Annotated in this window: 91 protein-coding genes and 10 tRNA genes (2 of these 101 running past the window's edge); 65 read left to right on the plus strand and 36 right to left on the minus strand. The window is 66.1% G+C overall.

The genetic code is table 11. The features are described 5' to 3' along the window. The 7 genes from NWF24_RS08015 to NWF24_RS08045 all read right to left on the minus strand — a co-directional run. Window positions 1-371, minus strand: the 5' end (the start) of a protein-coding gene (locus tag NWF24_RS08015) for an AMP-binding protein (RefSeq protein ID WP_258353729.1). 1,147 nt of this gene lie to the left of the window's left edge; only the first 371 of its 1,518 coding nucleotides appear in the window; the start codon lies at window positions 369-371; its stop codon lies beyond the left edge, outside the window. 2 nt (window positions 372-373) lie between these two features. Next, the gene (sauS, locus tag NWF24_RS08020) at window positions 374-1,810 is read right to left on the minus strand and encodes an acylating sulfoacetaldehyde dehydrogenase (RefSeq protein ID WP_258353730.1); all 1,437 of its coding nucleotides are present in this window, start codon (window positions 1,808-1,810) and stop codon (window positions 374-376) included. A 17-nt stretch (window positions 1,811-1,827) separates the two neighbouring features. Further along, window positions 1,828-2,817 carry a tripartite tricarboxylate transporter substrate binding protein gene (locus NWF24_RS08025; protein WP_258353731.1) on the minus strand — a complete coding sequence of 330 codons (990 nt, stop codon included), beginning with the start codon at window positions 2,815-2,817 and terminating at the stop codon, window positions 1,828-1,830. Beyond that, window positions 2,814-3,626, minus strand: coding sequence for an IclR family transcriptional regulator (locus tag NWF24_RS08030; protein WP_258353732.1), 813 nt, complete (start codon window positions 3,624-3,626; stop codon window positions 2,814-2,816). Before NWF24_RS08030 ends, NWF24_RS08025 begins: the two co-directional genes overlap by 4 nt. Window positions 3,627-3,748: 122 nt before the next feature. After that, window positions 3,749-5,485, minus strand: coding sequence for a cobaltochelatase CobT-related protein (locus NWF24_RS08035; RefSeq protein WP_258353733.1), 1,737 nt, complete (start codon window positions 5,483-5,485; stop codon window positions 3,749-3,751). Then, window positions 5,482-6,465 (minus strand): AAA family ATPase, encoded by a 984-nt coding sequence (locus NWF24_RS08040; RefSeq protein ID WP_258353734.1) that lies wholly within the window; start codon window positions 6,463-6,465, stop codon window positions 5,482-5,484. Before NWF24_RS08040 ends, NWF24_RS08035 begins: the two co-directional genes overlap by 4 nt. 27 nt (window positions 6,466-6,492) lie before the next feature. Then, window positions 6,493-7,311 (minus strand): IclR family transcriptional regulator, encoded by an 819-nt coding sequence (locus NWF24_RS08045; protein ID WP_093059496.1) that lies wholly within the window; start codon window positions 7,309-7,311, stop codon window positions 6,493-6,495. A 172-nt stretch (window positions 7,312-7,483) separates the two neighbouring features. Between NWF24_RS08045 and xsc the strand changes: the two genes are divergently transcribed. Then, entirely contained in the window at window positions 7,484-9,307 is a 1,824-nt protein-coding gene (xsc, locus tag NWF24_RS08050) for a sulfoacetaldehyde acetyltransferase (RefSeq protein WP_258353735.1), read from the plus strand. An 8-nt stretch (window positions 9,308-9,315) separates the two neighbouring features. After that, complete coding sequence (locus NWF24_RS08055) at window positions 9,316-10,518, plus strand: acetate/propionate family kinase (RefSeq protein ID WP_258353736.1); 1,203 nt, start codon at window positions 9,316-9,318, stop codon at window positions 10,516-10,518. A gap of 7 nt (window positions 10,519-10,525) precedes the next feature. On the opposite strand, the gene NWF24_RS08060 is transcribed toward NWF24_RS08055, so the two are convergent. Beyond that, window positions 10,526-11,470, minus strand: coding sequence for a LysR family transcriptional regulator (locus tag NWF24_RS08060; protein WP_258353737.1), 945 nt, complete (start codon window positions 11,468-11,470; stop codon window positions 10,526-10,528). An 82-nt stretch (window positions 11,471-11,552) separates the two neighbouring features. On the opposite strand from NWF24_RS08060, the gene NWF24_RS08065 reads away from it, so the two are divergent. The 7 genes from NWF24_RS08065 to NWF24_RS08095 all read left to right on the plus strand — a co-directional run bounded on the left by NWF24_RS08065 (window position 11,553) and on the right by NWF24_RS08095 (window position 19,390). Continuing rightward, complete coding sequence (locus NWF24_RS08065) at window positions 11,553-14,492, plus strand: molybdopterin oxidoreductase family protein (protein ID WP_309148865.1); 2,940 nt, start codon at window positions 11,553-11,555, stop codon at window positions 14,490-14,492. Next, window positions 14,489-15,328, plus strand: a complete 840-nt coding sequence (locus tag NWF24_RS08070) for a 4Fe-4S dicluster domain-containing protein (RefSeq protein ID WP_258353738.1) — start codon at window positions 14,489-14,491, stop codon at window positions 15,326-15,328. The genes NWF24_RS08065 and NWF24_RS08070 overlap by 4 nt, the downstream gene beginning before the upstream one ends. A gap of 4 nt (window positions 15,329-15,332) precedes the next feature. After that, window positions 15,333-16,265 (plus strand): dimethyl sulfoxide reductase anchor subunit family protein, encoded by a 933-nt coding sequence (locus NWF24_RS08075; RefSeq protein ID WP_258353739.1) that lies wholly within the window; start codon window positions 15,333-15,335, stop codon window positions 16,263-16,265. A gap of 70 nt (window positions 16,266-16,335) precedes the next feature. After that, window positions 16,336-17,241, plus strand: coding sequence for a LysR family transcriptional regulator (locus NWF24_RS08080; RefSeq protein ID WP_258353740.1), 906 nt, complete (start codon window positions 16,336-16,338; stop codon window positions 17,239-17,241). 67 nt (window positions 17,242-17,308) lie between these two features. Beyond that, on the plus strand, window positions 17,309-17,956 hold the full coding sequence (locus NWF24_RS08085) for a 4-carboxy-4-hydroxy-2-oxoadipate aldolase/oxaloacetate decarboxylase (RefSeq protein WP_258353741.1): 648 nt from the start codon (window positions 17,309-17,311) through the stop codon (window positions 17,954-17,956). Between the two features lie 52 nt (window positions 17,957-18,008). Continuing rightward, window positions 18,009-18,992, plus strand: coding sequence for a Bug family tripartite tricarboxylate transporter substrate binding protein (locus tag NWF24_RS08090; protein ID WP_258353742.1), 984 nt, complete (start codon window positions 18,009-18,011; stop codon window positions 18,990-18,992). After that, complete coding sequence (locus tag NWF24_RS08095) at window positions 18,992-19,390, plus strand: hypothetical protein (RefSeq protein ID WP_258353743.1); 399 nt, start codon at window positions 18,992-18,994, stop codon at window positions 19,388-19,390. Before NWF24_RS08090 ends, NWF24_RS08095 begins: the two co-directional genes overlap by 1 nt. A gap of 66 nt (window positions 19,391-19,456) precedes the next feature. Here NWF24_RS08095 and NWF24_RS08100 read toward each other — a convergent pair whose 3' ends face one another. Next, window positions 19,457-20,905: a DUF2314 domain-containing protein gene (locus NWF24_RS08100; RefSeq protein ID WP_258353744.1), complete on the minus strand. Its 1,449-nt coding sequence runs from the start codon at window positions 20,903-20,905 to the stop codon at window positions 19,457-19,459. Between the two features lie 53 nt (window positions 20,906-20,958). Beyond that, on the minus strand, window positions 20,959-21,489 hold the full coding sequence (locus NWF24_RS08105) for an Lrp/AsnC family transcriptional regulator (protein ID WP_093059524.1): 531 nt from the start codon (window positions 21,487-21,489) through the stop codon (window positions 20,959-20,961). Between the two features lie 92 nt (window positions 21,490-21,581). Here NWF24_RS08105 and NWF24_RS08110 point away from each other — a divergent pair, with 92 nt between their 5' ends. Beyond that, complete coding sequence (locus tag NWF24_RS08110; RefSeq protein ID WP_258353745.1) at window positions 21,582-25,190, plus strand: indolepyruvate ferredoxin oxidoreductase family protein; 3,609 nt, start codon at window positions 21,582-21,584, stop codon at window positions 25,188-25,190. Between the two features lie 10 nt (window positions 25,191-25,200). Here the strand turns inward: NWF24_RS08110 and NWF24_RS08115 are convergent, their stop codons facing one another. After that, entirely contained in the window at window positions 25,201-26,154 is a 954-nt protein-coding gene (locus NWF24_RS08115; protein WP_258353746.1) for a phosphate acetyltransferase, read from the minus strand. 135 nt (window positions 26,155-26,289) lie between these two features. Here NWF24_RS08115 and NWF24_RS08120 point away from each other — a divergent pair, with 135 nt between their 5' ends. The 16 genes from NWF24_RS08120 to NWF24_RS08195 all read left to right on the plus strand — a co-directional run bounded on the left by NWF24_RS08120 (window position 26,290) and on the right by NWF24_RS08195 (window position 39,043). Next, window positions 26,290-26,499 carry a hypothetical protein gene (locus tag NWF24_RS08120; RefSeq protein WP_258353747.1) on the plus strand — a complete coding sequence of 70 codons (210 nt, stop codon included), beginning with the start codon at window positions 26,290-26,292 and terminating at the stop codon, window positions 26,497-26,499. A 208-nt stretch (window positions 26,500-26,707) separates the two neighbouring features. Beyond that, window positions 26,708-26,784, plus strand: a tRNA-Leu gene (locus NWF24_RS08125). A 20-nt stretch (window positions 26,785-26,804) separates the two neighbouring features. Further along, window positions 26,805-26,882 (plus strand) — tRNA-Pro (locus NWF24_RS08130). 26 nt (window positions 26,883-26,908) lie between these two features. Continuing rightward, a tRNA-Trp gene (locus tag NWF24_RS08135) sits at window positions 26,909-26,984 on the plus strand. 96 nt (window positions 26,985-27,080) lie between these two features. Next, window positions 27,081-27,156: transfer RNA gene (locus NWF24_RS08140), tRNA-Asp, on the plus strand. A gap of 8 nt (window positions 27,157-27,164) precedes the next feature. Further along, a tRNA-Cys gene (locus NWF24_RS08145) sits at window positions 27,165-27,238 on the plus strand. 25 nt (window positions 27,239-27,263) lie between these two features. Next, window positions 27,264-27,340: transfer RNA gene (locus NWF24_RS08150), tRNA-Asn, on the plus strand. Between the two features lie 73 nt (window positions 27,341-27,413). Continuing rightward, window positions 27,414-28,130, plus strand: a complete 717-nt coding sequence (locus tag NWF24_RS08155) for an SIR2 family NAD-dependent protein deacylase (RefSeq protein ID WP_258353748.1) — start codon at window positions 27,414-27,416, stop codon at window positions 28,128-28,130. 580 nt (window positions 28,131-28,710) lie between these two features. After that, the gene (locus NWF24_RS08160) at window positions 28,711-29,193 is read left to right on the plus strand and encodes an Hcp family type VI secretion system effector (protein WP_258353749.1); all 483 of its coding nucleotides are present in this window, start codon (window positions 28,711-28,713) and stop codon (window positions 29,191-29,193) included. 74 nt (window positions 29,194-29,267) lie between these two features. Beyond that, window positions 29,268-32,441 (plus strand): type VI secretion system Vgr family protein, encoded by a 3,174-nt coding sequence (locus NWF24_RS08165; RefSeq protein WP_258353750.1) that lies wholly within the window; start codon window positions 29,268-29,270, stop codon window positions 32,439-32,441. Window positions 32,442-32,445: 4 nt separating this feature from the next. Beyond that, window positions 32,446-32,889, plus strand: a complete 444-nt coding sequence (locus NWF24_RS08170; RefSeq protein ID WP_258353751.1) for a hypothetical protein — start codon at window positions 32,446-32,448, stop codon at window positions 32,887-32,889. Window positions 32,890-32,914: 25 nt separating this feature from the next. Beyond that, entirely contained in the window at window positions 32,915-33,358 is a 444-nt protein-coding gene (locus tag NWF24_RS08175; RefSeq protein ID WP_258353752.1) for a DUF1795 domain-containing protein, read from the plus strand. Between the two features lie 23 nt (window positions 33,359-33,381). Beyond that, window positions 33,382-37,818, plus strand: coding sequence for an RHS repeat-associated core domain-containing protein (locus tag NWF24_RS08180; RefSeq protein ID WP_258353753.1), 4,437 nt, complete (start codon window positions 33,382-33,384; stop codon window positions 37,816-37,818). Window positions 37,819-37,820: 2 nt separating this feature from the next. Continuing rightward, entirely contained in the window at window positions 37,821-38,147 is a 327-nt protein-coding gene (locus tag NWF24_RS08185; RefSeq protein ID WP_258353754.1) for a hypothetical protein, read from the plus strand. An 88-nt stretch (window positions 38,148-38,235) separates the two neighbouring features. After that, window positions 38,236-38,547, plus strand: a complete 312-nt coding sequence (locus NWF24_RS08190; protein ID WP_258353755.1) for a hypothetical protein — start codon at window positions 38,236-38,238, stop codon at window positions 38,545-38,547. 25 nt (window positions 38,548-38,572) lie between these two features. Next, the gene (locus NWF24_RS08195) at window positions 38,573-39,043 is read left to right on the plus strand and encodes a hypothetical protein (protein ID WP_258353756.1); all 471 of its coding nucleotides are present in this window, start codon (window positions 38,573-38,575) and stop codon (window positions 39,041-39,043) included. Between the two features lie 188 nt (window positions 39,044-39,231). Here NWF24_RS08195 and NWF24_RS08200 read toward each other — a convergent pair whose 3' ends face one another. After that, window positions 39,232-39,630 carry a DUF4431 domain-containing protein gene (locus NWF24_RS08200; RefSeq protein WP_258353757.1) on the minus strand — a complete coding sequence of 133 codons (399 nt, stop codon included), beginning with the start codon at window positions 39,628-39,630 and terminating at the stop codon, window positions 39,232-39,234. A 132-nt stretch (window positions 39,631-39,762) separates the two neighbouring features. Between NWF24_RS08200 and NWF24_RS08205 the strand changes: the two genes are divergently transcribed. The 3 genes from NWF24_RS08205 to NWF24_RS08215 all read left to right on the plus strand — a co-directional run bounded on the left by NWF24_RS08205 (window position 39,763) and on the right by NWF24_RS08215 (window position 40,809). Continuing rightward, the gene (locus NWF24_RS08205) at window positions 39,763-39,939 is read left to right on the plus strand and encodes a hypothetical protein (protein ID WP_258353758.1); all 177 of its coding nucleotides are present in this window, start codon (window positions 39,763-39,765) and stop codon (window positions 39,937-39,939) included. Beyond that, window positions 39,914-40,279: a helix-turn-helix domain-containing protein gene (locus NWF24_RS08210; protein WP_309148866.1), complete on the plus strand. Its 366-nt coding sequence runs from the start codon at window positions 39,914-39,916 to the stop codon at window positions 40,277-40,279. The genes NWF24_RS08205 and NWF24_RS08210 overlap by 26 nt, the downstream gene beginning before the upstream one ends. Window positions 40,280-40,536: 257 nt before the next feature. Next, window positions 40,537-40,809: a hypothetical protein gene (locus NWF24_RS08215; RefSeq protein ID WP_258353759.1), complete on the plus strand. Its 273-nt coding sequence runs from the start codon at window positions 40,537-40,539 to the stop codon at window positions 40,807-40,809. Between the two features lie 128 nt (window positions 40,810-40,937). Here the strand turns inward: NWF24_RS08215 and NWF24_RS08220 are convergent, their stop codons facing one another. The 9 genes from NWF24_RS08220 to NWF24_RS08260 all read right to left on the minus strand — a co-directional run bounded on the left by NWF24_RS08220 (window position 40,938) and on the right by NWF24_RS08260 (window position 50,412). Continuing rightward, window positions 40,938-41,714, minus strand: coding sequence for an Eco29kI family restriction endonuclease (locus NWF24_RS08220; RefSeq protein WP_258353760.1), 777 nt, complete (start codon window positions 41,712-41,714; stop codon window positions 40,938-40,940). Continuing rightward, window positions 41,711-42,976 carry a DNA cytosine methyltransferase gene (locus tag NWF24_RS08225; protein WP_258353761.1) on the minus strand — a complete coding sequence of 422 codons (1,266 nt, stop codon included), beginning with the start codon at window positions 42,974-42,976 and terminating at the stop codon, window positions 41,711-41,713. Before NWF24_RS08225 ends, NWF24_RS08220 begins: the two co-directional genes overlap by 4 nt. Window positions 42,977-43,148: 172 nt before the next feature. Beyond that, window positions 43,149-43,562: a very short patch repair endonuclease gene (locus NWF24_RS08230; protein ID WP_258353762.1), complete on the minus strand. Its 414-nt coding sequence runs from the start codon at window positions 43,560-43,562 to the stop codon at window positions 43,149-43,151. A 203-nt stretch (window positions 43,563-43,765) separates the two neighbouring features. Beyond that, window positions 43,766-43,841: transfer RNA gene (locus NWF24_RS08235), tRNA-Thr, on the minus strand. Window positions 43,842-43,866: 25 nt separating this feature from the next. After that, on the minus strand, window positions 43,867-44,880 hold the full coding sequence (locus tag NWF24_RS08240; RefSeq protein ID WP_093051765.1) for a class 1 fructose-bisphosphatase: 1,014 nt from the start codon (window positions 44,878-44,880) through the stop codon (window positions 43,867-43,869). A 23-nt stretch (window positions 44,881-44,903) separates the two neighbouring features. After that, on the minus strand, window positions 44,904-47,597 hold the full coding sequence (gene pepN / locus NWF24_RS08245) for an aminopeptidase N (protein WP_258353763.1): 2,694 nt from the start codon (window positions 47,595-47,597) through the stop codon (window positions 44,904-44,906). Then, window positions 47,584-48,282, minus strand: a complete 699-nt coding sequence (locus NWF24_RS08250) for an HAD family hydrolase (protein ID WP_258353764.1) — start codon at window positions 48,280-48,282, stop codon at window positions 47,584-47,586. The genes pepN and NWF24_RS08250 overlap by 14 nt, the downstream gene beginning before the upstream one ends. A gap of 5 nt (window positions 48,283-48,287) precedes the next feature. Further along, window positions 48,288-49,392 (minus strand): peptide chain release factor 2 gene (gene prfB / locus NWF24_RS08255; protein WP_108137465.1). Its coding sequence is split into 2 segments (ribosomal slippage): window positions 48,288-49,310 and window positions 49,312-49,392, totalling 1,104 coding nucleotides; the frame shifts between segments, so codons are not numbered across the junction. Window positions 49,393-49,599: 207 nt separating this feature from the next. Next, a complete protein-coding gene (locus tag NWF24_RS08260) occupies window positions 49,600-50,412 on the minus strand; it encodes a MetQ/NlpA family ABC transporter substrate-binding protein (RefSeq protein ID WP_258353765.1) in 813 nt (270 codons plus the stop codon). A 237-nt stretch (window positions 50,413-50,649) separates the two neighbouring features. On the opposite strand from NWF24_RS08260, the gene NWF24_RS08265 reads away from it, so the two are divergent. From NWF24_RS08265 to NWF24_RS08280, 4 genes are read left to right on the plus strand one after another with little or no spacing between them, the layout of a single operon-like run. Next, window positions 50,650-51,519 (plus strand): methionine ABC transporter ATP-binding protein, encoded by an 870-nt coding sequence (locus tag NWF24_RS08265; RefSeq protein WP_258353766.1) that lies wholly within the window; start codon window positions 50,650-50,652, stop codon window positions 51,517-51,519. Then, window positions 51,512-52,174: a methionine ABC transporter permease gene (locus NWF24_RS08270; RefSeq protein ID WP_007835547.1), complete on the plus strand. Its 663-nt coding sequence runs from the start codon at window positions 51,512-51,514 to the stop codon at window positions 52,172-52,174. The genes NWF24_RS08265 and NWF24_RS08270 overlap by 8 nt, the downstream gene beginning before the upstream one ends. Window positions 52,175-52,208: 34 nt before the next feature. Further along, window positions 52,209-53,036 carry a MetQ/NlpA family ABC transporter substrate-binding protein gene (locus NWF24_RS08275; protein WP_258353767.1) on the plus strand — a complete coding sequence of 276 codons (828 nt, stop codon included), beginning with the start codon at window positions 52,209-52,211 and terminating at the stop codon, window positions 53,034-53,036. 24 nt (window positions 53,037-53,060) lie between these two features. Next, window positions 53,061-53,411 (plus strand): hypothetical protein, encoded by a 351-nt coding sequence (locus NWF24_RS08280; protein WP_093176862.1) that lies wholly within the window; start codon window positions 53,061-53,063, stop codon window positions 53,409-53,411. Window positions 53,412-53,699: 288 nt separating this feature from the next. Here the strand turns inward: NWF24_RS08280 and NWF24_RS08285 are convergent, their stop codons facing one another. From NWF24_RS08285 to NWF24_RS08295, 3 genes are all read right to left on the minus strand, one after another. Then, a complete protein-coding gene (locus tag NWF24_RS08285) occupies window positions 53,700-55,052 on the minus strand; it encodes an LLM class flavin-dependent oxidoreductase (protein ID WP_258353768.1) in 1,353 nt (450 codons plus the stop codon). Continuing rightward, window positions 55,049-55,882 carry a MetQ/NlpA family ABC transporter substrate-binding protein gene (locus tag NWF24_RS08290; protein ID WP_258353769.1) on the minus strand — a complete coding sequence of 278 codons (834 nt, stop codon included), beginning with the start codon at window positions 55,880-55,882 and terminating at the stop codon, window positions 55,049-55,051. The genes NWF24_RS08285 and NWF24_RS08290 overlap by 4 nt, the downstream gene beginning before the upstream one ends. Window positions 55,883-55,992: 110 nt before the next feature. Then, a complete protein-coding gene (locus NWF24_RS08295) occupies window positions 55,993-56,895 on the minus strand; it encodes a LysR family transcriptional regulator (RefSeq protein WP_258353770.1) in 903 nt (300 codons plus the stop codon). Between the two features lie 136 nt (window positions 56,896-57,031). On the opposite strand from NWF24_RS08295, the gene NWF24_RS08300 reads away from it, so the two are divergent. After that, window positions 57,032-58,051 (plus strand): aldo/keto reductase, encoded by a 1,020-nt coding sequence (locus NWF24_RS08300; protein ID WP_258353771.1) that lies wholly within the window; start codon window positions 57,032-57,034, stop codon window positions 58,049-58,051. A 6-nt stretch (window positions 58,052-58,057) separates the two neighbouring features. Here NWF24_RS08300 and NWF24_RS08305 read toward each other — a convergent pair whose 3' ends face one another. Then, the gene (locus NWF24_RS08305) at window positions 58,058-58,987 is read right to left on the minus strand and encodes an alpha/beta fold hydrolase (RefSeq protein ID WP_258353772.1); all 930 of its coding nucleotides are present in this window, start codon (window positions 58,985-58,987) and stop codon (window positions 58,058-58,060) included. Window positions 58,988-59,113: 126 nt separating this feature from the next. On the opposite strand from NWF24_RS08305, the gene NWF24_RS08310 reads away from it, so the two are divergent. After that, on the plus strand, window positions 59,114-60,175 hold the full coding sequence (locus NWF24_RS08310; RefSeq protein ID WP_258353773.1) for an aldo/keto reductase: 1,062 nt from the start codon (window positions 59,114-59,116) through the stop codon (window positions 60,173-60,175). Window positions 60,176-60,178: 3 nt separating this feature from the next. Here NWF24_RS08310 and NWF24_RS08315 read toward each other — a convergent pair whose 3' ends face one another. Further along, window positions 60,179-60,898, minus strand: a complete 720-nt coding sequence (locus NWF24_RS08315; RefSeq protein WP_258353774.1) for a hypothetical protein — start codon at window positions 60,896-60,898, stop codon at window positions 60,179-60,181. On the opposite strand from NWF24_RS08315, the gene NWF24_RS08320 reads away from it, so the two are divergent. Genes NWF24_RS08320 through NWF24_RS08335 form a run of 4 tightly spaced genes read left to right on the plus strand, consistent with a single transcriptional unit; the run spans window position 60,891 to window position 63,238 of the window. After that, window positions 60,891-61,385 carry an aminoacyl-tRNA deacylase gene (locus NWF24_RS08320; RefSeq protein WP_093077904.1) on the plus strand — a complete coding sequence of 165 codons (495 nt, stop codon included), beginning with the start codon at window positions 60,891-60,893 and terminating at the stop codon, window positions 61,383-61,385. The two genes, NWF24_RS08315 and NWF24_RS08320, sit on opposite strands and share 8 nt — an antisense overlap. 8 nt (window positions 61,386-61,393) lie before the next feature. Continuing rightward, on the plus strand, window positions 61,394-62,203 hold the full coding sequence (locus NWF24_RS08325) for a DUF6348 family protein (protein ID WP_258353775.1): 810 nt from the start codon (window positions 61,394-61,396) through the stop codon (window positions 62,201-62,203). Between the two features lie 30 nt (window positions 62,204-62,233). Beyond that, the gene (gene plsY / locus NWF24_RS08330; protein WP_258353776.1) at window positions 62,234-62,872 is read left to right on the plus strand and encodes a glycerol-3-phosphate 1-O-acyltransferase PlsY; all 639 of its coding nucleotides are present in this window, start codon (window positions 62,234-62,236) and stop codon (window positions 62,870-62,872) included. A 12-nt stretch (window positions 62,873-62,884) separates the two neighbouring features. Further along, window positions 62,885-63,238 carry a RidA family protein gene (locus tag NWF24_RS08335; RefSeq protein WP_093051722.1) on the plus strand — a complete coding sequence of 118 codons (354 nt, stop codon included), beginning with the start codon at window positions 62,885-62,887 and terminating at the stop codon, window positions 63,236-63,238. Between the two features lie 13 nt (window positions 63,239-63,251). On the opposite strand, the gene NWF24_RS08340 is transcribed toward NWF24_RS08335, so the two are convergent. Together NWF24_RS08340 and NWF24_RS08345 are read right to left on the minus strand one after the other, a co-directional pair. Next, window positions 63,252-63,896: a retropepsin-like aspartic protease family protein gene (locus tag NWF24_RS08340; RefSeq protein WP_258353777.1), complete on the minus strand. Its 645-nt coding sequence runs from the start codon at window positions 63,894-63,896 to the stop codon at window positions 63,252-63,254. Window positions 63,897-63,908: 12 nt separating this feature from the next. Beyond that, a complete protein-coding gene (locus tag NWF24_RS08345; RefSeq protein ID WP_093051716.1) occupies window positions 63,909-64,394 on the minus strand; it encodes a YajQ family cyclic di-GMP-binding protein in 486 nt (161 codons plus the stop codon). A gap of 45 nt (window positions 64,395-64,439) precedes the next feature. Here NWF24_RS08345 and murB point away from each other — a divergent pair, with 45 nt between their 5' ends. Together murB and NWF24_RS08355 are read left to right on the plus strand one after the other, a co-directional pair. Next, window positions 64,440-65,492, plus strand: a complete 1,053-nt coding sequence (gene murB, locus NWF24_RS08350) for a UDP-N-acetylmuramate dehydrogenase (RefSeq protein ID WP_258353778.1) — start codon at window positions 64,440-64,442, stop codon at window positions 65,490-65,492. 4 nt (window positions 65,493-65,496) lie between these two features. Next, window positions 65,497-66,342, plus strand: coding sequence for a glycine-rich domain-containing protein (locus NWF24_RS08355; RefSeq protein WP_258353779.1), 846 nt, complete (start codon window positions 65,497-65,499; stop codon window positions 66,340-66,342). An 82-nt stretch (window positions 66,343-66,424) separates the two neighbouring features. On the opposite strand, the gene argG is transcribed toward NWF24_RS08355, so the two are convergent. The 4 genes from argG to NWF24_RS08375 all read right to left on the minus strand — a co-directional run bounded on the left by argG (window position 66,425) and on the right by NWF24_RS08375 (window position 69,256). Then, window positions 66,425-67,765: an argininosuccinate synthase gene (gene argG, locus NWF24_RS08360; RefSeq protein WP_093051703.1), complete on the minus strand. Its 1,341-nt coding sequence runs from the start codon at window positions 67,763-67,765 to the stop codon at window positions 66,425-66,427. A gap of 30 nt (window positions 67,766-67,795) precedes the next feature. Then, complete coding sequence (gene ppnP / locus NWF24_RS08365) at window positions 67,796-68,122, minus strand: pyrimidine/purine nucleoside phosphorylase (protein ID WP_258353780.1); 327 nt, start codon at window positions 68,120-68,122, stop codon at window positions 67,796-67,798. Between the two features lie 125 nt (window positions 68,123-68,247). Continuing rightward, entirely contained in the window at window positions 68,248-68,844 is a 597-nt protein-coding gene (locus tag NWF24_RS08370; RefSeq protein ID WP_258353781.1) for a hypothetical protein, read from the minus strand. 58 nt (window positions 68,845-68,902) lie between these two features. Then, window positions 68,903-69,256: an ArsC family reductase gene (locus NWF24_RS08375; protein ID WP_258353782.1), complete on the minus strand. Its 354-nt coding sequence runs from the start codon at window positions 69,254-69,256 to the stop codon at window positions 68,903-68,905. A 36-nt stretch (window positions 69,257-69,292) separates the two neighbouring features. Between NWF24_RS08375 and folC the strand changes: the two genes are divergently transcribed. From folC to NWF24_RS08420, 9 genes are all read left to right on the plus strand, one after another. Continuing rightward, entirely contained in the window at window positions 69,293-70,600 is a 1,308-nt protein-coding gene (gene folC, locus NWF24_RS08380; RefSeq protein ID WP_258353783.1) for a bifunctional tetrahydrofolate synthase/dihydrofolate synthase, read from the plus strand. Window positions 70,601-70,661: 61 nt separating this feature from the next. Continuing rightward, window positions 70,662-71,537: an SPOR domain-containing protein gene (locus NWF24_RS08385; protein ID WP_258353784.1), complete on the plus strand. Its 876-nt coding sequence runs from the start codon at window positions 70,662-70,664 to the stop codon at window positions 71,535-71,537. Window positions 71,538-71,558: 21 nt separating this feature from the next. Continuing rightward, on the plus strand, window positions 71,559-72,044 hold the full coding sequence (locus tag NWF24_RS08390) for a CvpA family protein (protein WP_130428900.1): 486 nt from the start codon (window positions 71,559-71,561) through the stop codon (window positions 72,042-72,044). Between the two features lie 12 nt (window positions 72,045-72,056). After that, complete coding sequence (gene purF, locus NWF24_RS08395; protein ID WP_258353785.1) at window positions 72,057-73,559, plus strand: amidophosphoribosyltransferase; 1,503 nt, start codon at window positions 72,057-72,059, stop codon at window positions 73,557-73,559. An 11-nt stretch (window positions 73,560-73,570) separates the two neighbouring features. After that, window positions 73,571-74,791 carry an O-succinylhomoserine sulfhydrylase gene (locus tag NWF24_RS08400; RefSeq protein WP_258353786.1) on the plus strand — a complete coding sequence of 407 codons (1,221 nt, stop codon included), beginning with the start codon at window positions 73,571-73,573 and terminating at the stop codon, window positions 74,789-74,791. Between the two features lie 7 nt (window positions 74,792-74,798). Then, entirely contained in the window at window positions 74,799-76,187 is a 1,389-nt protein-coding gene (gene gltX, locus NWF24_RS08405; RefSeq protein WP_258353787.1) for a glutamate--tRNA ligase, read from the plus strand. Between the two features lie 36 nt (window positions 76,188-76,223). Continuing rightward, window positions 76,224-76,299: transfer RNA gene (locus tag NWF24_RS08410), tRNA-Ala, on the plus strand. Between the two features lie 51 nt (window positions 76,300-76,350). Further along, a tRNA-Glu gene (locus NWF24_RS08415) sits at window positions 76,351-76,426 on the plus strand. A 70-nt stretch (window positions 76,427-76,496) separates the two neighbouring features. Next, window positions 76,497-76,573, plus strand: a tRNA-Asp gene (locus NWF24_RS08420). Between the two features lie 68 nt (window positions 76,574-76,641). Here the strand turns inward: NWF24_RS08420 and NWF24_RS08425 are convergent. Beyond that, window positions 76,642-77,583: a LysR family transcriptional regulator gene (locus NWF24_RS08425; RefSeq protein WP_258353788.1), complete on the minus strand. Its 942-nt coding sequence runs from the start codon at window positions 77,581-77,583 to the stop codon at window positions 76,642-76,644. Between the two features lie 113 nt (window positions 77,584-77,696). Here NWF24_RS08425 and gstA point away from each other — a divergent pair, with 113 nt between their 5' ends. Continuing rightward, entirely contained in the window at window positions 77,697-78,308 is a 612-nt protein-coding gene (gene gstA / locus NWF24_RS08430; protein ID WP_258353789.1) for a glutathione transferase GstA, read from the plus strand. Between the two features lie 132 nt (window positions 78,309-78,440). Next, entirely contained in the window at window positions 78,441-78,821 is a 381-nt protein-coding gene (locus NWF24_RS08435) for an HU family DNA-binding protein (RefSeq protein ID WP_093051666.1), read from the plus strand. 73 nt (window positions 78,822-78,894) lie between these two features. Here the strand turns inward: NWF24_RS08435 and NWF24_RS08440 are convergent, their stop codons facing one another. Next, entirely contained in the window at window positions 78,895-79,104 is a 210-nt protein-coding gene (locus NWF24_RS08440) for a hypothetical protein (protein ID WP_093051663.1), read from the minus strand. A 166-nt stretch (window positions 79,105-79,270) separates the two neighbouring features. On the opposite strand from NWF24_RS08440, the gene NWF24_RS08445 reads away from it, so the two are divergent. After that, window positions 79,271-79,741: a hypothetical protein gene (locus NWF24_RS08445; RefSeq protein WP_258353790.1), complete on the plus strand. Its 471-nt coding sequence runs from the start codon at window positions 79,271-79,273 to the stop codon at window positions 79,739-79,741. Between the two features lie 96 nt (window positions 79,742-79,837). Then, window positions 79,838-81,664, plus strand: a complete 1,827-nt coding sequence (locus tag NWF24_RS08450; protein ID WP_258353791.1) for a bifunctional metallophosphatase/5'-nucleotidase — start codon at window positions 79,838-79,840, stop codon at window positions 81,662-81,664. Here NWF24_RS08450 and NWF24_RS08455 read toward each other — a convergent pair. Continuing rightward, window positions 81,648-82,343: a DUF418 domain-containing protein gene (locus NWF24_RS08455; protein WP_258353792.1), complete on the minus strand. Its 696-nt coding sequence runs from the start codon at window positions 82,341-82,343 to the stop codon at window positions 81,648-81,650. The genes NWF24_RS08450 and NWF24_RS08455 overlap by 17 nt on opposite strands. 246 nt (window positions 82,344-82,589) lie before the next feature. Between NWF24_RS08455 and NWF24_RS08460 the strand changes: the two genes are divergently transcribed. Next, a complete protein-coding gene (locus NWF24_RS08460) occupies window positions 82,590-83,174 on the plus strand; it encodes a BPSL1445 family SYLF domain-containing lipoprotein (protein ID WP_258353793.1) in 585 nt (194 codons plus the stop codon). A gap of 13 nt (window positions 83,175-83,187) precedes the next feature. Here the strand turns inward: NWF24_RS08460 and NWF24_RS08465 are convergent, their stop codons facing one another. Further along, the gene (locus NWF24_RS08465; RefSeq protein WP_258353794.1) at window positions 83,188-84,036 is read right to left on the minus strand and encodes a plasmid replication/partition related protein; all 849 of its coding nucleotides are present in this window, start codon (window positions 84,034-84,036) and stop codon (window positions 83,188-83,190) included. 268 nt (window positions 84,037-84,304) lie between these two features. Between NWF24_RS08465 and NWF24_RS08470 the strand changes: the two genes are divergently transcribed. From NWF24_RS08470 to NWF24_RS08515, 10 genes are all read left to right on the plus strand, one after another. Beyond that, window positions 84,305-84,826, plus strand: coding sequence for a sigma-70 family RNA polymerase sigma factor (locus NWF24_RS08470; RefSeq protein ID WP_258353795.1), 522 nt, complete (start codon window positions 84,305-84,307; stop codon window positions 84,824-84,826). Between the two features lie 48 nt (window positions 84,827-84,874). Further along, on the plus strand, window positions 84,875-85,147 hold the full coding sequence (locus NWF24_RS08475; RefSeq protein ID WP_258353796.1) for a DUF4880 domain-containing protein: 273 nt from the start codon (window positions 84,875-84,877) through the stop codon (window positions 85,145-85,147). A 148-nt stretch (window positions 85,148-85,295) separates the two neighbouring features. Then, window positions 85,296-85,526, plus strand: a complete 231-nt coding sequence (locus NWF24_RS08480; protein ID WP_093051643.1) for an MbtH family protein — start codon at window positions 85,296-85,298, stop codon at window positions 85,524-85,526. Beyond that, window positions 85,526-86,284, plus strand: a complete 759-nt coding sequence (locus tag NWF24_RS08485) for a thioesterase II family protein (protein WP_258353797.1) — start codon at window positions 85,526-85,528, stop codon at window positions 86,282-86,284. The genes NWF24_RS08480 and NWF24_RS08485 overlap by 1 nt, the downstream gene beginning before the upstream one ends. 58 nt (window positions 86,285-86,342) lie before the next feature. Then, a complete protein-coding gene (locus NWF24_RS08490; protein ID WP_258353798.1) occupies window positions 86,343-91,640 on the plus strand; it encodes a non-ribosomal peptide synthetase in 5,298 nt (1,765 codons plus the stop codon). Continuing rightward, complete coding sequence (locus NWF24_RS08495) at window positions 91,640-96,268, plus strand: type I polyketide synthase (protein WP_258353799.1); 4,629 nt, start codon at window positions 91,640-91,642, stop codon at window positions 96,266-96,268. The genes NWF24_RS08490 and NWF24_RS08495 overlap by 1 nt, the downstream gene beginning before the upstream one ends. 13 nt (window positions 96,269-96,281) lie before the next feature. Further along, window positions 96,282-102,764, plus strand: a complete 6,483-nt coding sequence (locus NWF24_RS08500) for a non-ribosomal peptide synthetase (protein WP_258353800.1) — start codon at window positions 96,282-96,284, stop codon at window positions 102,762-102,764. Next, on the plus strand, window positions 102,764-111,739 hold the full coding sequence (locus NWF24_RS08505; protein ID WP_258353801.1) for a non-ribosomal peptide synthetase: 8,976 nt from the start codon (window positions 102,764-102,766) through the stop codon (window positions 111,737-111,739). Before NWF24_RS08500 ends, NWF24_RS08505 begins: the two co-directional genes overlap by 1 nt. Window positions 111,740-111,743: 4 nt before the next feature. Then, window positions 111,744-114,929 carry a non-ribosomal peptide synthetase gene (locus NWF24_RS08510; RefSeq protein ID WP_258353802.1) on the plus strand — a complete coding sequence of 1,062 codons (3,186 nt, stop codon included), beginning with the start codon at window positions 111,744-111,746 and terminating at the stop codon, window positions 114,927-114,929. Continuing rightward, window positions 114,892-115,343, plus strand: partial view of an amino acid adenylation domain-containing protein gene (locus NWF24_RS08515; RefSeq protein ID WP_258353803.1) — the beginning only. The gene runs 3,640 nt beyond the window's last position; the window shows 452 of its 4,092 coding nt (coding positions 1-452); the start codon lies at window positions 114,892-114,894; its stop codon lies off the right edge, out of view. The genes NWF24_RS08510 and NWF24_RS08515 overlap by 38 nt, the downstream gene beginning before the upstream one ends.

Below are 115,343 nucleotides of genomic sequence, written 5' to 3' on the forward strand. Positions count from 1 at the left end.
TCAACGATGCCGCGCACGCGCTCTTCCCACTCGGGCGCAACGCAGACCACGCGGCAGTCGGAGTGCGAGAGCACATAGCGCATCTGCTCCGGCTGCGACAGCAGGTTGACGGGGTTCACGCAGAAGCCACCATGCATCGCGCCCAGCAGCAGGCGCAAGGTCTGCAGGCCGTTGGGCATGACGACGGACACGGTGTCGCCCGGCTGCATGCCATGGCCACGCAGCACGGCCGCCACGCGGCGGCAACCGGTCGCGAGGTCGCCGTAGTCCAGGTGGCGTTCGGTTTCGGTGGCGCGCGCATACACCGCGTGCGGCTGCTGCCGCGCCTGTTGCTCGATCAGCGCATGAACCGTTGTTGCAGCCGCTGTCATGCTTACTGCGCGCCGTGCGCGGCGAAGAAGGCGCCGAAGATTTCTTCCTCGCTCGGCACCTTCTCCGGAATCGGCCGCGACACGCGCGTGATGTTCAGGTAGTGGCGGTAGTTCATGTTGTCCGAGAAGTTGTTCTTGCCCCAGGTGCCGCAACCCATCGACAGCGAGAACGGCAGGCCGTTGTCGAAGCTGCCGCCGGTGGCGATGCAGTGCGCCTGGTCGACGATCACGCGCGACACCGGCAGCGTGAGGCCCAGCGTCAGCGCGCGTTCGGGCACCGCGCTGTGCAGGCCCACCGAATGGCCGGCGCCTTCGTATGCGTAGATGCGCTCGACGGTGGCCATGGCATGCGCGAAGTCGCGCGCCGCATACACCGCGAGTACCGGGCTCAGCTTCTCGCCGGAGAACGGATGGTCGTGGCCCACGCCATCTTCGGCCACCATGAGGATGCGCGGATTGGCATCGGCAATTGCCAGCCAGGCGGCGCGGTTGGCACCGTCGATAGCCGCCGCGCGCTCGGCGATGGTGCGTGCCGACTGGCCGATGACGGCGGGCGACAGCTTGCCTTCGGGCCACATCAGCGCCTGCAGCGTGGCCTTCTGCGCGTCGGCGAGCATGACGGCTCCGCGATCCTTCAGCGCAGCGAGCGTCTGCGCGCGCACCGCATCGACGATGACGAGGCTGTTTTCCGACGAGCAGCTGGTCGCGTTGTCGAAGGTCTTCGAACGAACGATGCGGTCGGCAGCGGCCGCGATGTCCGCCGTTTCGTCGACGATGCCCGCCACGTTGCCAGCGCCCACGCCGAAGGCCGGCGTGCCGCTCGCGTAGGCCGCGCGCACATTGGCCTGCGAGCCGGTGGCAACCACCAGGTCGCACAGGCGCATCAGCTCGGCGGTCGATTGCTTGTTGACCGGCGAGGGCAGCAGCTGCACCAGGTCGCGCGGCGCGCCGATGCGATCGAACTGCTGGTGGATGAATTCGATGAGCCGCGCAGCCGTGGACCAGCCCTTGGGCGAGGGCGCGACGATGACCGCGTTGCGCCCCTTGAGCGCATTGATGATCTTGTTGGCCGGCGTGGCGCCCGGGTTGGTCGAAGGCGTGACAGCGCACACCACGCCCACGGGCCGCGCAATTTCGACGATGCCGCGCGCCGGGTCTTCGGCAATCACGCCGACCGAGCGCGCGCCGTGCAGGTCGCGCAGCAGGCCGAAGGTCTTGCGGTGGTTCTTGCGCACCTTGTCCTCGACGTTGCCCACGCCGGTGTCGGCCACGGCCAGTTCGGCCAGCTCGCGGTTGCGCGCCGGCTCGATGATGGCCCAGCCGGCCGCGACCACGGCGGTGTCGACCTGCGCTTGCGACCAGGTTTCGTAGATGCGCTGCGCGGCGCGGGCGCGCGCCACGAGTTCGGCGATGGGGGAGGAGGGGGCTGCGTTTTCCATGGGGTTGTCCGTGTCGATCAGTCGACTTTGATGCTGGCTTCCTTGGCGAGCTTTTGCCAGCGCACGAGTTCGGTGGTGACGACCTTGCCGAGTTGCTCGGGTGTACCGCCGACGCCTTCGCTGCCTTGCGCGAGCAGCTTGTCGCGGATGTCCGGTTCCTTCACCACGGTGTTGATCACGCGGTTGAGCTTGTCGATGGCAGGCTGCGGCGTCTTCGCGGGCACGAACACGGCGTACCACGAGTCCACGTCGAAGTCGGGCACACCGGCTTCCTGCATCGTCGGCACGTCGGGGAAGGCCGCGCTGCGCTTGGTGGTGGACACCGCGAGCGCCTTGAGCTTGCCCGCCTTCACGAACTGCGCGGCCGCCGGAATCGACACCCACAGCAGCGGCACCTGCCCGCCCATCACGTCGGTTACGGCAGGGCCGCCGCCACGATAGGGGATATGCGTCATGTGCGTGCCGGTGCGCAGCTTCAGCAGCTCGCCCGCCAGGTGCCCGGGCGAGCCGTTGCCCACAGAGGCAAAGGCGATGCTGTCGGGCTTGGCCTTGGCCAGCGCGATCAGTTCGGCCACCGTGTTGGGCGCGAACTGCGTGTTGGCCACCAGAATCTGCGGCAGCGAGGCGACCATGCCGACTGGCGCGAAGTCTTTCGCGGTGTCGAAGCCCAGCTTGGCGTAGATGGCCGGGTTGATGGTGTGCGACGACAGCGTGAACAGTACCGTGTAGCCGTCGGGCGCCGACTTGGCCACCACCTCGGTGCCGATGGAGCCGGCCGCGCCGCCGCGGTTGTCGATCAGCACTGGCTGGCCCAGCAGCGTTTGAAAGCGCTCCTGCACGATGCGCGCGATCACGTCGGTGCCGCCGCCGGGCGGGTAGGGCACGATCAGGCGGATCGGCTTCGTCGGGTAGTCGCTGCCGTTCTGCGCCTGCGCGGCGAAGGGCGACGACAGGGCGGCCAGAGCCAGCAGGCCGGCGCGTAGCCAGGGGGCGAAGAACAAACTCATTCGGATCTCCTTCTCTTTGTGATGGGCGTCGGCGGCAACGGGGCGGCCGGTGCGGCGTTCAGGCGATAGCCCAGCGTGACGCTGGCGTCGCGCGCGCAGGCCATCAGGTGGTCGGCCAGCCCGCGCGCCTGTGTGCGCGCAAAGCGGATCGAGGGCACGCTCATGCCGACGGCCGCCACGGCCTCGCCGCGCGCATTGAGCACGGGCACGCCGAGGCCGCAAACGCCGATGCGCCATTCCTCGCGGTTCTCGGCATAGCCGCGGGCGCGCGAGCGTTCCAGTTCGGAGAAGAGAGCGTCGAAGTCGGTGATGCTGTTCTTTGTGTGTGCCACCAGCGTGCCCAGGCGCTCTTGCAGCGCCGGCACGTCGAGCGCGGCCGCCGCGAGCAGCGCCTTGCCCGAAGCCACGCAGTACGCCGCCGCCCGGCCGCCGATGCGCGAGTAGGCAGCCACGGGCAGTGGGCTGTCGAACTTGTCGAGGTAGACGATCTCGGCGTCGTCCAGCACCGCGAGGTGGATGGTTTCGCCCGTGGCCTGCGCCAGCAGCGCGAGGTGGGGTCGCAGCAGCGCGCCGATGTCCGATGCGTCGGACACCATGGCCCCCAGCTCGAACAGCCGCAGGCTTGGCCGGTAGGCGCTTGTGTCCGGGTCTTGCACGGCCCAGCCGCATTCGACCAGCGTCTGCAGCGTGCGGTGCGCGTTGCTGCGCGCCATGCCGAAGGCCTGGGCCAGTTCGGTGACGCGGCAGTCGCGCTGCTGGCGCACCATCCATTCGATGGCGGCGAGGCCCTTGGCAAGCGTGGAGTCCATGAGGCTTTCTGTGGCACATCCGATGTTCCAAATATTGGAACTGCGTTCTCGGATGTGAAACGCAATGTAAGAACCCCGGGTGCCCTTTGTCAATCGGGGACTTGGATGTAGTTCTAAACGCCTCAGCAGCGGTGGCGTCCGGCCATGAGCTCGATCACCTCGCGAAAGATGGTGTTGCCGCTGGAGGTGGCCAGGTCGAGCACGTGGCTGCGGCTGTAGTAAGGGCTCAGGTCGAGGCCCACGCCGATGCCGGCGATGGCGATATCGCCACGCTGCTCCTGGCGTGCGACCACGTCGCGCAGGTGGTGGTCGAGGTAGTGTGCGTCGTTGGCCAGATGCGTGGCGCTGTCCATCGGCGAGCCGTCGGAAATCACTAGCAGCAGCTTGCGCCCCTCGCTGCGCTGGCGCAGCCGCATGCAGGCCCAGTCGATGGCTTCGCCGTCGATGCCCTCGCGGAACAGATCGGCCTTGAGCAGCGCCGCCATCGCGGGGCGTGCGCGGCGCCATGGCGTGGCTGCGGCCTTGAAGACGAGGTGGCAGCGCTCGTTGAGCCGGCCCGGGTGCGGCGGCCTGCCCGCGCGCACCCATTCGCGCTGCGGGCGTCCGCCGTTCCACGCGCCGGTGGTGAAGCCCAGCACTTCGCTGGTCACGCCGGCCTGTTCGAGCGCACGCGCGAACACGTCGGCCATCATCGCGACCGATTCGGCATGCTCCTTCATCGAGCCCGAACAGTCGATGAGAAAGGTGACGATGCAATCGGCCACGGGCTCCATGCGCTCGGTGCGGAACAGGCGGCGCTCGGTGGGCGAGGCCACGAGCTGCGCGAGGCGGCGGCCATCGATCAGGCCTTCTTCCTGGGCGCCGTCCCAGCCATCGCGCTCGGGCTCGGCCAGCAGGGCGCGCAACTCACGCGTGAGGCGAGCGATGTTCACGCCCTGCGCGGCGATGCGGCGGTCGAGCTTTTCGCGGTGGTCGGCGAGCACTTCCTTGCGTGCGAGCGTGGCGGCGTCGTGCTCGCGGTCGTAGGCGTTGGAGAAGACGCGATACGCGCCGCCCGCATCGTCGAGCACCGCGCTGCGGCCCGACTCGGCGGTGGTGAAGCGCTCGACGATCTCCTGGTCCATGTCGGCCACGAGGCTGAACACGCTGCGCTTGTCGTCCACATGCGGGTCGCGCGCGGCGCTGCTGCCTTCTTCATCGGCTTCGTGCAGCATCGCGGCGACGGTGCGCGCAATGGCGCGGGCGTGCACGGCGTAGGCGGCCTGGTCGGCGCGATCCTTTCGAAGGCCCGCCAGTGCGTGGCCGATCAGCGGCGCGAGCGCGAAGCGCGTGGCCTCGAGCATGTCCTCGGTTTCTTCCACCACTTGCTGGCCGGTGACGCGAGCGCGGCAGATTTGCGCCACGGCGTACAGCAACAGGCCGCGCGCGGTATCGGTCAGGCCCGAGTGATGGAAGGCGAGCGACCACTGTTCGTGGCGGTGCCGTAGGTTGTGGCGCATGCCGGCCATGACTTCGGGCGCCATTGCTTCGACGCGGAACTGCTCGAGCATTTCGAACAGCATGCGTTCGACTGGCTCTTCAGGGCGCAGGCTTTCGTGCAGCGCGGCGTCCGATTCGGTGAGCCGCAGCGCGAGCCCGTCGGCTACGCCACGGAACGAGGCGAAGTCGTCGGTGTCGGGCGAGGGATGCAGGTGCGGCGCAAACCACGGCAGCGCCACGCGGCCACGGTGCAGCCGCCGACCACGAAAGTGCAGGTCGCGCTCTCCGCTGAAGGCGCGCACCACGCCCGCGCAAAGCTCCGCGACCTGTTCTTCTTGCCGCACGCGGCGCTGCATCGCGCTCGCGGGTTCGGCAGTCATTCGCGCGGGCCTGCGGAGAGCTGGTGCGACTCCTTCAGTTCGCGGTCGAAGCAGCGCTGGAAGTATTCGGCGACCAGGGGTCGCTCGGCGTCGTCGCATTTGTTGACGAAGGACAGGCGAAACGCCAGCGCCGGGTCCTTGAAGATCTCGATGTTCTCGGCCCAGGTGATCACGGTGCGGGGTGACATCAGCGTCGACAGGTCACCCGCCGCGAAGCCCTTGCGCGTGAGGTCGGCCACGGCCACCATCGACGCGACCAGCTTGGTGCCAGCCTCGTCGGCCAACGATGGCACGCGCGCCTGCACGATGGCGATCTCTTCGGCCGCAGGCAGGTAGTTGAGCGAGGCCACGATGTTCCAGCGGTCGATCTGCGCATGGTTGAGCCGCTGCGCGCCGTGGTACAGGCCGTTGAGGTTGCCCAGCCCCACCGTGTTGGCGGTGGCGAACAGGCGAAAGAAGGGGTGCGGCCGAAGCACCTTGTTCTGGTCCATCAGCGTGAACTTGCCGTCGCGCTCCAGGATGCGCTGGATGACGAACATCACGTCGGGCCGTCCCGCGTCGTACTCGTCGAAGACCAGCGCCACGGGCCGCTGCAGCGACCACGGCACGATGCCTTCCTGAAACTCGGTGACCTGCTTGCCTTCGCGCAGCACCACCGCATCTTTGCCGACGAGGTCGAGCCGGCTGATCTGGCCGTCGAGGTTGAGTCGCACGCAGGGCCAGTTCAGCCGCGCCGCCACCTGCTCGATGTGCGTCGACTTGCCGGTGCCGTGCAGGCCCTGCACCATCACGCGCCGGTCACGTGTGAAGCCCGCGAGGATGGCGAGCGTCACGTCGGGGTTGAAGCGGTAGACCGCGTCGACCTCGGGTACGTGGTCGTCGCGTTCGCTGAAGGCGGGCACCTGCAGGTCGGTGTCGATGCCGAACACATCGCGCACGCTCAGCATCCTGTCGGGTCGAAGGTCGGCGGTGTCGGTCATGGCGGCTTTCGGGGAATGTGGGGTTCTTCAGGCCTGCGCGCGATCGGAGGCTGCGTCGGCATCGATGCGGCTCAGCGCCTGTGCGGCGCGTTGCAACGCGGGCAGCAGCGTCTTCGCCTTGGCCGCATCGAGCCGCATCACTGGCGCCTGCACCGCGATGCACAGGTTGGAAGGCGCGTCGTCGCCCGAAGGCACCAGCGTGGCGATGCATAGCAGGCCCGGCAGGAACTCTTCATGGTCGATGGCGTAGCCGTCCTTGCGCACGCGCTGCACTTCCTTTTCCAGCGCCTCGGGGTCGGTCAGCGTTCTGGGTGTGTACGGTTCGAGCGGCGCGTTCGACAGCAGCCGGCGGCGCTGCGCCGCGCTCATCTGCGAAAGAAAGATCTTGCCGCTGGCCGAGCAGTGCACAGGCACGCGCGAGCCCGAGTGCAGGTAGAAGCGCAGCGGCGCGGCGGTCTCCACGCGGTCGAGGTACACGACCTCGCTGCCCGAAAGGGCCGTGAGGTTGCAGCTCTCACCGATCTCTTCCACCAGCTGGCGCAGCACCGTGTGGCGCGCACCGTGCAGGCTGTCGTTGAGCAGCAGGTTTTCGGCAAGTCGCCGCAGCCGCGTGCCGATGCCGTAGTGGCGGCCATCGCCTTCGCGCTGCAGCAGTCCTGCGCCTTCGAGCTGCTGGAGCATGCGGTGCAGCGTGGGCTTGGGCAGGCCGGTTTCTTCCACCAGGCCCTGCAGCGAGTAGCGCTGGTCTTTCGCGGCCATGACTTCGAGCAGCGCGAACAGGCGCATGGTGGGCGTGTCGCCCGCCGGTTCCTGCGCTTCCGGTGAGAGGCCTTTGACGATCTTCATGGGGCCGGATCATATTCTTTTTACGAAAAACAAGACAATACGTTCCGTTTTTTGTAAATTGTTTGACGCCGCAGCGATGCCGACCTATATTCCGCCGGAATGAAATCCGGAACGAGAAGTTCCGACTTTTGACGCGCAACCACTGCCCACTTTCCTTCAGGAGACGCCTTCCATGAGCCAGAAGCAACCCGCAGCACCCACACGCGAAGCCGTCACCGGCGTGCAGAAGATGACGCCCTCCGAGGCCTTCGTCGAGACCATGGTCGCCAACGGCGTGACCGACATCTTCGGCATCATGGGCTCGGCCTTCATGGACGCGATGGACATCTTTGCGCCCGCCGGCATCCGCCTGATTCCGGTGGTGCATGAGCAGGGCGGCGCCCATATGGCCGACGGCTATGCGCGCGTGTCGGGCCGCCATGGCCTCGTGATCGGCCAGAACGGCCCCGGCATCAGCAACTGCGTGACAGCCATCGCGGCCGCCTACTGGGCGCACAGCCCGGTCGTGATGATCACACCCGAGACCGGCACCATGGGCATGGGCCTCGGCGGTTTCCAGGAAGCCAACCAGCTGCCGATGTTCCAGGAGTTCACCAAGTACCAGGGCCACGTGAACAACCCCAAGCGCATGGCCGAGTACACGGCGCGCTGCTTCGACCGTGCCATCTCAGAGATGGGCCCGACGCAGCTGAACATTCCGCGCGACTACTTCTATGGCGAGATCACCACCGAGATCCCGAAGCCGATGCGCGTGGAGCGCGGCGCGGGCGGCGAGAACAGCCTGAACGCGGCCGTCGAGCTGCTGGCTTCGGCGAAGTTTCCGGTGATTCTCTCGGGCGGCGGCGTGGTCATGGGCGATGCGGTGGAAGAGTGCAAGGCACTCGCCGAGCGCCTCGGCGCGCCGGTGGCCAACGGCTACCTGCGCAACGACTCCTTCCCCGCGAGCCACCCGCTGGCAGCGGGGCCGTTGGGTTATCAAGGCTCCAAGGCCGCGATGAAGCTCATCGCGCAGGCCGACGTGGTGCTCGCACTCGGCTCGCGCATGGGCCCCTTCGGCACACTGCCGCAGCACGGCATGGACTACTGGCCGAAGGACGCGAAGATCATCCAGGTAGAGGCCGATCACACCAACCTCGGCCTCGTTAAGAAGATCACCGTGGGCATCCACGGCGACGCCAAGGCCACGGCGAAGGAACTGCTCAAGCGCCTGCAAGGCAAGACGCTGGCCTGCGACGCCACCAAGGCCGATCGCGCCGCGAAGATCAAGGCCGAGAAAGCCGCGTGGGAAAAAGAACTCGACGAGTGGACCCACGAGCGCGACCAGTTCAGCCTCGACGCCATCGAGGAAGCGAAAGGCGAGAAGACGCCGACGGGCGGCAGCTACCTGCACCCGCGCCAGGTGCTGCGCGAACTCGAAAAAGCCATGCCGCCGCGCGTGATGGTCTCCACCGACATCGGCAACATCAACGCCATTGCCAACAGCTACCTGCGCTTCGAGGAGCCGCGCAGCTTCTTCGCGCCGATGAGCTTCGGCAACTGCGGCTACTCGCTGCCGACCATGATCGGCGCCAAATGCGCGGCGCCCGACCGCCCGGCAGTGGCCTATGCCGGTGACGGTGCCTGGGGCATGAGCATGGTGGAAATCATGACGGCCGTGCGCCACGACATTCCGGTGACGGCCGTGGTCTTCCACAACCGGCAGTGGGGTGCGGAGAAGAAGAACCAGGTTGACTTCTACAATCGCCGCTTCGTGGCCGGCGAACTCGAAAGCGAAAGCTTCGCGGGCATCGCCAAGGCCATGGGCGCCGAGGGCATCGTGGTCGACAAACTCGAAGACGTGGGCCCGGCGCTGAAGAAGGCCATCGACATGCAGATGAACGAAGGCAAGACCTGCGTGATAGAGATCATGTGCACGCGCGAGCTGGGAGACCCATTCCGCCGCGACGCGCTGTCGAAGCCGGTGCGCTTCCTCGACAAGTACAAGGACTACGTCTGAGCCATTCCATGACCGACTCGCTGCTGACGCTGAACGCGGGGTCGTCGTCGATCAAGGTTGCATTGTTCGATGCGGCTGGTGACGGCGATGCATCGTTGCCCGCAGCGCGTTGGTCGGGGCAGGCGGATGGGCTTGGCGCGGGCCTGAAAGCTCGGCTGCGTGTGCGCGATGCCCAGGGGCAGACGCTGCACGACGCGGCGCTCGATGGCGCGCAGGCTTCGCATCAGGGTGCGCTTGCGGCCTTGCTCGAATGGCATGCGCAGCAGGCCGATGGCCGGCGCATCGCGGCGGTCGGGCATCGCATCGTGCATGGCGGCGCGGACTTCGTGGCGCCGGTGCGTGTCGATGCTTCGGTGCTCGATGCGCTCGCCAAGCTCGAGCCACTGGCGCCGTTGCACCAGCCGCACAACCTTGCGGGCGTGCGCGCGGCAATGGCGGCGTTCGAGGGCGTGCCGCAGGTGGCGTGCTTTGACACGGCCTTTCATGCGGTGCAGCCAGAGGTCAACCGCCGCTTCGCGTTGCCGCGTGCGCTGCATGACGCCGGCGTGCGGCGCTACGGCTTTCACGGCCTTTCCTATGAATCGATCGTCGCACAGTTCGCGGGCATCGCGCCCGAGCTGGCACAGCGGCGCGTGATCGTCGCGCACCTGGGCAATGGTGCGTCGATGTGCGGCATTGCACAGGGCCGATCGGTCGCGACGACCATGACTTTCTCGCCGCTCGACGGGTTGACGATGGGCACGCGCTGCGGCCACATCGATGCGGCCGTCGTGCTGTATCTGATGCGTTCGCACGGCATGTCGGCCGACCGGGTCGAGGCGCTGCTGTTCCGCGAATCGGGCCTGCTCGGCATCTCGGGCGTGTCGAGCGATATGCGTGCACTGGAGGCTTCTGCCGAGCCTGCCGCGGCCGAGGCCATCGGGCACTTCGCTGAGCAGGTGGTGCAGCACATGGGCAGCCTCGCGGCTGCGCTGCGCGGTGTCGATGCCATCGTGTTCACCGGCGGCATCGGCGAGAACGCGGCCCCGCTGCGTGAACGCATCCTCGAAGACTGCGAATGGCTGGGTGTGAATGTCGACGCGGCCGCCAACCGCAAGGGCGACGCGCGGCTCACTACGGCCGAGAGTCCTGTCAGCGCGTGGGTGCTGCGCACTGACGAAGAGGCGGTCATTGCGCGCCACACGGCGAACGTGCTGCGCGCTGCTGGCTGAGGGCTTCCTAGCGCGCCGATGAAGCGCGTGGCACGCTGGCGCCGCAGTGGCGCATGAAGTCCGCGGTTGCGCGGCCCAGCAGCTTGTCGCGGTGCATCACAGTTGCCAGCCGCCGCATGCCCGCCGGCAACCGCGTACGCAGCTCGATCAGGTGTCCGTCTTCCAGCGCTTGCGCCACTGTGTAGCGCGACAGGCAGGCCAGCCCGGTGCCGGAGGCCACCACGCGCTTGATTGCTTCGGTGCTGCCCAGCTCGAAGCCCACGCGCACCTGCTCGAGGTTCTGGATCAGCCATGCGTCCGTTACCTGCCGCGTGCCCGAGCCGTGCTCGCGCAGCACCCACGTGGCTTGCGAGAGCTGCTTGTGCGTGGCGATGCGGCCCGCCAGCGCGTGGCCAGGCGCGGCGACGATCACCAGCTCGTCTTCGCGCCAGGCGCGCACCACGAGGTCGGGGTGCGTCTGCGGGCCTTCGATGAAGCCAACGTCCACGTCGAAGCCCGCGACCGCCTCGATCACGTCGTGCGTATTCGCGATGTGCAGGTGCACTTGGCTCTGCGGATGCAGGTGCGTCCATTGCGACACCTTCTCGGGCAGCAGGTACTCGCCGATGGTGAAGCTGGCCGCCACCCGCAGCGGCGCCGCATGCTCGCCGCTGAACAGCGCCTCGACCTCGCCCGCCTGATCGAGCAGCGCCTGCGCCTTGGGCAGCAGCGCGCGGCCGTTCTCGTTGAGCACCAGCCGGCGTCCGAGCCGGTCGAAGAGCAAAACGCCCACTGAAGACTCCAGGTCGGCCAGCGCGCTGCTCGCGGCCGATTGCGAACGCGCGATGCGGTCGGCGGCGGCGCGGGTGCTGCCTTCGCGCGCGGTGGCGACGAACACTTCAAGCTGCCGCAGGTTGAGGCGAAGGCGCTGGCTCGAAGTCTGACTCTGAAGCTGATCTGTTTTTCCGGTCATGGTGAGCGATATTCTCTGCTTTTTCGTTTGATCGAGGCTGCATAACATCGCACGGACCCCGCCTGAAAACAAAGGACCGCCAGTGTTCAGCTTCCTGTCTCGCGAGCCGGTGCACGACCCGCTGGTCGCGCCCACGCCCACGGCCGACACCACGGTCAAGACCACCACCTGCTACATGTGCGCCTGCCGCTGCGGCATTCGCGTGCACCTGCGTGAAGGTGAAAAGGGCCCCGAGGTGCGCTACATCGACGGCAACCCGAACCACCCGCTGAACCAGGGCGTGATCTGCGCCAAGGGCTCGTCGGGAATCATGAAGCAGGTGTCGCCCGCGCGCATCACGCAGCCGCTGCTGCGCAAGGCCGGCAGCGAACGCGGGGCCGGCGAGTTCGAGCCCATCAGCTGGGAGCGCGCCTTCGACATGCTCACCGAGCGGCTCGGCAAGATCCGCGCGACCGACCCGAAGAAGTTCGCGCTGTTCACCGGGCGCGACCAGATGCAGGCGCTCACCGGCCTGTTCGCGCGGCAGTTCGGCACGCCCAACTATGCGGCGCACGGCGGCTTCTGCTCGGTCAACATGGCCGCGGGAATGATCTACACCATCGGCGGCAGTTTCTGGGAATTCGGCGGCCCCGACCTGGAGCGCGCCAGGCTGTTCGTGATGATTGGCACGGCCGAAGACCATCACAGCAACCCGATGAAGATCGCGATCAGCAAGTTCAAGCGGGCTGGCGGTCGCTTTATCTCGATCAATCCGGTGCGCACGGGCTACTCGGCGATTGCCGACGAGTGGATTCCGATCAAGCCGGGGACCGATGGCGCACTGTTCATGGCGCTGCTGCATGAGCTGATAGCGAATGAGCTGGTGGACCACGCCTTCCTCAAGCGCTTCACCAACGCACCGCAGCTCGTGGTGCTCGACAACTGCGAGCGCGAAGGGCTGTTTGCCTTCGACCCTGAACGCGGCCCGCCGGGTGATGGCCGCAACCCGCACAACAAGCTGGTGTGGGACAAGGCCAGCGGCACTGTGAAGCCCGCATACCCCGAAGGCATTGCCGACGGCTGCGATCCGGCGCTCGAAGGCCACTACACGCTGGCCGACGGCACGCGCGTCGCGCCTTCTTTCCAGCTGCTGCGCGAGCGCGTGGCGAGCTGCACTCCCGAGTGGGCGCAGGCTATCACCGGCATCGACGCGGCGCGCATCCGCAAGCTGGCGCGCGAGATGGGCGAGACGGCGCTGCAGCAGGCCTTCGAGCTGCCCATTCCGTGGACCGATGCATGGGGCAAGCAGCACCCCACCACACAGGCGCGCCCCGTGGCCTTCCATGCGATGCGCGGGCTGGCGGCGCACTCCAACGGCTTCCAGACGGTGCGTGCGCTGGCGGTGCTGATGAGCGTGCTCGGCACCATCGACGCACCGGGTGGCTTCAGGCACAAGGCACCGTATCCGCGCCACATCGTGCCGAACTACCGGGCCTTCAACGATCCCGGAATGATCCAGCCGAACACGCCGCTCAATGCTGCGCCGCTGGGTTTTCCGGCCAGCCCCGATGAACTGGCGATCAACCCCGACGGCTCGCCGATCCGCATCGACCACGCTTTCTCGTGGGAACACCCGCTGTCGGCGCACGGGCTCATGCACAACGTAATCACCAACGCGGCAAAGGGCGATCCGTACCGCATCGACACGCTGCTGATTTTCATGGCCAACATGGCGTGGAACTCCAGCATGAACACGATGGCAGTGCGGGAGATGCTCAACCGCAAGGACGAGAAGGGCGAGCACATGATCCCCTTCCTCGTGGTGTGCGACGCCTTCCAGAGCGAGACCGTGGCCTTTGCCGACCTGGTGCTGCCCGACACCACGTACCTCGAACGACACGACGTGATGGGCATGCTCGACCGGCCCATTTCCGAATTCGACGGGCCGGTGGATTCGGTGCGCGTGCCGGTGGTGCCACCGACGGGCGAGTGCAAGCCGTTCCAGGAGGTGCTGATCGAGCTGGCCTCGCGGCTGAAGTTTCCGGCCTTCACCACGCCGGAAGGGGGGCGCAAGTTCACGGGCTACCCTGACTTTGTCGTCAACTTCGAGCCGCAGCCGGGCATCGGTTTTCTCATGGGCTGGCGCGGCAAGGACGGCACCGAGCATTTGCGCGGCGCGCCCAATCCGAAGCAGTGGGAGGCCTACGCGCAGAACAACTGCGTGTTCCAGTACCACATGCCCGAGACCATGCACTACATGCGCAACTGGAACCGGGAGTACCTCGACTTTGCAAAAGACAAGGGCTGGCGCCAGCGCAACGACCCGGTGCAGCTGGCGCTGTACTCCGACACGCTGCAGAGCTTTCGCCTCGCGGCACAGGGCAAGAGCCCGGGGCGGCAGCCGCCCGATGCGCTGCGCGAGCGCATCGATAAATACTTCGATCCGCTGCCGTTCTGGTATGCGCCGCTCGAGGAGGCTGCGACCGATCTCGATGCGTACCCGCTCAATGCGCTCACGCAGCGGCCTATGGCGATGTACCACTCGTGGGACTCGCAGAACGCATGGCTGCGACAGATCCACAGCCACAACTACCTGCACGTGAACCCGCTGACTGCGCAGGCCGCGAACATTGCTGATGGCGGCTGGTGCTGGGTCGAGAGCCGCTGGGGCAAGGTGCGCTGCATGCTGCGCTACAGCGAGGCGGTGGAGCCAGGCACGGTGTGGACATGGAACGCAATCGGCAAGGCGGACGGGGCGTGGCAATTGGCGCCGGGCGCGGACGAGGCGCGCAAGGGCTTTCTGCTGAACCACCTGATCAGCGAGGAGCTTCCCTGCGCCGGCACCGCGAGCGGGACCATCAGCAACTCCGACCCGATCACCGGGCAGGCCGGCTGGTACGACGTGCGCGTGCGCATACGGCCGGCCGAACCTGGCGAACCTGAAGAGAGCTACCCGCAGATCGCGAGCATGCCGGCTGTGCCCGGGGTGCTGGGCAAGGCGGCGAGCGTGCTGACTTACTTTGCGGGGAGGGGGAAGAAATGATGCAGTGGTTGAAGGACCTGATGGCGTCGGCTCCGGTCTTGCCCCCTCTCCCGCAAGCGGGAGAGGGCTGGGGTGAGGGCGGCGGCGCTGGAACTGGAAGCCTTGCCGTCATGAAGGCCGCTGCACCCTCACCCCAACCCTCTCCCGCAAGCGGGAGAGGGAGCAACACAGTGCGCGCGGAGCAGGGCGAAACCCTCGCCAAGCAACTCGCCCTTGTCATCGACCTCAACGTCTGCGTCGGCTGCCATGCCTGCGTCACCTCGTGCAAGCAATGGAACACCTCCGGCAGCGCAGGCCCGCTCGCCGACGAGCGCCCCTATGCGGCCAACCCCACCGGCACCTTCTTCAACCGCGTGCAGACCTACGAAGCCGGTGCCTTCCCGGTCACCGAAACCATCCACTTTCCCAAGAGCTGCCTGCACTGCGAAGACCCGCCCTGCGTGCCCGTGTGCCCCACGGGCGCGAGCTACAAGCGCAAGGAAGACGGGATCGTGCTGGTCGACTACGACAAATGCATCGGCTGCAAGTACTGCGCATGGGCCTGCCCCTACGGCGCGCGCGAGCTCGACGAAGAGCGCCAGGTCATGACCAAGTGCACGCTGTGCGTGGACCGCATCTACGACGAGCAACTGCCGAAAGAAGACCGCAAGCCGGCCTGCGTGAAGGCTTGCCCCACGGGGGCGCGGATCTTCGGCGATGTGAAGGACCCGGACTCCGAAGTGTCGAAGGCCATTCGCGAGCGCGGTGGCTACCAGTTGATGCCTGAGTGGGAAACCAGCCCGGCTAATCAATACCTGCCGCGGCACATCACGCAGGCAACGGACGCGCGGGAGTAGCCGGATGCACCCCGCGTTCTCCATTCTTTTCTTCACCACGCTGGCCGGCGCGGCTCAGGGGCTGGTCTTCACGCTCGCACTTGCAGCGCTGTTCGGCCTTGCATTGGCACCCGGCTTCCTGACACTGGCGCTTGGCGTTGCCGAAGTGCTGCTCGCGGCCGGGCTTACCGCATCGTTCATGCACCTGGGCCGCAAGACCCGAGCGTGGCGCGCGGTGCTGATGTGGCGCACCTCGTGGATGTCGCGCGAGGTGATCGTCCTGCCTGCGTTCATCGCGCTGGTGGGGCTGTGGTGGCTGTCGCTGTGGCTGGGTATCGGCGCGCCGTGGTCATGGCTGCTGCCCGTGTTGGTGCTGTGCGGTGCGGTCGCGCTCTGGTGCTGCACCGCGATGATCTATGCCTGCCTGCGCTTCATCGAGGAATGGGCGCATCCACTGACTATCGTCAACTTCACGCTGATCGGGTTGTCGTCGGGGCTGGTGCTGGCCTGTGCGATGGCGGCGCTGGCTGGCGAGGCGCGCTTCGTGCAGGTCTTCGGGCCGTGTGCATTGGTTGCCACGCTGGCAGCGTGGGCCGCGCGCGTGCAGGCGCTACGGCGCAACGCGGGCATCCGCCACAAGTCGACGCTGCAGTCGGCCACCGGTATCCGCACGCAGAAGCTGGTTCAGAAGTCGATGGGCATGTCGGCCGGGTCGTTCAACACGCGCGAGTTCTTTCATGGTGCATCGCTGGCCGCGCTGAAGAACATGAAGCTCGGCTTTCTGCTGCTGGCCTTCGTGTTGCCGGCGTTGCTTTTGGCGTGGGGCCTTGCGAGTGCCGCGGTGTTGCCGTGGTTGCTCGCCGTACTGGTGCAGGCACCGGGCCTGCTGGCCGAGCGCTGGTTCTTCTTCGCGCAGGCGAAGCACCCGCAGAACCTGTACTACCAGGTGGTGTCTTAGCCTTTGAGGTCCGTCGGCAAGGGTTTGCGTCCATCCCCGGGGCCGCGCGCCCGTGGCACGATCCGCGGCCATGAACTTCCGTCAATTGCGCTACTTCTGCGAGGTGGCCGACAGCGGCACCCTCGCGCGTGCCGCCGAGCGCCTGTTCGTTGCGCCCACTGCCATCAGCATGCAGATCGCGCAGCTCGAGGAAGGGCTGGGAGGGATGCTGTTCGATCGAACCGCCAGGCCCATGAAGCTCACCCCGCTGGGGCTGTTCTTCCTGCCGCGGGCGCGCGAGTTGCTGGCAAACGGCCAGCGGCTGGAGGAAGAGACCCGCGACGTGGCCAGCGGAAAGAGCGGCTGGCTCGGCATCGGCTTCGTCCGCTCGCTGCTCAACTCCGTTCTGACGGATGCGGTGCGCGCCTTCCGGCAGAGGCACCCCGATGTAAAGCTCGACTTGGTCGAACTGCTGTCCGAACATCAGCCGGCGCAGTTGCGCAGCGGGCGCATCCACATCGGGCTGTCGCGCTTCGCAGGGCCGCAGGAGCCGCCTGCGGACCTGCGGCATGAACTGCTCTTCGAAGACCCGTTCGTCATCGCGCTTCCTGCAGAGCATCGTGCGGCGAAGCGAGGCAAGGTCTCACTGGCCGAACTCTCGGGACTGCCGCTCATCAGCTATCCGAAGGATCCGCAGAGTTCCTTTGCACAGCACGTCATCGGGCAGCTTCGTGCGTTGGGCATGCAACCGCGCGTGGGGCACGAGGCCATCGAGATCCACACCGCGCTAGGGCTCGTTGCGGCGGGGCTGGGCTATGCGGTCGTCGGCGCCTCGGTGGCGCAGCGCGCGCAGAGCGACGTGGCCTTCGTCAGGCTGCCCGCGCTCAAGGCGCTCACCACGGTTGTGGCCGTGACACGCGTCGACGAAGAAGGCCCGCTGGTCGCCTCCATGCTCACGACGCTGGCGACCGTACGGCAGGCCGCGAAGAAGCTCTGAAAATCTGAAGTTATCTCCAGAAATCGGCACTGTCGTTCAGGAGTTCATCGGGTGATCATCCGCACCCATGAGACAACAACTGCAGAACGAAGCGCTTGAAAGCCTGCGCCAACTGGGCGCCGCCACCGTGTACGAAGCGCAGGGCGCTTGCGGCGCGCTCGACAGCGGCCTGAAGCCGCTCGACCCGGCCAGCCGCCTCGTGGGGCCGGCGCTCACCGTGGACATGCGGCCCGCGGACAACCTCATGCTGCACTACGCGCTGCTCAAGGCGAAGCCGGGCGACGTGCTGGTGGTCGATGCCAAGGGCTTCATGGAGGCCGGCCCCTGGGGCGACGTGCTGACCGAAGCAGCTATGGCACGGGGCGTGGCGGGGCTCGTGCTCCACGGCGCGGTGCGCGATGCCGAGGCCATCGTGCGAATGGGCTTTCCGGTGTTCTGTCGCGGACTGTCGATCAAGGGTACCGGCAAGCACCAGCCCGGGCGCCTCAACGTGCCCGTGTGCATCGGTGACGCGGTGGTCCGGCCGGGAGACATCGTGGTCGGCGACCGCGACGGCCTGGTGATGGTCGAGAGCGATGCCGTTGACCGCGTGCTGGCGAGCGCGCTGGCTCGCGAGGAAAAGGAAGCGGGCTTTCGCCGCGCGATTGCGAACGGAAGCTCCACCGTGGAACTGCTCGGCCTCGGCGAGACGCTGCATCGGCTCGGCCTGCATTGAGTGCGGCCGCGTCGCGGCCTGAACAACAAACATCCAAGAAGAGACAAGACCCATGAACAAGCACAAGCGAATCTTCCTCGGGCTCTGCGCATCCGCCGTCGCGCTGGCCACCACCTTGTCGGCGCCCGCAGCCTTTGCGCAGGCCTACCCGCAGAAGCCAATCCGCCTCATCGTGCCGTGGCCCGCGGGCGGTGCGAGCGACTCCGTGGGGCGCGCGGTGGCCGAGGCACTGCGCGTGCAACTGGGACAATCCGTCATCGTCGACAACATCGCGGGCGCGGGCGGCAACATCGGCACGCAGCAGTTCATTCGCCAGCCGCACGATGGCTACACGCTGCTGCTGGCCACGAGCTCGACCAACTCCGCCAATCCCTACCTCTACAAGCGCACCGGCTTCGACCCGATCAAGGACTTCACGCCGGTCGCGTCGCTGGCCGTCATTCCGAGCGTGATGGTGGTGGCGGCCGCTTCGCCCTACAAGACGCCCGCCGACATCGTGAGCGCTGCCAGGGCCAAGCCGGGCTCGCTTTCGTACGGTTCGGGCGGCGTGGGCAATTCGGCGCATCTGGCGGGCGAGCTCTTCAAGTCGGTGGCTCGCATCGATGCGATTCACGTGCCCTACAAGGGCAGCTCGCCGGCACTGACCGATGTGATGGCGGGGCAAATCGACTACATGCTCGACACCGGCGCGTACGGGCAGATCAAGGGCGGAAAGATCCGCGCCATCGCCGTGGCTTCTGACAAGCGCCATTCCATGCTGCCGGGCGTGCCGACCTTCGACGAACTCGGGATCAAGGGCATGCACATGAATGCCTGGTACGGCCTGGCCGCACCCGCAGGCACGCCGAGCGCGGTGGTCGACCGGCTGAACGCCGCAGTGCAGACGGCTTTCAGGACGGGTGACCTGGGCAAGCGGCTTGCCGACATCGGCGCCGAGGTGCGACCCGGCGATGCCGCAAGCTTTGCCGCGTTCTGGAAATCCGAACTCGACCGCTACGCTGGCCTCGTGAAGCTCACGGGTGCATCATTGGACTGATGACTACAACCATTGCATCGCTCGACGCCGAAGACATCGGGAGAATTGCCGCCGCCTACGAGGCTACGCCCATGTGCGCGCACTGCGCCGTACTGGTCTGCCCGGGTTGGGAGGCGTTTCCGGCTACCGCGGACGAATCGATGCTCCAGCGGCTGGGCAAGGTCAAGCCGCTCGGCGACGGGAGCGACGCGACGCTGGACGAGCATCATCCGTCGGGTACAAGCTACTGGTCGCCGGATGCGCCCATTGCATTGGGTTTTCATCCGTACAACCGCTGCGAGATCTGGGCGTGCAAGGCGTGCGCCAGGCCCTTCCTGCGGTACACCGAATATGGCGGTTACTACGAGGAGCGGCGCATCCGGGAGCTCCGGCATGCGTTGTTGTCGGCCGCGGCCTGAGGAAGACTCCAGCTTGCGTCAGTTCGTACTGGCACGTCGTCGGTCAGGCGGCGTGTTTCATACCGCTCACTTCTTCGGATTCTGCATGCGCGCGATGATCTTGGAGGTCTCGTTGCCTTCCTCGCGGCCGTCCGCGTAGCGGCGCATGTAGTCGAACACCTTGGCTTGCGAAACCTTCACCATCTGGCCGGCGTGCAGGTTCGGCACCTCGACCGGTTCGTTCTTCAGCAGGCCTTCGATGGCGTCACCGTTCCAGCGCGCGACTTCGACCCACATCCATTCGTTGCTGCCGCTGCGCGTGGTGAAGGGCGCCTTCACGAGGATGTATTCACCGGGCTGCAGGCCCTTGGTGAAGGCGTCGCGCAGCTTGGGCAACTGCGCGTTGGCTGCCTTGCTGGCGGCGAGCAGTTCGTCGTTGTGCTTGAGCCGCGTGACGCTGTCTTCGTCGGCACCGAAGACCGAGACCAGCATCGCAGTCTGCTGCGCATAGCGGTCGGGGCCCTTGTAGCGATCGAAGCGGATCTCGTACAGCCGGTTCTGCGGATCGCCGCTTTCCCAGGTGCCGTTGACCAGCGAGAGCCTGGCCACCGCTGCGGCATTGGGCTTCAGGTGCGTGAGCTGTGGGTCGCGCGCGGCGGCGTGCTTGAGTGCGCGCAGGTCCAGGTCGTATTGGCCGGGCTGCGCCAGCGTGGCGCCTTCGACCATCGCCTGCGAGAACATGTTGACGAGGTTGCCCATCGGCCGGTTGCTCGACCACGAGAAATCGCTCACCACCACGTCGGGCAATCCGAACTTCGACATGCCGAGCGTGATGGCTCGCACGAGGTCGCCGCTGCGGTAGGCATGAATGGTCGTGTGCTGCGACATGTCGGGCACGCCGCCGGCCCAGGTGTCGATGCGGCGCTTCTGCCATTCGTCGGGCGCGAAGACCTCGCGCGTTTCTTCGTCCCATAGAAGGCCGTTGGTGTCGCGCGCGACCTGCAGTGTGAGCTGCAAGGCTTTCTGCATGGCGGCCGAAGACTGCTGCGCCGGGTGCGCGAAATCGATGATGAGTGCCTTGTCCGCGGTCTGCAGGGCTTCGGCCTGCTCGCGCGAGATGCCGCGGCCGAAGCGCTGCAGCATCTCCATGCTCGGCGCGCGGTACTCCTTGAGCACCGTGGTGGTGTTCCAGTTCGCGAAGACCACGGGCTCGGTGGCCGTCGCTGGCGTGGGTGCCGCCTTCAACAGCTTGGGGCCGCCACTGAGCTTGGCGAGCCGGCTGCGCAACGCGGCCATCGGGTCGGTGGCCGGGGTCTTGGCGTAGTAGATGGCGAACTGGAAGTGGACCGGGCTGGTCTGCAGCGGCGAGCCTGCGGGCACCGGGGCGCCCGGTACGGCCTTGGCTGCGCTCTGCGCAGTCGCTGGCGCCGCGGTCGCGGTCGGCGTGGCCGCGAAAGCGACGGCACCGGCAGAAGAAAGAATCAGCGCGGCGAGCGCGAGGCGGGGGAAGAAGGCGGTCGTCTTTGGTGAGGGCATGGTCAGGACGTCTTCGTTGCTGCGGATGCCGGCATTCTCCACACGGCCCGGCCTTAGCTTCGCCGGCCCCCCGTCGCGCGAGGCTTGCCCGGCGTGCCGGGCAGCAGGTGGTCGAGCGGCAGCGCCGTTTCCGACTTGATCTCGCGCAGCACGATGCTCGAGCGCACGTGCGTCACGCCGGGCAGGCTGAACAGCACCTCATGAAGGAAGCGCTCGTAGTGCTTCATGTCCGGCACGGTCACGTTGAGGATGTAGTCGGCGGGCCCGGTGGCCGACACGCAGCGAATGATCTGCGGGCTCGCGGCCACGGCCTCTTCGAAGCGCTGCACCATCGCCTCGCTGTGCCGGTCGAGGTTCACCTCGGCCACGGCAGACACGTGCAGGCCCACCAGTTCGGGGTCGACCAACGCCGTGTAGCCGCGGATGACGCCGGCTGTTTCCATGTCTTTGATGCGCTTCCAGCAGGGCGTGGGCGACAGGCCGATGGTGTCTGAAATCTGCTGCACCGTCTGGCGGCCATCATGCTGCAGTGCAGAAAGAATCTTGAGGCAATGCTCGTCAAGGGAAAGAGAATCGACGTTCATGGCAAATTCCGAGAAGATTATTCTTCAAACAAGGGTCTGCGCCAGTGTATTGAAGAAGCACTTCCCTGGTGTGTCGCAGAACAATTCCCGGCATGAACGCCCCACACGACACAGCCGCACTCAGACGGCCCGGCTACCAACTCTCCGACAACCTCTGGGCCCCTTCGGGCTCGGTCTTCATCACCGGCACGCAGGCGCTGATACGCGTGCTGGTGATGCAGGGCCGGCGCGACGCGCAACGCGGCCTGCACACGCAGGGCTTCGTCAGCGGCTATCGCGGCTCGCCGCTGGGCATGGTCGACCAGGCGATCTGGAAGGCCGGTGAGCGGTTCAAGGAAACGGGCATCCGCTTTGTGCCAGCCGTCAATGAAGAACTGGCGGCCACGCAGGTGCTGGGCACGCAGCGCGTCGAGTCGGACCCGGAGCGCACCGTCGAAGGCGTGTTTGCCATGTGGTACGGCAAGGGGCCGGGCGTGGACCGCGCGGGCGATGCGCTCAAGCACGGCAATGCGTATGGCTCGTCGCCGCATGGCGGCGTGCTGGTGGTGGCGGGCGACGACCACGGCTGCGTGTCGTCGTCGATGCCGCACCAGAGCGACCACGCCTTCATGGCCTGGCGCATGCCGGTGATGCAGCCCTCGTGCGTGGCCGAGTACCTGGAGTTCGGCCTGTACGGCTACGAGCTGTCGCGCTACTCGGGTGCCTGGGTCGGCATGGCGGCGCTGTCTGAAGTGGTCGAGAGCGCCGGCACGGTGGACCTGGACGTGATCAACGAGCGCGTCCAGGCCTGGGAAGACGCCGACACCGTGAGCGCCGCTACCGGCCACCACGCGCCGCCTGACGGCTTGCACTACCGCTGGCCCGATCTGCCGTCGCTGCGCATCGAATCGCGGCTCGAAGACAAGCTCGCGGCCGTGGCCGCCTTCACCAAACGCAACAGCATCGACCGCGACGTGATCGTGAGCCCGCACGCGAAGGTGGGCATCGTCACCTGCGGCAAGGCGCATCACGACTTGATGGAAGTGCTGCGCCGGCTCGAACTCTCTCCGGAACAACTGGCCCGCGCCGGTGTGCGGCTCTACAAGATCGGGCTGAGCTTTCCGGTCGAGCAGACGCGCATCAAGGCCTTTGCACAGGGGCTCGAAGAGATTCTCATCGTCGAGGAGAAGGGCGCAGTAGTCGAGACGCAGCTGCGCGACATCTTCTACAACGCGCCAGCAGATGCACGGCCCGTGCTCGTGGGCAAGCACGACCGCGACGGCCAGCCGCTGGTGTCGGCGCTTGGCGAGCTGCGCCCGTCGCGGCTCATAGAGCTGGTCGCGCACTGGCTGGCCGTGCACTTTCCCGACAACCACGACCTGGGCGACCACCTGCAGCACGTGCGCGACTTCACGCCGCCCGAACTGCTCGGCAACGCAAGCGATGCGGTCAAGCGCGTGCCGTATTTCTGCGCAGGCTGCCCGCACAACACCAGCACCAAGGTGCCCGAAGGCTCGACGGCGCGTGCCGGCATCGGCTGCCACTTCATGGCTAACTGGATGGACCGCAGCACGGCAGGGCTGATCCAGATGGGCGGGGAGGGCGTTGACTGGATCTCGCACGCGATGTTCACGAAGACGCCGCATGTGTTCCAGAACCTGGGCGACGGCACGTACTACCACTCGGGCTATCTCGCGATCCGGCAGGCCGTGGCGGCCAAGGCAACGCTCACCTACAAGATCCTGTTCAACGACGCGGTGGCGATGACGGGCGGGCAGCCGGTCGATGGCGTCATCAGCGTGGATGCCATCGCGCGGCAGGTCGAGTCCGAAGGAGTGCGGCAGGTCGTCGTCGTCAGTGACGAAATCGGCAAGTACGACGACATCAGGGACCGCTTTCCGAAAGGCACCGAGTTCCACGACCGCGCCGCGCTCGACGATGTGCAGCGCCGCCTGCGCGAGATGCCTGGCGTGACGGTGCTGATCTACGAACAGACCTGCGCGGCCGAGAAGCGTCGCCGCCGCAAGAAGGGCGAGTTGGCCGACCCGCCCAAGCGCCTGTTCATCAACGAGGCCGTGTGCGAAGGCTGCGGCGACTGCACCGTGCAGAGCAACTGCGTGGCCGTGCTGCCGCACGAAACGCCGATGGGCCGCAAGCGCAAGATCGACCAGACCAGCTGCAACAAGGACTACTCCTGCGCCAAGGGCTTCTGCCCCAGCTTCGTGGGCGTGACGGGCGGCAAGCTGCGCCGCAAGAGTGGCGCACTGGCGGCCGGGCGCGATGCCTTCCTGCATCGGGTGGCTGCATTGCCGCACCCGGCAGAACATGTGTGGACCGGCCCCTACGACCTGCTCGTGACCGGCGTGGGCGGCACCGGCGTGGTGACGGTCGGCGCGGTGATCGCGATGGCCGCGCATCTGGAAGCCAAGGCTGCGAGCGTGCTCGACTTCATGGGCTTCGCGCAGAAGGGCGGCTCGGTGCTGAGCTTCGTGCGGCTGGCCGATTCGCGCGAGCGGCTGCACCAGGTGCGCATCGACACGCAACAGGCCGATGCGATCCTGGCTTGCGATGTGGTCGTGGGTGCGTCAGCCGATGCGCTGCAGACCGTGCGGCACGGGCGCACGCGCGTGCTGGCGAACATCCACGAGATTCCGGTGGCCGAGTCGTTGCGCAATCCGGATGCGGATCTGCATGTGGACTTGCTGCTGGAGAAGATGCGCTTCGTTGCCGGCGAAGAGCAGGTCGAGATTTTCGATGCGCAAAGCCTGGCGGAAGAATTCCTGGGCGACACGCTGGCGGCGAACATCGTCGCGACCGGCTACGCATGGCAGCGCGGGCTGGTGCCGCTGAGCCTGGAGGCGCTGATGCATGCGATCGAGCTGAACGGCGTGGCGGTGGCGGCCAATCAGTCGGCGTTCTCGCTGGGGCGGCTTGCTGCGGGTGACCCTGCGGCGTTGGATCAGTTGCGCGCTGCGCCTGTCGATGCGCATGCATCAACGACCGACGAGCGCCCGCTCGAGACGCTGCTCGCCGATGCGCGCAGCCACCTGACCGGCTACCAGAACGCCGCATGGGCGGCTCGCTTCGAGACGCGCATCCGCAGCCTGCAGGCGCGCGAGGAGGCACTGCCGGGCGGCGATGCGAGCTTGCCTTTCACGCGCAATGCGGCGCGCAGCCTGCTCAAGCTCATGAGCTACAAGGACGAGTACGAGGTGGCGCGCCTGTACACCGATGGCGCGTTCATGCAGAAGCTGAAGGAGCAGTTCGAAGGCGAGTTGAAGCTCGAATTCCACATGGCGCCGCCGCTGGTTTCTCGTGGGGCGCACGGGCAGGCACCCGCCAAGATCCGCATCGGCGGCTGGATGCTGTCTGCGATGCGATGGTTGGCGCTTGGCAAGCGGCTGCGCGGCACGGCTTTCGATCCGTTCGGGCGCACCGGCGAGCGGCGCGCAGAGCGTGAGTTGATCGCGCATTTCGATGGCCTGCTCGAAGCCATGGCTGGTGAGCTGTCGGTCGACAACCAGGCAACGGCTGCGCGCATTGCTGCGTTGCCGCTGTCGATTCGCGGCTTTGGCCACGTCAAGCTTGCGAACCTCGAAGCCGCGAAGCTGCGGGAGGCTGAGTTGCTGCACCGGTTTGCACCGGCGCATTATCCGAAGCCGGAGCGTGCAGTGGAGGCGGGGCAGATCCGGGGGATTGCGATCGTGGCCGGCGCGCGTTGACCCTGGTCGCTCAGCCGACCGCCTTGATGAGCTTGTCGCGTCCTGCCTTCGCCAGCATGGACGCGACGGCGCAAGAGGCGAGTCGTGCGGGCTCGGAATCGGCGCGGCTCGTGAGGATCACCGGCACCTTGGTGCCAAGCACGATGCCCGCTGCATAGGCGCCACCGAGAAAGGTGAGGCTCTTGGCGAGCATGTTGCCCGCGTCCAGGTCGGGCACGATGAGCACGTTGGCGCGGCCCGCAACCGGCGAGGTGATGCCCTTGATGCGCGCGGCCTCGGCGTCGATGGCGTTGTCCATCGCCAGAGGGCCGTCGAGCACCGCGCCGGTGATCTGGCCGCGATCGGCCATCTTGCATAGCACGGCGGCATCGAGCGTTGACGGCACTTTCGGGTTGACGGTTTCCGTTGCCGAGAGCACGGCCACGCGCACCGCCGGCATCTGCAGCGCATGCGCAAGGTCGATGGCGTTCTGCACGATGTCGACCTTCTCTTCGAGCGTGGGCGCGATGTTGATGGCCGCATCCGAAATGATCAGCGGCTGTGCGTGGCCGGGTATGTCCATCACGAAGCAATGACTGATGCGGCGCGAGGTGCGCAGGCCGCCTTCGCGGCGCACGACTGCGCCCATCAGTTCGTCGGTGTGGAGGCTGCCCTTCATCAATGCATCGACCTCGCCGCGCAGTGCCATTGCGACGGCGGCATCGGCTGCGGCATGGCTGTGTGGTGCGTCGACGATGGTGACGTTCGAGATGTCGGCTCCTATCTCGCGCGCCGCGGCTTCGATCTTTGCGCGAGGGCCGACCAGCGTAGGCGCAATGAGGCCCAGTGCCGTTGAGGAGAGTGCTGCTTCGAGCGACACAGCGTTGGCGGGGTGGACCACTGCAACGCGCAACGGAGGCAGGTTGCGCGCGGCTGCGATCAGGCGGTCGTAGTGCGGATGGGCTGCGAGGGTCGAAGACGCCATGCGGGCTCCTGAAGGTGAAGGGGAGGGAGTGTGTTGCCGCAACGGTACTTGAAAAAAAAGTTGATCGAGGCAGTTGACGATTGTGTAAAGACTATTTACAGTCCAAACCCAGTCAACGCCAACAGGACACACATCGTGAAAGCCGCACAGATCCGCATCTACAGCACCTGCCCCGCATCGGGCAATGTGTTCGTGCGTATCGCATCGCATGCCGGCCTCAGCTTTGGTCTGCTGCCGTCGTCGCAACAGCTCGATCAGTCCCCGTATTCCATGCAGAAGCCGCAGACCAATCTGTGGTCGTGCGATTACGAGGATCAGGTGCAACCGGGTGGAGGAAGCGCATAGGCGCAGACCTCCCAAGCTCTCTCGAAAAGAGGCCCGGACACCGCAAGGTTCCGGGCCTCTTTGTTTTTCGCGTCACTCATCTTCTCAAGCAGCGATCGTGCTGCATGACACCGGGCTCCGGCCTCGTGAACGCTCTTTAAAAATTCGCAAGCACCGAGGCGAGACCGGCCACTGGAACGGATCGTCGCCTCACACCATCTTTCATTCAGCCCTGGTGACGCAATTGGTAGACGTGTCCGCCTTAGAAGCGGAATCCTGGGAGTTCGAGTCTCCCCTGGGGCACCAATTTTTCTTCTCTTTTTTCTCTGGGTGTAGTGTCAATCTGGTAGACGGCCTGCCTTGGAAGCAGGAGGCTGCAGGTTCAAATCCTGCCACTCAGACCATCTTTTTTCTTCGTCTTTTTTTCCACGCGTGTGTAGCTCAACTGGCAGAGCACTGGACTCCAAACCCAACGGTTGAAGGTTCGACTCCTTCCGCGCGCGCCAATCTTTTCTGGCCCTTCGCCTAGTGGCCCAAGGCACCGGGTTTTGATCCCGGCATCCAAGGTTCGAATCCTTGAGGGTCTGCCAGTTTTCTCTTTCGTTCCGCTAACTCAGTGGCCAGAGTGCCTCCCTGTCCAGGAGGAAGCCAGGGGTTCGACTCCCCTGCGGAACGCCATATATTCCGGCGCGATAGCAAAGTGGCTATGCAACGGATTGCAAATCCGTCCACCCCGGTTCGAATCCGGGTCGCGCCTCCATTCATCCATCGATCCATCCACTTTTTCCCCGATAGCTCAGTTGGTAGTAGCAGCGCACTGTTAATGCGCGTGTCACACGTTCGATCCGTGTTCGGGGAGCCAAAAAATCTGTCCATCTTTCGCATGGGCGCCAGCACCATACTCGAACGCAAAAATCCCAAAGGAGCAGCGAAGCATGAAACCCGAAGTCCAACAGAACAAGATCGTCGTGCTCTCTGGCTCCGGTGTGAGTGCCGAAAGCGGCCTGCCCACGTTCCGCGATGCCAAGGGCCTGTGGAACACCTACTCGTGGCAGGAACTCGCAAGCCCTGAAGGCTGGCGAAAGCATCCCGAGGCGGTGCTGGCCTTCTACAACGAGCGACGTGCGAAGGCGTGGCAGGCGCAGCCGAACGCCGCACACCTCGCCATTGCATCGCTCGAGTCGGCGTACGAAGTCGTGATCGTCACGCAGAACGTCGATGCGCTGCACGAGCGTGCGGGTTCGCGCAACGTGCTGCACGTGCACGGGCAACTCGCGTATGCGCGCGGCACATCCGAGCCTGAACCCAGGCGCTACCGCATCGACGGCGAACCCATTGCCATGGGCCAGTTGTGCGAGGACGGCACGCAACTGCGGCCCGACATCGTGTGGTTCGGCGAAGCGGTGCAGCACTTCGACGAAGCTGAGCTGCATGTGGCCACCGCGGCGCGCGTGCTGGTGGTGGGTACGTCGCTCACTGTCAACCCGGCGGCATCGCTGGTGCGGTACGCGGATCGCTCTGCGCAGAAGGTGCTGGTTGCGCTCGACATGGAAGACGTGCCGCACGGATTCACCTTCCTGCAAGGCAAGGCCACCGACGTGGTGCCGGCCTTGGTGGCAAGGTGGCTTCACGAGGCGAGAGCCGGCACGTGATTGCCCTGCAGCGCTGCTTCAACCCAAGCCCGTCATCGTGTCGATGACGGGCTTTTTTATTGATCTTTCTTGTTCGAATCGATCAGCGCATCGTGCAGGCAGTGTCTGTAGTTCTTTCTCCGCATGCCGTTTGGCACTGGTCGTGCGCAGGTGCCTCGCTTAAGGTACGGGCCTTGCGAACCCGATGTAGCGCGGACCGCCAACACCTCGCAGACCCTTTGGCTCATTGTGTCTTCGCGAGATGAGGCGGCTTAAAACTTATTGTTTTGTTTCGGACGTCTTCTGAAGAAATAGACAAAAAAGATCCGTGCAACAGATCGATAAAGCAGGAAAAGTTTGTTAAAAATCGGGCCTTCCGTTGCGTACTTGTTTCGATTTGATCGAATGGAAAGTGGGCACGAATGGATTCGAAGGCGCGATGTAATGCGAAAGCGTTGCGCCTGAAAGATGGGGCGACCCCCGCTGTGTCACCAGCGCTGGCGCCATCCGGTTGCGATTCGCTGCCGTCCTCCTGCAAGTGGAGGGCGGCTGGTTCCACGGTGTCCTCAATGGGCACGCAATTTCTGAGGGAGTTGATCTCATGGCAGTAGACATGTTCATGCGCGTTGAAGGCGCAAACGGCGAATCGAAGGACTCGAACCACAAGGAGTGGACGGACATCAAGTCGTTTGCGTGGGGAGCAACGCAGCCTGGAAACATGGTCAGCGGCGGTGGCGGCGGGGTTGGCAAGGCCAGCTTCAACGACCTGCAGGTGCTGGCACGCATCGACAAGGCGGCGCCGTCGGTGCTCAAGAACTGCGCCAGCGGCAAGCACCTGGCGAAGATCGAAGTGTCAGTCTGCAAGGCCGGCGGTTCGCAGATCGAATACACCCGCGTCACGCTCGAAGAAGTACTGGTCACCTCGGTGCAGTACACGGCCGAGCAGGGTTCGGACGCCGTGTTCGTGCAGTACGCCTTCCAGGCCGCAAAGGTGAAGCAGCAGTACTGGGAACAGACCGACAAGGGCGGCAAGGGCGCCGAGACGGTGCTGGGCTGGAACATCAAGGAAAACAAGGAAGCATGAGTTCCCTTTGCCGGGCGCGTTGCTCGCTTCTGCGGCACGCGCCGGGCTCGCATTGACCAGGGAGCCTTCCAGGAATGACCCGCAGCTTCATCGCCCACAGCGTGTTGGGCGAGCGCCTGAAGTTCCGCTCGATGACGGGACAGGAGCGCATCTCCGCACTGTTCGAGCATCGCGTTCGACTCATCAGCGACATGCCCAACATCCAGCCCAAGCGCATGCTGGGGGAGGACATGAGCATCGAGGTGAACCTCGCCACGGAACTCGGCGGCGCCGGCAAGCGCTTCCTGAGCGGACAGGTCACGCGCTTTGCTTACGTGGGCAAGGACGACGGCGACATGTGCGTGTACGAGGCCACGCTGCGCCCCTGGCTGTGGTACGCCACGCGGCGCTCCGACTTCAAGATCTTCCAGTTCAAGACGGCACCGCAGATCCTGCAGGAGGTGCTCGCGCCCTACGGCTATGCCATCGATGCGCGCCTGAGCGGCAACTACCGCACCTGGGACTACTGCGTGCAGTACTCGGAGAGCGACTTCAACTTCGTCAGCCGGCTCATGGAGCAGGAGGGCATCTACTACTTCTTCTCGCACGCGCAGGGCAGCCATCAGCTGGTGCTGTGCGACGGGGCGGATTCGCACACCCCCCTGCCCAGTGGTCCGGTGAAGGTGCCGTACCACGCGGGCGTGCTGGCGGCGCAGATCCTCGAGCAGGACTTCATCGACAGCTGGAGCCATTCGGAGGACATCGCTTCGGGCAACTTCGCGGCTGACGACTACGACTTCAAGAAGCCCAACGCCGAGATCGACACAGTGCGCCAGCAGCCGGCCGGCCACAGCCGCGATGACTTCGAGATCTACGACTGGCCCGGCGGCTACACCGAGCTGGGTGACGGCGAGAACTATGCACGCCTGCGGCTGGAGCAGCTCGCCGGGCGCCGCGAACTGGTGAGCGCCGAAGGCAACCTGCGCCACATGGCACCGGGCTACCTGTTCGAGCTGGCGCGCCATCCGAACGCCGAGGACAACCGCCGTTACCTGATCGAGGCCGTGACCTACGACTTCCAGGAGAACGCGCTGCGCGTGGTCGGTGCGGCGGACGCGGCCTACAGCGAATCGACCAGCAGCACCAGCTACCGCCAGACCTTCGAGGTGCTGCCCGACAGCGCCCCCTATCGCCCCGCGCGCGTCACGGCCAGGCCACGCACCACCGGACCGCAGACCGCGGTGGTGGTGGGCCCCGCGGGCGAAGAGATTCACACCGACGAGTACGGCCGCATCAAGGTGCAGTTTCATTGGGACCGCTATGGCCGGCGCGACGAGAACTCGTCGTGCTGGATTCGCGTGTCGCAGACCTGGGCTGGCAGCAACTACGGCGCCATGCATATCCCGCGTATCGGACAGGAGGTGATCGTCGACTTTCTCAACGGCGACCCTGACTATCCGATCGTCACCGGCTGTGTCTACAACGCCGCGCAGATGCCGCCGTGGGAGTTGCCGCGCCACAAGACGCAGACCGGCTTCCAGACGAACTGGAGCAAGGGCGGCGGTGGCAAGCACATGCTGCGCTTCGAGGACAGCCGCGGCACCGAGCACATCGAGCTGTCGACCGACCACGGCAACACCCACCTGCACATGGGCTACCTGATGAACCAGGGCTCGGGCGTGCAGCGCAGCTATGGCTTCGAGCTGCGCACCAACGAGTGGGGCTCCATCCGCGCGGACAAGGGCCTGCTGCTGACCACCTACACGCAAGACTACGCGCAACGCGTCTCGCGCGACAACCCCGACGGCCACGAACACATGGGCGCCACGCTGGCGCAGAGCAACGCGCTGATGCAGGCGTCGGGTCAGGCCATCGCGGCCACCAAGGCGCTGGTCGGGTCGATGGCGCAAGGCAAGAACCAGACGCTGATGGGGCTGGTGCAGGGCGTGCAGGCCGCGGGCGGTGTTTCGCAGGCCGTGGCAGCACTGGCCGCGGGCGGCACGCCGGAAGCGGGCGTTTCCGACAACCCCGACCCGGCCATGGCCGACGCGCAGCAGATGCTCGACCTCTCGCGCAAGATCGACAAGCCCGTGGTCTCCATCGTCAGCCCCGAGGGGCAGACCATGATCAGTCCCAAGCCTATCGTGATGAGCTCGGGGCAGAGCATGTCGATGCGCGCCACCTCGGCCATGACGCTGACCACCGGCGCGCAGCTCACGCAGCTCGTTACCGGCGGCATGCTCACGCAGGTGAGCGAGGGCGGGCAGGTCAACGTGGTGTCGGGCGGCGACATCGTCTCGCACGCCAGCGCGGGCGCCGTCAACCTGGTGTCGAAGACCGATGCCTCCATGACCTCCACCGAGAGCAACGCCAACATCACCGGCCGCAAGTCGGTCGTGATCCAGGCGGCCGACCAGGACGTGTTCGTCACCGGCAAGACCAGCATCTCGCTGATCTGCGGCAAGTCGTCCATCGTGCTGCTGGCCGACGGCACGGTGAACATCAACGGCGTGAAGGGCCTCGTCAACTTCACGGGCGAGCTCGACCAGCGCGGCAGCAAGATCTTCTTGAACTGCGATGCGCCCATCGGCAGCCAGAGCGAGGAAGCCGTGGTGGAAGACGGCGTGCCCCTGACGCCTGCGGCCGCTGCCACGTCGGCAGAGGCATCGGAGCGTGCTGTGCCCGCAGCCGCGCCGCCGGGCTACGTCACCACCGGCCTCGGCAAAGGCGTCGACGCCATCGCGGCGAGGTCGCCCACGTTGCAGAGGCAGATCAAGTTCCTGCAGGGCGAGAAATGGAATGTCAGCTATGGCCCTGCGGGCGGGGGCTCGTATGCCAACACCAATCCGGGTGTCAGGAAGATCGTGATCGACGGCGACTACGCGAGCGACCCGTACAAGACCGCCGCCTCGCTGTCGCACGAGGTCGGGCACGCGGTCTATTCATACCGCTTCAAGCCCGACATTTCCTCGAAGACCGCGTTCGTCAACAGCATGCTCAGCACCGAGGGCGAGGCTGCGCTGAACCAGATCCAGGTGCAGCGTGAAGTCTGGCGCGCGGCCAAGGTCGACATCCTCCAGGGCGCGAACCCCGCGAACGTGGAGGCCTTCAACGAGGCCTACAACGGCATGGTGAAGGGTGGTACCCGGGAGGCCGCAAGGGCCGCGGCCGGCAAGTACTACGGCACGCTCACCACATCGACCACCGGCGAGCAGTACACGCAGTACTACGGCAACTCCTACGACAAGAAATATGCCGGCAAACACTGAACCCATGAACCTGCAAGCCACGACCATGACGCTCTGGCAGGCCATCGATGCGCTGGCGGCGCAGTTGCCGTTCTCCACGCAGAAGGTCGGCCGCACGCTGTCGACCACCTTGAGCGACACGCATGCAGCGGGCGGCAACGTGTTCCGGTTCTTCGAAGGTACGCCGGTGCGCCTTGCGGATGGCACCGAGCTTGCGCACATCGACCTGCGCATCAAGCGCGAAGACGCGAGCCAGGGCTTTCTGGTGCTGGAGCTGAAGGGGCGCTGCGTGCCGATGGCCGAAGTGCGCCAGCACTACGCCGCACTGGAACTCATCGACGTGCCGCGCGGCCGTTCGCTCGACGAAGCGAGCACCTTCACGGCCACGCTCGGCTGGGGCCGGCTGTCGTTCGGCTTCACCGAGCGCAACCCCGACTGCCTGGCCTTCGCGGCTTTCGACCCCGCATAGAACAAACCCGGAAGAAAGCAGCCTGATGAAGTACCACATCCAGGAAGGCCAGTTCGACGTGCCGGACGATGGGCGCATCGATCGCTCGATGAACGTGCTGGCCATGCCCGATGGCTCCGGCACCACGCTCATCGTGAGCCGCGACGCGCTGCGCGCGCAGGAGAGCCTGGCGCAGTTCGTCACGCGGCAGATGAACGACCTGACGCGCCAGGTGAGCCAGCTGAAGGAGGTGTCGCGCACCGACATCGCCGTGGGGCCCGCCATTGCGAGCCTGCGCGCCATCGAGCTCGCCACGCAGTTCAAGCAGAACGGACAGGCGCTGCACCAGCGCCAGGCCGTGTTTCTCTTGCCGCAGGACGCCACCGGCAAGGCCGTGCTCATTCTCACGGCCAGTAGCCCCGTGCCGTTCGATACAGAGGCGCTCGCGCTGTGGCAGCGCACGCTCGAGAGCTTTCAGCCCAGGGCCTGACACCTTGAAGGCCACGACGACCCATGGCCGGTAAACCCGCTGCCCGGCTGCACGACCCCATTGCCCACACCAACGCGCACGCGCGCTTCTGGGCCAAGTTCGCGGGCGGGCTGATCGGCGGCATCGCCGTCGGCTTCGCGGTGGGCGTGGCCGCTGCCGCCGTGGTCGGCACCGGGGGGCTTGCGGGGCCGCTGGTGGCGGGCGCTGTGGTGGTGGGCGCGCGCATGGTCGGCGGGTATGTCGGCGCGAGCCTGGGCGAGTCGATTGCCGATGCGCTGGTGCCCGAGACCCTCACCGTGACCGGCATGATCACCAGCGGCTCGTCGGACGTGTTCATCGACAGCAAGGCCATAGGCGCGGCGCGCGCCTCGCCCGAGATGCCGATGGACACCGTGAGCTGCAAGAAAGACTCGCCGCAGATCCTTCTTGCCGAAGGCGCGGAGACCGTGTTCGTCAACATGGGCGTGGCCTCGCGCAAGGACGACCACACCGAGTGCGGCGCCAAGGTGAGCGAAGGCTCGCCCACCGTCTTCATCGGCGGGCCGACCGCACGCGTGCGCGAGGTGGCCGACGAGGTGCCGCTCATTTCGAAGGTGCTGGTGACCATCTTCAACGTGGTCATGATCTACCGCGGCCTGCGCTGCCTGCCCAAGCTCGCGCGCCAGGGCAAGAACGCGCTGCCTTGCCTGATCGAAGGCGCGGTGGGGCTGGGCATGGGCATCCACGGCCTGGCCAGCTCCTTCGGCAACCCGGTGCATGCGGCCACGGGCGGAAAGTTTCTGGGTGGCGAGAGCGAGCTCGACTTCAGCTTGCCCGGCCCGCTGCCCATTGCGTGGCAGCGCTTCTACAGCAGCCATGACCTGCGCCGCGACGGCGCGCTGGGGCAGGGCTGGAGCCTGCCCTATGCGATGGAGCTGCGGCTGGGCAACGACGCCGCCGGACAGCCCACCGTGACGCTCATCGATGAGCAGGGCCGGCCGATGGTGCTGCCAGACATCGAGCCCGGTACTCGGCAATACAGCCTGCGCGACGGCCTGGACCTGTGCCGCTCCGAAGGCAGCCACTACTTCATTCACGTGCCGGGCGGGCTGTTCTTCATGTTCGAGCCACCGGCCGAAGGCGAGCCGCGCGCGCAGACGCTGAAGCTCGCGCGGCTTGAGGACCGCAACGGCAACTTCATCGACCTGCGCCACGACGCGTTGGGCCGGCTGATCGAGCTGACCGACAGCACCGGGCGCCTGCTGGCACTCGACTACGCGGGCGAGAGCCGCCGGCTGGGGGCAGTGCGCCTGGCCGCCGGTGCACCCGGCGAGCTGCCGGGCCTGCTGGTGGCGTACAGGCACGACGCCGAAGGCCGCCTGCTCGACGTGACCGACCGCAACGGCGTAGTGGTGCGCCGCTTCGGCTACGACGCCCAGGGCCTCATGAGCTTCCACGCCGACGCGGCGGGGCTGGAGTGCCACTACGAGTGGCGCGGCCCGGCCGGCGACGCGCACGTGGCCCGCCACTGGACAAACGACGGTGAGAGCTACACCGTGCGCCGCATGACGCCCCCCGCGGACGATGCGCTGGCGCTGGGCGAGACCCTGGTCATCGACCAACTCGGCCGCGAATTCGCCTGGCACTGGAACGCCGACCACCAGGTCACCGACTACATCGACGCGGCCGGCCGCCACTGGCATGCGCAGTACAACGAGCTGCGCCAGCTCGTCGCCATCACCGAGCCCGGCGGCGCCACCACGCGCTGCACCTACGACCCCATGGGGCTCATGAGCAGCCGCACCGATGCGCTCGGCCGCACGCAGAGCACCGGCTGGACCGAGTTCGGCCAGCCCTGGCGCGAGACCCTGGCAGACGGCAGCACCTGGACCTACGCCTACAGCGACCAGGGCAACCTGGTGCGCGAGACCGACCCGCTGGGCCACACCACCGAGTACGCCTACGACAGGCGGGGCCTGCCCATCGTCGTTACCGACGGCAAGGGCGGCACCAACCGCATGGCCTGGAACGAGTGCGCGCAACTGGTCTCCCTGACCGACTGCTCCGGCAAGACCACGCGCTACGCCTACGACGGCTGGGGCCACCTGCAGGCCGTGACCGACGCCGCGAACCAGCGCACGAGATTGACGCACGACGCCATGGGGCGGCTGCTGTCGGTGTCGCAGCCTGACCAGAGCCACCAGTCGTTCCGCCGTGACGCGGCCGGCCGCATCGTGGCCGCCACCGATGCGCTGAGCCGCAGCACGCAATTCGCACTCGGCCTGCGCGGCCAACCGCTGACGCGGCAGGACGCCGAGGGGCGCCGCATCGCGTGGCACTACGACAGCGCCCAGCGCCTGCAGTCGCTAGTCAACGAGAACGGGCTGCACTTCGAGTTCGTGCGCGACGCTGCCGATCGCGTGGTGGAAGAGCGCCGCGTGGGCGGCACGCGCGTGCAGGTGGAATACGACGCCAACGGCTGGCCGGTGTGCATCACCCATGTGCCGGGCATCGGCGACGAAGACCTCGCGCTGCACGACGGCACCGCGCCACGGCCCGCCGCGAGCCGCCCCTTGCGCACCGAGTTGCTGCGTGACGCCGTGGGTCGCCTGGTCGGAAAGCGCACCCAGAGCCACCACTACCGCTACAGCTACGACCAGCTAGACCGGCTGACCGAGGCGGTCAAGCTGGAGGCGCCGCAACCCGGCACGGGTGACGAACCACGCGCGCTGCACCGCACCGTGTTCGCTTACGACAAGCTCGGCCGGCTGATCGAAGAGACCGCCATCGACGAGCTCACCGGCGAGACGCACACCCTGCACCACGCGCACGACGAACTCGGCAACCGCACGCAGACCGTGCTGCCCGCCATCGCGTCGCAGCCGGGTGTGCAGCGTGTGCTGAACTACCTGTACTACGGCTCCGGCCACCTGCACCAGATCAACCTGTCGCAGCAACGCGGCGATGCACCCGCGGTGCACCAACTGATCAGCGACATCGAGCGCGACGACCTGCACCGCGAGGTGGCGCGCAGCCAGGGCGCGCTGCACACCCGCTTCGCGCTCGACCCGCTGGGCCGACGTGCCGCATCGTGGTGCCGGGCTGGCGGGCTGGACACAGCCTTCACTACGCAAGCCCCGAGCTGGCGCCAGGCCATCGACAGCGCCGGCACGCCCGGGGCCCGCCTGCTCGACGGGTTGATGAAGGAGTACAGCTACGACCCCGTGGGCGAACTGCGGCAGAGCCGGCATTCGCTGCAGGGCACGACAGGGCACCGGTACGACGCTACCGGGCGCATCGAGGAGACCTTGCGCAGCGCGGCTGCCAACAGCGAACGCTTCGCCTACGACCCTGCGGGCAACCTGCTCGATGCATCATCGACCGCGCCCGGCTATGTGCGCGACAACCTCGTGCGCGTGTTCGAGGACAAGCGCTACAGCTACGACGGCCACGGACGGCTGGTGCGCAAGAGGTCGGGCAGGCATACCGAGCAGCGTTTCGAGTGGGATGACGAAAGCCGGCTCATGGCCGTGCACACCACGCGCCGCCCGGGCACGCCCGAAGCCACCACGCAACTCACCCGCTTCGACTACGACGCCATGGGGCGGCGCGTGGCGAAGCACGATGCATTCGGCAGCACGCGGTTCGTCTGGGAGGGGATGCGGCTGATCGAGGAGCGCAGGGGCTCGCAGGTGGTGAGCTACGTGTACGAGCCCGAAAGCCACGTACCAGTCGCGCGGCTTGACGCCAAGGCCGAGCCCGCCTCGGCATCGACCACGGCGCAGGTCTTTCACTTTCACAACGACACCGCCGGCCTGCCGGAAGAACTGAGCAACAACGAAGGCCAACTGTGCTGGCGCGCGAGCTACAGGACATGGGGCGCGACCGTTACCGAGCAGTGGGAGGTCACGGCCCTGAATGGCCGCGCTGTTGCATCGACCGGCACGGTGCCCCAGGCCATCGAGCAGAACCTGCGCTTCCAGGGCCAGTACCTGGACCGGGACACGGGGCTGCACTACAACACCTTCCGGTTCTATGACCCGGACATTGGGCGGTTCATCAGCCCTGACCCGATCGGGCTTGCGGGCGGCGACAACCTGCATAGCTACTCGCCCAACCCCATCCGGTGGATCGACCCGCTGGGTTGGATCTGCGGCGAGACGCTTGCACGGCCGGTCGGCTTCAACAGGGGCAGCCGCAACTTCACGCTGGAGCAGGGCAATGCCACCTCGGGCTGGAAGCACATCTACGACCGACACGTCGATCCGGTGCGGTTCCCCAACAAGTCGAAGTTCAACTCCAGCATGAGCCAGGGAGAGATTTCCTCGCTGCTGGGCAAGACGCTCAAGCACGGCAAGGAGTCGAGCTACGAGGGGAAGGCCGTGTTCGAGTCCCGGCTGAAGTACGACGGACAATACAAACGCTATCGCGCCACCGTCAACGAAGACGGAACCGTTCGAACCTTCCACCCGCTGGACTGACTATGCTGGACATCTACTACACAGACCCCTCCACCACGGACATGCCCGAAGACCCGGGCAGCCTGGAACTGGCGGGCTCCATCGAACTCGATGCGCACCGTTCGCTGGCCGTGTTGTTCGACAAGGGCAGCAAGGCCGGCGCAAGTTTCAAGTACTTCGAAGATTCCCTGCTGAAACCCGCACAGGTTGCAACGCTGCTGAAAATCTTCACTTCGAATGTGGGAGAGCTTGACGGCAACCGCCAGGCGCTTGCGGCGTTCGACGAAATGCGCGGCATCTTCGAAGGAGCGGTCGGCAAAGGCGCGGGGCTTGTGGCGTTCAGCGACTGAGCCTGTCGGGGCGAAGCACGATGCCTTGGCAGGAATGGAACTCACATTCCGACCACAAGGTCACCTGACCCATGAAGGCCTGCAGTCCATGAAATCGATCGACCTGTTGTACGAAGACCTGCAGAACGCGCCCTCACTGCTTTCCGTGGGGGACGAGGTGCGCTTCATGCTTGGCGTGATGGCGCTCGAGCCCGATGACATCGCGTGCAGCGAGGCTTTCTTCAAGATACTGGACCAGCTCGAAGACTCCCACACCACGGGGTGGGGCCATACCTCCGAGGATCCCGAGGCCGTGAAGGTCTTCGAGCGCTTTGCTTCATTCCTGGAAGGACTTGCGGCGCACATTCCTGCTCAGCAAGAGTGGCTCGGCAGTGCGGCGGAGAACTTCCGTCTCCGGTGAAACGGAGGCTGGTGAAGCACGTCGGATGTTGAAGCAAACCATCGCCGGGCAGCTCGACCTTCTGCGCTACCTCGAGCGAGGCGCCGTGCATCTGGCCGCGGGCATGAGCATTCCGGAGCAGACAGCCTGCGAGCAAGAGGCCGACGAGCAATGGCGCACGGGGTCGGGGGTCGTGTACACCTTCGACTTTGACGGCTGGAGTCTCAACCTCCACTTCGACCTCGAAAAGAATTTCTTGCACGACACCATCGACTTCTTCGGGCATTGCGACCTGCCCGACTTCGCGGACATTGCCGGACTCGCGCGGGCCGCTTGCGCTATCGAGGGCGCGACAGGCTTCGACCTGGGCGACGAGCAAGTGGTTCTGCTTCCATCCAGCGTCACGCTCCATTTCCGCAAGGAGGAGGGCGACGTGCAAGTGCTGACGAAGATTGCAGGTGCTCTGCTTTCGTACGGTGCACTCGCGGACTACTACCGCTCGATGCTGCGGCGTTGAGCGTGGCCTCCGATGCACCCATGCTCGACATCTACTTCGTCCCATTTTCATGCCGGGCCATGCCCAAGGATCCGCGCGGGTTGGTGCATGCGGGCTCCATCGACTTCGATGCGCATCGCTCCTTGGCCGTTGTGTTCGACCAATGCGGGCACGCGGGCGCAAACCTCAGCTACTTCGGTGACTCCCTGCTACTTGATGGGCGAGATCGACACCGGAAAGATCAGCACGTTCGTCTGATGGTTGCCATTGTCCGAATGAAAGAGCCTGCCGGTGACCTCGACCGTCTTGCCCTTGAGGCGCTTGAACGCAGCCATGTTCTTTTCGTCGAGTGCCATGTGCAGTAGCACCACGTTTTTCTCGGCAGGCCAATCGCGCGGCTCGTCTTCCGGCACGGAGATGGGCTCGGTGAGCCGTATCGCCGGGAACTTGAGCTTCTCTCCCTCGGGCTTCATGCCGTCAGCGGAGAGCAGCGTGCCTTGGAGCGTGACGACGGCTGGCTCATAGGGGAGGGGCTTGGCGGTCGCGAGCGAAGCACAGAGTGCGAAGGCTAACGAACACAGGATTGAAGCGAAGGGCGTGTTTTGCATGGCGAATTTCTGATGCTGGATTCGTGAAGGGCTTCACGGTATTGCAGAGGACGAGCGCAGTGGATTTGCAGGCTACATCTCGAATCACCCTGATGCTGGCGATCTTGCCCAGAAGTCCGGCGGGTTCGCAAGGTGCGTTGGAGCCGCGCCGGATCGGGCAAGAGCGGCGGCGTACGGGTCGTCTACTTCAACCGCGGCAGGTTCGACGAAGTCGTCTTGATGTTGATCTATGCCAAAGCGAACCTCGATTCGATCTCTGGCGAAACCTTGAAGGAGTTGCGCGATGCCGCAGAAAAAGCCAATGGGTGATGCCGAACTGGCCGCCTTCGAAGCGAGCCAGGACTTCGAGGCCTTGCTTATTCAGTCTGCACGCGAGATGGGCGCGGGCAAGACGCGCAAGGTCTACACGCCGGTCGTTGCCGCGCGTGAGAACGCGGGCTTGTCGCAAGCCGGGTTTGCGCAACTGCTGGGCGTCTCGGTGCGTACCTTGCAGCAATGGGAGCAGGGGCGTCGCGAGCCGACGGGCGCCGCGAAGACGCTGATTGCCATTGCAGAGAAGATGCCTGAGGCACTAAGGGCGGTTGATCCCGAGTACAAGGCGCCGCGACGTGCGCTCGGTCGTGCGAAGAGCAGGCAGATCAAGACTTAAGCTTCCGCATCGTCGAGCGCAGCAGCGATCACGGTGATGCACTCAAAGTCGACGCGATTCCCAATTTGTTCACTGCATGGAGGCGTCCGCCAGCGCGCTTCTCCCATACATTTGAAGGTCCGCCGCGCCTCACGGCGGGACATCGATGCACACCGCAGCGATGTCGATGTGAGGCACAAAAGGCGACGGCCAAGGTGCGCTAACACCATGGCCGTCTGACCAATCAACGTGCAGATCTTTGGTAAGGAGCACATCAAGTGGCTGATCGAATTATCGCCGGGCAGAACTCGCCCACCTCCGACGACGTAACCCGCCAGCAGGACGCGTCAGGCATTCTTGAGAACAAGTTGACCCAACTGCAATCTCTGCTGAGTTGCTGTCATGGGGACTGGAGTGAATGGCTCGAAGGAATTGGGGAGCGGCACCGGGACAACATCATGTGGCTTGCGGCGGATCTGGCGAACGACATTGCCCGGCTCACGCAAGAACTCCTGAAGAGACTCAACGCGATGGATCAGCAGAAAGCCTGAAGGATCAACGGTGGGCATCTGACCCACCTCCGATCCTCACGGCTGGATCGCCACGATCGCCTTGGGTGACAGCCGAGGTGCGGCAGTCATCGGCTGCTATTTTTAGTCGAGCTGAGCGTCTACTCTGGTCATGCCTCTTCGGCAGGAGCGTCAGGCGCATCAGTGTTCACCGTGTCGTCGATGTCCATCGGCGTCGCCAAGATGCTTTGGCCGAGGGCGTTGATCAGCGTCTCCGGGATGTCGTAGTTCGTGCTCGCAAGTTCTTGCTTGATCTCGGCCATCAGTTGCTCGCGCGTCTCGCCGCGATCGGCGTGGATCACAGCCTGGGTACGCCCACCGTGCAGGGTGTCCCAACGAGATCGCTTGGACGCATCTCGGCCTGAGCCTTGTGCGTTGTTGCCAAATCCGTCGACAAAGTTGTTCCACAGCGGTTTGTACAGCGACAGCAACGATGTTTCGGCCAGACGGATGAAGGCGTCGTCCATCACCAGAGCGCGGTAGCAAAAATCTTCGATGCTGAAATCGGTGGATGCGGCCCCGATACTCAAACGGTGTTTCATCAGCCGCTTGCGCAAGGTGGGCTCTTCGTCCGCAGTCGCGATCCCGCGTCTACCGCCGCTCGGGAGGGCCTGGCCAACATAGATTGGCCAAACGATCTTCCCGTTGGAGTTCTGCTGCGCCAGGGGCGCGTAGGGGGGAAACCCGGCGCCGGTGTAATAGATCGCGTAGACGCCTGGGCCTCTCAACGGGAAGGGCGTCGACAACGGGTACACCGGCGTCGTGAGCAAGACTTCTGCGATCGAGGCTCCGAGAACGCGCTTCTCGAGAGGGTTGAAAGGGATCACCCTGGAGATGACAACGCGCGCGCTCTTCTGGGCCGCAGTCCTTGGACGACGGGTGCTCATGCGCGCTTTGAGGCTAAGGCCTGCTGATTCGATTGCGCGAGTGCCTTTGCGACATCCGCAGTGCTTTTCAGGCCCATCTTGCGGAGTTGGGATTCGACGAGCTGAATACCGACGCTCGACATCACCTGACGTGCAAGCTCTACTGGCACGGCGTTGCCTAGCTGACGCATCACCTCGCCCCAGGCACCATGGAATCGGTACCCGTCGGGAAAGGTCTGAAGGCGTGCGGATTCTCGAATGGTGAAGTAGCGGCAACTGCCGTCGTCGTTCACCATCATGTTCTCGCCTCCAGGCACGCCATGGCCGCCGGCCTTCAGCGTCTTAGCTGGAAGATCCAGGGGGCTGCCCGTGTGGCCAGGGTATGACTTAGCACCCGGTTGATAGGTGTGGTTGATGAGGTGGTGCTTCACGCGCCTTTCCGGGTTCGGCATGTCTGCTAGCGCCTCGCGCACGGTTTTCCAAGGCTTAAGCGGCTCTTCAATCAGGCTACGCTGACGGATCAGCATTTGGCTCGTCGCCGTGATCAGCGGTGACGCCGGCCGATTCTTTTTCGCGATTTGATTCCGCTCCCAGTATGCCCCGGTGACCCATTGGTCGTGCATCAGCGCGGACTGGCTGTGCGTCTGCTCGGGCATGCTCCACGTGGTCTCGAGATCGTGACGAAAGCCAACGATGAAAACGCGTTCACGGCGTTGCGGCACACCGTAGTCGGCGGCGTTGACGAGGTTGGTCTGGAGGCGGTATGTCAGGGCCCTGCCGTGCTGCTTGCCCGAGCTGTGCTCTGCCTGCAGGCGGACGTAATGGCCTTGCCAGTCCTCGTTCTTCCTCTTGGGAGACTCGGGAAATTCCAGCTGCAGGCGGATGTATTCGAAGTAGTTGTGGAAGGCCGAACGCGTGAGGCCTTTCACGTTCTCGAAAATGAACGCTTTCGGTTGGAGCCGGCGCACGATGTCCACGCTTGCGGGGAACATGTCCCGCTGATCGTTGTACGCACCGTGCTTGCCGCCCATCGAGAAGGGCTGACACGGCGGGCCGCCGGCGACGAGTTCGATGTCTGTAGGCAGCGATTTCCAGTCGAAATCGCGTACATCGCCTTCGTGAATGGGCCAACCGGACACCAGGGGGTACCCATTCTTCTGGTTTTCGCGAAGGGTATCGCATGCCCACCGGTCCCACTCCAAAACCGCCAAAGGCTTGAACCCAGAGAGGCTTGCTCCCAAAGCTAGGCCGCCGGCCCCAGCGAAAAGCTCAACTGCACGCATCGAGTCACCCTTTTTCTATTGGTCAAGTGTATCCCGCAAGGTCGCTTTCTAGGCCTGTAGACGTGGGGAATGGAGCCTGCTCGCGGAGTGTGCAGTAGTCGCGAATGGAGGGCTCTGAGCATGCTTGATGAGGCTATCCCAACAGTTGCTCCCGCGAAGAATTCGATTGCATCTATGGGTCAAGAAACTCGCGAATTCTTCTTTCGAGTTCCTTTGTGTCACGAATCTGGCACTCCCAGATCGTCATCACGTTCCAGCCCATGCTTTCCAGGATTTCCAGGGTTTTGACGTCACGTGCCTTGTTGCTATCCAGTTTGGGTATCCAGAATTCGAGCCGCGACTTTGGCAATCTTGCCAGCCGACAATCCGGATCATCGTGTCTATGCCAGAAGCAGCCATGGATAAAGATCACCTTGTGTCGAGCCGGGAATACCAGGTCTGGTTTTCCTGGGAGGTCCTTCCTGTGCAGGCGGTAGCGGTATCCCATTCCATGCACCAACCGACGCACAACCATCTCCAGCGCCGTATCAGTGGCGCGCACCTTACGCATCCGCTCGCTCCGCTGTAATGGGGTCAGGCTGTCCATGCTTTGAGTCAGGCCTTGATTGAGGCAAGCATTACTCTAGGACGTTTGGGGTTGTAGCCGGGCAGAAATCAGACAGACGGATGCCCACTGCTCGTCTATTCAAAAATGAGCGTCTTATCTCGCACCGTTGGCGCATCCCGCAGCCACAAAACAAAAAAGCCATCCCGAAAGATGGCTTAAATGCTTGATTTCATTATCAAATTTGGTGCCGGAGAGATGAATCGAACACCCGACCTTCTCATTACGAATGAGCTGCTCTACCGACTGAGCTACACCGGCGAAGCCTCAGATTATAGCCAAGAAATCACGCCTTCTCGGCGTGGTACTGGGTCAGCCGCTCAACTTCGTTACGCGAACCCAACATCACGCTCACCCGCTCATGCAGTTTGGTGGGCTGCAGGTCGAGGATGCGTTGCTTGCCATTGGTGGCCGCGCCGCCGGCCTGTTCGACCAGCCAGCTCATGGGGTTGGCCTCGTACATCAGGCGCAGCTTGCCGGCCTTTTCGGGCTCGCGCTTGTCCCACGGGTACATGAAGACGCCGCCGCGCATCAGGATGCGGTGCACGTCGGCCACCATGCTGGCAATCCAGCGCATGTTGAAGTCTTTGCCGCGCGGGCCTTCCTTGCCGGCCAGGCATTCGTCGATGTAGCGCTTCATGGGCTCGTCCCAGTGGCGCATGTTGCTCATGTTGATGGCAAATTCCTTGGTGTCGGCCGGAATCTGGATGTCTTCCTGCGTCAGCACGAAGCTGCCTTGTTCGCGGTCCAGCGTGAACATGGCCACGCCGTTGCCCACGGTCAGCACCAGGGTGGTCTGCGGGCCGTAGATGCAGTAGCCGGCGGCCACTTGCTGGGTGCCTGCCTGCAGAAAGTCGCCTTCCTGCACGCCGGGGTGGTCGTCGGGCTTCTTCAGCACGCTGAAGATGGTGCCGATGCTGACGTTCACGTCGATGTTGCTGCTGCCGTCGAGCGGATCGAACATGAGCAGGTATTCGCCCTGGGGATAGCGGTTGGGCACCACGTAGATGCTGTCCATTTCCTCGCTGGCCATGGCCGCGAGGTGGCCGCCCCATTCGTTGGCCTCAATCAGCACTTCGTTGGCGATGATGTCCAGCTTCTTCTGGATCTCGCCCTGCACGTTCTCGCTCTCGGCGGTGCCGAGCACGCCGCCCAGCGCGCCCTTGTTGACGGCCTGGCTGATGCTCTTGCAGGCGCGCGCGACCACTTCGAGCAGCAGGCGCAGCTGGCCGGGAATGAGGCCGTCGGCGCGTTGTTGTTCGACGAGGTAGCGGGTGAGGGAAATCTTTTGTTGAGCCATGTGTCTTGTGGGGTTCGGTTGCTTCAGTTTCCGGCCAGGGCGCGAGTGACGACCTCGTGGGTGTCCTTGCTCAGGTCGGGCTTGGCGGCCACGCGGGCGATGGCTTCGCGCGCGGCGCTGCGGTACGGCTCGGCCAGCTTGCTCCAGCGGTCGAGTGAGCGCGCGAGGCGGGCAGCCACTTGCGGGTTGATGGCGTCGAGCTCAATCACGCGCTCGCTCCAGAACACGTAGCCGGCCGCGTCGGGGCGGTGAAAGGCGCCGGGGTTGCCGCTGCAATAGGCAAAGATCACGCTGCGCGCGCGGTTGGGGTTCTTCAGCGAGAAGTCGGGGTGCTTCATCAGCTGCTTGACCAGCGGCAGGATGTCGCCGCCGCGGTCGCTGGCGCCAGCCTGCAGCGAGAACCACTTGTCGATGACCAGTGCCTCGTCCTTGAAGATGGCGTGGAAGCGGGCCAGCGCCTGCGCCGCCAGGGTGTTGCCCGACGACACCAGCGCGTTGAGCGCGTTGAAGCGGTCGGTCATGTTGCCCGCGTCCTTGAAGCGCTGCAGCGTCTTGCCCGGCCACACGACGTCGCCCGAGGCGCGCGCCGCCAGGCACAGAAAGTTGAGCGCCATGCCGGCCAGCGCGCGGCGGCCCGACGAGGTCGGGTCGGGGCTGTAGGCACCGGTATCGTGGTTCTCTTCGTAAACCCACTGCCAGTCGGCAAAGAGGGCGGTGGCCAACTGGGCGCGCATGGCTTCGCGCACCAGGTGCACGCGCTGCGGGTCGACCACGTCGAGCTGTTCGGCAATGTAGGTTTCCGACGGCAGCGTGAGCACCAGTTCCTTGAAGGCGGCGTCGAGCTGCGGGTTGCGCAGCACGCTGCGCATGGCGTCGATATACGCGTCGTTCAGCACCGGCGTGGTGTCGGTGGCCAGTGCGGCAATGCCTTGCAGCGCGGCGCGCAGGCCCAGTCGCTGGCCGGCTTCCCAGCGGTTGAACGGGTCGGGGTCGTTGGCCAGCAACGTCAGCAGTTGGGCGTCGGTGTACTCGAAGTCGAGGATCACCGGCGCGCTGAAGCCGCGCAAGATGGAAGGCACGGGCTCGGCGTCGAGGCCCACGAAGGTGATCTGCTCGCCGGCGCGCGACAGCACCAGGGTGCGGGTGCCGCGGGTCACGTCGTTTTCGCCTTCGAGCTGCAGCGGCAGTTCGCGGCCGTTGGCGTCGAGCAGGCCGATGTTCAGCGGAATGACGAAGGGCTCCTTCGTCGGCTGGCCCGGCGTGGGCGGGCAGCTTTGCACCACGCTCAGGGTGTAGCTGCGGTTCTGCGCGTCGTACACGCCGTGGGCTGCAAGGCGGGGCGTGCCGGCCTGGCTGTACCAGCGCTTGAACTGGGGCAGCAGGCGGGCGAGTTCCGATTCAGGGTTGGCGTCGGCAATGGCCTGGGCAAAGTCGTCGCAGGTCACGGCCTGGCCGTCGTGGCGTTCGAAGTAGAGCGTGATGCCCTTTTCAAAGCCCTTGCGGCCGACCAGCGTCTGCATCATGCGCACCACCTCGGCACCCTTTTCGTAGATGGTGACGGTGTAGAAGTTGCTGATCTCGATGTAGCTGTCGGGGCGCACCGGGTGGGCCATGGGGCCCGCGTCTTCGGGGAACTGGGCGGTGCGCAGCACGCGCACGTCTTCGATGCGCTTCACGGCGCGGGCCGAGGCGTCGGCGCACAAATCCTGGCTGAACTCCTGGTCGCGGAAGACGGTGAGGCCTTCTTTCAGCGACAGCTGGAACCAGTCGCGGCAGGTCACGCGGTCGCCGCTCCAGTTGTGGAAGTACTCGTGGCCGACCACGCTTTCGATGTTGCTGTAGTCGGCGTCGGTGGCGGTGGCCTGGTTGGCCAGAACGTACTTCGTGTTGAAGATGTTCAGGCCCTTGTTCTCCATGGCGCCCATGTTGAAGTCGCTGGTGGCAACGATCATGAAGCGGTCGAGGTCGAGCGGCAGGCCGAAGCGGGTTTCGTCCCACAGCACCGAGTGGATGAGCGAGTTCATCGCGTGCTCGGTCTTGTCGAGGTCGCCGGCGCGCACGTACACCTGCAGCAAATGCTCTTTGCCGTTGCGTGCCTTGATGCGCTGCTCGCGCGCCACCAGCTTGCCCGCCACCAGTGCGAACAGGTAGCTGGGCTTCTTGAAGGGGTCGACCCACTTGGCAAAGTGGCGGCCTTCGGGCAGTTCGCCCTGCTCGACGAGGTTGCCGTTCGACAGCAGCACCGGGTAGGAGGCCTTGGCGGCGCGCAGCGTAACGGTGTACATCGCCATCACGTCCGGACGGTCGAGGAAGTAGGTGATGCGGCGGAAGCCCTCGGCCTCGCACTGCGTGAAGAAGGTGTCTTCGCTCACGAACAGGCCCATCAGCTTGGTGTTCTTGATGGGGCAGCAGGTGGTGAAGATCTCGAGCTCGAAAGCATCGGGCAGGCCGTCGATGACGAGCTGTTCGCCTTCCATGCGGAACGAAGCGCCCTGGCCGTTGACCAGCACGCGCGCCAGGTTCAGCTCGTCGCCGTCCAGGCGCAGCGGCTGCACCGGCACCTCGGGGTTGCGGCGCATCTGCATGCGGTTGAGCACGCGGGTCTTGGCGGGGTCGAGGTCGAAGGTGAGGTCGACGGTGTCGATCCAGTACGCCGGGGCGGCATAGTCTTCGCGGCGGATGGCAATGGGTTGCCCTTGAGCGTCACGTAGCAGCATCGAGTGTCTCCAGAAAATTCGAATGGGCGAGTTCGTTGTAGTCGCGAACCGCGGCAATCACATGGGGGCCGGCAAGCTCGGCGGCGGTATGGGTGCTGCACACGGCCACGGCACGCATGCCGCCGCGGCGGGCGGCTTCTATGCCGAAGGGTGCGTCTTCAAAAACGATGCAGCGCTCGGGCGCAATGCCGATGCGGCGCGCGGCTTCGAGAAAAATGGCGGGCGTGGGCTTGCCCGAGAAGCCTTCATCGCCGCCCACGATGGCCAGCGGCAGCGGGTCCATCTTCAGGCGCGACATGGCGAACTCGATGTTGCCCTTGTCGCCGGCCGTGCCCACCGCCACCTTCAGGCCGCGTGCAACGGCTGCCTTGGCAAAGGCCGTGAAGCCCGCGACTTCGGTGAAGTTGTCGCTGAACATGGCGCGGTAGATCTCTTCCTTCTCGTGCACCAGCGCCTGGCACTCCTCGTCGGAGAGCTCGCGCTCGAACAGCTCGCGCATGCACTCGGTGCCGGTGCGGCCCGTGGTGCGCGCGAGGATGTCGCTCACGTCGAGCTTCAGGCCGTGGCGCGCCACGAACTCCACCCACGAGCGCGCATGCCAGGGCATGGAGTCGATCATGGTGCCGTCCATGTCGAAGATGAAGGCTTCGACCTTGCCACCATCCTTCAGGCTTTTCAGGCTCATCGGTTTTACACGCCTTGCTTGAGAGAGGCTTCGATGAACACGTCGAGGTCGCCGTCCAGCACCTTCTGCGTGGCCGAAACTTCCACGTTGGTGCGCAGGTCCTTGATGCGGCTGTTGTCCAGCACGTAGCTACGGATCTGGTGGCCCCAGCCCACGTCGGTCTTGCTGTCTTCGAGCTTTTGCTGCTCTTCCTGGCGCTTGCGCATCTCGTGGTCGTACAGGCGCGAGCGCAGGCGCTTCCACGCCACGTCGCGGTTGCTGTGCTGGCTGCGGCCGTCCTGGCACTGCACCACGATGCCGGTCGGGATGTGCGTCAGGCGCACGGCCGAGTCGGTCTTGTTGATGTGCTGGCCGCCCGCGCCGCTGGCGCGGAAGGTGTCGGTGCGCACGTCGGACGGGTTGATCTCGATCTCGATGGAGTCGTCGATTTCCGGGTACACGAAGATGCTGGCAAAGCTGGTGTGCCGCCCGCCCGACGAGTCGAACGGCGACTTGCGCACCAGGCGGTGCACGCCGGTTTCGGTACGCAGCAGGCCGAAGGCGTAGTCGCCCTCGACCTTGATGGTCGCGCCCTTGATGCCGGCGGTGTCGCCGGGCGTTTCGTCTTCGATCTGCGTCTTGAAGCCCTTGCGCTCGGCGTACTTCAGGTACTGGCGCAGCAGCATGCTGGCCCAGTCGCAAGCCTCGGTGCCGCCGGCGCCGGCCTGGATGTCGACAAAGGCGTTCAGCGGATCGGCCGGGTTGTTGAACATCCGGCGGAATTCGAGCTGCTTGATGTCGGCTTCGAGCGTGGCGGCGTCATCGGCAATGGCCTGCAGGCCGTCCATGTCGCCGTCTTCCTTCGACATTTCGAAGAGTTCGGTGTTGTCCGAGAGCCCGTTGGTGAGCCGGTCGAGCGTGACGACCACGTCGTCGAGCGACTTCTTTTCCTTGCCTAGTTCCTGGGCCTTCTTCGGGTCGTTCCAGACGTTCGGGTCTTCGAGCGATGCGTTGACTGTCCTCAGTCGTTCAGCTTTTGCATCGTAGTCAAAGATACCTCCGTAAATCGACCGTACGGACGCTCAGGTCCGCGAGCATTGCGCCGATTTGGTTGATCTGTTCTGCGTCCATGGGGTGTCCTGACTGTGTTCGGGGAAACCGGGCATTTTCTCACGGTCCGCCGAGCTGCCAAGGAGCGCCCTTGTATTGCTCCTTCCCCCTCTGGGGGAAGGCTGGGATGGGGGCGGGCAGGGCGCTTGTGGTGCCCGTTGCTCCCAGCGCGAGCGCCGCTTGCCCCACCCCGGCCCTCCCCCAGCGGGGGAGGGAGAAAGACCGAAATCAGAACGCCGGCACGAGCGAGCCCTTGAACTGGGTTTCGATGAAGCTCTTCACCTCGGGCGACTGGTAGGCCGCCACGAGGCGCTTGGCCCAGGGCTTGTCCTTGTCGGCGCGGCGCACGGCGATCAGGTTGGCGTACGGGCTCTTCGGCGATTCCTTGATCACGGCGTCCTTGTTCAGCGACAGGCCGGCCTTCTCGGCGTAGTCGTTGTTGATGGAGGCAATGGTCAGGTCGTCGAGCGAGCGCGGCAGTTGGGCAGCATCGAGAGCGACCAGCTTCAGCTTCTTGGGGTTCGTCACCACGTCCAGCGGCGTGGCCGTGTTGTTCTTCACCGCCTCGGGCTTCAGCGTGATCAGGCCGGCCTGCTGCAGCAGCAACAGCGCGCGGTTGCCGTTAGACGGGTCGTTCTGGATGCCGACCGAGGCGCCATCGGGCAGCTGGTCGATCGACTTGATCTTGCGCGAGTAGAAGCCCAGCGGCGCGGTGATGGTCAGGCCCACGGGCACGATGTCGAAGCCGCGCGCCTTGTTCTGGTTGTCGAGAAAGGGCTGGTGCTGGAAGGCGTTGGCGTCGAGGTCGCCCGAGGCCAGCGCTGCATTGGGCAGTTGGTAGTCGTTGAACACCACGACCTGGATGTTCAGGCCGTCCTTGGCAGCGACCTTCTTGACCACCTCGAAGATCTGCTCGCCGTTGCCGACGGAGACGCCGACCTTGAGCGTGTTCTTGTCCTGCGCGAAGGCGGTGCTGCCGGCAAAAAGGGCGGCGGCCAGCGTGGCAAGGGCGAGGGTGCGGCGGCGGAAAGAGGTATGCATGTCGTTGCGCGAAATCAAAAAAAGAAGGCGCGAATGTGGCATTGCCGCCAGCGTTTGGGAACGAACCAATGCGCATATCGATATGGCGTGTCTTGCCCGCTACAGGATTTCCTTATGCGCATATGCGTATAAACAGCATCCTTTTTGTTCGTTCCCTTTCGCTGCGTTTCTTTTCATACTCGGCACCTTTTTGCGAACCTCCGCGACCTGCCTTTGCGCGGGCTGCGCTTCTTTTCCATGACCCACCCTACGCCTGACACGGGCCGCGGCAATCACGCGGCGCCAGTCATCCGTCTTCAATCGGTGCAGAAGTCTTTCGCCTTGCCCAACGGCGAGGTGTTCGACGCCGTGCAGTCGCTGTCGCTCGACATCCAGCAGGGCGACGTGTTCGGCCTGATCGGCAAGAGCGGCGCCGGCAAATCGACGCTGCTGCGCCTTATCAACCTGCTGGAGCGGCCCGATTCGGGCCAGGTCTTCGTCGGCGGGCGCGACCTCACCACGCTCTCGCGCCGCGAGCTGCGCGACACGCGCCAGAACATCGGCATGATCTTCCAGCAGTTCAACCTGCTGCAGAACGCCACGGTGTTCGACAACGTGGCCTTCCCGCTGAAGATCCACGGCCGCCATTCGAAGGCCGAAATCAACGCACGTGTGCGCGAATGCCTGGCGCTCGTGGGCCTGGCCGAGAAGATCGACACCTACCCGGCCCAGCTCTCCGGCGGCCAGAAGCAGCGCGTGGCCATTGCCCGCGCGCTGGCGCCGCGCCCGCAGGTGCTGCTGTGCGACGAGCCCACCTCGGCGCTCGACTCCGAAACCACGCGCTCGCTGCTGGAAACGCTGCGCGAAATCAACGAGAAGATCGGCGTGACCATCGTGATCGTCACGCACGAGCTGTCGGTGGTCGAGGTGCTGTGCCGCAACGTGGCCATTCTCGAAAAGGGCCGGCTGGTGGAGCAGTTCGCGGTCGATGCACCGAGCGTCGAGCGCAAGACCGCGCTGGGCCGCGAAATCGACGAACTGGTGCGCCGCCGCGAACGCGAGGCGCGCGAACCCTACTCGCCGCGCCCGCCGTCGCAGCTCGGCGCACAGGAGCTGGCCTATGTTTGAGAACATCGCCCCCATCCTCCCCGAGCTGTGGGTCGCCACCGGCCAGACCTTCATGATGCTGGCCATCGGCCTTTCGGCCGCCGTGCTCATCGGCGGGCCGCTGGGCATCTTGCTGTTCCTTCTGGGCCCTGGCCAGTCGCTCGAGAACAAGCCCGCGTTCCTGGTGCTCAACTGGCTGGTGAACACGGTGCGTTCGTTCCCTTTCATCATCCTGCTGGTGGCCCTGGTGCCGTTCACGCGGGTGATCGCGGGCACGTCGATCGGGCCGCTGGCGGCCGCGGTGCCGCTGTCGTTCGCGGCCATTCCGTACCTGGCCCGGCTGGTCGACCAGTGCCTGCGCGAAGTGCCGCGCGGCGTGATCGAGGCGGCGCATGCCATGGGCGCGACCGAGCTGCAGATTGTCTGGCGCGTGCTGCTGGTCGAGGCCCGTTCGGGGCTGGTGCTGGCGCTGACCGTGCTGGCCGTGAGCTTTCTCTCGTACTCGGCCGTGGCCGGCGTGGTGGGCGGCGGCGGCATCGGCGACCTGGCCATCCGCTACGGCTACTACCGTTTCCAGACCGACGTGATGGTGCTCACCGTGGCGCTGCTCGTGGTGCTGGTACAGATCCTGCAATTCGTGGGCAACACCACGGCAAGCAGGCTCGACAAGCGTTGATTCCTTCTCTTTTCTTCCCTGCTTTCCCAATCTCATGAAAACCGCATTCCTGCGCCGCTCCGTTCTCGCCCTGTCCCTGGCTGCCGTCTCGCTGGGCGGCCTCTCGCTGCAGGCCCACGCGCAAGACCCCGCCAAGAAGAACCTGGTGATCGGCGGCACAGCCGGCTCCAACGCCGACCAGCTCAAGGCCGGCATCGTGCCCATCCTCGAAAAGAAGGGCTACAAGGTGAAGCTGGTCGAGTTCAACGACTACGTGCAGCCCAACCTGGCGCTGGCCCAGGGCTCGCTCGACGCCAATTTCTTCCAGCATCAGGTCTACCTGAAGAAGTTCGCGGCCGACCAGAAGCTCGACCTCGCCGAACTGGTACAGGGCCCGATCGCGCCCATGGGCGTGTACTCGACCAAGCGCAAGACGCTGGCCGACGTGAAGGAAGGCGACCGCGTGACGCTGCCGAACGACCCGAGCAACCTGGCCCGCGCATTGGTGCTGCTGGAGCAGAACAAGCTGATCACGATCAAGACCGGCATCGACCCGCTGCGCGCGTCTGAAAAAGACGTGGCCGAGAACCCGAAGAAGCTGAAGTTCATTCCGCTCGAAGCCGCGCAGCTGCCGCGCTCGCTGGGCGACACCGAGTACGCCATCGTCAACGGCAACTTCGCGATCTCGTCGGGCCTGAAGCTCACCGACGCCGTGGTGCTCGAGAAGACGCCCGACTACTACCTGAATGTGGTCGCCGTGAAGACCGCCGACAAGAACACCCAGTGGGCCAAGGACATCGCCGATGCCTATCGCTCGAAGGAGTTCAAGGCCGTGGTCGACAGCAAGTTCCAGGGCTACGCCAAGCCCAGCTTCCTGCAATAACCCTCCTTCAAGAAAAGGACTCCCATGCCCGTTCTGGCCGTATTCGATGCTCAGGGAAGCTGGCGCGACACGCATGTGTGCGACGGCTGGATCACCGAACACCTGGCCGGGCAGGGCGTGAGCTGGGGGCGTGGCAAGAAGAAGGGGCAGCGTGTGCTCGACAGCGCGGGGCTGTTCTATGTGCCGACTGCCGACGGCTACCTGGGGCTGTTGCTGGAGGCTGGCGAGTGGGCTGCCATGCCGGCCGGCAAACCGCATTTCTTCGATGCGGGCGAGGCCGAGTCGCTCGACGGCCTGCCTGCCGCGCTGCCGCTGTTCGAGGCTTTCGTCGAAGAAGTGCTGTCCCTCACGGGTAACGACGCCGACGAGGAGTGAAGGTGGGGGCTCTTGTTCGGGGTGCGCGCGAATGACACCGGGTACTCCCCTCCGCGAATGTCCCCCGGCCTTCGGCCTCCTCCTTTATTTCGCTGCGGGGAGCACCCGATGCCATTCGCACATGGGCGCTGCCGTTGTGCGGCTGGATTAAGCGCTGCGCTGAACGATCACGTCGATGGGGTGCCTTGCGCAGCGAAATAAAGGGGGAGGCCGCAGGCCGGAGGACATTCGCGGAGCAAGGTACCCCGTCGGCGTGATCGCACCCCGAACGGTGCACCCCAACCGCCCTCAAGCCGCCAGCCGCTGCGTCGCCCGCCCGCCGGGCCGCGCCAACCCGAGGTGATCGCGCAGCGTGCGGCCTTCGTACTCGGTGCGAAAGATCCCGCGCTTCTGCAGGATCGGCACCACGCCATCGACAAAATCCTGCAGCCCATGCGGCAGCGCATCGGGCATCAGGTTGAACCCATCGGCCGCACCGGCCTTGAACCAGCGCTCGATGTCGTCCGCAATCTGCTCCGGCGTGCCGACGATCACGCGGTGCCCGCCGCCGCCCGCCAGTTCGCGGATCAGCTGCCGCACCGTGTAGCCGTGGGTGCGGCCTGCCGCGACCACCGCGTTGAAGAAGGTGTGGTTGCCGTTGCCATTGCCGGGCAGTGGGAGGTCGTCGGGCAGGCGCTCGTCGAGCTTCAGACGGTCGGGCGTGATGCCCAGCGTGCCGGCGATGCGCGTCAGGCTGTAGTCCCACGGAATCAGGTCGACCAGTTCGTCGCGCCGGCGACGGGCTTCGGCCTCGGTGCTGCCGACGATGGTGGTCAGGCCCGCGAGCACCTTCACTGCGTCGGGGCCGCGGCCCAATTCGGCGGCGCGTGTCTTCAGCGCGCGCGCGTAGGCCAGCGATTCCTCGAACGACTGAGAGGCCGAGAACACCGCCTCCGCATGGCGCGACGCCAGCTCGCGCCCGTCGGCAGATGCTCCGGCCTGCACCAGCACCGGGTGGCCCTGCGGCGGACGCGGCAGGTTCAGCGGCCCCTGCACCGCGAAGTGCTCGCCGCGGTGCGCAATGGCGTGCACCTTGGCCGTGTCGATGAAACTGCCAGTGGCCTTGTCGCCGATGAAGGCGTCGTCCTCCCAGCTGTCCCACAGCGCCTTCACGATGTCGGTGAACTCCGAGGCGCGTGCGTAGCGCTTCGCATGGTCGGGCGTGGCGTCGAGGCCGAAGTTGCGCGCCGATGGCAGGTCGGCCGTGGTCACCACGTTCCAGCCCGCGCGGCCGCCGCTCACATGGTCGAGCGTGGCGAAGCGGCGGGCGATGTTGTAGGGCTCGTTGTAGCTGGTCGAGGCCGTGGCGATCAGGCCGATGTGCGTGGTGGCGGCGGCCACGCAGGCCAGCAGTACCGTGGGTTCCAGCGCGGTGATCGGTCGGAAGTTGATCTGGTCGACGATGGCCGCGTTGTCCGCGAGGAACACCGCATCGAGCTTGGCCGACTCGGCGATCTGCGCCGTTCGGATGTAGTGCCGGACGTCGGCAAAGGCCCACGGATCACTCTCCGGCAGGCGCCATGCCGAGGGCACGAAGCCCGAGTGCAGGATGTTGACGTTGAGGTGCAGTTGCCGGGGCTTGGGGCTGTTCGAAAGGCTCATTGGGAGAAGTAGTCGGGCAGCCGGTAGCCGGCCCATGTCGGGTTGGCCTTGAAGAAGCGCTGGAACTCGGCCGACTGGTAGGCCGCTGCGATGTCTTTCGCGAACTGGGCTTGCTCGTTGCTGCGCTTGACGGCCACCACGTTCACGTAGGGCAGCGTCATGTTCTCGAGCTTGAGCGCATCGGTGAGCTTCAGGCCCGAGGCCACCGCGAAGTTGCCCTGCACGGCGGCAATGTCTGCATCGGCCAGCGAGCGCGGGGCCTGCGCGGCTTCGAGCGGCACCAGCTTCAGGCGCTTCGGGTTGTTCACGATGTCGCGCTCAGACACGGCGAGCGGGCTCACGCCCGGCTTGAGCGTGACCCAGCCGACGGTCGCGAGGATGTTGAGCGCGCGCGCCGCGTTCACCGGGTCCGAAGGCAGCGTGACCGTGGCACCGTCAGGCACCGTGTCGAGCGACTTGTGGCGCTGCGAGTACAGGCCCATTGGCGGTGTCGGCACGTGCACCACGGGCACGAGGTCGAAGCCCTGCTGCTTGTTGGTGGCGTTGAGGTACAGCGTGTGCTGGAAGATGTTGGCGTCGATCTGCCCGCGCTCCACTGCGTCGTTGGGCTGCACGCCCTGGCTGAACTCGACGTACTTGACGGTGTAGCCGAGCTTCTTCAGCTGGGGCTCGATGCCGTTCGTGAAGGCATCGCGGTACGGGCCGGGCATGAAGCCCACGCGCAGGTCGGCGGCGTGGGCGGAGACCTGAAGAAGCAGGCTCAGGGCAAGGCCACCGAGCAACGGAACGGACCAGCGCGCCAGCGAGGGCGCGCGCGAAGAAAAGCGCATGACGGGCAACTCCGGGGAGGCAAGGGGAGCTGCGCACTCTAGGTCGCGGTGCCTGCGGCGCGAACGAAGATTCGTGCGCTTCGATATCCGCTTGTCGAATATCAGGCGGATCAGGCGGGCTGGCCTTCGTTCTTCAGGAAGTCGACGAATGCGCGCAGCGGCGCAGGCATGTGCGTGCGGCTTGGGTAGTACAGGAACGGCCCCGAAAAACTCTGCCACCAGTCTTCGAGCACGGGCACCAGCGTGCCGCGGTCGATGGAGGGCCTCAGGTATTCGTCGAAGGTGTAGATCAGGCCCAGGCCCGACTCGGCGGCGTGCAGTTCGAGGTCGAGCATCGACGCGATCAGCGGCCCGCCCGGCGTGATCTTGACGGCCTTGCCCTTGCGCACGAAGCCCCAGGTGGCGAGCACGCCACTCGGAAAACGGTGGGCGATGCAGGCGTGCTGCAGCAGGTCGGTCGGGTGCCTGGGCGTTCCGTGCTTCGCCAGGTAGGCAGGCGAGGCCGCGGCCACGAAGCGCTGCGTGCGAGGGCCCAGAGGCACGGCGATCATGTCGCGCGCAATGCTCTCGTCGTAGCGGATGCCGGCGTCGAAGCCTGCGGCGAGCACGTCGATGAAGGTGTCGTTGGTCGTGATCTCCAGCGTGATGCCGGGGTGCTCCGCCAGGAATCGGCTGGCCAGCGGCGGCAGCACGCGCTGCGTCACGATCGTCGGCACGTTCAGCCGCAGCGTGCCGGTGGGGCTGTCGCGAAAGCTGTTGAGCGTGTCGAGCGCGCCCGCGATGTCGTCGAGCGCGGGCGAGATGCGGTCAAGCAGCCGCTGGCCGGCTTCGGTCGGCGTAACGCTGCGCGTGGTGCGGTTCAGCAGGCGCACGCCAAGCTGCGCTTCGAGCCGCCGCATGGCCTCGCTGAGCGAGGAGGGTGATACGCCGCGCAGCGTGGCGGCGCCTCGAAAGCCGCGTGCCCGGGTCACTGCCACAAAGGCGCCGAGATCGGAAAGATCGGGATCGGTCATGGCGGGATTGTGCGTTTTTCTGCACAACCCGTGCGCCGCTGGACGGATTATCGAACGGGCCGATTCCTTCCAGACTAGCACCATGCCGTTCGCAACCGCGTCCGGCCACAGTCAAAAAGTCAGAAAGGACACTGCAATGAACACACTTCAACTCGGCACCAAGGCCATGAACGGCCCCAAGGTTTCCGCCTTCGGTCTCGGCTGTATGGGCATGTCGGGCATGTACGGCCCTTCGGATCGCGCGGAGAGCATCGCCACCATCCACGCCGCGATGGACGCGGGCATCACGTTGCTCGACACCGGCGACTTCTACGGCAGCGGCCACAACGAAATGCTGATCGGCGAAGCGCTCAAGGGCCTCAAGGGTTCGCAGCGCGACGCCGCACTGGTCAGCGTGAAGTTTGGCGCCATGCGCGACCCGGCCGGTGGCTGGGTTGGCTACGACGCTCGGCCCGCGGCGGTGAAGAACTTCGCTACCTACTCGCTGCAGCGCCTGGGCGTGGACCACATCGACATCTACCGCCCGGCGCGGCTCGACCCGAACGTGCCTATCGAAGACACCATCGGAGCCATCGCCGACCTGGTGAAGGCGGGCTACGTGCGCCACATCGGCCTGTCGGAAGTGGGCTCTCAGACCATCCGCAAGGCGGCGGCCGTGCACCCGATCTGCGACCTGCAGATCGAGTATTCGCTGATCTCGCGCGGCATCGAGGACGACATCCTCGCGACTTGCCGCGAGCTGGGCATCGGCATCACCGCATACGGCGTGCTTTCGCGCGGCCTGATCAGCGGGCACTGGAAGAAGGATGCGGCTGGCGAGAAGGATTTTCGGGCGCACAGCCCGCGCTTCCAGGGCGAGAACGTGGACCGCAACCTCGCGCTGGTCGATGCGCTACGCAAGATTGCCGAGGCCAAGGGCGTTACCGTCGCGCAGATCGCCATCGCATGGGTGGCGGCGCAGGGCGACGACATCGTGCCGCTGATCGGCGCGCGGCAGCGTACTCGGCTCGACGAGGCGCTGGGCGCGCTGAACGTGAAGCTGGCGGCCGACGATTTCGCGGCCATCGAGCGTGCGGTGCCGAAGGGCGCTGCCGCTGGCGACCGCTATGCCGCGGCGCAGATGGCGAGCCTCGACAGCGAACCGCGCCGCACCTGAGGCGGCTCAGTTCGCCAGGAATTCTTCGATCATCCGCGCCACGCGCTGTGGCTGGTCGTGGTGCAGCATATGGCCCGCGTCTTCGAGGCGCTCGATGCGGCTGTTGGCAACTGACTTCAGGCGCTCGTGGAATTCGTCGAGCGTGTAGCGGTTCTTCCACCAGCCTTTCAGGCTGTCGTCGGAGGCCTCGACCATGAGCAACGGCGCGGTGATGCGCGCGTAGAGCGCCAGCGTTTCGTCGACGCGGAAGATATGTGCGTTGACGATCTTGTGCGCCGCCTCGCCGAGGATCTGCCAGCGTTCGCTGCCGTCGGGTTGGGCGTGATTCACCGACCAGTGGCTGGCCAGCCAGTTGGCCTTGTCGGGCGTGAGGCGCGGGTTGGTCTTCATGAGGCGGCGCGCGACGCCGTCCACGGCCGAATAGCCGGCCAGCGCCATCTCGCCGCGATGCAGGCGCTTGAGCTCGTCGATCCACTGGCCGTAGCGCGCGGGCGCTTCATCGGGCTTGCGCGCGGGCATGCCGAAGCCTTCGAGATTGACGAGGCGGCGGATGCGCTGGGGCCGCACGCCGGCGTAGTGCATGACGACGTTGCCGCCCATGCTGTGGCCGACCAGGTCAACCTGCCTTGCGCTGTCGCCTTCGCCTGCGTAGTGGTCGAGCAGCCATTCGAGGTCGGCCAGGTAGTCAGCGAGCCAGTAGTTGTCGACGCCGCCGCCGTCGGTCAGGCCGAAGCCGCGCCAGTCGGGGGCGATGATGAAGCGGTCTTCCTCCATCGCATCGACCACGAACTGCCACGACGCCGCCACGTCCATCCAGCCATGCACCAGCACCAGCGGCGGGCGCTCGTCGGAGGGCTGGCCCCAGAGGCGCACGTGGTAGCTGAGGTTGCGCACGGGCACGAATTCGCTGCGGGAGGGGCGGAGGGCTTGGTACATGGGCGTCGATGATAAAGAGGCCTTTGTGCTGACGCAGTCCGGCACAGGACAGCGGGCGGGGGCGGATTGCTCGGGTTTTGGCGCGGCGGCCAGCGGGGTGTGGGGCGGGGCGGTAGCATCCCGCGCATGAAAAAGATCCAACTCGGTCAAAGCGACCTGCACGTCACCCCGATCTGCCTTGGCACGATGACCTTCGGCGAACAGGTCGACGAGCCCACTTCCCACGCCATCCTGAGCCGTTCGCTCGAGCGCGGCGTCGACTTCATCGATACAGCCGAGATGTACTCGGTGCCCACGCGCAAGGAAACCTACAGCGTCACCGAGACCATCATCGGCAACTGGTTCGCCGCCAACCCCGGCGCGCGCGAGAAGCTGGTGGTTGCGACCAAGGTGGCAGGCCCGTCGCGCGGCATGCCCTGGGTGCGCGAAGGCAGCGGCATGACGGCGGCCGACATCGAAGCCTCGTGCAACGCCAGCCTGAAGCGGCTGCGCACGGACGTCATCGACCTCTACCAGATTCACTGGCCGGAGCGCCACGTGCCTCTGTTCGGCAACATGTATTACGACCCGGCGAAGGAAACCTCGAAGACGCCGATCCACGAGCAACTCGAGGCGCTGGGCAAGCTGGTGAAGGCGGGCAAGGTGCGCGCCATCGGCCTGTCGAACGAAACGCCGTACGGCGTGCACGAGTTCGTGCGGCTGGCCGAACAGCACGGGCTGCCGCGCGTGGCGACGGTGCAGAACGTGTACAGCCTCATCAGCCGCGGCTACGAGAACGGGCTGGACGAGACGATGCACCGGCTGGGCGTGTCGCTGCTGGCGTATTCGCCGCTGGCCTTCGGCCTGCTGACGGGCAAGTACGACCAGAGCGGCATCGAAGGGCCGGATGCGCCCAAGGGCGCGCGGATTTCGAGCTACGAATCGGTGCGCAAGCAGCGTTGGGGCCGCCCCGATTCGCTGCGCGCGGCCAAACGCTACAACCAACTGGCCCGCGACAACGGGCTGACGCCGACGCAGCTGGCACTGGCTTTCTGCTACACGAAGTGGCAGGTGGCGAGCACGATCATCGGCGTGACTTCGGTGGCGCAGCTGGAAGAAGACCTGGATGTGTACGGCACCACGCTGTCGCCGGAAATCCTGGCCGAGATCGACAAGATCCGCTGGGACATTCGCGACCCTGCTGCGTAATTTTCAACGGCCGCATTCGCCTTGGGCGGCGGCCAGGGCGAGGGTCGGCAGGCTCAACAGGCCCATGTTGCTGCCTTTGAACTGGCCTTTCATGCAGTCGCCGTGTGCAGAGCTTGCGACGCCTGCGCTCAACCTGGAATCGAAGGCGGAGCGCGGGCTGCCATTGAGATCCTGGCTGGCACGGTCGGCGAAGGAGCGCTCGCGGCCGATGTCGCGCAGGGCGCGGCGGGTGCTTTCCGAATGAAGAATCAGTGGCGCGGGGCTTGTCGTGGTTTGCGGCGGTTCAGTGGCTGGGGCAGCGGGGGCGGTGATCGCCTTGCCGCGAGCAGTTCGGGGCATGCGCGTGGTTGTCGCGCGTGTGGCCGCAGCCGTGGTTCGCGGCGTCGTTTCCCGGCGTGCGGGAGGCTCGGTCTTCACTGGGGCTTCGACCTGCACCACCTCCATGACCATTCGCTTCACCGGAACGGTCTTGCGACCATGCGGCTGCGTGGCGACCAGCAGCAGCCAGAGCACAGCTGCGTGCATCGCCACCACGGCCAGCACGAGCGCAGTCAGGGCGGGGCGGCGCATCGATGCCCGAGGTAGAACGAGGCCGTGGCCACCGGGGCTGGCGTATGCTGCATGGTTGGACCGGAATTCAATGTAGTACGGCAGATTTTTTGCTGCGGAACACCAGGTTTTCTGAAGCGATCCTGAACCCGCAATTGCCACCGAGATGGCCAAGAAAAGCACCCACACCTCCGAGACGCCCGCCACCCAGCTGCTGCGCGCGCACAAGATCTCCTTCACCGAACACCCCTACGAGTACGTCGAGCACGGCGGTGCGCAGCGCGGCGCCGAAATGCTCGGGCTCGACCCGTTCACCGTCATCAAGACGCTGGTCATGCAAGACCAGGACGCCAAGCCGCTGATCGTGCTGATGCACGGCAACCGCACGGTGTCCACCAAGAACCTCGCGCGGCAGATCGGCGCCAAGTCGGTCGAGCCCTGCAAGCCCGAGGTGGCGCAACGGCACAGCGGCTACATGGTGGGCGGCACTTCGCCGTTCGGCACGCGGCGCGAGATGCCGGTGTACGTGGAGTCGACCATCCTCGAACTGCCGAGAATCGTGCTCAACGGCGGGCGCCGCGGCTACCTGATCGGCATCGATCCGCAGGTGTGCGTGGGGTTGCTGGGCGCGAAGCCCGTGCAGTGTGCGCTGGCAGAATAGCCGGCGCCATGGCGACATCCTCGTCTTCCGACTTCTTTCCCCTGCGAGCCGCTGGCAACCCGGGCCAGGGCACGACGTTCGCACTTGCCTTTCGCAACGACGAGCGCGAATGGACCGAATTGCTCGACCTGTCGGCGTTGCTGCGCGACGCACTGCTGGCGCGCGGCCAGGCCGCCGCGCTCGCACGCGATGGCTGGGTTACGCTGTCCGACGGACTCTGGCTGCTGCCGCAGATCCTGAGCTACTCGCGCGCCGAGGACGGCAGCGTGCGCACCTCCAGCACCATCGAGGTGGCCCATGCCGGACTCTTGCCGCAGGGCATCTTCGAGTACCAGCATTCGGGCGGCGAAACCACCGAGCAGGCCCTGACCCGCGGGTTCGACCTGTGGGCGCAGGTCGATCTGGTTGTGTTCCAGGATGCGCTGGGCGGTGAACTCGCCCACTGCACGTCGATGGACATGAGCTGGAAGGAAGGGCGGCAGCGGCGCGTGCTGTTCGGCCCCGTGGCGCACCGGGCGACGCTGCCGGCGGCCGAGGTTGAGGAAGAGCACCCGTTCTGCCCCTGCTGCCTGTTCACCAATACCTGGGACGCCTTCAAGCCGCAGATCGAATCGGACAGTCTCCACGCCGTGCGCCTCTATGCCGTGCGCGACGCCGAGGGCGAAGTGCAGGCCGACTGCCGCATCAACGGCGAGGACTGGCCCGCCGGCGCCGAGGCCCTGCGCGCCTATGTGACACAGTGGCCCGACCGCGGCTTCGAGTTTCGCAAGCAGTATGTTGTGATCCAATCGCCGCCCCAGGCGCTCGTCGCCGAATAGAACAACAACCATCCCCCGCGGAGTGCCGTCTTGAGTTTCAACTTGCCTTCCTTCATTGCCATCGTGGCGTCGTACCTGATCGGCTCGCTGTCCTTCGCGGTCATCGTGAGCAAGGCGCTCGGCATGGCCGATCCGCGCAGCTACGGCAGCAAGAACCCCGGCGCCACCAATGTGCTGCGCTCGGGCAATAAAGGTGCGGCGCTGGCCACGCTGCTGCTCGACGCGGTCAAGGGCTGGGTGCCGGTGTTTCTGATTCACCGGTTCGGCGCGCAGTGGGGGCTGGGGGAGGGCGTTGCCGCCCTGGCCGGCCTGGCGGCGTTCCTCGGCCACCTGTATCCGGTGTTCTTCGGCTTCCAGGGCGGCAAGGGCGTGGCGACCGCGGCGGGCGTGCTGGTGGGCGTCGCGCCCTGGTTGGGGCTGGCCACCGGCGCCACCTGGTTGATCATTGCCGTCTTCTTCCGCTACTCGTCGCTGTCGTCGCTGGTGGCGGCCTTCTTCGCACCAGCCTACTATCTGATCGGTGGCGGCATCGCGTGGCCGCTCGACCGCACAGTGCTGATTGCGCTCATCGTCATGAGCCTGCTGCTGATCTGGCGGCACCGCGAAAACATCCGCCGGCTCGCGGCCGGCACGGAGTCGAAGCTCGGCTCCAAGAAAAAACCGGACTGAAGAAAGAACACCATGGCCTCCATCACCCGCTTCCACGTCGGCCCTCGTCTCTCGGAGACGGCCGTGCACAACGGCACCATCTACCTCGCGGGCCAGGTGCCCGACGACACCTCGCAGGACATCCGCGGCCAGACCACGCAGGTGCTGGGCATGGTCGATCGCCTGCTGGCCGAGGCTGGCAGCGACAAGTCGCGCATTCTCATGACGCAGATTTTCCTGGCGGACATCACCGACATCACGGCGATGAACGAGGTGTGGGACGCCTGGATTCCGGCCGGCAACACGCCGCCGCGCGCCACTGTGCAGGCCAAGATGGCCAATGCGGCCTACAAGATCGAGATCGTGGTGACGGCCGCGCAGGCCTGAGCGGCTGCTGCGATCAATATCGCTTTTCGAGGACCATCTGGTCCGCGTCGCGCCGCATCGAGAAGCGATTGATGAAGCTGTTGCCCAGCAGTACGAAGGGCATGGCCTGCGGCGAGACGATGGCGTCGATGTCGTAGACCTCGACGTCGCCCACGCGCACTGACTGCAGGCGCAGCCGATAGCCTGAAGTCGTGCCGTTGGCAGTGCTCATCGTGACGCGCTGGCCCTTGCTGTAGTCGAGCCCGATGCGCTGGGCGTCGTCGGCCGAGAGTGCGATGGACGTCGCACCCGTGTCGAGCATGAACGTGACTGGCCGGCCGTTGATGGTACCTTGCGTCATGAAATGCCCGCGGCTGTCGGCCGACAGCACGACGCGGTTTCCGCCCCCGCCCGAGCCGCCCCCACCGCCGATGCTGACGGGGGTGTCCATGCGCAGGTTGACGCGCTTGCCGTCGAGTTCGACCACGGCCTGATCGGCCTGCAGCGAGAGCAGTTTCACGCCCTGGTAGCTCTCGCCGACCGCCACGGTCTTGGGCGGGTTGCCGTTCACGATCAGGATCGCGCGGCTGCCGATGCTGCCGGTCAGGGTGACCGAGCCAGCGGCATGCGCCACGGCAGCGGCAGCCAGCAGCTGCGCTGCGACGACGAGGGCTTTCATGAAGGGGCCCGCTCAGTCGCGGAAGTTGTTGAACGTGAGCGGCATGTCCGGCACGTCCTTCTTGATCAGCGCCATGGCGGCTTGCAGATCGTCGCGCTTGGCGCCGGTGATGCGCACCGCGTCGCCCTGGATGGCGGCCTGCACCTTGAGCTTGCTGTCCTTGACGATGCGGGTGATCTTCTTGGCCTGCTCGCTTTCGATGCCGCTCTTGACCTTGATGACCTGCTTGACCTTGTCGCCGCCCATCTTCTGGACGTCGCCCTTGTCGAGGAAGCGCACGTCGACGCTGCGCTTGGTGAGCTTGCTGCGCAGGATGTCTTCCACCTGCACGAGCTGGAACTCGGCGTCGCCGATCATGGTGATCTCCTTGTCCTTGAGCTCGACGGCGGCGGCCGTACCCTTGAAATCGAAGCGCGTTCCGATTTCCTTGGCGGTGTTCTCGACCGCGTTCTTCACCTCGGGCAGGTTGGGCTCGCAGACGGTATCGAAGGACGGCATGGACTCTCTCCTGAATTCACTGGTGCTGGATGCGACAATTCTCCCATGATCGTGGAGTCCAACGTCCCGCTGCAGCCCTACAACAGCTTCGGCATCGTCGCGCGTGCGCAGCATCTGGCGCGCATTGCCAGCGAGGCCGACCTGGTTGCGCTGCGCGCCGATCCGGCATGGCGCGACGCGCCCCGGTTCGTGCTGGGCGGCGGCAGCAACATCGTGCTCACGGGCGACGTCAAGCCGCTGGTGCTGAAGATCGAGATCAAGGGTCTGCGGCTGGTGGAAGAAACCCCGCGTGCCTGGATCGTCGAGGCCGGTGCCGGCGAGATCTGGCACGACGCGGTGGAGTGGATGGTGCGCAGCGGCTATCCAGGGCTTGAAAACCTGGCCCTGATTCCGGGCACGGTGGGGGGGGCGCCGGTGCAGAACATCGGCGCCTACGGGGTCGAGCTGCAAGACCGCTTCGATTCGCTCGACGCCTTCGACCTGGAAACCGGCCGCAGCTTCACGCTCGACGCCGCCCAATGCGCCTTCGGCTACCGCGACTCGGTGTTCAAGCACGTGCGCAGCGGCCCGAACGACTTCGGCCTGGCGGGCAGGGCGGTGATCACCCGGGTGCGCTTTCGCCTGCCCAAGCCGTGGAAGGCCGTGGTCGGCTATCTCGACCTCGAGCGCAAGATGGAAGAAACCGGCAACTTCACGCCGAGCGCACAAGACGTCTTCGACTGGATCTGCGCGATTCGCCGCGCCAAGCTGCCCGACTGGCGCGTGCTGGGCAACGCTGGCAGCTTCTTCAAGAACCCGACCGTCACGCCCGAGCAATGCGCGGACATCATCGCGCGCGACCCCAAGATCGTTCACTACCCGATGGACGACGGCAGCATCAAGCTGGCAGCCGGCTGGCTTATCGACGCCTGCGGCTGGAAGGGCAAGTCGGTGGGCAATGCCGGCGTCTACGAGCGGCAGGCGCTGGTGCTGGTCAACCGCGGCGGCCGCGAGAACCCGGTGACCGGCGGCGAGGTGATGACCCTGGCCAAGGCCATCCAGACCAGCGTGTACGAGCGTTTCGGCATCCGGCTGGAGCCGGAGCCGGTGGTCGTCTGACGGCATGGATCTCGACTTCCTGCACCTGAATTTCCGCCGCCGCATCGGCGCGCTGCTATGGGCTCGGCGGGCGGTGCCGCTCATTGCGCTGCTCGCGTTGTTCCTGGGCTCGCGCCGCTGGGGTTCGGTGGTGGCCGTGATTGTGGTGGCGCTGCTGTTTTCGGCGGTGCTCAAGTTCCTCGAAACCAGTTTGCGGCGCCAGTTCATTCGCGAAGCGCGGCTGCCGCCATTCCTTGTCGGCAAGCTGTGCGAGGCGCATCCGCAGCTCAGTCGGCGCGACGCCGAACTGGTGCTGCGCGGCCTGCGCCAGTTCTTCATGGCGCACCTGCGCAGCGGGCGCAAGTTCGTGGCGATGCCTTCGAAGGTGGTCGACACGGCCTGGCACGAGTTCATCCTGCATACGCAGGGCTACCAGAACTGGTGCAAGGCGGCCTTCGGCGGCATGCTGCATCACAGCCCGGCCGAGGTGCTGGGACGTGATCCCAAGCGCAACGACGGGCTGCGCCGCACCTGGTACTGGGCCTGCAAGGAAGAAAGCATCGATCCGCGCAAGCCGGCGCGCCTGCCGCTGCTGTTTGCGCTGGACGTCAAGTTCGCGATCGACGGCGGCTTTCACTATGTGCCCGACTGCCGGGCGGTCGAGCGATACATTGGCTCGGACGCCCAGTGCGGTACCAGCTTCGGGGAATCGTCTTCGTCGGATGGTGGCAGCGCAGGCGATGCCGGCGGGTTCGGCGGTAGCGAGTCGTCGAGCAGCAGTGGCGGTGACGGCGGCTCCGGCGATGGTGGCGGCTCGTCCGACGGCGGTGGTGGGTGTGGCGGCGGTTGCGGTGGAGGCGGCGGGGACTGACCCTCGCAGCGCACCAATGAAAAACGGGCCCCGAGGGGCCCGTTGTCGTTTCTGCCTCGCTGAAGGAGGCAGAGAGCTGCGATCAGCTCGCGTCGCCGTCGTTGGCCAGCTTTGGCAGCGAAGCGCCCTCTCCCGACGACAGCAGGCCGACCCGGGTGTAGATCGCCAGCTTCTCGCGCGTGTCGACGATGTCGAGGTTGCGCATCGTGAGTTGGCCGATGCGGTCCAGCGGCGTGAACGCGCCCTCGACCTTTTCCATGCTCAGGCGCTCGGGCTTGTACGTCAGGTTGGCCGATTCGGTATTCAGGATCGAGTAGTCGTTGCCGCGGCGCAGCTCGACCGTCACTTCGCCAGTGATGGCGCGCGCCACCCAGCGTTGAGCCGTTTCGCGCAGCATGATGGCCTGAGGGTCGAACCAGCGGCCCTGGTACAGCAGGCGGCCGAGGCGGCGGCCGTTGTCGCGGTACTGCTCGATGGTGTCTTCGTTGTGGATGCCGGTGACGAGACGCTCGTAGGCGATGAACAGCAGTGCAAGGCCCGGAGCCTCGTAGATGCCGCGGCTCTTGGCCTCGATGATGCGGTTTTCGATCTGGTCGCTCATGCCCAGGCCATGGCGGCCGCCGATGCGGTTGGCTTCGAGGATCAGGTCGACCAGGTTGGCGTAGCGAACGCCGTTCAGCGCAACGGGCACGCCTTCTTCGAAGCGCACCGAGACGGTTTCGCGCTTGACTTCGACTTCGTCCTTCCAGAAGGCCACGCCCATGATGGGCTGCACGATCTGGATGCCGCTGTTCAGGTGCTCGAGGTCTTTGGCCTCGTGCGTGGCGCCGAGCATGTTCGAGTCGGTCGAGTAGGCCTTCTCGGCCGACATCTTGTAGGCGAAGCCGGCCTTCTGCATGAATGCCGACATTTCGGCGCGGCCGCCCAGCTCGTCGATGAAGACCTGGTCGAGCCAAGGCTTGTAGATCTTGAGGTTGGGGTTGGTCAGCAGGCCGTAGCGGTAGAAGCGCTCGATGTCGTTGCCCTTGTAGGTGCTGCCGTCGCCCCAGATGTGGACGTCGTCTTCCTTCATGGCCGACACCAGCATCGTGCCGGTAACGGCGCGGCCCAGCGGCGTGGTGTTGAAGTAGGTGACGCCGGCGGTGGTCACGTGGAAGGCGCCGGCCTGCAGGGCGGCGATGCCTTCGTTGGCCAGCTGCACGCGGCAGTCGATCAGGCGGGCGTTTTCGGCGCCGTAGAGCATCGCCTTGCGCGGGATCTCGTCGTAGTCGGGCTCGTCGGGCTGGCCGAGGTTGGCGGTGTAGGCGTAGGGAATGGCGCCCTTGTTGCGCATCCAGTGGAGCGCCGCGCTGGTGTCCAGGCCGCCCGAGAAGGCAATGCCGACCTTCTGGCCGGCGGGAACGTTTTGGAGGATGGTCGACATGTCAGGGAGGTCCGGTTAGCGGTTCGCGGTTCAGCCGAAATGGCAGATGTAGCTGTAGGGCTCGCCGCTCACGCGGATCTGGAAGCTGGAGTTGCCCGGCACGCTGAACTTCTGCCCGGGGCCCGAGGCCACCCATTCGCTGGTGCCCGACAGCAGGTATTCGCAGCTGCCGGCGGTGCCTTCCATGATCTCGGGGGCGCCGGTGTTGAAGGTGAGGGTGGCCGGCAGGATCACGCCGACCGATTTCTTCGTGCCGTCCGCGAGCGTGAGGCTGTGGCTCACGCATTTGCCGTCGAAGTACACATTGGCCTTGGTGGCCACTGCGGCGCTGTTCAGAGTGTCGGTAGTCGTCGTCATTGGGTGGCGCCGGCGCCTGGGCGGTCGGCAAATCGAGGACGCACCGCACCGGCGGCGCACCCGTCAAGGGTTGGAAAAGTCCTCGATTTTAGGGGCTCGGGCGGCATGGGCCGCCGGCCGGTGACTCAGCGGTGCCAGCCGCGGTATCCGCCACCCCAGCCGCGATAACCGCCGCGGTAGTAGCCGCCACCCCAGCCGCGCGAATAGCCGAGGTTCAGCGAGATGCCGACTGGGGGATAGACGTAAGGATAGGCATAGGGATACGGATAGGCCGGCTGCACGTAGACCGGATCGGCATACACCGGCGCCGGCTGGTAGACCGGGGCAGGCGCGTTGGAGACCACCACGCCCGGCTCGGGCACCACGTTGTCCCAGGGGGAGCCGCCGGACTGCGGGTAGTAATTGCCGCTGTTGGCCTCGACCGGATAGGTCTGCACCTGCGACTGCGGCGCCACCGGCGAGGTCGTCACGCCATAGCCGCTGGCCTGGATCGGAATGGTCGCGCCGGGCCGGCTGTTCATGCGGGTGGTGTACTGGCGCCCGTTGTATTCGTACGTGACGTTGTAGTTCACGTCGCTGCCGGTCGTTTCGCGGATCGGTGTGGCGGAAATCACCCGGGCCTGGACCACCTGGTTCTGCTGGGCGTGCACGAGGCCGGTGCCTGCAGCCAGCGTGCCGGCCACCGAAATGCCGGCAAGGGTGCGAAAAACGTGTTTGTTCATGGTGTGTTTCTCCTGCAGATCGCGGTTTGACGCAGGGCCACAGGTCGGGTTCCGGGGTTTACACGGCGTTGACAGCCCAGGATTCGGCGTCGAATCCCGTCGTAACGGGCTTTTTGGGGCCCCAGTTGACCACCGGCCGCTTGATCAGGCTGGGGTTGGCCAGCAGCACGGCGCGGGCCGAGCCGGCGTCGACCACGCCTTCGCGGGTTGCGTCGTCCAGCTTGCGCCAGGTGGTGCCCTTGCGGTTGACCAGGGCCTCCCAGCCGGGCTTCTTCAGCCACTGGTCGAGCTCGGCTTCGGGCACGCCCTGTTTCTTGAAGTCGTGGAAGGTGTACTCCACGCCGTGTTCGTCGAGCCAGGCGCGGGCGCGCTTGACGGTGTCGCAGTTCGGAATGCCGTATAGGGTTGTCATGGCCGCGATGATGCCCCGAGCGGCGGGTCGGCGACAATGCCGGGCTCCATGGAAACCCTTAACGACTGGCTCGCGCGCGCCGAGCAACTCCATCCCAAGAACATCGAACTCGGACTCGAGCGCGCCAAAGAGATGGCGCAGCGCCTCGGCCTGCGCTTTGGCTGCCCCGTCATCACGGTGGCAGGCACCAACGGCAAGGGCTCGACCTGCGCCATGCTCGAATCGATCCTCACGCACGCGGGCTACCGCACGGCGGTGTTCACCTCGCCGCACCTGGTGCGCTTCGAGGAGCGGCTGCGACTCAAGGGCGAAGCTGTCGATGCTTCCAAACTGATAGCAAGCTTCGAAGTGGTGGAAAAGGCGCGCGGCGACATGTCCCTGACCTACTTCGAGTTCACCACGCTCGGCATCCTGCATTGCATGATCGAGGAAAAGCCCGACGTAGCGATCCTCGAAGTCGGCCTGGGCGGGCGGCTGGACGCGGTCAACATCATCGACACCGATTGCGCGGTCATCACCAGCATCGACCTCGACCACATGGAATACCTCGGGCCCGACCGCGAAAGCATCGGCTTCGAGAAGGCCGGCATCCTGCGCCCGGGCAAGCCCGCCATCGTGAGCGACCCGATGCCCCCGCAGAGCGTGATCGACCATGCCAACGCCATCGGCGCCGACCTCTGGCGCTTCGGGACTGACTTCAACGTGTCGGGCGACAAGCAGCAGTGGGGTTGGTCGGGCCGCGGGCGGCGCTACAGCGGGCTGGCCTATCCGGCACTGCGCGGGGCCAACCAGCTCATCAATGCGGCCGGCGTGCTTGCGGCGCTCGAAGCGCTGCGCCCGCAACTGCCGATCACGGCGCAGGCCGTGCGCAACGGGCTCGCGATGGTCGAGTTGCCGGGGCGCTTCCAGATCGTGCCGGGCGAACCGGCGCTGGTGCTCGACGTGGCGCACAACGCCCATGCCGTGGCCGCGCTGGCCGAGAACCTCGATGCGATGGGCTTCTACCCCACTACGCATGGCGTGTTCGGCGTGATGGCCGACAAGGATCTCGCTCCGATCCTGGCGCGCATCGGGCCGCTGATCGACCGCTGGTACTTCACCGACCTGCCCACCCCGCGCGCCGCCAAGGCGGCCGAACTGCTGGCCAGCTGGCAGGCGCAGAACACGCGCACCGATGCCTCGGGCAGCGTGTACGCGGGCCCGATGGAGGCGTTGCGCGCAGCCATCGAGCAGGCGGGGCCCGCTGATAGAATCGTGGTCTTCGGATCGTTCTTCACCGTGGGTGGCGTGCTCGAAAACGGCACCCCCCGGCTGCAAGCCAAACACCTGCTGCCAGGCGGCTGATCGTCGGGCTGTCCACACCATCTGGCACCACCTCGCTGCACTCCTTCAGGGATCGAACTTCATGGCGTTTTTCAAGTTCCGCACGCGCGGCCCACAAGGCAACGAAGGACGCAGCGCCCCGGCCGCTGTCCCCGCGGAAAGTGTCGAAACCATGCGTCGGCGTGCGCGCCACCGGCTGCTCGGCGCAGCGGTGCTGGTGCTGCTCGGTGTGATCGGTTTTCCGCTGTTGTTCGATACGCAGCCGCGGCCCGTGTCGGTCGACATTCCCATCGAGATTCCCGATCGCAACAAGGTCAAGCCGCTGCCCGTGCCCGCCACGCCGGCACCTGCCACGAGCACCGCGCCGGCCGCGCCCGACAACAGCAGCTCGCGCGTGGCCTCGGCATCGCCCTCGTCCGGCGGCATGATCACCGAGACCGCCGACGGCACGGTGATCGACTCCGGCAAGCCCGTGCCCAGCACGCCGCCCGTCGCGGCCGCCGAGCCCAAGCCTGAACCGAAGCCCAAGCCCGAGCCCAAACCGGAGCCGAAGCCCGAACACAAGCCGGAAGCCAAACCAGAGCCCAAGCCGAAGCCCGAAGCCAAGCCGGACCCCAAGCCTGAAGCCAAGCCCAAGCCGGCTGCCTCTGATGATGGTGCCCGCGCCCGTGCGCTGCTCGAAGGCAAGCCCGTCACCACTGCCGCCAAGCCCGCCGCTGCCGATGAGGGTGGCCGCTTCGTGGTGCAGGTCGGCGCTTTCGCCGATGCCGACAAGGCGCGCGAAGTGCGCCAGAAGCTCGAAAAAGCCGGCCTCAAGACCTATGTGCACGTGGCGAAGACTGCCGATGGCGAGCGCACGCGTGTGCGTGTCGGCCCCTTCAGTTCACGTGCCGAGGCCGACCGCGCGGCGGAGAAGGTCAAGGGCTTGTCTTTGTCGGCCGCGATCCTCACGTTGTAAGAGCCGTCGCCAGCTGTTGCCGTGGCCTTGCTCGACTGGATCGCCGTCGCGCTCATCGGGGTGTCGATGCTGTTCGGCCTGATGCGCGGGCTGGTGTTCGAAGTGATTTCGCTGATCGGCTGGGTGGCAGCTTTCATTGCAGCCCAGTGGCTGGCTTCTGGTGTGGCGGCATGGCTGCCGTTCGGCGATCCGCAGGGGGCGTGGCGCTATCCGCTGGCCTTCGTGCTGGTGTTCGTGGCGGTGGTGTTCGGCGTGGGCCTGGTGGCCGCGCTCACGCGCAAGTTGATCACGGTCGTGGGTCTGCGGCCGGTGGACCGGATTTTGGGAGCAGCGTTCGGAGCGGCGCGGGGTGCGGTGGCCCTGCTCGTGCTGGCCGTCGTTGTTCATTTGCTGGTGTTGAGCGACAGTGTCTGGTGGCACGAATCGCGCAGCGCCATTGTTCTCGATGCGGCATTGCAGGGCCTCAAACCCTCGCTGCCTGAAAAGTTGGCAAGCTACCTGCCCTGAGAGGAATCGTTCATGTGTGGAATCGTCGGCGTTGTCAGCAGCGCACCCGTCAATCAGCTGCTCTATGACGCGCTGCTGCTCCTGCAGCATCGCGGCCAGGATGCCGCTGGCATCGTGACCTTGCTTGAACGCAAGTTCTTCATGCACAAGGCCAAGGGCATGGTCCGCGACGTGTTCCGCACGCGCAACATGCGTGCGCTGCCGGGCAATGTGGGCCTGGGCCAGGTGCGCTACCCGACCGCCGGCAATGCGTACAGCGAGGAAGAGGCCCAGCCCTTCTACGTGAACGCGCCGTTCGGCATCGTGCTCGTGCACAACGGCAACCTGACCAACGCGCATGCGCTGCGTTCGGAGCTGTTCTCCACCGACCACCGCCACACCAACACCGAGAGCGACTCCGAAGTGCTGCTCAACGTGCTGGCGCACGAACTGGAGCGCTCCTCGCGCGGCGTGCCGCTGCATCCGGCCGAAGTGTTCGCCGCGGTCAAGAACATGCACAAGCGCCTGCGCGGCTCGTACGCCGTGGTATCGCTGATTGCCGGCCACGGCCTGCTTGCTTTCCGCGACCCGTACGGCATTCGCCCGCTGTGCATGGGCCGCAGCGCCGACGGCACCGTGATGGTGGCGAGCGAATCGGTCGCGCTGGAAGGCTCGGGCCATGTGTTCGAGCGCAACATCAACCCCGGCGAGGCCGTGTTCATCGACCTCGAGGGCAACGTGCATTCGATGCAGTGCGCCGAAGCGCCGACGCTGAACCCCTGCATCTTCGAATTCGTGTACCTCGCGCGTCCGGACTCGGTGCTCGACGGCATCTCGGTCTACCAGGCGCGCCTGAACCTCGGCGAGACGCTGGCCAAGCGCGTGGTGTCGACCGTGCCGCCGAACCAGATCGACGTGATCATCCCGATTCCCGAGTCGAGCCGCCCGAGCGCCACGCAGCTCGCGCACCTGCTGGGCGTGCCATACCGCGAAGGCTTCGTGAAGAACCGCTACGTCGGCCGCACCTTCATCATGCCGGGGCAGGGCGTGCGCAAGAAGTCGGTGCGCCAGAAGCTCAACGTGATCGCCAGCGAGTTCAAGGGCCGCAACGTGCTGCTGGTCGACGACTCGATCGTGCGCGGCACCACCAGCCGCGAGATCGTGCAGATGGCACGCGATGCCGGCGCCCGCAAGGTCTACCTGGCCAGCGCCGCGCCGCCGGTGCGCTACCCCAACGTCTACGGCATCGACATGCCGACCAAGGACGAGCTGGTGGCGCACGACCGCACCGTCGAAGAAATCCGCGAACTGATCGGTTGCGACGCGCTGATCTACCAGGACGTCGACGCCATGAAGCGCGCCATCGGCTCGCTCAACACCAAGCTCGACGGCTTCGACGCCTCGTGCTTCGACGGCGTCTACGTGACCGGCGACATCGACACCGACGCCATCTCGCGCATGAACGGCAACCGTCCCCGCGTCGAGGAGACCGAAGAAGATTCTTCGCGTCTCGCGCTCCCCAACCACAGCGAGTGAGAGCCCAAGAAGTGACCGACGAACGAACCCTGCCGCCCGGACTGCATCGCGACACGCTCGCGCTGCGCACCGGGCTGGCGCCGAGCCAGCACGGCGAGCACTCCGAGGCGCTGTTCCTGACGAGCGGCTTCGTGCAGCCCGATGCCGAAACCTCGGCGCGCCGCTTTGCGGGCACCGAAGCGGGCTTCACCTATTCGCGCACGTCCAACCCGACGGTGGCGAGCTTCGAGCAGCGCCTTGCGGCGCTCGAAGGCACCGAGGCCGCCATCGGCGCATCGACGGGCATGGGCGCGATCCTCATGATGTGCATGGGCCTGCTGAAGGCCGGCGATCATGTGATCTGCTCGCGCTCGGTGTTCGGCTCCACGCTGAACCTGTTCGGCAAGGAGTTCGCCAAGTTCGGTGTGGAAACCACTTTCGTCTCGCAGACCGACGTGGCGGAATGGCGTGCTGCGCTGAAGCCCAACACGAAGTTGCTGTTCGCCGAAACCCCGACGAATCCGCTGACCGAGGTGTGCGACATCCGTGCGCTCGCCGATCTGGCACACGGCGCGGGCGCGCTGCTGACCGTGGACAACTGCTTCTGCACGCCGGTGCTGCAGCGCCCCGCCGAACTGGGCGCCGATCTCATCATCCATTCGGGCACCAAGTACCTCGACGGCCAGGGCCGAGTGATGGCTGGCGCGATCTGCGGGCCATCGAAGCTCATCGTCGACGTGTTCGGCCCCGTGGTGCGCACTGCCGGCATGGCGCTGTCGCCGTTCAATGCGTGGGTCGTGCTCAAGGGCATGGAAACGCTGGGCATCCGCATGCAGGCGCAGTGCGCGAACGCGCTGGCCGTTGCGAAATGGCTCGAAGCGCAGCCGGGCATCGCACGCGTCTATTACCCGGGGCTCGCCTCGCATCCGCAGCACGAACTGGCGATGCGCCAGCAGGCGGGGCAGGGCGGGGCGGTCGTGTCCTTCGACGTGGTCGGCAACGACCCCGAGACGGCGCGCGCCAATGCCTTCCACGTGATCAACAGCACGCGCGTGGTCAGCATCGCGACCAACCTCGGCGACACCAAGACCATCATCACGCACCCCGGCACGACCTCGCACGGACGCCTCACCGAAGTGCAGCGCCAGGCCGCAGGCATCAGCCAGGGGCTGATCCGCCTCGCGGTCGGCCTGGAGTACATCGACGACATCACGGCCGACCTGCAACGCGGCCTGAGCACCCTGACAACCTGATTGATTCATGACCGGCAAAGTTCGCACCCGCATCGCTCCGTCTCCCACCGGCTTTCTTCACCTGGGCACGGCTCGCACTGCGCTCTATTCGTGGGCCTATGCGCGCCACCACGGCGGCGAGTTCGTGCTGCGCATCGAAGACACCGACGTGGCCCGCTCCACGCAGGACTCGACCGACCAGATCCTCGCGTCGATGCATTGGCTCGGCCTCGACTACGACGAAGGCCCGATCTACCAGATGCAGCGCCTGGAGCGGTATCGCGAAGTGATCGCGCAGATGCTTGCGGCCGGCACGGCCTACCACTGCTACTGCACGCCGGCCGAACTCGACGAGATGCGCGAGGCGCAACGCGCGCGCGGTGAAAAGACGCTGTACGACCGCCGTTGGCGTCCCGAGCCGGGCAAGGTGCTGCCGCCCGTGCCCGAAGGCGTGCCGCCGGTGGTGCGCTTCTGCAATCCGCCTGAAGGCGACGTGACGTGGAACGACCTCGTCAAGGGCGAGATCACCATCAACAACCGCGAGATCGACGACCTCATCATCCTGCGGCCTGACGGTGTGCCCACCTACAACTTCGCGGTGGTGGTCGACGACTGGGACATGAACATCACGCACGTGTTCCGCGGCGACGAGCACATCAACAACACGCCGTGGCAGATCAACATCTTCCGCGCGCTCGGCGCACCGCTGCCCGATTTCGGCCATGTGCCCGTGATCCTCGGCGACGACGGGCAGAAGCTGTCGAAGCGCCGCGGCGCCGTGAGCGTCACTGCCTACGAAGACAACGGCTACCTGCCCGAAGCGATGCTCAACTACCTCGCGCGCCTCGGCTGGAGCCACGGCGACGACGAGCTCTTCACGCGCGAACAGATGGTGAGCTGGTTCGACGGTTCGCACCTCTCGAAGAGCCCCGCGCAGTGGGATGCGGCCAAGCTCGCGTGGGTCAACGCGCAGTACATCAAGGCGAAGAGTGGTGACGAACTCGCGCCGCTTGTTGCAGCACAGTTGCAAAAGCGTGGCATCGTGGCCGACGAGCGTTTGCCCGTGATCTGCGCGTTGTTCAAGGACCGTTGCGAGACCACAGTGGCGCTGGCCGACTGGGCTGCGGCGTTCTATGCGGACATCAACGTGAGCGATGCCGATCGCGCGCAGCACATCACTGATGCAGTGAAGCCTGCGATCGCAACGCTCGCAGAAAAATTGACGACGGCTGCCTGGGATAAGGCCTCGATCGCAGTTATCATCAAAGAAGTTCTCGCGACACATGCATTGAAAATGCCGGTGTTAGCGATGCCAGTACGAGTGCTTGTGATGGGAACATCGCAGACACCGTCCCTCGATTCAGTGCTCGAAATTTTTTCCCGCGAAAAAGTTATCGAGCGATTGAAAAAGGCCTGAAAAATCGGGCTATAATTCGAGGCTCGACACCCACACGGGGGTATAGCTCAGCTGGGAGAGCGCTTGCATGGCATGCAAGAGGTCATCGGTTCGATCCCGTTTACCTCCACCATCAAAGTGTCGAGAAGATATGAAGTGCTGATCGCAGCACGTCCAAGGTTTTGACCCTATCGTCTAGAGGCCTAGGACACCACCCTTTCACGGTGGCTACCGGGGTTCGAATCCCCGTAGGGTCGCCAGTTTTACTTCGGTAAAGCAGGCACAAGTGGCAACACTTGGCTCCGTCAAACGAGCGAACGTTGTCTACCAGGAGTGGTAGTTCAGTTGGTTAGAATACCGGCCTGTCACGCCGGGGGTCGCGGGTTCGAGTCCCGTCCACTCCGCCAGTCAGAAGCCCTTGCAGCTCAATGAGTTGCAAGGGCTTTTCACTTTCTGACGCCCCCACGCAATCACCTCATCCTGCTGTTTTGGGCTGTGTCACGCCTGCGAGTTGCTGCTCGTTCGACAGCAGGAAGTCGATGAAGGCGCGCACGCGGCGCGGCATCGCCCGGCTTGCGGGATAGAGCAGTGACGCGAGCTTCGGCGCGGGCTCGAAGTCTTGCAGCAATCTTTCGAGCCGGCCGTTGGCGAGGTGCTCGCCCACAACGAACATCGGCAGATGCGCGATGCCCAACCCGGCCACCGCCATCGCTGCGAGGTGGTGCATGTCGTCCGACCGCACTGCGGCTCGTGGCTCGATCTGCAGCGGGCCTTCCGGTGTCTTGAAGTTCCACGGATCCTCGCGACCATCTGGCCGCGTGTAGGCCATGCATCGATGCTCGACGAGTTCTTCGGGTCGTGATGGCCGCGACATCTCCCTGAAGCAGGCAGGTGCCGCGACGGTGACGAACTGACCGTATCCGAGTGGCCGCGCCACGAGGCTCGAGTCGGGCAGGGCGCCCACCGTGATCGCGACATCCAGCCCCAGGTCGAAGACGTCTGACAGCCGCATCGTCGACACGATCTCGATGCGCAGCTTCGGATGCCGCGCGAGCAGTGCTGGCAGCAGCGGCGCCACGAGAAACGTTCCGAAGAGCGGCGGCAACCCCACGCGCACGGTGCCCGCTACCGCACGCGTGCCCGCGCCAGCTTCTTCCGCAGCTTCGGCCAGCAGGTCGAAGGCCCTTGCACAACGCTCGTGAAACGCCATGCCTTCCTCGGTCAGATGCAAGGCCCGCGTCGTGCGCGCCAGCAACTGCACGCCGAGATCGCTTTCGAGCCGGCCAATGGCCTTGCTCACGGCCGATGGCGTCATCGCATGAAGTGCCGCCGCGGCGGTGAAGCTGCCCGCATCGGCCACGGTCACGAACACGCGTGCATCGGCCTCCGAGATTGGCAACTCGTGAGTCCGGCTCATCAATCTTGTGCCCTCAACCCGCTTTTTCATGAAGCCCCTCGCGGCCACCATTCGTGGCGTGCACATCGATAACGTCAACACACAACCCGTCTGACCACCAACAGGAGCCGATCATGAAACTCTTCTACAGCCCCGGTGCTTCTTCATTGTCCCCGCACATCGTGCTGCGCGAGGCTGGACTGACCGCGGAGATGGTCCGCGTCGACCTCGAGACCAAGACGCTGCCCGCCACCGGCCAGAGCTATCTGCCGATCAACCCCATGGGCAAGGTGCCTGCGCTCGAACTCGACGATGGCGCGGTGCTCACGGAAGGCCTTGCCGTGCTGCAGTACCTCGCCGATCTCGCACCGGTTTCGCGGCTTGCGCCGGCTGCCGGCACCATGGCCCGCTATCGCCTGGTCGAGGCCCTGAGCTTCGTGGCCACCGAACTGCACAAGGGCTTTGCACCGATGTTCGATCCCGACGTGCCGGCTAGCTACAAGCACAGCCTGATCACGGACACCCGCGCTTTCGATCGCATCGCATCGTTGGTGCAGCCGGGGCCGTACGTCCTCGGCGAACACTTCACCGTCGCGGATGCGTATCTCTATCCGATCTTGCGCCTTGGCCGTCATGCAGGCCTCGATTTTTCCCGCTGGCCGGCGATCGTCAGCTATATGGAATTGACCGCGAAACGCCCCGCCGTGCGCGCCGCGATGCAGGTCGAAGGCCTGATCGAAGACTGATCGACGAAGGCCTGAAGCGACCGCGTTACATCCGGGCTCTCGCAGTCGAATAAACTCCGCCCCGCTTGCAGCTTGTATTCGTGCTGCGCCGCCATAGGCAACATGGCGAAATCAAACCTAATAGGAACTCAGTTGAACCGCATCGAACTCGTCGAAAAAATCGTCACCGCCCACAACGTCAGCAAGGCAGAAGCCGCGCGCATTCTCGAGACCGTTACCGGCTCGATCGTCGCAGCAGTGAAGAAGGGTGACCCCGTCCAGATCGTCGGCTTCGGCACTTTCAAGCAAGTGGCGCGCGCCGCACGCTCGGGCTTCAATCCCAGCGCAGGCACCAAGATCAAGATCGCCGCACAGAAGGTGCCGAAGTTCGTGCCGGGCGCTGCCTTCAAGGCCGCCGTGGACCCGAAGGCCGCCAAGCGCAAGGCCGACAGCAAGGCAGTGGCTGCCAAGCCCGCAGCAGCGAAGAAGGCCGCAGCACCCGCCAAGAAGGCCGTGGCTGCCAAGAAGAAGTAAGAAGCTGCATATGCAGAAATAAGAACGGCCCCTCGGGGCCGTTTTTTATTTGGGGGCGCATTCATGCACCGCTTCAGTCGGGTTCGATCACGCCCTCGCTCAGATAGCGCTGGTACTCGGCAATGGGAATCGCCGTCGTCTGCGTGCTGCCGCCATCGCCCCAGCTCAGCACGGCGCTGTCAGGCGCCAGTTGGACCTCGATCGGCCCTTGGGGAATGAGGATCAGGGGGCCGTCGCCGGCCCGGTATTCGACATTTCCTGTGACTTTCGCGTTCGCTGCCATGGTTTCGTTCCTCGGGATGTTGGGGAATGCGGGGGCGGGCCTCAAGCGTATCGGATATGGCGGCTCGTGGGGTATCGCGCTGCGGCGATGCGTGTAGGTGAACGTCCATCGGACGCGCCCGTCACACCGGCGTAACGCGCGGCGTGGCACGCTCGCGCCTCGAATGATGAAGCGTTTCAGAATTCTTGTTGCTGTGTCGGTGGCTTGTCTGGCGATCCTGGCGGCAGCCGTCGTGTGGCGACTGGCTGCCGGCAGCGACGCGCAAGCCCGTGCGGCCGATGCAACCCCGTCGCTCGAAATCCGCTGGCACGGCGGCGGCATCGTGCTGCAGGGCGCGGTGCAGGACGTTGCTACGCAGCACGCGCTCGCGGAGGGCGCAGCCGTGCGCCTGGGCGGCGAGAGCGACCAGGTGACCGACTGGCTCGACATCACGCCCGCGGCACTGCCGGTGGCCGATGCCGCGTCGCTCGCCCGGCTCATCCTCCTTGGGCAGGAAGGCTGGCACCTGCAGCGGCGGCCGACAGAAGGCTGGCTCGCCGTGCAGTCGCTGACCGACGAGCGCAGCGTGCAGGCAAAGGCACTGCTGCAGGCCGCCTTCGGCCCCGGCGTTGCGATGCGCCTCGTGCTCCTGCCCTGAGCGGGCGATCTCCTTGCGGGCTCAAGGGGCCTTCACGGCACCGTCATGTGCGGTCCCCAGCATCCGCTGCATTCAAAACAGAGGAGAGAGGTTCCCATGCATCCATCGTTCAAGCGCCTTGCCGTTGCCGGCGTGGTGGCCGCCACCCTGACTGCCTGCGGCGGCAGCGACAACTCAAACAATTTCATTCCTTTCGTGCCACCGCCCGCGGCAACCAACCCGCCGCCGGCGTCGCCCGCCGTGCCCGGCACCATGGATGTGAAGCTCATCGCCTTCAACGACCTGCACGGCAACCTCGAGCCGCCGAAGCTGTCGATCAGCGCGCCCGCCAAGGGCGGCGGCACAGTGCCGGTGCCTGCCGGCGGCGCAGCCTACCTTGCCTCGGCCATCGCTTCGCTGAAGGCCAGGAACCCGAACAACGCGGTGGTATCGGCCGGCGACATGATCGGTGCCTCGCCGCTGGTCTCGGCGCTGTTCCTCGACGAGTCGACCATCGAAGCCGTGAACGCGATGAAGATCGACTTCAACGCAGTCGGCAACCACGAGTTCGACAAGGGCCAGACCGAACTGCTGCGCATGAAGAACGGCGGCTGCGCGAAGAACACCGCGCTGGAGCCCTGCCGCGTCAACAAGAGCTTCCCGGGCGCCAACTTCGGCTTTCTCGCGGCCAACACCGTGAAGGGCGACGGCAACACGCTGTTCCCCGCCACCGGCATGAAGACTTTCACGAAGGACGGCGCCACCGTGAAGGTGGCGTTCATCGGCATGACGCTGAAGGGCACGCCGAACATCGTGACGCCCGCCGGTGTCGCGGGCCTGACTTTCAAGGACGAGGCAGACACCGCCAACGCGCTGATTCCGCAGTTGAAGGCACAGGGCGCGGACGCCATCGTCGTCGTCATCCACGAAGGCGGCACCACCACCGTGGGCTACAACGACAAGAGCTGCGCCGGCCTGAGCGGCGACATCCTGCCGATCCTCAACAAGCTCGACACCTCGGTCGACATCGTGATCTCGGGCCACACGCACCGCTCGTACGTGTGCGACTACGCCAAGACCAACCCGGCCAAGCCCTTCCTGCTGACCAGTGCCGGCCAGTACGGCACGCTGTTGACCGACATCAACCTCACCATCGACACCCGCACGCGCAAGGTGACGGCCAAGGCGGCCGACAACGTGATCGTGCAGGGCGAGGCCTACACCAGCGGTTCCACCACCGTCGCGCTGACCGATCAGTACCCGACCTTCGACAAGAACCAGGAAGTGGCTGCGCTCATCAACCAGTACCTCACCATCGCCGGACCGCTGGTGCAGCGCGTGGTGGGCTCGCTCACCGCGACGGCCACGCGCACGCAGACCGCGTCGAAGGAAAGCGTGCTGGGCAACCTGATCGCCGACGCACAGCTGACAGCGACCAGCCCGGCCGGCAAGGGCGCCGCGCAGATCGCCTTCATGAACCCGGGCGGCGTGCGCGCCGACCTCGCGCCCGCCGGCGACGGCAGCGTGACTTACGGCCAGATCTTCGCTGTGCAGCCCTTCGGCAACAGCCTGGTGGTGAAGACCATGACTGGCGCGCAGATCAAGGCATTGCTGGAGCAGCAGTTCAACAGCGGCTCCAACACCACGACCTCGCCGAAGGTTCTGCTGCCGTCCGCCGGGTTCTCCTACACCTACAACCTCCAGGTGGCCGCCGGCTCGCGCATCACCAACATGTCGCTCAATGGCACTGCAATGGCCGACGGCACCAGCTACCGCGTGACGATGAACAGCTTTCTGGCTACCGGCGGTGACAACTTCACTGTCTTCAACCAGGGCACGGACACGCTCGGCGGCGACCAGGACGTGGATGCCCTGGAGGCCTACATCAAGGCGAACAGCCCGCTGGCACCGCCGGCGACAGGCCGCATTACGGTTCTGCCTTGAGCGGGTGATGACTGAGGGGGCGGGCCGCGTTCGGCCGGCCCGCCTGCCGGGATGACCAGCGCGCCAGCCACCAGCAACTGAGCATCGCCTGCAGAACGGCGATGCCCAACAAGAACCCGAAGCTCGGCCCGAGGGCATAGAACAGGCCCAGCCCGAGCAGTGTCTGTGCGAGCCAGTTCGTCAGCGCCATGCGCCCCATGGGCGCGAGCTTGCGCAACCAGTGCCGCCAGCGGGTCTGCTGGAACAGCAGCACGAAGGCGGCCATGCAGAACAGGCCGAGCGCGATTTGGTGCAGCAGGCGCATCACCCCGACCCCCGCGCCGCGGGAGTCCCACAACATCAGTGGCGCGGTCGCGGCCAGGCTGACGACGAGCGCTACCTTCAACAGGCGAACCCAGAGCCGCCGGTGGGCGACAGACTCCTGCAGCATGCGTCGAAAGAGCAGGCGTATGGCGTTGGGCTTCTCCCCAGGCCGCACCGCCTGCATCGCGAAGCCCAGGCCGAAGAGCAGGGCGAGCAGCGCGATCGACGTCACGATGAATTCGAGCAGTGAAGAACTGCGCAGATTGAACAGCGGCATGCCGAACAGCGCGAAGCCGCGCAGCGAGTCCAGCAGTTCAAGGCGGCGGGTGCTACCGGCGCCTGGGCAGCGCTGCGGCCTTGCAAGGTCGAATGTCATGGGGGTGCGCAAAGTGGGGTCGCTGCGATGCTATGAATCAGCATTGCACGAACATTGCGTTTGGGCCGCCTCCGGGCCGCCTCCGGGCCGGCCCCGGGCGCACCACCGTTCGCCGATGCCGTGACCTTGCGTAGGCCGATGTCTCCAACCCGATTTGCGCCGGTTTGGCGGTCTTAGCATGAGCAAATCTGCTGTCGAAGGCAGAGATTTCTTCGCCGACTCATGTTCTTTGCAAAGGATTTCGTCATGAAAACCATGAACTTCCGCATACTGGCGCTTTCATCCGCCGTGGCGGCGTGCAGCCTGGCCTTTGTCGGGTGCACCACCACGCGACCGCAGGATCAGTCCAGCAGCGCGTCTTCGCGCACTTCCATCGACGCCCAGGTCGATGCCTCGCTGTCCAAGCTGTACGACTCCGTGAGAGGCTCACGCGAGCTGGTCGCCAAATCGAGCGGCGTGCTGGTGTTTCCCGCGGTGATGGGGGCCAGCTTGGGCGTGGGCGCCGAATACGGCCGGGGCGCCTTGCGCGTGAACGGTCGCACGCAGTCCTACTACAGCACCACTGCCGGGTCGGTGGGCTTCCAGGCGGGTGCTCAGTCGAAGGCCGTGATCTATCTGTTCACTACGCAGGCGGCGCTGGACAAGTTCCGCAACAGCAAGGGCTGGACGGCGGGCGCCGATGCCACGGTGGCGCTCGCGACCATCGGAGCCAACGGCAGCATCGACACAAACACGCTGCGCCAGCCCGTGGTGGGCTTCGTGATGACGAACGTGGGGCTGGAAGCCGGCGTCTCGCTGTCGGGAGCGAAGATCAGCGAAATCCAGCCGTAGCAGGCTGCTGAGCTCAGTGGCCGAGCCGGGCCTGCAGCTCGGCCACTTGTTTGCGCAGGGCCTCGTTCTCGGCTGTGAGTTCGGCCACGCGCTGCTCCAGCGCCTGCACTGCGTCTGGCTTGGCCTGTTGCTGTTCGTCGTCCGAATGCGCTTCGGCGGACTCCTCACGCGGCTTCTTCTTCGACTCGCGCACGCGCTTGGCCGCCTGCTTGAGTTCGTCCTTGCCGGCGTTCGCGGCCGAGACCTGCTCTTCGGCCGGCAACGTGGCCACGGCAGCCGCGGTGTTGATCGAAATCACGCCCGACTTCACGGCTGCCACCAGTTCCGGCGCGGCCTGCTTCTGGATCTTTTCGATCATCCCGACCTGGCTGCTGCTCAGGCGTGCGGCCTTGGCGATGGCTTCGCGGCTGCTCAACGGAGCGGGCGGCGGCAGGGTGGGGGCTGCTGACGCACTGTCGTCCGGCGAGCCGTCGGCGGGGGGATCGACGTCGAACGGGGCGTCGGACGCCGAGGCTGGCTCAGCAGCGACGCGGCTGCGCTGCTTGTCGACGATGTCTTTCTTCCGCAACGCCAGCACGCCGCGCAGGAAATCCGAAATGCTGCGCCGGCCCAGATGCTGGTCGATCATCCAGAGGTGCACGTCCTCGATGGTCTTGAAGCGCGTGTTCTGCACCGTCTTGAATGGCAGGTCGTGTTTCTGGCAGATGCCATAGCGGTTGTGGCCGTCCACCAGCACGTCGCCCCATAGCACCAGGGCGTCGCGGCAGCCCTCGGCCAGGATGCTCCGCTCCAGCGCCTCGTGTTCCTCCGGCGTCATGGGGTCGATATAGGCTTTGAGTTCTTCGTTGACGACGATGTTCATGAGGGGCGGGAAGCGGAACGGGGCAAAGGGGCGGAATTTTAGATGCGCCCGGCCGACGGCTTTCGAGACGTCGTCCGGGTGTCTCTGTTTGGTGCATCCAAACGTCTATAGAGGTAAGGACACAGTCGCAAATTCGCGCTGTCATCCTTTTGTAAATATTAATGATTCTTATTTAAATATGTGGCCGGAGAGCTGCAGCCACGCCAATGCGCCCGACGCGCGCCGTTTCGAATTTCGACGCCTGGCCCCAATCTGGAGTTGTTCAAAAATGCTGTCACTCACGTCCGAATCTTCTCTGGGAGATGTTTTCGTCGCCAACCGGGCCCAGCTTCTGCACGTGGCCCGCAGGATCGTCCGCACCACGGACCTTGCCGATGACGTCGTGCAAGACGCCTATCTCCGCATTGCCGACGGCGCCTGCGACCGCAAGGTCGACAAGCCCATGGGCTATTGCTGCCAAGTGGTGCGCAACCTCGCACTCGACCACTGCCGCCGCCAGTCCCTCGAGGCCACCTACCGCACCTTCGACGTGGACGTCGAGACGCTGGATGTCCCGGGACCAGCGTCGCCGGACCGCGTGATGCGCGACCGGCAGGTCGTCGGCCTGATCGAGAAGGCGCTGTCGGCGCTGTCCCCGAGGACGCGCGTGGCCTTCCAGCTCTACCGTCTCGAAGGCCTCACGCAGCGCGACATCGCGGCGCAGATGGGCTGCGCGCTCGGGCTCGTGAACCGCCTGATCGCCGAGGCGGACGAGGCCATTGGGGCGATGCGCCACCTGATCAAGGATTGACGCAGAGAAGCTCTCGTGCCGCTTCGTGTAAGGTAAAACCGTACACGCATGGCACAAGAGCAAGACGACGACCTCATCTGGCGCACCGCATGGGACTGGGTGCGGCGCGAGCACGACCGCGAGAATTTCGGCGAAGGCTCGCGTGTCGAAATGGTGGCATGGCTTCTTGCCGACCCTGCCCACCGCAAGGCCTACGACAAGGCCGCCCGCCTCTGGCTGCTCACGGGTCTGGTGCCACCCACCATCGACGTCGATGCGTGGAAGAAAAACCAGAACCGGGCATCCCCCGAAGACGCAGCACCCAGCGACGACGACGCCTGATCGTCGCCAGCGCGCCGCCTGGCCGCCCCCCGCACCGGGGTGAACAGATTCGGTCCCGAATCGTCATGTTGATCAGAAGCCCAGCAATCGGCCACTCACCGGCCCGCTTGCCTGCCTGCTTCCTCAATCAACCGCACAAGGACCGCCCATGTCTACCAGCTGCTTCGATCGCGAAGACGAAACCTTCATCGTCCTGGTCAACCAGGAAGACCAATACTCCATCTGGCCGCACTGGAAGGCCGTGCCCAGCGGCTGGAAGGCTGTCGACGGCGTAAAGGGCGACAAGAAGACCGCGCTCGATTTCGTCGAAAAGAACTGGACCGACATGCGCCCCAAGTCGCTGCGCGACTGGATGGCCGCGGAAGCTGCCGCAAGCTGATGGCCGGGCCGGCGAGGGTTTCGCTGCTGTGCCTGCCTTGCGCGGGCGCCAGCGCGACGATGTATTTGCGCTGGCGGCATCAGCTGCCGCACTGGATCGAGCTCCTGCCCGTCGAGCTGCCGGGCCGGGGCATGCGCATGGGCGAGCGCTTCGTCGAAACCTGCGATGCCCAGGTCGCGCGGATCTGCGCCGAGAAGGCGAACGCGATGCGCGGCAGCTTCGCGATCTTCGGGCACAGCATGGGCGCCTTGCTGGCCTACGGCGTCGTGCAGCGTCTGCGCGCGCTCGGCCGCCCGTTGCCGCTGGCACTTTTCGCTTCGGGCAGTTCCGCGCCGTCGCAGCGCGACCCGAACCGCCTCCCCGACACGCATGACGACGCCGCGCTGATCGCCGACCTGCGCAAGCAGGGCGGCACCCCCGAAGAAGTCTTTGCCAGCGCCGAGCTGATGCGCATCACCCTCGACACGCTGGGCGCGGACTACCGCGTGTGCCAGAGCTTCGAGTACACGGCCGATGCGCCTCTGCCCATGCCCCTGCATGTCTTCGCGGGCCGGCAGGACGACATCGACGCGGGGCGCATCGAGGCCTGGTCGACGCATGCCAGCGGCGCGTTCACGCTCGACTGGTTCGATGGCGGCCACTTCTTCATCCGTCAGCACGAGGCGGCTTTCCTGGCTGCACTGACGCGCCGTCTGGGGCAGGCCATGGCCGGCAGGCATCAAGGCTCATTGCATGGGCATCGACTTGACGCGGCATGAGTGAACGCAGCCGGCCCGGTGCCGGCTGCGCCCCTACTAATTTTCTGGAGTGAGCGAGATGGCAGACACGGCAGCAACGACGGTGAGTCTGGGGCATCACCCGGTCTCCGCAAACTTCGTGGAACACCTGCGGGCATTGGCGCAAAGCCGGCCGGACGACGTCTGGCTCACGGTGGCGGGTGAAGCGGATGGTGCCTACTTCGAGAAGCCGATCACCTACGCCGTCTTCGAGTCGCGCGTGCGCGCGCTGGCGGCCCGCCTGCAGCAGCAGTTCGCCAAGGGTGAGCGCGCCCTCGTCATGCTGGACAACGACGACCACTACGCCGTGAGCATGCTGGCGTGCTTCTACGCTGGCGTGATCGCAGTGCCGGTGTTTCCGCCCGAATCCATGCGGCCACAGCATCTCGCGCGGCTGACGGGCATTGCGCAAGATTCGCAGGCGCGCTGTGTGCTGACCTCGGCGGCGATGCGTGCCGCGATGGACGGCGCAGCCGAAGCATTCGCAGAGGCGGCAATGATTTCCGTCGACGAGGTGAGCCTCGCGCTCGCCGATTCGTGGACGCCGTTCGCGCCCGCCGCGGACGACGCGGCATTCCTGCAATACACCTCCGGCTCGACCTCCGCCCCCAAGGGCGTGATCGTGACGCACGGCAACCTCATCGCCAACGAACGCGCCATCCGCGACGGCATGGGCATCGGGCCGGACGACAAGTTCGTGTCGTGGGCGCCGCTCTATCACGACATGGGCCTCATCGGCGGCCTCATGCAGCCGCTCTACAGCGGCGTTCCGTTGGTGCTGACCTCGCCGCGCTACTTTCTCGAAAGCCCGGTGCGCTGGCTGGAACTGATCTCGCGCCATCGCGCCACCCTGAGCGGCGGCCCCGACTTTGCCTATCGCCTTTGCCTCGACCGCGTGAAGGGCGCGCGGCTGGCGGGGCTCGACCTCTCGACATGGCGCGTTGCCTACACCGGCGCCGAGCCCGTGCGCGCCGACACCGAAACCGAATTCATCGAGCGATTCGCGCCCGCGGGCTTCGGCCCCGACGCCGTGTATGCCTGCTACGGCCTCGCGGAAGCGACCCTGTTCGTCACCGGCGGCCGACGCGGCGCCGGGCTGGTCGCGCGCACTTTTTCCGCCGATGCGCTGGCCAAGGGCGAGGGTGTGGAAAGCACGCAGGGCACGATGCTGGTCGGCTGCGGCGCCGCGCCAGACGGCCACGACGTACGCATCACAGACCCCGATTCAATGGCCGCGCTAGACGCCGGCCGGGTCGGCGAAATCTGGGCCAACGGCCCGAGCATCTGCGCCGGCTACTGGGGCAAGGAGCGCGAAACCCGCGAAACCTTCTCCATGCATGAAGGGCGGCGCTGGCTGCGCACCGGCGATCTCGGCTTCATGCACGACGGGCAGCTCTACGTGACGGGCCGCATCAAGGACCTGATCATCGTTCGCGGGCACAACATCTACCCGCAGGACATCGAACGCACCGTCGAGACCGAGATCGAGGCCGTGCGCAAGGGGCGAGTCGCCGCCTTTGCGGTGTCGGGGCCGGATGGCGAAGGCATCGGCGTGGCAGCGGAGGTTTCGCGCAGCATGCAGAAGCTCGTGCCGCCGCATGTGCTGGTCGAGGCGCTGGGCGCTGCGGTCAGCGAAGTGTTCGGCGAGGCGCCGTCCGCCGTGGTGCTGCTCAACCCGGGCGCACTGCCCAAGACATCGAGCGGCAAGCTGCAGCGCCAGGCGTGCCGCGCGGGGCTTGCGGCGCGCAGCCTCGATGCGTACGCAATTCACGAGCACGGCGTCTTCACACTCGGCGGCAGCGGGTCTTCGATTCCGGCGGAAGCACCGGTGCTCGACGAAATCGGAGAGGCGATCTCGGCCATCTGGAGGGAAGTACTCAGGTGGCCCGAAGACCGTGCGTTGGCGCACGACGCGCACTTTTTCACCTCGGGCGGCAATTCGCTGGCCGCGGTTCAAGCATGCGCGCGTATCGCACGGCGCTGGGACATCGGGTTCGATCTGCGCGACCTCTTCGAGCAGCCCCGGCTGAGCGCTTGCGCGGCCATCGTGCGCAGCCGCAAGGACCGTCCGGGCCGCGCGCCTGGCATGGCGGCCATCGAAGCGCTGTCCGCCGAGCGTCGGCTGCAGCCCTTGCCACTGTCGCACGCACAGGAGCGCCAATGGTTCCTGTGGAAGCTTGCGCCGCAGAGTACGGCGTACCACATGAGTGGCGCGCTGCGCCTGTCGGGCACGCTGGATGCTGCCGCGATGCATGCCGCGTTCGAAGACATCGCCGCGTGCCACGAGTCGCTGCGCACGGTGTTCCTGGCAGGCGCTGACGGCACGGCAGAGCAACTGATCAGCCCGTCGTGGGCGCCGCTTCTGAACGTGATCGATCTGCGTCACCTCGCGGTCAGCGAGCGCGAAGCACGTGCCGCAGAAGAAGCGCAGCGGCTGCATGCCGCGCCCTTCGATTTGACGCAGGGGCCATTGCTGCGCGTGGCGTTGATCCGCCTGTCGGACACCTCGCATCTGCTGGTGGTGGTGATGCATCACATCATTTCCGACAGCGCGTCGATGCAGGTGCTGCTCGATGAGTTGGCGGCCGGCTATGCCGCGCGGCTGAAGGGCGATGCCCCGTCTCGCCGCGCTGCGCCGCGCATCCAGTACGTCGATCATGCGGTGTGGCAGCGCAACTGGCTGGCAGTGGGCGAGGCCGAGCGGCAACTGGCCTGGTGGCGCACGCAGCTCGGCGAAGAACATCCCGTGCTGGCGCTGCCGATAGACCGCCCGCGCACGGCGCAGATCGGCTACCGCGCGGCTCGCCACAGCGTTGAAGTGCCTGCGGTGCTGCTGGCCGGCTTGCGCCAGGCCGCGGCGACCGAGGGTGCCACGCTGTTCATGGTGCTGCTGGCCAGCTTCCAGGCGCTGCTGCACCGCTACACCGGGCAGGAAGACATCCGCGTCGGCGCGCCAGTGGCCAATCGCAGCCGTGTTGAGGCGGAAAACATCATCGGCTTCTTCGTCAACACGCTGGTGCTGCGCAATCGGGTCGGTGGTCGCATGCGCCTGTCGGATGTCGTGGCGCAGGCGAAAGAAGCGGTGCTGGGCGCGCAGACGCACCAGGACCTGCCCTTCGAGCAACTGGTCGAGGCGCTGCAGCCGCAACGCAGCCTGAGCCAGAGCCCGCTGTTCCAGGTGATGTTCAACCACCTGGTCGAAGACTACCGGGCATTGGCGCAGTTGCCGGGGCTCGAGGTTGCGCACCATGCGCTGCCTGACGGAACGGCGCAATTCGAACTCGTGCTGGAAGCCCGCGAGACACCCGATGGCCGGTTGACGCTGGGGCTGGTCTACGCGGCGGAGCTGTTTGACCGGGAGACGATCGAGCGGATGGCGGGGCACTACGTGGCGGTGCTGCAGGCATTGACTGCCCAGGCTGAGCTGGCAGTGGGTGACGTGGCGCTGGTGGGGGCGGCCGAGCGCGCACAGCTTGTGGCATGGAGCGAGAACGCGCGCCGCCACGAAGGCGAGCAGCCGGTGCACCGCCAGATCGAGGGGCACGCGAAGCTCAAGCCGCAGGCGCCTGCTTTGGTCTTCGGTGAAGAAGCTCTGAGCTATGCCGAGCTCAATGCGAGAGCGAACCGATTGGCGCACCGCCTGATCGCCTCGGGCGTGGGCCCCGATGTGCTGGTGGGGATCTGCGTGGAGCGCTCGACAGAAATGATGGTGGGCATCCTTGCAGTGCTCAAGGCGGGTGGTGCTTATGTACCCCTTGATCCTGAGTACCCCGCAGACCGTCTTTCCTACATGGTCGAGGACAGCGGTATCGCGCTGCTCCTGACCCAGAGCCACCTGCGTTCGCTGATCCCGGGTGCCGACGCATTGCAGGTGCTGGAGCTCGACACCCTCGATACGGCGTCCGAGTCCGAGGTCGACCCGCAAGTCGCCCTGCACGGCGAACACCTCGCCTACGTCATCTACACCTCAGGCTCCACCGGCCGACCCAAGGGCGCAGCCATTCGCCATTGCGCGCTGTTCAGCTGCATGGCCTGGATGCAGGAGTTCTACACCCTCGCAGGTGCAGACACGGTCCTGCACAAGGCCCCCTTCGGCTTCGACGTGTCCGTCTGGGAGATGTTCTGGCCATTGACCTCAGGGGCAAGACTGGTCATCGCCAACCCGGGCGATCACCGCGACCCGGTGCGCTTGGTCGAACTCATCCAGAAGCACCAGATCACGACGCTGAACTTCGTGCCCTCGATGCTGCAGGCCTTCCTGGCGTACGAGGGCATCGAAGCAACGACCAAACTCAAGCACATCATCTGCGGCGGAGAGTCCATGCCCGCGGCCACGCAGAGGGAAGCGCTGCAGCGCCTGAGCGGCGCCACGCTGCAGAACCTGTACGGCCCGACGGAGACGACGATCCACGTCACCCAGTGGACATGCCGGGACGACGGCAGCACGCAAGTGCCGATCGGCCGGCCAATCAGCGAGACGCAGGCGTATGTGCTGGACGGGAGCCTGAACGAAGTACCGGTGGGCGTGGCGGGCGAGCTGTACCTGGGTGGCATCAACCTCGCACGGGGATACCTGAAGCGACCAGGGCTGACGGCAGAGCGCTTCATCGCAGCGGCCAACGGAAGCAGGCTGTACCGCACGGGCGATCTGGTGCGCTGGAACAACGAGGGCCAGCTGGAGTATCTGGGGCGCATCGACCATCAGGTGAAGGTGCGAGGCTTCCGCATCGAGCTGGGGGAGATCGAGGCGCAGTTGCAGGCGCAGCCGGAAGTCAGGGAAGCCGTGGTCGTTGCGAACGAAGGCCCTGCAGGAGCGAGGCTCGTGGGCTACGTCTCGGGACAAGGCATCGACACGGCCACGCTGCGCGAACGCCTCGCAGAAGCACTGCCGGACTACATGGTCCCCAGCGTCATCGTGGTGCTCGACGCGCTGCCGCTGAACGCCAACGGCAAGGTAGACCGCAAGGCACTCCCCACCGCCGCCATCACCAGCGACAAACCCTACGAAGCCCCGCAAGGCCCCATCGCCGAAACCATCGCCGCCATCTGGGCCGAAGTGCTGCAGATGGACAAGGTCGGCACTCACGACAACTTCTTCGACCTCGGCGGGCACTCGCTGCTGCTGGTTCGCGTGCACCGCCTGCTCGAAGACAGGCTGCGCACCACCGTCGCGCTGGTCCAGCTTTTCAAGTACCCCACGGTCGGCTCGCTGGCGCAGTGGATGGCGCGCGGCGCCGATGCGCCCGCGGCGTTGTCGCCCACGGCCGGCGACGACCGTGCGCTGCGCCAGCGCGCCGCCTTGCTTCAACGTCGCAAATCCGCGGAAAGAGTCAACTGATGAACACCCTCAACGAGCAGGCCACGCAGGCCGATGCAGCCACCGGCATCGAGATCGCCATCGTCGGCATGGCGGGGCGCTTTCCGGGCGCCGACGACGTCGATGCGTTCTGGCGCAACATCCGCGACGGCGTGGAGTCCATAGCCGGCTTCACCGACGAGCAGCTGCGCGCGCAAGGCATTTCGCAGGAACTGCTCGACGACCCTGCTTACGTGAAGGCGGGTGTCCAGTTCAAGGGCTTCGACCAGTTCGACGCCGGCTTCTTCGGCTACTCGCCGCGCGAAGCCGAGTACCTCGATCCGCAGCAGCGCATCTTCCTGGAGTGCGCATGGGCAGCACTGGAGCATGCCGGCTGCGATGCGCACACCTGGCCGGGCAAGATCGGCGTGTACGCGGGCGAGGGCCCGAACCTGTACCTCATGCGGCACCTGCTGCCCGCATTCGGCCTGGGCGACGGACGCGGCATTGCCGATCTGCTGGGCCTCATGAGCGGCAACTCCGGCGGTTCGCTGTGCACCCGCGTGGCCTACAAGCTCAACCTGCGCGGCCCGGCAGTGACGGTGCAGACCGCCTGCTCGACCTCGCTGGCCGCGGTGCACACCGCCTGCCAGGCGCTGCTGGGCTACGACTGCGACATGGCGCTGGCCGGCGGCGTGTGGCTCAACCTGCTGCAGGACGGCGGCTACCTCTACCAGGCCGGCGCCATCCTCTCGCCCGACGGCCACTGCCGCGCCTTCGACGAGAAGGCCGCGGGCACGGTGATCGGCAGCGGTGCGGGCCTCGTGGCACTCAAGCGCCTGGACGACGCGCTGCGCGACGGCGACACCATCCACGCCATCATCAAGGGCACCGCCGCCAACAACGACGGCGCCGACAAGGTCGGCTTCACTGCGCCCAGCGTGAACGGCCAGGCCGAAGTCATCCGCGCGGCGCAGCTGATTGCCGGCGTGACCGCCGAATCCGTCGGCTACATCGAGGCGCACGGCACGGGCACGGTGCTCGGCGACCCGATCGAGCTGGCCGCGCTGACGCAGGCCTTCCGTGCCGATTCCGATCGCATCAACTACTGCGCCATAGGCTCCGTCAAGACCAACGTCGGCCATCTCGATGCGGCGGCTGGCGTCACCGGTCTCATCAAGACGGTGATGGCGCTCAAGCACAAGACGCTGCCGGCCAGCCTGCATTTCGAGCGGCCCAACCCGCAGATCGATTTCGCGGCGAGCCCGTTCTACGTCAACGCCGCCACCAAGGCATGGCCCGCCGGTGCCACGCCGCGCCGCGCGGGCGTCAGCTCGTTCGGCATCGGCGGCACCAATGTGCATGTGGTGCTCGAAGAGGCGCCGGCCGCGAAGCCGGCCGAAAGCCCGTCCAGCTGGCAGGTGCTGCCGCTGTCGGCGCAGAACGCCGCTGCGCTGCAGGAGGCCGGCCGGCAGCTCGGTCGCCATCTCGAAGCGTCTGCCGACCAATCGCTCGCCGACGTCGCGCACACCTTGCAGAGCGGCCGCCGCCCGCTGCCGCTGCGCGCGGCCATCGTCGCCAACGGCCATGCCATGGCCGCACAGACGCTGCTGTCGCCCGAGGGCGGCTTCGAGCAGGTGACGCGTGCACCGGCCACCGCGCCCGAGGTCGCCTTCCTGTTCCCCGGCGGCGGCACGCAACACGCCAACATGGGCGCGGCGCTGTACCGCGACGACCCGGTGTTCCGCGGCGAGGTCGATCGCTGCTGCGCCTTGCTGAACGACGCGATGGGCATGGACCTGCGCCAGCTGCTTTACCCCGCAGCCGGCGCCGAAGCCGCGGCCGACCAGAAGCTGTCGTGCATCGAATACACGCAGCCGGTGCTGTTCATCGTCGAATACTCGATGGCACGCGCCTGGATGGCGCGCGGCGTGCAGCCCGCCGTGATGCTGGGCCACAGCCTCGGCGAGTACGTGGCCGCCTGCCTGGCCGGCGTGTTCAGCCTGGAGGACGCACTGCGCATCGTCACCACGCGCGGCCGGCTGATGCAGTCGATGCCCGCAGGCGCCATGACGGCCATCGCGCTGCCCGAGGACGAACTCGCGCCGTTCCTCCAGGCGGGCTGCGACATCGCCGCGATCAACGGCCAGCAGCTCTGTGTGCTCGCGGGGCCGCTGCAGGCCATTGAAGCGGCAGAAAAGCAATTGCTCGCCAGCGGCCTCATGCCGCGTCGCCTGCACGTTGCCATCGCTTCCCACTCGGCCATGACCGAGTCCATCGTGGCCGAACTGCAGCAGGTGGTTGCTTCGGTGCCGCGCCATGCGCCGCGCATTCCTTTCATCTCCAACGTCACTGGTCAGCCGATCACGGCTGAGCAGGCTGTGGACCCGGCCTACTGGGGTCGCCATCTGCGCAGCACCGTGCGCTTTGCCGACGGACTGGCCGCGCTGCTGGGCGTGGCCGGGCGCGTCGTGCTCGAAGTGGGCCCCGGCGAAACTCTGGCCGGCCTCGCGCGCCAGCATCCGATGGCCGAGTCGGCCGCGGGCATCTGGGCGAGCCAGGCGCATCCGCAGCAGCAGGTCCGCAACGAGCGGCAGCTGGCCAGCGTGACCGGCGCGCTCTGGTGCGCCGGTGTCGAGATCGACTGGGCCGCCTGCCGCGCGGGCCAGCCGCGCCGCCAGGTGCCACTGCCTACTTACCCGTTCCAGCGCCAGTCGTACTGGATCGAAGCGGGCACTCTCGAGGGCGGTGCCAAGGCAGTGCCTGCAGCCAACGCCTTCTACGTGCCCACCTGGAAGCGCACCGAGCCGCTGCTTGCGGTGCACACCCCCGCGCCGGCCGGCACCTGCACGCTGGTGTTCGGCGAAACGCGCAGCCTCACCGACAGCCTGATCCGCCACCTGCACCGCGATGCCGACACGCATCCTGTGGTCTGGGTGGAGCAGGGGCCGGGCTTCGTCGAGATCAGCCCGCGCCACTACGCGGTGCGCCCCGGCGAGCGCGCCGACCACGAGCAGGTGCTGCGCAAGGTGCAGGCCGAGCTGGGGCCGGTCTCGAAGATCTATCACCTGTGGAGCGTGGACGACGAGCTGGCAGCGCCTTCGCAGTCGAGCGAGATACTGGAGCGTGGCTTCTTCAGCCTGCTGGCCCTGTCGCAGGCACTCGACAGCGCGTCGGCCGGCAGCGAGCGCAAGCTGGCGATCCAGGTTGTCACCAACCAGATGGAAGACGTGAGCGGGCTGGAGCCCCTGTGCCCCGAGAAGGCCACGCTGTTCAGCCTGGCCAAGGTGATCGGGCAGGAGTATCCGCACATCGACTGCCGCGTCATCGATGTGGTGCTGCCCACAGCCGGCAGCGATGCCGAGGCATGGCTGGTGAAGCAGCTCGCGGCCGACATGTCGGCGCGCAGCGATGAGCCGCTGGTGGCGTACCGTGGCCCTCACCGCTGGATCAAGGCCTACGAGCCTCTCGCATTGCCGGCGCCGGGCGCAGGGCCGCAGCAGCGGCTGCGCACCCACGGCGTGTACCTGATCACCGGTGGCCTTGGCGGTGTGGGCCTCTCCGTGGCGCGGCACCTCGCCAAGTCGTGGCAGGCAAAGCTGGTGCTGTTCGGACGCACGCCCTTGCCCGAGCGCAGCACCTGGGAGGCGCTGGCCGCATCGCCTGAGCAGCCCGCGGCACTGCGCCAGAAGCTGCTGCAGCTGCTCGAACTCGAAGCCCTTGGCGGCGAAGTGCTCGCGCTGTCCGCGGATGTGTCTGATGCCGCGCAGATGAAAGCAGCCGCCGCGCAGGCCCGGCTGCGCTTCGGCGCAATCCACGGCGTGATCCACGCGGCGGGCCACGCCAGCAGCGGGATGATCGGCAGGCGCACCCGCGCCATGGTCAACGCCGTGTTCGCGCCCAAGCTGCGCGGCACGCAGGCGCTGCTCGAAGCGGTGCGCGAAGACGCACTCGATTTCGTGCTCTTCTGTTCATCCATTTCCAGCATGGCCGGCGGCCTGGGCATGAGCGACTACGCCGCGGCCAACGCGTACCTCGACGCACTGGCCGCGCAGGTGCAGCGCAGTGCGCGACACGCGGTGTTCTCGGTCAACTGGGACGCCTGGCGCGACCTTGGCATGGCCGCCGGCATGGTGCTGCCCGAAGGCGTCGGCATGGACGGCCCCGAAGGCGCGCTGGCGCTGGAACGCATCGTCAACGGCCCGGCGTTCTCGCAGGTCGTGATCTCCACGACCGACCTGGCGCAGCGCCTTGGCAAGCTCGACAGCGGCATGCTCGAGCTGATCGAGTCCGGCCCGTTGGCCCACGCCGCGCGCGCGGGCCGCCGCAACCATCCGCGCCCCGCGCTCGACACGCCCTACGTCGCGCCCGACGGCGACCTCGAGACCGGCCTTGCCGCCGTCTGGCAGGACATGCTGGGCATTACCGCCATCGGCATCCACGACAACCTGTTCGAGTTGGGCGGCGACTCGCTGCTCGCCATCCAGATCCTGGCGCGCGTGCGCAAGGCTTACGAGGTCGAGCTGCATCCGGCTGCCTTCTTCAAGGCGCCAACCATCGCCGACCTGGCCCTGCTGGTCGAGACCCGGCTGATCGAAGAGATAGAGAACAGCGAACACGGCGACCCGGCCGATGCCGCCACACCGGACCGACTGTCCGCCACCGTCTGAAACAAGCACCGTCATGCCCGAAATCCAGGATATCTCCGCACGCCGCGCCAGCCTGAGCGCCGAACAACGCGCCAGGCTGAAAGAAAGACTGCGCGGTGCGCGCATGGCCGGCACGCGCGAGGCCGAGAGTGCCATTCCCCCGCGTCCGCAGAAGGACCGGGCGCCGCTGTCTTTTGCCCAGCGCCGGCAGTGGTTCCTGTGGAAGCTGGACCCGGCCCGCACCGCCTATCACCTGAGCGGTGGCCTCGTGCTCACGGGGCAACTGGACACCGAGGCCCTGCGCGCGAGCATGCAGGCGCTGGTCGATCGCCACGAGTCGCTGCGCACCGTATTCCGCGAGGAAGGCGACGGCGAGGCGGAGCAGGTCATTCTTGAGGCCTTGACGGTTGAACTGCCGTGCATCGACCTGAGCACGCTCGACGCCGAGGCACGCGAGGCGGCCATCCAGCAGCAGGTGCGCAGCATTCGCACCGAGCCCTTCGACCTCACGCGCGGTCCGCTGATGCGCATCGTGCTGCTGAAGACCGGCGCGCAAACGCATCAGCTGCTGGTCGTGATGCACCACATCGTGTCCGACGGCTGGTCCGTGCAGCTCACGCTGGACGAACTGGCTGCGCAGTACGCCGCGCGCGTGCAGGGGCAGCCAGCGGCGCAGCCCGCGTTGACGGTGCAGTACGCCGACTACGCCGTCTGGCAGAACCAGTGGCTCGACGGCGGCGAGGGCGAACGCCAGCTCGCCTGGTGGCGCGATCACCTGGGTACCGAGCAGCCGGTGATATCGCTGCACACCGACCGCCCGCGCAACGCCGATGGCCGCTACGGCTCGGCGCGCGTCACCATCGCGCTGCCGGCCGACACCGTCGCGCGGCTGCGCCAGCAGGCCCAAGGGCAGGGCGCGACGCTGTTCATGGCGCTGCTCGCAGGCTTCAATGCGCTGCTGTTCCGGCACACGGGGCAGACCGATGCGCGCGTCGGCGTGCCGATTGCCAATCGCAACCGGGCGGAGACGGCGGGCGTCGTCGGCTTCTTCGTCAACACGCAGGTGCTGCGCTCGCAAATCGGCGCGCGCACGACGCTGGCCGAGTTGATGGTGCAGACACGCGACACGGCCATCGGCGCGCAGACCCATCAGGACCTGCCGTTCGAGCAACTTGTCGGTGCACTGCGGCCCGAACGCAGCCTGAGTGCCAACCCGCTGTTCCAGGTGATGTTCAACCACGTGCGGCGCGACCATCGCTCGCTGGCCGAATGGCCGGGCGTATCGGTGGAGCGTCTGGACTTCGAGGAGGAGGACGCGCAGTTCGAACTGACGCTGCAGACGCTGGAGCTCGAAGACGGTCGGGTCGATGCAACCTTTCTCTACGCGGCGGAGCTGTTTGACCGGGAGACGATCGAGCGGATGGCGGGGCATTACGTGGCGGTGCTGGAGGCATTGACTGCCCAGCCTGAGCTGGCAGTGGGTGACGTGGCGCTGGTGGGGGCTGCGGAGCGCGCACAGCTCGCAGCGTGGAGCGAGAACGCGCGCCGCCACGAAGGCGAGCAGCCGGTGCACCGCCAGATCGAGGGGCACGCGAAGCTCAAGCCGCTGGCGCCTGCCTTGATCTTCGGCGACGAAGCCCTGAACTATTCGGAACTCAATGCCCGGGCGAATCGCTTTGCCCACCGCCTGATCGCCTCGGGCGTGGGCCCCGATGTGCTGGTGGGGATCTGCGCGGAGCGCTCCACCGAGATGATGGTGGGCATCCTTGCCGTGCTCAAGGCAGGTGGTGCTTATGTACCCCTTGATCCTGAGTACCCCGCAGACCGTCTTTCCTACATGGTCGAAGACAGCGGCATCGCGTTGCTGCTGACCCAGAGCCATCTTCGCAATCTCATACCTAATGCCGACGCATTGCAGGTGCTGGAACTCGACACGCTCGATACCTCTGCCGAGTCCGACGCCGACCCGCAAGTCGCCCTGCACGGCGAACACCTCGCCTACGTCATCTACACCTCAGGCTCCACAGGCCGCCCCAAGGGCGCAGCCATCCGCCACAGTGCTCTCTTCAGCTGCATGGCCTGGATGCAGGAGTTCTACACCCTCGCAGGCGCTGACACGGTCCTGCACAAGGCCCCCTTCGGCTTCGACGTGTCCGTCTGGGAGATGTTCTGGCCATTGACCTCAGGGGCAAGACTGGTCATCGCCAACCCGGGCGATCACCGCGACCCGGTGCGCTTGGTCGAACTCATCCAGAAGCACCAGATCACGACGCTGAACTTCGTGCCCTCGATGCTGCAGGCCTTCCTGGCGTACGAGGGCATCGAAGCAACGACCAAACTCAAGCACATCATCTGCGGCGGAGAGTCCATGCCCGCGGCCACGCAGAGGGAAGCGCTGCAGCGCCTGAGCGGCGCCACGCTGCAGAACCTGTACGGCCCGACGGAGACGACGATCCACGTCACCCAGTGGACATGCCGGGACGACGGCAGCACGCAAGTGCCGATCGGCCGGCCAATCAGCGAGACGCAGGCGTATGTGCTGGACGGGAGCCTGAACGAAGTACCGGTGGGCGTGGCGGGCGAGCTGTACCTGGGTGGCATCAACCTCGCACGGGGATACCTGAAGCGACCAGGGCTGACGGCAGAGCGCTTCATCGCAGCGGCCAACGGAAGCAGGCTGTACCGCACGGGCGATCTGGTGCGCTGGAACAACGAGGGCCAGCTGGAGTATCTGGGGCGCATCGACCATCAGGTGAAGGTGCGAGGCTTCCGCATCGAGCTGGGGGAGATCGAGGCGCAGTTGCAGGCGCAGCCGGAAGTCAGGGAAGCCGTGGTCGTTGCGAACGAAGGCCCTGCAGGAGCGAGGCTCGTGGGCTACGTCTCAGGGCAAGGAGTCGACACCGCCACGCTGCGAGAGCGCCTCGCAGAAGCACTGCCCGACTACATGGTCCCCAGCGTGATCGTGGTGTTGGAAGCCCTGCCACTGAACGCCAACGGCAAGGTAGACCGCAAGGCACTGCCTGCACCGGAGTTCACGAGCGACAAGGCGTACGAGGCGCCCGAGGGCGAGATCGAGCAAGCGCTCGCAACGATCTGGGCCGAAGTGCTCGGCGTCGCCCGCGTGGGCCGCAACGACAACTTCTTCGAACTCGGCGGTGACTCCATCCTCAGCCTCAAGGTGGCGGCGCGCGCTGCCAGGGCCGGCGTGCAACTGAATCCCCGACAGGTGTTCGAACACCAAAGCCTGTCGCGCATCGCCCATGCCATCAGGATCGATCACGCTTCGCAAGCGCCGGCAATTCCCGTGCTGACGGCGTCGCAGCGCGTCGGCACCCTGGCACTCTCCCACGCGCAGACGCGCCAGTGGTTCCTGTGGCAGCTCGATCCCTCGAGCACCGCGTACCACATCAGCGGTGCACTGAAGCTGGAAGGCAAGCTCGATGTAGAGGCCGTGCGTGCGAGCTTCGACGCGCTGGTGCAGCGCCACGAGTCCCTGCGCACCGTGTTCCGCGCGGATGCGCAAGGCATGGCCCGGCAACTGATCCGCGAAGCCGGAGCGCTGGACATCGCCGTGGTCGATCTCACGGCGCTGCACACCGGGCAGGAACGCGAAGCGCGCAGCACGGAAGAAGCCCTGCGCCTGAGCCACACGCCCTTCGACCTGGGCGAAGGCCCGCTGCTGCGCGTAGGCCTGATCCGCCTGGCACCCGAGGAGCACATGCTCGTCGTGGTGATGCACCACATCGTGTCCGACGGCTGGTCGATGCAGGTCATCGTCGACGAATTCGTGGCGCAGTACAGCGCACGCGTGCAAGGCTCGGTCGCGGCACTGCCTCCATTGCCGATCCAGTACGCCGACTACGCCGCATGGCAGCGCGACTGGCTGGAAGCCGGCGAGCGCGATCGCCAGCTGGCGTACTGGACGCAACACATCGGCACCGAGCAGCCCGTGCTGCAACTGCCCACCGACCACGCAAGAAAGGCCGATGGCCGATACAGCGCCGTGCGGCATGGATTCGAACTGCCGGGCGACCTCGTGCAGCGGCTGCACCGGCGCCTGCAGGGCCAGGGCGCGACGCTGTTCATGGGTTTGCTCGCGGGCTTCCAGGTACTGCTCAGCCGCTATACCGGCGAGCCCGACATTCGCGTGGGCGTGCCGGTTGCCAACCGCCACCGCGCCGAGACCGAAAGCGTGATCGGCTTCTTCGTCAACACGCAGGTGCTGCGCAACGTGCTGGACGGCCGCGAGAGCCTGACGCAGGTGCTGGTGCGCGCCAAGAACGCCGCGCTCGGCGCACAGGCCCATCAAGATCTGCCGTTCGAGCAACTGGTGGAAGCGTTGCAGCCCGAGCGCAGCCTGAGCACCAGCCCGCTGTTCCAGGTCATGTTCAATCACCAGCGCGGCGACCTGAAGGCGCTGCAGAACCTGCCCGGCCTCACGCTGACCGAGTGCGATCTGGGCGCGCAGGCCGCGCAGTTCGAACTGGCGCTGGAAACCACGGAAAGCGCCGATGGCAGTGTGCGCGCGAGCCTGCGCTACGCGGCGGAGCTGTTCGAGCCACGGAGCATCGAGCACATGGCGGGCCACTACCTCGCGGTGCTGTCCGCCCTGGCCGATCACCCCGAACAGCCGGTGGGCGACGTGGCATTGCTGGGCGTAGCCGAGCATGCGCAGCTGGCCGCATGGGGTGCGCGCAAGCAGGCGGCGGCAACGAGCGAGCCGATTCATCGGCTGATCGAGAAGCAGGTTCGTGCGCATCCCGAAGCACCTGCGCTGTCCTTCGGCGAGCAGACACTGAGCTACGCGGAACTCAACGCGCAGGCCAACCGCCTCGCACACCGGCTGATCGCCCTGGGCGTGCGGCCCGAGACCAAGGTGGGCATTGCGGTGGAGCGCTCCATCGAGATGGTGGTGGGCATTCTTGCGATCCTGAAGGCTGGCGGTGCCTACGTGCCGCTGGACCCGGAATATCCGGCCGACCGGCTGGCCTACATGGTCGGCGACAGCGGCATCGCCCTGCTGCTCACGCAGAGCCATCTGCAGGTGCCCGACACCGAAGCGCTGCAGCTGCTGGCGCTCGACACGCTCGCCCTGTCCGAAGAGCCGTCGCACGATCCGCAGGTCGAACTGCACGGCGAGAACCTCGCCTACGTCATCTACACCTCAGGCTCCACCGGCCGCCCCAAGGGCGCGCAGCTGTGCCATCGCAACGTGAGCCGCCTGCTGAGCGCCACCGATGCGTGGTTCGGCTTCGGCGCGGACGATGTCTGGACGATGTTCCATTCCTACGCCTTCGACTTCTCCGTGTGGGAGATCTTTGGCGCCCTGTGCACCGGCGGCAAGCTGGTGGTCGTGCCGTTCTGGGTGAGCCGCTCGCCCGAAGACTTTCTCCAGTTGTTGCGCACAGAGCGCGTGACCGTGCTCAACCAGACGCCCTCGGCCTTCGGCCAGCTGGCCAGCCTGGCCCAGGCCCATGAAGGCGGCCTGGCGCTGCGCACGGTGATCTTCGGCGGCGAGGCGCTTGATCCGCAGCGCCTGCGCGGGTGGATCGAGCACCACGGCGACGCCAGCCCGCAGCTGATCAACATGTACGGCATCACCGAGACCACGGTGCACGTAACCTGGCGGCGCATCACCGCAGCGGACGTCGGCGAGGCGCGCAGTCCGGTGGGCATCGCGATCCCGGACCTGGGGCTTCGGGTGCTCGACGGGCAGCTCAACCCGGTGCCGCTGGGCGTGGCGGGCGAGCTGTACGTCTCGGGTGCCGGATTGGCGCGCGGTTACCTGAACCGCGAGGGCTTGACGGCAGAAAGATTCATCGCGGCAGAAGACGGAGAGCGGTTGTACCGCACGGGCGACCTGGTGCGCTGGAACGCGGAGGGCCAACTGGAGTACCTCGGCCGCATCGACCACCAGGTCAAGGTGCGGGGCTTTCGCATCGAACTGGGGGAGATCGAGGCAGGGTTGCTGGCGCAACCGGAGGTGCGCGAAGCCGTGGTCGTTGCGAACGGCGGCCCCGCGGGTACGCGGCTGGTGGGCTATGTGTCGGGGCAAGACATCGACAGCGCCGTACTGCGCGAGCGTCTCGGCGAGGCGCTGCCCGACTACATGGTTCCCGCGGTGCTGGTGGTGCTCGACGCACTGCCGCTGAACGCGAACGGCAAGGTGGACCGCAAGGCGCTGCCGGCGCCGGAGTTCACTGCGTGCAGCGCGTACGAGGCGCCACGGGACGAGACCGAAGAGAAGCTCGCCGCCATCTGGGCGGAGGTGCTGGGTGTCGAGCGCGTGGGGCGCAACGACAACTTCTTCGAGCTTGGCGGGCACTCGCTGCTTTCCGCGCGGCTGGTGGCGCGCCTGCATGCCGCCATGCAAAGCGAACTCACGATCCGCGACGTCTTCCAGTACCCGACCCTGGCCGCCATGGCCGCCCGGATCGCCGAGGCCCTTCGGGACAGCCCCGTGGTCCAGGCCCTTTCAGAAATCGATTCGCTGATCGACAGCATGGAGACCGTTTGATGGAAACCACAGCAACCCGTCGCATCGCCGAGCGCTTCTCCCGGTTGTCGACCGAGCAGCGCCGCGTGGTGTACGAGGGGATCCGTTCCAAGGGTCTGACGCTCGACCAGTTTCCCATCCTCCCGCGCGAAAACGCGGCGCAGGACCGCTGCCATGTCTCCTACGCGCAGCAGCGCCAGTGGTTCCTGTGGCAGCTCGATCCGCAGAGCACGGCCTATCACATCAGCGACGCGCTCAAGCTCACGGGCGCACTGGATGTGGACGCGGTACGCACGAGCTTCAAGGCATTGGTGGCGCGCCATGAATCGTTGCGTACGGTGTTTCGCGCCGATGCCGACGGGCTCGCCGAGCAGGTGATTCGCGAAGACGGCGAACTCGACTTCTCGCTGCTGGACCTCAGCCTGACGGACGCCGACGCCCGCGAAGCGATGGCCCGCGAAGCAGCACACCGCATCGGCAACACGCCCTTCGACCTGACGCAAGGACCGCTGCTGAGGGTGGCGCTGATCCGCCTGGCGCCCGAGGCGCACGTGCTGGTGCTGGTGATGCACCACATCGTCTCGGACGGCGGGTCGCTGCAGATCATCGTGGACGAGTTTGTGGCTCAGTACCGCGCCTGCGTGCAGCACGAAGCGGTGGCGCTGCAGGCAATGCCGATCCAGTACGCCGACTACGCCGTGTGGCAGCGCCACTGGCTGGAGGCCGGCGAGCAGGAGCGCCAGCTCGCCTACTGGAAGGCGCAGCTCGGCGCGACGCAGCCGGTGCTGCAACTGCCGCTCGACCGCGCCCGAAGGCCCGATGCCCGGTATGGCGCGGCCGCCCATCGGGTCGAGTTGCCCGTGTCGCTTGTTCAAGGCCTGCAGAAGCGGGCCCGGAGCCAGGGGGGCACGGTGTTCATGGTGCTGCTGGCCGGCTTCCAGGTGCTGCTCGGTCGCTACAGCGGCCAGCAAGACATTCGCGTGGGCGTGCCGATTGCGAACCGCCACCGTGTGGAGACTGAAGGCGTCGTCGGCTTTTTCGTCAACACACAGGTGCTGCGCGCCGTGGTCGACAACCGCACCAGCCTGTTGCAGGTGCTGGCGCAGACGCACGAGGCGGCATTGGGCGCGCAGATGCATCAGGACCTGCCGTTCGAGCAATTGGTCGAGGCACTGCAGCCCGAGCGCATTCCGGGAATCCAGCCGCTGTTCCAGGTGCTGTTCAATCATCAGCGCGCGGATTTCTCGGGACTGGAGGGGCTGACGGGGTTTGCGCTGGAGCCCTACGACCTGGGTGCCCAGGCCGCGCAGTTCGAGCTGATGCTGGTCACCGACGAGAGTCCCGATGGCCGGCTGCATGCGAAGTTCAGCTATGCGGCGGAGCTGTTCGATGCCTCGACCATCGAGCGCATGGCCTGCCATTACCTGGCGGTGCTGCAGGCACTGGCGGACCACCCCGAACAGGCCGTGGGCGAGGTGACGTTGTTGAGCGAAGTCGAACGCGCGCAGCTCGCGGCCTGGGGTGCCAGTTCGCAAAGCTTTCCGGATGCGACGCCGGTGCACCGGCTGATCGAACGGCAGGCTGCCGAGCAGCCCGAGGCGGCAGCGCTGGTGTTCGGCGACGAGACGCTGAGCTACGGCGAACTCAATGCCAGGGCCAACCGCCTCGCGCACCACCTGATCGCGCAGGGCGTCAAGGCGGAAACGAAGGTGGGGATCGCGGTGGAGCGTTCCATCGAAATGGTGGTAGGGCTGCTGGGCATCCTCAAGGCCGGCGGCGCTTATGTTCCGATGGACCCGGAGTACCCCGCGGAGCGGCTGGCCTACATGGCGCAGGACAGCGGCGTTGCGCTGCTGCTGACGCAAAGCCATCTGCAGTCGCAGGTGCCGGGCGCCGAGGGATTGCGCGTGCTGGCGCTCGACACGCTGGACCTGGACGCACAGCCCGCAAGCGACCCGCAGGTCGCGCTGCACGGCGAGAACCTCGCCTACGTGATCTACACCTCGGGCTCCACCGGCAGGCCCAAGGGCGCGCAGATGAGCCATCGCAACGTGACGCGGCTGCTCGGCGCGACTGACGGCTGGTTCCGGTTCGGCCGGCAAGACACCTGGACCCTTTTCCATTCCTATGCCTTCGATTTCTCGGTGTGGGAAATCTTCGGCGCGCTGTGCACCGGCGGCAAGCTGGTCATCGTGCCGTTCTGGGTCAGCCGGTCGCCCGAAGACTTCCTGCAACTGCTGCGGGCGCAGAAGGTGACGGTGCTCAACCAGACGCCTTCGGCGTTCGGCCAGTTGATCAGCCTGCCGCAGGCTTACGAGGCTGGCCAGGAGCGCCTGGCGCTGCGCGCGGTGATCTTCGGTGGAGAGGCCCTGGACCCGCAGCGGCTGCGCCAGTGGATCGAGCACCAAGGAGACGAAAGCCCGCAGCTGGTCAACATGTACGGGATCACCGAGACGACGGTACATGTGACCTACCGCCGCATCACGGCGGCAGACCTGGGCCGGCAGCGCAGTCCGGTGGGCCTTGCCATTCCGGACCTCGGGCTGCGGGTGCTCGATGCGCATCTGAACCCGGTGCCGGTCGGCGTGGCCGGCGAGTTGCATGTCTTCGGCGCCGGCCTCGCGCGCGGCTACCTGCACCGGGCTGGCCTGACGTCGGAACGCTTCGTCGCGGGAGCGGACGGAGAGCGGCTGTACCGCACGGGCGACCTGGTGCGCTGGAACAACGAGGGGCAGCTGGAGTACCTGGGCCGCATCGACCATCAGGTGAAGGTGCGGGGCTTCCGCATCGAGCTGGGGGAGATCGAGGCGCAACTGCTGGCGCTGCCCGAAGTGCGCGAGGCGGTTGTGGTGGCCGACGAAGGCCCAGCCGGCACGAGGCTGGTGGGCTACGTATCGCCGCATGCCGGCCAGGCGATCGACGTTGCGCAGCTGAAGGAGCAACTGGGCCAGGCGCTGCCCGACTACATGGTCCCCGCGGCAATCGTCGTGCTGCAAGGATTGCCGCTCAACACCAACGGCAAGGTAGACCGCAAGGCGCTGCCGGCCGCGGAGTTCGCGAGCGAGCAGGCGTACGAAGCGCCCGAGGGCGAGGTGGAAGAGAGGCTCGCCGCGATCTGGGCCGAGGTGCTGGGCGTGGCGCGTGTGGGGCGGCAGGACAGCTTCTTCGAACTCGGTGGCCATTCGCTGCTGGCGCTGCGGCTGTTGGAGCGCATGCGCGCCCAGGGCTGGACGGCACAGGTGCGCACGCTGTTCCAGCAGCCCCGGCTCGGCGCCTTCGCACAGGCGCTGGCGCAGGAGCCGGTGCGGCGGGAAGTGATTGTTCCGCCCAACGGCATTCCGGCGGATTGCAGTGCGATCCAGCCGGAGATGCTGACGCTTGTGGCGCTGGATGCGCGGCAGATTGCGCGCATCGAGGCGGCGGTGCCGGGCGGGGCGGCCAACATACAAGACATCTACCCGCTGGTGCCGATGCAGGAGGGGATGCTCTTCCACCACATGCTGCAGACCGAGGGTGACGCGTACATCACGCTGAACCGCCTGAGTTTCGAGAGCCGCGAAAGGCTCGAGCACTTCGTCGCCAGCTTCAACGAAGTGATCGCGCGCCATGACATCCTGCGAACGGCCGTGATGTGGGAAGACCTGCCCGAACCGGTGCAGGTGGTGCATCGCAAGGCGTTGCTCGAGCTCCAGTGGCTGGCAGATGCCGGGCCGACTGGTGCGAGCGCGGCCGCGCGGCTCGATGCGCACGTCGACCCGGCCCGCTACCGCATCGACGTGCGCAAGGCGCCGATGCTCAGGGCCATCGCCGCTCACGATACGGACAACGGCCGCTGGCTCCTTCAACTGGCGAACCATCACCTGGTGGTGGACCACACCACGCTGGAGCTGGTCGTCGAGGAAATCGCGCTGATCCAGCAAGGGCGAAAGGCCGAGCTGTCGACACCCGTGCCGTTCCGGCGCTTCGTCGGGCAGGCCAGGCTGGACCTGAGCCAGGCCGAGCACAAGGCCTTCTTCAGCCGGATGCTCGCCGATGTGGAGGAGCCGACAGCACCCTTCGGCCTGCTCGACGTGCAAGGCGATGGCACCCGTGTGCGGGAAGTCTCGCTCGCGCTGGACGCCCGACTCGCGTTGCAGGTCAGGCGGCAGGCACAGAGACATGGCGTGAGCGCCGCGGCGCTGTTCCACCTGGCCTGGGCGCTGGTGGTGAGCAAGACCACGGGCAGGGACGACGTGGTGTTCGGCACCGTGCTGTTCGGCCGCATGCAGGGCGGCGCGAATGCCGACCGGGCGCTGGGCATGTTCATCAACACGCTGCCCGTGCGCGTGCGGCTGGGAACGCAAGGCGTGCAGGCATGCGTGCGCCAGACGCATGCGGCGCTGATCGAGCTGATGCACCACGAATACGCCAGCCTCTCGCTGGCCCAGCGCTGCAGCGGACTGCCGGAGCGGATGCCACTGTTCACGGCGCTGCTGAACTACCGCTACGGCGCGCAGCAGGGCAAGGCGGCGCAGAAGGGCCCGCTCTGGGAGGGCATGGAGATCCTCGGCAGCAGGGAGCGCACCAACTACCCGATCGAGATGTCGGTGGACGACCTGGGCGAGGGCTTCGGGTTGGTCGCGCAGATTCACGAGGCCGTGGATGCCGGGCGCGTGTGCGACCTGATGGTTGCAGCTGTCGAGGCCGTGGCGCAGGGCCTGTCGCTGCAGCCCGACTGGCCGGTCTGCGAACTCGGGGTGATGTCCGATGGCGAGCAGCGCCAGCTTGCCGCGTGGGGTGAAAACATCATGCGGTACGCAGGAGACGTGCTGGTGCATCGGCTGATCGAACGTCAGGTCGCGACACATCGCGACGCGGTGGCGCTGGTCTTCGGCGACGAGATGCTGAGCTACGGCGAACTCAATGCGCGGGCCAACCGCCTCGCGCACCATCTGATCGCCCTGGGCGTGAAGCCGGAGACGAAGGTGGGGATTGCGGTGGAACGCTCCATCGACATGGTGGTCGGCGTCCTGGCGATCCTGAAGGCCGGCGGTGCATATGTGCCGCTGGACCCGGAGTACCCGGTGGACCGGCTGGCCTACATGGTGGCCGACAGCGGCATCGCGCTGCTGCTCACGCAGAGCCACCTGAGAACCCTGGTGCCGGGCGCCGAGGCGCTGCAGGTGCTGGCGCTGGACACGCTGGACACCGGCGGCTGCTCCGACGCAGACCCGCAGATCGCGCTCGGCGGCGAGAACCTGGCCTACGTCATCTACACCTCCGGCTCCACGGGAAAACCAAAGGGCGTGATGGTGCGGCACCTGTCGCTCAGCCATTTCATGCAGAGCATGAAAGACGCACCGGGCATGACGCAGGACGATGTGCTGGTCGCGGTCACCTCCCTGTCGTTCGACATCGCTGCCCTGGAGCTGTATCTGCCGCTGCTCAGCGGCGCGCGCCTCGTGCTGGCATCGAGGGATGTCGTGCGAAGCGGCAGTGCGCTCGGGAAACTGATGGACGACTGCGGCGCCACGGTGCTTCAGTCCACGCCCGCGGGCTGGCGGCTTCTGCGGGCTACCGGATGGAACGGCGGCCGGCTTGCGAACTTCAAGGGCCTGTGCGGCGGAGAAGCGCTGCAGGAAGACCTTGCGCAAGACCTGCGGGCGATCGGCGTCGAGCTCTGGAACATGTACGGCCCCACCGAAACGACCATCTGGTCGACGGCAGTCGAGGTTCGCGGCAAGCCTCGCATCGGCGGACCGATTGCGGCCACAACACTCCACGTGCTGGACGGATTCCTGAACCCGACGCCGGTAGGTGTGCCGGGCGAGCTGTTCCTGGGCGGCATCGGCCTGGCGCGCGGCTACTTCCAGCGCGCGGGCCTGACGTCCGAGCGCTTCATTGCGGCGAAAGACGGCCAGCGGCTGTACCGCACGGGCGACCTGGTGCGATGGAACGCTGAAGGGCAGCTGGAGTACCTGGGTCGCATCGACCATCAGGTGAAGGTGCGGGGCTTCCGCATCGAACTGGGAGAGATCGAGGCGCAGCTGCTGGCGCAGTCCGAAGTGCGCGAGGCGGTGGTGGTGGCGCGCGAAAGCGCGAGTGGCGCGTTCCTGGTCGCCTACATCGCATTGCAGACGGAGCAGGCAGTGGAGACGGCCACGCTGCGCGACCGGCTCGCGGTGGCGCTGCCCGACTACATGGTGCCGGCCGCCATCGTCGTGCTCGAGCGCCTGCCTTTGAACGGAAACGGCAAGGTCGATCGCAAGGCACTGCCAGAGGCGGAGTTCACGAGCGACCGTGCATACGAGGCGCCCGAAGGCGAGATGGAACAGAAGCTGGCTGCGATCTGGGCCGAGGTGCTGGGCGTCTCACGCGTGGGGCGGCACGACAGCTTCTTCGAGCTCGGCGGGCACTCCCTGCTGGCCGCACAACTCGCGTCGAGGGCGCGCGTCGACGGCGGTTTCGACCTGCCGTTGCGCAAGATATTCGAGCACCCAGTGCTTCGCGACCTCGCGAATGTCGCCCGGCAGACGAGGCATGGCACCTCGTTGTCCAGCCAGGCACCGGTGCTGCAACCGGTCGAGCGCGTGGCCGACATGAGGCTCTCGCCTGCGCAACAGCGCTTGTGGCTGGTGAACCGGCTGTCGGATGCGTCGACCGGCAAGCACTCGGCCTACAACATTTCAGCGGCGCTGCGGTTGTCCGGAGCGCTCGATGTCGATCTGGTGCGGGCCACGCTCGATGCCATCGTGCAGCGACACGAAGTGCTGCGGACCTGCTTCCCCGAGAACGACGACGGTGATCCCGTGGCGCGCATCGCGCCAGAGAGTGAGCTCGTCGTTCCGTTGACGGATATTTCGCACCTGTCGGGCGAGTTCCGGGCGACAGCGATGAACGACGCGCTTACCGCGCACGCGGGCACTGCGTTCGATCTGACCACCCGCCCGGCCTTTGCGGCTGCCGTGCTGCGCTTGCAGCCCGAGGAGCATGTGCTGCTGCTGTGCGTGCACCACATCGTGTTCGACGGTTGGTCGGAAGCCGTCTTCATCCAGGACTTCATGGCCCTGTATGCGGCGCTGCGGGAAGGGCGCGGCTCACCCCTTGCGCCCCTCGCGATCCAGTACGCGGACTACGCCGATTGGCACCACCGCAAGCTCGCGCAGAACCTTGCGCAAGACACCGCGTTCTGGCGCGACTACCTCGATGCCGCTCCCGCCGTTTCCACGCTCAAACCCGATCGCACCCGTCCCCCTGTGGCTTCGGTGGCGGGCGACACGGTCGGCATCGACATCGGGCGCGAACTCGCGCAGGCGCTGCAGGGCCTGGCGCAGAAGCAGAAAACCTCGCTCTATGTGTTGCTGCTGTCGGCCTTCCTGCTCGTGCTGCACCGGCAGGCCGCGTCGGACGACCTGGTGGTCGGCACCGACGTTGCAGGGCGCGACCATCCGGCGCTCGAAGACCTGATCGGCTTCTTTGTCAGCGTCGTGCCGTTGCGTTCCCGGCTCTTGCCCGAACTGCCATTCGTGCAGTGGCTTTCGACGGTCAAGGAGAGCACGCTGTCGGCCTTTGAACACCAGGACGTGCCTTTCGACCAGATCGTCGAGCTGGTCGGCGCGCCCCGCAGCCGCCAGCACAACCCGCTGGTGCAGGTGCTGTTCGTCATGCAGAACATGCCCGAAGAACGCTTCGAGATCCCGGGTGTCGTCATCGAGCCGATCGCGAAACCCGGAACGACATCGAAGTTCGACCTCGCGGTCTTCGTGAGCGAGAACGAAAGCGGCCTGCGAGCCGAGTGGACCTTTGCCTCCAGCCTGTATTTGCGCGAAACCATCGAACGCGCATCCGCCGCGTGGCGCGATCTCCTGCAGCAGGTTGTCGCGACACCCAACGGCGTGCTGGAGAGTTTCGTCATTCAATCCAACCCGGAAAGAAAAACCATGTCATCTACTTCGCCTGCGCTGGGCAAACTGCAGAAGCTCAAGAAATTCGCGGACAAGGACCGCGACATCCAGTCGGCACCGCGCTCGCCTGTGCGCACGTCCTTCCTGTCGGACCAACGGGCTTTCCCGTTGGTCATCGAGGCCACGAGCAGCGACATCGACGCGGTGGCATGGGCCCGGGAGCAGCGTGACTACATCGAGGCCAGCCTGCGCAAGCACGGCGGCATCCTGCTGCGCAATTTCGGCCTGCGCACGCCGCAGGAATTCGAGGCTTTTGCAGAAGTGATCGAGCCCGAGCTCTACGGCGGCTACGGCGATTTGCCGAAGAAGGAAGGCGGGCGCAACACCTATCGCTCGACGCCGTACCCCGAGCGCCAGATGATCCTGTATCACAACGAGAGCTCGCACCTCGACCGCTGGCCGCGCAAGCAGTGGTTCTTCTGCGAGTTGCCTTCGCCCGTGGGCGGCGCCACGCCCATCGTCGATTGCCGCGAGATGCTGCGCCATCTGCCGGTCGACATGGTGGCGGAGTTCGAGCGCAAGGAGCTGTTGTACGTGCGCACCTTCGTGCCCCGGTTCGACGTGAGTTGGCAGGACTTCTTCAAGACCGACAGCAAGGCGGAGGTCGAAGCGCGTCTCGCACTGGCCGGCACCGCCTGGCGCTGGCTGGACGAGGAAACCCTGCAGACCCGCACCCGTTGCCCGGCGGTGATTACGCACCCTGTCACGGGCGAGCGCGTTTTCTTCAACCAGATCCAGTTGCACCATGTGAGTTGCCTGGAGGCGGACGTGCGCGAAGACTTGCTGGTCATGGCGGGTGGACTGGATCGTCTGCCGCGGCACGTGACCTACGGCGACGGTACGCCGATCGACGACGAGACGATGGCGATCGTCGGTCGTGCCTACGAGGCCTGCGCCGTGCGCTTCGACTGGCGCCAGGGCGATGTGGTGATGCTCGACAACATGCTTGCGGCACACGCGCGAGACCCGTACGAGGGGCCGCGCAAGATCGTGGTCGCCATGGGCGCGATGTTCGACCGCGCTGCCCAGCAACCCGTTGTGTCCGAGGGTTGAAGCCATGGCTGCCATCCTTGAAACCACGAGTTCCGCTTTGCCGCTCAGTCCGGAGCAGCGCGCCATCTGGGCCCAGCATGGGGAACAGGCCGCGACCGGCGCGCCCAAGCTCGTGTTGCTGGCCGATCTTGACGGCGAGCTCGATGCGGCGCGCCTGCAGGCAGCGGTGCAGTCGGTGGTGCAGGCCCATGTGGCCCTGCGCTCGGCTGTGTTGCAGGTGCCCGGCTTCCGGGGCCTGCGGCAACAGGCACTCGATGCGGTGGTCGCGCCGGGCCTGAAAAAAATTGATCTTCGCGGCAACGCCGACAGTGCGACCGCATTGGCCGACTGGATCGCCGTGTGCACGGAAGAGCCGCTGGATGTCGCGAGCGGCGCGCTGCTGCGCATCGGAATCGCCCGGCTCGGAGAAACACGGCACAAGCTATTGCTGGTTGCCAGCGTGTTCGCTGCGGACAAGGGCAGCCTGCAGGGCTTGCTGGATCAGATTGCCACGGCGTACCTGACGGGGCAGGTCGTCGATGCGGACGAGGTCTTCCAGTACGCGCAGTTCGTCGAATGGCGCCAGGAGCTCGACAGCGACGACGAAGCGGCCGACGGGCGTGGCTACTGGCATGCCTACATCGACCGCGCAGACATGCTGCAGGCACCGCGCCTGAACGCCCGGGCGGACGGGGAGTGCGAAGGCACACCGACTCGCATCAGCCTCGCCCTTCCTCTTGACGCGGCGCTCGCCGCCCGCATGCAGGAAGTGGCCGGGCAGCTCGGGTGCGGCACAGACTCGCTGCTGCAGGCCGTTTGGTGGCTGCTCGTGGCCCGGCTGACGGGCCACCGGCCCTTCGTCGCCGGCTGGCAGAACGATTGCCGGCGCAACTACGAAGTGATGCAGGGAGCAGTGGGCGTCTTCGAGAAGATCCTGCCCGTGGTCGTGGACGTCGCGCCTGAAGAGCGCTTCTCCGACTGGGTCGGGCGCCTGGGCAAAACAGTCGAGGCGCATACCGAGGCGCAGGAGTACTGGGCGATCGATGCGCCGCCGATCTCCGCGCACCTCGACGTGGGCTTCGGTTTCGACGAGGTGCCAGTGCGGTCGCACGGCGCCATGGCATGGTGTGTGGACGCCGCGCCCGGGCCGCAGCCTTGTTTTGAACTGGCCCTGCAGGTCGGCCAGGCCGGCCAGGCGTTCACGCTGTCCGTGCATGCGGACGCATCGCGCTATTCACCGCAGGCCGTGGAACGGTTGCTGTGGCAGTACGGCACGCTGCTCGAGGATGCCGTGGCGCAGCCTCGCGCGCCGGTTGGCAGCCTCGCGCTGGTCGGTTCGCGCGAGCGCGAATTGCTGCTGCTCGCAGCCCGTGGCGAGAAGGCGGATTTCGGAACCCTCACGCTGGCCGAACAGGTCGCCGGCTGGGCGCAGACGACGCCGGACGCGCCCGCGCTGGAGGCAGGCGATGTGCTTCTGAGTTATCGCGAACTCGATGCGCGAATCAACCAGATGGCGCACTGGCTGCGAGCCCGGGGCGCCACGGCCGGAACGCTGGTGGCGCTCAACCTTCCGCGGTCGGCCGACTTGCTGGTGGCAATGTTCGCGAGCTGGCGCATCGGGGCGGGCTACCTGCCGCTGGACCCCGAATGGCCTGCCGCACGCCGCCAGGCCGTGCTGGAAGACGCCGCGCCGTCGCTCGTGCTCCATGCCACCGGATCGGCTTCGCCCGGCGATGCGCCGTGGCGGCAGGCGTCGCTCGGTGACATGGACCTCGATGGCCTTGCCGATAGCGCGCCGGCACACCAGCCTGCGATGCGGGACCTGGCTTATGTGCTCTACACCTCAGGTTCGACGGGAACGCCCAAGGGCGTGGTGATCGAGCAGGGGCAATTGCTCAATTACGTGGCGGCAGTGTCGTCGGCCATCGACCTGGGCCGCTGCCGTCGCTGGGCGCTCACCAGCTCGGTCGTCGCGGACCTGGGCAACACGGCGCTCTTCGGTGCGTTCCACAACGGCGCCTGCCTCGTCGTGGCGGGCCCCGGCGACGTGAAGGATGCGCGCGCTTTCGCGGGCTTTATGCGCGAATGCCGGATCGACGCACTCAAGATGGTGCCCTCCCACCTGGAGGCCTTGCTCGAGGACGAGGCACCGAAGCTGCCCGGCACGCTGGTGCTGGGCGGCGAGGCCGCACCGCGCTCACTCGTCGAGCGCATCGCCCGGCTTGCACCAGAAACTGTGGTCTACAACCACTACGGCCCCACTGAAACGACGGTGGGTGTGATGGTGCATCGTGTGCCGGCAGAAGGCGCCGCGTCTTCGGTACTGCCGCTGTCGCGCGTGCTGGCGAACAACCGCATCCATGTACTGGACGAGGCCTTGCGCGTGGTGCCGAGCGGTGCGCTGGGGGCGGTGTATGTCGGCGGTGCGCAGCTGTGCCGCGGCTATCTGAACCGGGAAGTGGAAGGCGCTTTCGTGGCCGATCCATTCCAGCCCGGGCAAAAGCTCTACCGCACGGGCGACCTGGCTTGCGTGCTGCCCGAGGGTGGCATCCGCCTGGCAGGGCGGGCTGACGACCAGATCAAGATCCGGGGCTTTCGCGTCGAGCCGGCCGAGGTAGAGGCGGTGTTGCTGTCGCAACCCGGCGTACGGCAGGCCGTGGTGCTGGCGGTGTCGGGTGGTGGAGGCGACGCCGAGCTCCGGGCCTTCGTCGTGGCAGACGAGTTGCTTGCATCGGAGGCCGACCGTTCGGCGCTGACCGGGCAGCTGGGCATGCTGCTGCCCGCGCACATGGTGCCCGCACGCTGCACCTTCGTTGCGGAGTTCGCGCGGCTGTCGAACGGAAAAATCGATCGCCAGTCGTTGCTGCCCGCAGCACGTGTCGATGACCGGGAGCCGGTGGTGACGGCCCCGCGCGACGCGCTCGAATCGGTGCTGGCGCAGTGCATGGCCAGCCTCGTTCAGCGCGACGTCATCGGCGTGGAAGACGACTTCTTCGAACTGGGCGGGCACTCGCTGCTCGTGATCAAGCTGGTGGCGCGCATCCGCAAGCTGCTGCGACTCGACATAGCGCCGGGGCTGGTGTTCGACCATCCCACCGTCGCCACGCTGGCGGCGGCACTTCGCGCGCTGGAGGAGCAGGACGTCGAGCGAATGGAACTGCTGGCGCACACGCATGAACAAGCTCGCCTCAAGGACTCAGGATCAGTTTGATATGCAAGATGGAACAGTGATGAACAGCACCCATGCGGCGCAGCGAATTTCAGCAGCAGACGAGTGGGCGGAGGAAGACGACGAAATCCGCCGCCGCGTGTCGAACGGCGACGAGGTGCCGTTGTCCCATGCGCAGGAGCAACTCTGGTTCCTGCAGCGCCTGGAGCCCGGGCTGACGGCCTACAACCTGCCGAGGATGCTCCGCCTGCAGGGCCCGCTGGATGCGGATGCGCTCGAGCGGGCGTTCCAGGCCGTGATCGATCGCCACGGCATCCTGCGTACCCGCTTCTTCGAGAAAGACGGCGTTCCCATGCAGCAGATGGCGCAAGACGTGACGTTCGTGCTGGAGCGGTTCGACCTGTCCCTGGAGTCCGGGGCCGTGCGACAGGCGCGTGTCGATGCGCTGACGAGCGG

This window comes from Variovorax paradoxus (assembly GCF_024734665.1).
Classification (GTDB): Bacteria; Pseudomonadota; Gammaproteobacteria; order Burkholderiales; family Burkholderiaceae_C; genus Variovorax.

Bases quoted from the DNA above. Each gene is read 5' to 3' on its own strand.
- NWF24_RS08370 (WP_258353781.1), bottom strand. From the start codon at position 68,844: ATGAACAAACACGTTTTTCGCACCCTTGCCGGCATTTCGGTGGCCGGC.
- NWF24_RS08220 (WP_258353760.1), bottom strand. From the start codon at position 41,714: ATGAGCACCCGTCGTCCAAGGACTGCGGCCCAGAAGAGCGCGCGCGTT.
- NWF24_RS08250 (WP_258353764.1), bottom strand. From the start codon at position 48,282: ATGAGCCTGAAAAGCCTGAAGGATGGTGGCAAGGTCGAAGCCTTCATC.
- NWF24_RS08440 (WP_093051663.1), bottom strand. From the start codon at position 79,104: ATGGCAGCGAACGCGAAAGTCACAGGAAATGTCGAATACCGGGCCGGC.
- NWF24_RS08450 (WP_258353791.1), top strand. From the start codon at position 79,838: ATGCATCCATCGTTCAAGCGCCTTGCCGTTGCCGGCGTGGTGGCCGCC.
- NWF24_RS08040 (WP_258353734.1), bottom strand. From the start codon at position 6,465: ATGACCGACACCGCCGACCTTCGACCCGACAGGATGCTGAGCGTGCGC.
- NWF24_RS08385 (WP_258353784.1), top strand. From the start codon at position 70,662: ATGGCGTTTTTCAAGTTCCGCACGCGCGGCCCACAAGGCAACGAAGGA.
- NWF24_RS08280 (WP_093176862.1), top strand. From the start codon at position 53,061: ATGCCCGTTCTGGCCGTATTCGATGCTCAGGGAAGCTGGCGCGACACG.
- NWF24_RS08310 (WP_258353773.1), top strand. From the start codon at position 59,114: ATGAAAAAGATCCAACTCGGTCAAAGCGACCTGCACGTCACCCCGATC.
- NWF24_RS08200 (WP_258353757.1), bottom strand. From the start codon at position 39,630: ATGCAAAACACGCCCTTCGCTTCAATCCTGTGTTCGTTAGCCTTCGCA.
- NWF24_RS08035 (WP_258353733.1), bottom strand. From the start codon at position 5,485: ATGACTGCCGAACCCGCGAGCGCGATGCAGCGCCGCGTGCGGCAAGAA.
- argG (WP_093051703.1), bottom strand. From the start codon at position 67,765: ATGTCGACCATCCTCCAAAACGTTCCCGCCGGCCAGAAGGTCGGCATT.
- folC (WP_258353783.1), top strand. From the start codon at position 69,293: ATGCCGGGCTCCATGGAAACCCTTAACGACTGGCTCGCGCGCGCCGAG.
- NWF24_RS08025 (WP_258353731.1), bottom strand. From the start codon at position 2,817: ATGAGTTTGTTCTTCGCCCCCTGGCTACGCGCCGGCCTGCTGGCTCTG.
- NWF24_RS08055 (WP_258353736.1), top strand. From the start codon at position 9,316: ATGACCGACTCGCTGCTGACGCTGAACGCGGGGTCGTCGTCGATCAAG.
- NWF24_RS08275 (WP_258353767.1), top strand. From the start codon at position 52,209: ATGAAAACCGCATTCCTGCGCCGCTCCGTTCTCGCCCTGTCCCTGGCT.
- NWF24_RS08375 (WP_258353782.1), bottom strand. From the start codon at position 69,256: ATGACAACCCTATACGGCATTCCGAACTGCGACACCGTCAAGCGCGCC.
- NWF24_RS08185 (WP_258353754.1), top strand. From the start codon at position 37,821: ATGCTGGACATCTACTACACAGACCCCTCCACCACGGACATGCCCGAA.
- NWF24_RS08060 (WP_258353737.1), bottom strand. From the start codon at position 11,470: ATGACCGGAAAAACAGATCAGCTTCAGAGTCAGACTTCGAGCCAGCGC.
- NWF24_RS08500 (WP_258353800.1), top strand. From the start codon at position 96,282: ATGCCCGAAATCCAGGATATCTCCGCACGCCGCGCCAGCCTGAGCGCC.
- NWF24_RS08445 (WP_258353790.1), top strand. From the start codon at position 79,271: ATGAAGCGTTTCAGAATTCTTGTTGCTGTGTCGGTGGCTTGTCTGGCG.
- NWF24_RS08100 (WP_258353744.1), bottom strand. From the start codon at position 20,905: ATGCCCTCACCAAAGACGACCGCCTTCTTCCCCCGCCTCGCGCTCGCC.
- NWF24_RS08485 (WP_258353797.1), top strand. From the start codon at position 85,526: ATGGCCGGGCCGGCGAGGGTTTCGCTGCTGTGCCTGCCTTGCGCGGGC.
- NWF24_RS08160 (WP_258353749.1), top strand. From the start codon at position 28,711: ATGGCAGTAGACATGTTCATGCGCGTTGAAGGCGCAAACGGCGAATCG.
- NWF24_RS08110 (WP_258353745.1), top strand. From the start codon at position 21,582: ATGAACGCCCCACACGACACAGCCGCACTCAGACGGCCCGGCTACCAA.
- purF (WP_258353785.1), top strand. From the start codon at position 72,057: ATGTGTGGAATCGTCGGCGTTGTCAGCAGCGCACCCGTCAATCAGCTG.
- NWF24_RS08470 (WP_258353795.1), top strand. From the start codon at position 84,305: ATGCTGTCACTCACGTCCGAATCTTCTCTGGGAGATGTTTTCGTCGCC.
- NWF24_RS08295 (WP_258353770.1), bottom strand. From the start codon at position 56,895: ATGACCGATCCCGATCTTTCCGATCTCGGCGCCTTTGTGGCAGTGACC.
- NWF24_RS08475 (WP_258353796.1), top strand. From the start codon at position 84,875: ATGGCACAAGAGCAAGACGACGACCTCATCTGGCGCACCGCATGGGAC.
- NWF24_RS08465 (WP_258353794.1), bottom strand. From the start codon at position 84,036: ATGAACATCGTCGTCAACGAAGAACTCAAAGCCTATATCGACCCCATG.
- NWF24_RS08270 (WP_007835547.1), top strand. From the start codon at position 51,512: ATGTTTGAGAACATCGCCCCCATCCTCCCCGAGCTGTGGGTCGCCACC.
- xsc (WP_258353735.1), top strand. From the start codon at position 7,484: ATGAGCCAGAAGCAACCCGCAGCACCCACACGCGAAGCCGTCACCGGC.
- NWF24_RS08170 (WP_258353751.1), top strand. From the start codon at position 32,446: ATGAACCTGCAAGCCACGACCATGACGCTCTGGCAGGCCATCGATGCG.
- NWF24_RS08070 (WP_258353738.1), top strand. From the start codon at position 14,489: ATGATGCAGTGGTTGAAGGACCTGATGGCGTCGGCTCCGGTCTTGCCC.
- NWF24_RS08085 (WP_258353741.1), top strand. From the start codon at position 17,309: ATGAGACAACAACTGCAGAACGAAGCGCTTGAAAGCCTGCGCCAACTG.
- NWF24_RS08075 (WP_258353739.1), top strand. From the start codon at position 15,333: ATGCACCCCGCGTTCTCCATTCTTTTCTTCACCACGCTGGCCGGCGCG.
- NWF24_RS08335 (WP_093051722.1), top strand. From the start codon at position 62,885: ATGGCCTCCATCACCCGCTTCCACGTCGGCCCTCGTCTCTCGGAGACG.
- NWF24_RS08490 (WP_258353798.1), top strand. From the start codon at position 86,343: ATGGCAGACACGGCAGCAACGACGGTGAGTCTGGGGCATCACCCGGTC.
- NWF24_RS08210 (WP_309148866.1), top strand. From the start codon at position 39,914: ATGCCGCAGAAAAAGCCAATGGGTGATGCCGAACTGGCCGCCTTCGAA.
- NWF24_RS08345 (WP_093051716.1), bottom strand. From the start codon at position 64,394: ATGCCGTCCTTCGATACCGTCTGCGAGCCCAACCTGCCCGAGGTGAAG.
- NWF24_RS08320 (WP_093077904.1), top strand. From the start codon at position 60,891: ATGGCCAAGAAAAGCACCCACACCTCCGAGACGCCCGCCACCCAGCTG.
- NWF24_RS08225 (WP_258353761.1), bottom strand. From the start codon at position 42,976: ATGCGTGCAGTTGAGCTTTTCGCTGGGGCCGGCGGCCTAGCTTTGGGA.
- NWF24_RS08505 (WP_258353801.1), top strand. From the start codon at position 102,764: ATGGAAACCACAGCAACCCGTCGCATCGCCGAGCGCTTCTCCCGGTTG.
- NWF24_RS08175 (WP_258353752.1), top strand. From the start codon at position 32,915: ATGAAGTACCACATCCAGGAAGGCCAGTTCGACGTGCCGGACGATGGG.
- gltX (WP_258353787.1), top strand. From the start codon at position 74,799: ATGACCGGCAAAGTTCGCACCCGCATCGCTCCGTCTCCCACCGGCTTT.
- NWF24_RS08080 (WP_258353740.1), top strand. From the start codon at position 16,336: ATGAACTTCCGTCAATTGCGCTACTTCTGCGAGGTGGCCGACAGCGGC.
- murB (WP_258353778.1), top strand. From the start codon at position 64,440: ATGATCGTGGAGTCCAACGTCCCGCTGCAGCCCTACAACAGCTTCGGC.
- NWF24_RS08355 (WP_258353779.1), top strand. From the start codon at position 65,497: ATGGATCTCGACTTCCTGCACCTGAATTTCCGCCGCCGCATCGGCGCG.
- NWF24_RS08300 (WP_258353771.1), top strand. From the start codon at position 57,032: ATGAACACACTTCAACTCGGCACCAAGGCCATGAACGGCCCCAAGGTT.
- ppnP (WP_258353780.1), bottom strand. From the start codon at position 68,122: ATGACGACGACTACCGACACTCTGAACAGCGCCGCAGTGGCCACCAAG.
- NWF24_RS08115 (WP_258353746.1), bottom strand. From the start codon at position 26,154: ATGGCGTCTTCGACCCTCGCAGCCCATCCGCACTACGACCGCCTGATC.
- NWF24_RS08510 (WP_258353802.1), top strand. From the start codon at position 111,744: ATGGCTGCCATCCTTGAAACCACGAGTTCCGCTTTGCCGCTCAGTCCG.
- NWF24_RS08240 (WP_093051765.1), bottom strand. From the start codon at position 44,880: ATGGCTCAACAAAAGATTTCCCTCACCCGCTACCTCGTCGAACAACAA.
- pepN (WP_258353763.1), bottom strand. From the start codon at position 47,597: ATGCTGCTACGTGACGCTCAAGGGCAACCCATTGCCATCCGCCGCGAA.
- NWF24_RS08425 (WP_258353788.1), bottom strand. From the start codon at position 77,583: ATGAGCCGGACTCACGAGTTGCCAATCTCGGAGGCCGATGCACGCGTG.
- NWF24_RS08495 (WP_258353799.1), top strand. From the start codon at position 91,640: ATGAACACCCTCAACGAGCAGGCCACGCAGGCCGATGCAGCCACCGGC.
- NWF24_RS08260 (WP_258353765.1), bottom strand. From the start codon at position 50,412: ATGCATACCTCTTTCCGCCGCCGCACCCTCGCCCTTGCCACGCTGGCC.
- NWF24_RS08290 (WP_258353769.1), bottom strand. From the start codon at position 55,882: ATGCGCTTTTCTTCGCGCGCGCCCTCGCTGGCGCGCTGGTCCGTTCCG.
- sauS (WP_258353730.1), bottom strand. From the start codon at position 1,810: ATGGAAAACGCAGCCCCCTCCTCCCCCATCGCCGAACTCGTGGCGCGC.
- NWF24_RS08325 (WP_258353775.1), top strand. From the start codon at position 61,394: ATGGCGACATCCTCGTCTTCCGACTTCTTTCCCCTGCGAGCCGCTGGC.
- NWF24_RS08165 (WP_258353750.1), top strand. From the start codon at position 29,268: ATGACCCGCAGCTTCATCGCCCACAGCGTGTTGGGCGAGCGCCTGAAG.
- NWF24_RS08095 (WP_258353743.1), top strand. From the start codon at position 18,992: ATGACTACAACCATTGCATCGCTCGACGCCGAAGACATCGGGAGAATT.
- NWF24_RS08265 (WP_258353766.1), top strand. From the start codon at position 50,650: ATGACCCACCCTACGCCTGACACGGGCCGCGGCAATCACGCGGCGCCA.
- NWF24_RS08180 (WP_258353753.1), top strand. From the start codon at position 33,382: ATGGCCGGTAAACCCGCTGCCCGGCTGCACGACCCCATTGCCCACACC.
- NWF24_RS08190 (WP_258353755.1), top strand. From the start codon at position 38,236: ATGAAATCGATCGACCTGTTGTACGAAGACCTGCAGAACGCGCCCTCA.
- gstA (WP_258353789.1), top strand. From the start codon at position 77,697: ATGAAACTCTTCTACAGCCCCGGTGCTTCTTCATTGTCCCCGCACATC.
- NWF24_RS08460 (WP_258353793.1), top strand. From the start codon at position 82,590: ATGAAAACCATGAACTTCCGCATACTGGCGCTTTCATCCGCCGTGGCG.
- NWF24_RS08305 (WP_258353772.1), bottom strand. From the start codon at position 58,987: ATGTACCAAGCCCTCCGCCCCTCCCGCAGCGAATTCGTGCCCGTGCGC.
- NWF24_RS08045 (WP_093059496.1), bottom strand. From the start codon at position 7,311: ATGAAGATCGTCAAAGGCCTCTCACCGGAAGCGCAGGAACCGGCGGGC.
- NWF24_RS08455 (WP_258353792.1), bottom strand. From the start codon at position 82,343: ATGACATTCGACCTTGCAAGGCCGCAGCGCTGCCCAGGCGCCGGTAGC.
- NWF24_RS08285 (WP_258353768.1), bottom strand. From the start codon at position 55,052: ATGAGCCTTTCGAACAGCCCCAAGCCCCGGCAACTGCACCTCAACGTC.
- NWF24_RS08340 (WP_258353777.1), bottom strand. From the start codon at position 63,896: ATGAAAGCCCTCGTCGTCGCAGCGCAGCTGCTGGCTGCCGCTGCCGTG.
- NWF24_RS08230 (WP_258353762.1), bottom strand. From the start codon at position 43,562: ATGGACAGCCTGACCCCATTACAGCGGAGCGAGCGGATGCGTAAGGTG.
- NWF24_RS08090 (WP_258353742.1), top strand. From the start codon at position 18,009: ATGAACAAGCACAAGCGAATCTTCCTCGGGCTCTGCGCATCCGCCGTC.
- NWF24_RS08195 (WP_258353756.1), top strand. From the start codon at position 38,573: ATGTTGAAGCAAACCATCGCCGGGCAGCTCGACCTTCTGCGCTACCTC.
- NWF24_RS08030 (WP_258353732.1), bottom strand. From the start codon at position 3,626: ATGGACTCCACGCTTGCCAAGGGCCTCGCCGCCATCGAATGGATGGTG.
- NWF24_RS08155 (WP_258353748.1), top strand. From the start codon at position 27,414: ATGAAACCCGAAGTCCAACAGAACAAGATCGTCGTGCTCTCTGGCTCC.
- NWF24_RS08480 (WP_093051643.1), top strand. From the start codon at position 85,296: ATGTCTACCAGCTGCTTCGATCGCGAAGACGAAACCTTCATCGTCCTG.
- NWF24_RS08105 (WP_093059524.1), bottom strand. From the start codon at position 21,489: ATGAACGTCGATTCTCTTTCCCTTGACGAGCATTGCCTCAAGATTCTT.